This window comes from Pseudoalteromonas sp. S327 (assembly GCF_005886415.1).
Taxonomy (GTDB): domain Bacteria; phylum Pseudomonadota; class Gammaproteobacteria; order Enterobacterales; family Alteromonadaceae; genus Pseudoalteromonas; species Pseudoalteromonas atlantica.
In genome coordinates this window covers 1-115,343 of record NZ_PNDP01000033.1, presented here as the reverse complement: position 1 = coordinate 115,343, position 115,343 = coordinate 1, and the positions used below count along the sequence as shown (strand labels likewise).

At 41.9% G+C, this 115,343-nt stretch carries 107 protein-coding genes, 1 other RNA gene and 1 pseudogene (1 of these 109 running past the window's edge); 46 read left to right on the top strand and 63 right to left on the bottom strand.

Translation table 11 applies throughout. From position 1 onward, the window contains the following. On the top strand, nucleotides 1-1,904 hold the 3' portion of the coding sequence (locus CWB60_RS10820; RefSeq protein ID WP_138577818.1) for a M1 family metallopeptidase. The gene continues 670 nt to the left of window position 1, outside the view; the window shows 1,904 of its 2,574 coding nt (coding positions 671-2,574); its start codon lies beyond the left edge, outside the window; it ends in the stop codon at nucleotides 1,902-1,904. Nucleotides 1,905-1,969: 65 nt separating this feature from the next. Here CWB60_RS10820 and CWB60_RS10815 read toward each other — a convergent pair whose 3' ends face one another. Together CWB60_RS10815 and CWB60_RS10810 are read right to left on the bottom strand one after the other, a co-directional pair. Then, entirely contained in the window at nucleotides 1,970-2,335 is a 366-nt protein-coding gene (locus tag CWB60_RS10815) for a hypothetical protein (protein ID WP_004589427.1), read from the bottom strand. Between the two features lie 63 nt (nucleotides 2,336-2,398). Then, complete coding sequence (locus CWB60_RS10810) at nucleotides 2,399-3,271, bottom strand: TolB-like translocation protein (protein ID WP_138577820.1); 873 nt, start codon at nucleotides 3,269-3,271, stop codon at nucleotides 2,399-2,401. A 116-nt stretch (nucleotides 3,272-3,387) separates the two neighbouring features. Between CWB60_RS10810 and CWB60_RS10805 the strand changes: the two genes are divergently transcribed. From CWB60_RS10805 to yjjG, 3 genes are all read left to right on the top strand, one after another. Further along, complete coding sequence (locus CWB60_RS10805) at nucleotides 3,388-4,287, top strand: phosphoribulokinase (protein WP_004589425.1); 900 nt, start codon at nucleotides 3,388-3,390, stop codon at nucleotides 4,285-4,287. Nucleotides 4,288-4,350: 63 nt separating this feature from the next. Next, nucleotides 4,351-4,893 carry an inosine/xanthosine triphosphatase gene (gene yjjX / locus CWB60_RS10800; protein WP_138577822.1) on the top strand — a complete coding sequence of 181 codons (543 nt, stop codon included), beginning with the start codon at nucleotides 4,351-4,353 and terminating at the stop codon, nucleotides 4,891-4,893. Beyond that, nucleotides 4,893-5,567 carry a pyrimidine 5'-nucleotidase gene (gene yjjG / locus CWB60_RS10795; protein ID WP_138577824.1) on the top strand — a complete coding sequence of 225 codons (675 nt, stop codon included), beginning with the start codon at nucleotides 4,893-4,895 and terminating at the stop codon, nucleotides 5,565-5,567. Before yjjX ends, yjjG begins: the two co-directional genes overlap by 1 nt. A gap of 129 nt (nucleotides 5,568-5,696) precedes the next feature. On the opposite strand, the gene lpxC is transcribed toward yjjG, so the two are convergent. The 16 genes from lpxC to mraZ all read right to left on the bottom strand — a co-directional run bounded on the left by lpxC (nucleotide 5,697) and on the right by mraZ (nucleotide 23,445). Beyond that, nucleotides 5,697-6,608: a UDP-3-O-acyl-N-acetylglucosamine deacetylase gene (lpxC, locus tag CWB60_RS10790; protein WP_004589422.1), complete on the bottom strand. Its 912-nt coding sequence runs from the start codon at nucleotides 6,606-6,608 to the stop codon at nucleotides 5,697-5,699. Nucleotides 6,609-6,714: 106 nt separating this feature from the next. Continuing rightward, nucleotides 6,715-7,962 (bottom strand): cell division protein FtsZ, encoded by a 1,248-nt coding sequence (ftsZ, locus tag CWB60_RS10785; protein WP_138577826.1) that lies wholly within the window; start codon nucleotides 7,960-7,962, stop codon nucleotides 6,715-6,717. A 23-nt stretch (nucleotides 7,963-7,985) separates the two neighbouring features. Continuing rightward, complete coding sequence (gene ftsA / locus CWB60_RS10780; protein WP_004589420.1) at nucleotides 7,986-9,218, bottom strand: cell division protein FtsA; 1,233 nt, start codon at nucleotides 9,216-9,218, stop codon at nucleotides 7,986-7,988. Beyond that, complete coding sequence (locus CWB60_RS10775) at nucleotides 9,215-10,000, bottom strand: cell division protein FtsQ/DivIB (RefSeq protein WP_004589419.1); 786 nt, start codon at nucleotides 9,998-10,000, stop codon at nucleotides 9,215-9,217. Before CWB60_RS10775 ends, ftsA begins: the two co-directional genes overlap by 4 nt. Before the next feature lies 1 nt (nucleotide 10,001). Further along, the gene (locus CWB60_RS10770) at nucleotides 10,002-10,922 is read right to left on the bottom strand and encodes a D-alanine--D-alanine ligase (protein WP_024033298.1); all 921 of its coding nucleotides are present in this window, start codon (nucleotides 10,920-10,922) and stop codon (nucleotides 10,002-10,004) included. Beyond that, complete coding sequence (gene murC, locus CWB60_RS10765) at nucleotides 10,919-12,328, bottom strand: UDP-N-acetylmuramate--L-alanine ligase (RefSeq protein WP_051063459.1); 1,410 nt, start codon at nucleotides 12,326-12,328, stop codon at nucleotides 10,919-10,921. The genes CWB60_RS10770 and murC overlap by 4 nt, the downstream gene beginning before the upstream one ends. A gap of 42 nt (nucleotides 12,329-12,370) precedes the next feature. Then, nucleotides 12,371-13,447 (bottom strand): undecaprenyldiphospho-muramoylpentapeptide beta-N-acetylglucosaminyltransferase, encoded by a 1,077-nt coding sequence (gene murG, locus CWB60_RS10760; RefSeq protein ID WP_029774059.1) that lies wholly within the window; start codon nucleotides 13,445-13,447, stop codon nucleotides 12,371-12,373. Continuing rightward, nucleotides 13,444-14,619, bottom strand: coding sequence for a cell division protein FtsW (gene ftsW / locus CWB60_RS10755; protein ID WP_004589415.1), 1,176 nt, complete (start codon nucleotides 14,617-14,619; stop codon nucleotides 13,444-13,446). Before ftsW ends, murG begins: the two co-directional genes overlap by 4 nt. After that, on the bottom strand, nucleotides 14,616-15,950 hold the full coding sequence (murD, locus tag CWB60_RS10750) for a UDP-N-acetylmuramoyl-L-alanine--D-glutamate ligase (protein ID WP_138577828.1): 1,335 nt from the start codon (nucleotides 15,948-15,950) through the stop codon (nucleotides 14,616-14,618). The genes ftsW and murD overlap by 4 nt, the downstream gene beginning before the upstream one ends. Next, complete coding sequence (mraY, locus tag CWB60_RS10745) at nucleotides 15,951-17,033, bottom strand: phospho-N-acetylmuramoyl-pentapeptide-transferase (RefSeq protein WP_004589413.1); 1,083 nt, start codon at nucleotides 17,031-17,033, stop codon at nucleotides 15,951-15,953. Further along, a complete protein-coding gene (locus CWB60_RS10740) occupies nucleotides 17,033-18,415 on the bottom strand; it encodes a UDP-N-acetylmuramoyl-tripeptide--D-alanyl-D-alanine ligase (protein WP_121637954.1) in 1,383 nt (460 codons plus the stop codon). The genes mraY and CWB60_RS10740 overlap by 1 nt, the downstream gene beginning before the upstream one ends. Further along, nucleotides 18,412-19,890 (bottom strand): UDP-N-acetylmuramoyl-L-alanyl-D-glutamate--2,6-diaminopimelate ligase, encoded by a 1,479-nt coding sequence (gene murE / locus CWB60_RS10735; protein ID WP_138577830.1) that lies wholly within the window; start codon nucleotides 19,888-19,890, stop codon nucleotides 18,412-18,414. Before murE ends, CWB60_RS10740 begins: the two co-directional genes overlap by 4 nt. Next, a complete protein-coding gene (locus CWB60_RS10730) occupies nucleotides 19,883-21,700 on the bottom strand; it encodes a penicillin-binding transpeptidase domain-containing protein (protein WP_024033305.1) in 1,818 nt (605 codons plus the stop codon). Before CWB60_RS10730 ends, murE begins: the two co-directional genes overlap by 8 nt. Continuing rightward, nucleotides 21,697-22,023 (bottom strand): cell division protein FtsL, encoded by a 327-nt coding sequence (ftsL, locus tag CWB60_RS10725; protein ID WP_024033306.1) that lies wholly within the window; start codon nucleotides 22,021-22,023, stop codon nucleotides 21,697-21,699. Before ftsL ends, CWB60_RS10730 begins: the two co-directional genes overlap by 4 nt. Further along, nucleotides 22,020-22,958: a 16S rRNA (cytosine(1402)-N(4))-methyltransferase RsmH gene (rsmH, locus tag CWB60_RS10720; protein ID WP_004589408.1), complete on the bottom strand. Its 939-nt coding sequence runs from the start codon at nucleotides 22,956-22,958 to the stop codon at nucleotides 22,020-22,022. The genes ftsL and rsmH overlap by 4 nt, the downstream gene beginning before the upstream one ends. Nucleotides 22,959-22,986: 28 nt before the next feature. Next, nucleotides 22,987-23,445 (bottom strand): division/cell wall cluster transcriptional repressor MraZ, encoded by a 459-nt coding sequence (gene mraZ / locus CWB60_RS10715; RefSeq protein ID WP_004589407.1) that lies wholly within the window; start codon nucleotides 23,443-23,445, stop codon nucleotides 22,987-22,989. A 770-nt stretch (nucleotides 23,446-24,215) separates the two neighbouring features. Between mraZ and CWB60_RS10710 the strand changes: the two genes are divergently transcribed. Genes CWB60_RS10710 through CWB60_RS10700 form a run of 3 tightly spaced genes read left to right on the top strand, consistent with a single transcriptional unit; the run spans nucleotide 24,216 to nucleotide 25,260 of the window. Further along, complete coding sequence (locus tag CWB60_RS10710; RefSeq protein ID WP_004589131.1) at nucleotides 24,216-24,554, top strand: hypothetical protein; 339 nt, start codon at nucleotides 24,216-24,218, stop codon at nucleotides 24,552-24,554. Nucleotides 24,555-24,560: 6 nt separating this feature from the next. Then, nucleotides 24,561-25,007 carry a threonine/serine exporter family protein gene (locus tag CWB60_RS10705; RefSeq protein ID WP_055252737.1) on the top strand — a complete coding sequence of 149 codons (447 nt, stop codon included), beginning with the start codon at nucleotides 24,561-24,563 and terminating at the stop codon, nucleotides 25,005-25,007. A gap of 10 nt (nucleotides 25,008-25,017) precedes the next feature. Next, complete coding sequence (locus tag CWB60_RS10700; protein WP_138577832.1) at nucleotides 25,018-25,260, top strand: hypothetical protein; 243 nt, start codon at nucleotides 25,018-25,020, stop codon at nucleotides 25,258-25,260. Between the two features lie 60 nt (nucleotides 25,261-25,320). Here the strand turns inward: CWB60_RS10700 and CWB60_RS10695 are convergent, their stop codons facing one another. Next, nucleotides 25,321-26,301: a glutathione S-transferase family protein gene (locus CWB60_RS10695; RefSeq protein ID WP_138577834.1), complete on the bottom strand. Its 981-nt coding sequence runs from the start codon at nucleotides 26,299-26,301 to the stop codon at nucleotides 25,321-25,323. Between the two features lie 21 nt (nucleotides 26,302-26,322). Then, complete coding sequence (locus CWB60_RS10690; protein WP_029774067.1) at nucleotides 26,323-27,165, bottom strand: pirin family protein; 843 nt, start codon at nucleotides 27,163-27,165, stop codon at nucleotides 26,323-26,325. 345 nt (nucleotides 27,166-27,510) lie between these two features. Here CWB60_RS10690 and CWB60_RS10685 point away from each other — a divergent pair, with 345 nt between their 5' ends. Both CWB60_RS10685 and CWB60_RS10680 read left to right on the top strand, forming a co-directional pair. Next, entirely contained in the window at nucleotides 27,511-30,531 is a 3,021-nt protein-coding gene (locus tag CWB60_RS10685; protein ID WP_138577836.1) for a bifunctional diguanylate cyclase/phosphodiesterase, read from the top strand. A gap of 73 nt (nucleotides 30,532-30,604) precedes the next feature. Further along, the gene (locus CWB60_RS10680; protein ID WP_138577838.1) at nucleotides 30,605-31,495 is read left to right on the top strand and encodes a LysR family transcriptional regulator; all 891 of its coding nucleotides are present in this window, start codon (nucleotides 30,605-30,607) and stop codon (nucleotides 31,493-31,495) included. Here the strand turns inward: CWB60_RS10680 and CWB60_RS10675 are convergent. Further along, a complete protein-coding gene (locus CWB60_RS10675; RefSeq protein ID WP_004589124.1) occupies nucleotides 31,492-32,454 on the bottom strand; it encodes a YihY/virulence factor BrkB family protein in 963 nt (320 codons plus the stop codon). The two genes, CWB60_RS10680 and CWB60_RS10675, sit on opposite strands and share 4 nt — an antisense overlap. Nucleotides 32,455-32,585: 131 nt before the next feature. Between CWB60_RS10675 and CWB60_RS10670 the strand changes: the two genes are divergently transcribed. The 5 genes from CWB60_RS10670 (at nucleotide 32,586) to CWB60_RS10650 (ending at nucleotide 40,170) form a co-directional block, all read left to right on the top strand. Beyond that, nucleotides 32,586-33,656, top strand: coding sequence for a mechanosensitive ion channel family protein (locus tag CWB60_RS10670; RefSeq protein ID WP_249318400.1), 1,071 nt, complete (start codon nucleotides 32,586-32,588; stop codon nucleotides 33,654-33,656). Nucleotides 33,657-34,177: 521 nt separating this feature from the next. After that, nucleotides 34,178-35,449, top strand: a complete 1,272-nt coding sequence (locus CWB60_RS10665) for a dicarboxylate/amino acid:cation symporter (protein ID WP_004589122.1) — start codon at nucleotides 34,178-34,180, stop codon at nucleotides 35,447-35,449. Nucleotides 35,450-35,482: 33 nt separating this feature from the next. Continuing rightward, the gene (locus CWB60_RS10660) at nucleotides 35,483-36,544 is read left to right on the top strand and encodes a putative porin (protein WP_138577842.1); all 1,062 of its coding nucleotides are present in this window, start codon (nucleotides 35,483-35,485) and stop codon (nucleotides 36,542-36,544) included. Between the two features lie 492 nt (nucleotides 36,545-37,036). Continuing rightward, nucleotides 37,037-38,743 (top strand): transporter substrate-binding domain-containing protein, encoded by a 1,707-nt coding sequence (locus CWB60_RS10655; protein ID WP_054982311.1) that lies wholly within the window; start codon nucleotides 37,037-37,039, stop codon nucleotides 38,741-38,743. Continuing rightward, nucleotides 38,740-40,170, top strand: coding sequence for a sigma-54-dependent transcriptional regulator (locus CWB60_RS10650; RefSeq protein ID WP_138577844.1), 1,431 nt, complete (start codon nucleotides 38,740-38,742; stop codon nucleotides 40,168-40,170). The genes CWB60_RS10655 and CWB60_RS10650 overlap by 4 nt, the downstream gene beginning before the upstream one ends. Before the next feature lie 56 nt (nucleotides 40,171-40,226). On the opposite strand, the gene rnpB is transcribed toward CWB60_RS10650, so the two are convergent. Continuing rightward, nucleotides 40,227-40,591: RNase P RNA component class A (gene rnpB / locus CWB60_RS10645), an RNA gene on the bottom strand. Nucleotides 40,592-40,634: 43 nt separating this feature from the next. Beyond that, nucleotides 40,635-41,492, bottom strand: a complete 858-nt coding sequence (rsmI, locus tag CWB60_RS10640) for a 16S rRNA (cytidine(1402)-2'-O)-methyltransferase (protein ID WP_138577846.1) — start codon at nucleotides 41,490-41,492, stop codon at nucleotides 40,635-40,637. Nucleotides 41,493-41,553: 61 nt separating this feature from the next. Here rsmI and CWB60_RS10635 point away from each other — a divergent pair, with 61 nt between their 5' ends. The 4 genes from CWB60_RS10635 (at nucleotide 41,554) to dolP (ending at nucleotide 45,042) form a co-directional block, all read left to right on the top strand. Then, the gene (locus tag CWB60_RS10635) at nucleotides 41,554-43,437 is read left to right on the top strand and encodes a penicillin-binding protein activator (RefSeq protein WP_138577848.1); all 1,884 of its coding nucleotides are present in this window, start codon (nucleotides 41,554-41,556) and stop codon (nucleotides 43,435-43,437) included. 12 nt (nucleotides 43,438-43,449) lie between these two features. Beyond that, the gene (locus CWB60_RS10630) at nucleotides 43,450-43,821 is read left to right on the top strand and encodes a YraN family protein (RefSeq protein ID WP_004589112.1); all 372 of its coding nucleotides are present in this window, start codon (nucleotides 43,450-43,452) and stop codon (nucleotides 43,819-43,821) included. 68 nt (nucleotides 43,822-43,889) lie between these two features. Beyond that, a complete protein-coding gene (locus CWB60_RS10625; RefSeq protein WP_004589111.1) occupies nucleotides 43,890-44,483 on the top strand; it encodes an SIS domain-containing protein in 594 nt (197 codons plus the stop codon). Then, a complete protein-coding gene (gene dolP, locus CWB60_RS10620) occupies nucleotides 44,476-45,042 on the top strand; it encodes a division/outer membrane stress-associated lipid-binding lipoprotein (protein WP_138577850.1) in 567 nt (188 codons plus the stop codon). The genes CWB60_RS10625 and dolP overlap by 8 nt, the downstream gene beginning before the upstream one ends. Nucleotides 45,043-45,112: 70 nt before the next feature. On the opposite strand, the gene CWB60_RS10615 is transcribed toward dolP, so the two are convergent. The 9 genes and pseudogenes from CWB60_RS10615 to CWB60_RS21180 all read right to left on the bottom strand — a co-directional run. Beyond that, nucleotides 45,113-45,550 (bottom strand): ClpXP protease specificity-enhancing factor, encoded by a 438-nt coding sequence (locus CWB60_RS10615; protein ID WP_004589109.1) that lies wholly within the window; start codon nucleotides 45,548-45,550, stop codon nucleotides 45,113-45,115. After that, nucleotides 45,550-46,176, bottom strand: a complete 627-nt coding sequence (gene sspA, locus CWB60_RS10610; protein WP_004589108.1) for a stringent starvation protein SspA — start codon at nucleotides 46,174-46,176, stop codon at nucleotides 45,550-45,552. The genes CWB60_RS10615 and sspA overlap by 1 nt, the downstream gene beginning before the upstream one ends. Before the next feature lie 80 nt (nucleotides 46,177-46,256). Then, entirely contained in the window at nucleotides 46,257-47,006 is a 750-nt protein-coding gene (locus CWB60_RS10605; RefSeq protein ID WP_024033324.1) for a cytochrome c1, read from the bottom strand. Beyond that, nucleotides 47,003-48,268 carry a cytochrome b gene (locus tag CWB60_RS10600; protein WP_004589106.1) on the bottom strand — a complete coding sequence of 422 codons (1,266 nt, stop codon included), beginning with the start codon at nucleotides 48,266-48,268 and terminating at the stop codon, nucleotides 47,003-47,005. The genes CWB60_RS10605 and CWB60_RS10600 overlap by 4 nt, the downstream gene beginning before the upstream one ends. Beyond that, complete coding sequence (gene petA, locus CWB60_RS10595; protein WP_004589105.1) at nucleotides 48,268-48,858, bottom strand: ubiquinol-cytochrome c reductase iron-sulfur subunit; 591 nt, start codon at nucleotides 48,856-48,858, stop codon at nucleotides 48,268-48,270. Before petA ends, CWB60_RS10600 begins: the two co-directional genes overlap by 1 nt. A gap of 555 nt (nucleotides 48,859-49,413) precedes the next feature. Next, nucleotides 49,414-49,806 carry a 30S ribosomal protein S9 gene (gene rpsI, locus CWB60_RS10590; protein WP_024600778.1) on the bottom strand — a complete coding sequence of 131 codons (393 nt, stop codon included), beginning with the start codon at nucleotides 49,804-49,806 and terminating at the stop codon, nucleotides 49,414-49,416. An 8-nt stretch (nucleotides 49,807-49,814) separates the two neighbouring features. Continuing rightward, entirely contained in the window at nucleotides 49,815-50,243 is a 429-nt protein-coding gene (gene rplM / locus CWB60_RS10585; RefSeq protein WP_004589103.1) for a 50S ribosomal protein L13, read from the bottom strand. A 285-nt stretch (nucleotides 50,244-50,528) separates the two neighbouring features. Then, nucleotides 50,529-51,617: a cell division protein ZapE gene (zapE, locus tag CWB60_RS10580; RefSeq protein WP_024033326.1), complete on the bottom strand. Its 1,089-nt coding sequence runs from the start codon at nucleotides 51,615-51,617 to the stop codon at nucleotides 50,529-50,531. A gap of 95 nt (nucleotides 51,618-51,712) precedes the next feature. After that, nucleotides 51,713-51,841, bottom strand: a pseudogene (locus CWB60_RS21180) (hypothetical protein); the annotation flags it as partial. On the opposite strand from CWB60_RS21180, the gene CWB60_RS10575 reads away from it, so the two are divergent. From CWB60_RS10575 to CWB60_RS10565, 3 genes are all read left to right on the top strand, one after another. After that, on the top strand, nucleotides 51,780-52,196 hold the full coding sequence (locus tag CWB60_RS10575; RefSeq protein WP_353683220.1) for a Z-ring associated ZapG family protein: 417 nt from the start codon (nucleotides 51,780-51,782) through the stop codon (nucleotides 52,194-52,196). The pseudogene CWB60_RS21180 and the gene CWB60_RS10575 sit on opposite strands and share 62 nt — an antisense overlap. Before the next feature lie 149 nt (nucleotides 52,197-52,345). Then, nucleotides 52,346-53,698 (top strand): Do family serine endopeptidase, encoded by a 1,353-nt coding sequence (locus CWB60_RS10570; protein WP_004589100.1) that lies wholly within the window; start codon nucleotides 52,346-52,348, stop codon nucleotides 53,696-53,698. A 100-nt stretch (nucleotides 53,699-53,798) separates the two neighbouring features. After that, nucleotides 53,799-54,881 carry a trypsin-like peptidase domain-containing protein gene (locus CWB60_RS10565; protein WP_024033328.1) on the top strand — a complete coding sequence of 361 codons (1,083 nt, stop codon included), beginning with the start codon at nucleotides 53,799-53,801 and terminating at the stop codon, nucleotides 54,879-54,881. 147 nt (nucleotides 54,882-55,028) lie between these two features. Here the strand turns inward: CWB60_RS10565 and murA are convergent, their stop codons facing one another. From murA to CWB60_RS10530, 7 genes are read right to left on the bottom strand one after another with little or no spacing between them, the layout of a single operon-like run. Next, entirely contained in the window at nucleotides 55,029-56,288 is a 1,260-nt protein-coding gene (gene murA / locus CWB60_RS10560) for a UDP-N-acetylglucosamine 1-carboxyvinyltransferase (protein WP_004589098.1), read from the bottom strand. 13 nt (nucleotides 56,289-56,301) lie between these two features. Beyond that, entirely contained in the window at nucleotides 56,302-56,559 is a 258-nt protein-coding gene (locus tag CWB60_RS10555; protein ID WP_004589097.1) for a BolA family protein, read from the bottom strand. 5 nt (nucleotides 56,560-56,564) lie between these two features. Further along, nucleotides 56,565-56,858: an STAS domain-containing protein gene (locus tag CWB60_RS10550; protein WP_138577852.1), complete on the bottom strand. Its 294-nt coding sequence runs from the start codon at nucleotides 56,856-56,858 to the stop codon at nucleotides 56,565-56,567. Further along, on the bottom strand, nucleotides 56,851-57,531 hold the full coding sequence (locus CWB60_RS10545) for an MlaC/ttg2D family ABC transporter substrate-binding protein (protein WP_138577854.1): 681 nt from the start codon (nucleotides 57,529-57,531) through the stop codon (nucleotides 56,851-56,853). Before CWB60_RS10545 ends, CWB60_RS10550 begins: the two co-directional genes overlap by 8 nt. A 5-nt stretch (nucleotides 57,532-57,536) precedes the next feature. Next, nucleotides 57,537-58,085: an outer membrane lipid asymmetry maintenance protein MlaD gene (mlaD, locus tag CWB60_RS10540; protein WP_004589094.1), complete on the bottom strand. Its 549-nt coding sequence runs from the start codon at nucleotides 58,083-58,085 to the stop codon at nucleotides 57,537-57,539. A gap of 13 nt (nucleotides 58,086-58,098) precedes the next feature. Further along, nucleotides 58,099-58,878, bottom strand: coding sequence for a lipid asymmetry maintenance ABC transporter permease subunit MlaE (gene mlaE / locus CWB60_RS10535; protein ID WP_024033330.1), 780 nt, complete (start codon nucleotides 58,876-58,878; stop codon nucleotides 58,099-58,101). Then, entirely contained in the window at nucleotides 58,878-59,681 is an 804-nt protein-coding gene (locus tag CWB60_RS10530; protein WP_004589092.1) for an ATP-binding cassette domain-containing protein, read from the bottom strand. The genes mlaE and CWB60_RS10530 overlap by 1 nt, the downstream gene beginning before the upstream one ends. 254 nt (nucleotides 59,682-59,935) lie before the next feature. Here CWB60_RS10530 and CWB60_RS10525 point away from each other — a divergent pair, with 254 nt between their 5' ends. The 12 genes from CWB60_RS10525 to mgtE all read left to right on the top strand — a co-directional run bounded on the left by CWB60_RS10525 (nucleotide 59,936) and on the right by mgtE (nucleotide 69,378). Next, a complete protein-coding gene (locus CWB60_RS10525; protein ID WP_004589091.1) occupies nucleotides 59,936-60,904 on the top strand; it encodes a calcium/sodium antiporter in 969 nt (322 codons plus the stop codon). Nucleotides 60,905-60,906: 2 nt separating this feature from the next. Next, a complete protein-coding gene (locus tag CWB60_RS10520; RefSeq protein ID WP_138577856.1) occupies nucleotides 60,907-61,878 on the top strand; it encodes a KpsF/GutQ family sugar-phosphate isomerase in 972 nt (323 codons plus the stop codon). Next, the gene (gene kdsC / locus CWB60_RS10515) at nucleotides 61,879-62,430 is read left to right on the top strand and encodes a 3-deoxy-manno-octulosonate-8-phosphatase KdsC (protein ID WP_004589089.1); all 552 of its coding nucleotides are present in this window, start codon (nucleotides 61,879-61,881) and stop codon (nucleotides 62,428-62,430) included. It begins immediately after the preceding gene. Beyond that, nucleotides 62,427-62,981 carry an LPS export ABC transporter periplasmic protein LptC gene (lptC, locus tag CWB60_RS10510; RefSeq protein WP_004589088.1) on the top strand — a complete coding sequence of 185 codons (555 nt, stop codon included), beginning with the start codon at nucleotides 62,427-62,429 and terminating at the stop codon, nucleotides 62,979-62,981. The genes kdsC and lptC overlap by 4 nt, the downstream gene beginning before the upstream one ends. Next, a complete protein-coding gene (gene lptA / locus CWB60_RS10505; RefSeq protein WP_004589087.1) occupies nucleotides 62,971-63,519 on the top strand; it encodes a lipopolysaccharide transport periplasmic protein LptA in 549 nt (182 codons plus the stop codon). The genes lptC and lptA overlap by 11 nt, the downstream gene beginning before the upstream one ends. Beyond that, entirely contained in the window at nucleotides 63,516-64,241 is a 726-nt protein-coding gene (lptB, locus tag CWB60_RS10500) for an LPS export ABC transporter ATP-binding protein (RefSeq protein WP_004589086.1), read from the top strand. Before lptA ends, lptB begins: the two co-directional genes overlap by 4 nt. A gap of 69 nt (nucleotides 64,242-64,310) precedes the next feature. Next, nucleotides 64,311-65,810: an RNA polymerase factor sigma-54 gene (locus CWB60_RS10495; protein ID WP_138577858.1), complete on the top strand. Its 1,500-nt coding sequence runs from the start codon at nucleotides 64,311-64,313 to the stop codon at nucleotides 65,808-65,810. A gap of 27 nt (nucleotides 65,811-65,837) precedes the next feature. Continuing rightward, nucleotides 65,838-66,125, top strand: a complete 288-nt coding sequence (gene hpf / locus CWB60_RS10490; protein WP_004589084.1) for a ribosome hibernation promoting factor — start codon at nucleotides 65,838-65,840, stop codon at nucleotides 66,123-66,125. Between the two features lie 4 nt (nucleotides 66,126-66,129). Next, nucleotides 66,130-66,582, top strand: coding sequence for a PTS sugar transporter subunit IIA (locus CWB60_RS10485; RefSeq protein WP_004589083.1), 453 nt, complete (start codon nucleotides 66,130-66,132; stop codon nucleotides 66,580-66,582). A gap of 19 nt (nucleotides 66,583-66,601) precedes the next feature. Then, nucleotides 66,602-67,447 (top strand): RNase adapter RapZ, encoded by an 846-nt coding sequence (gene rapZ / locus CWB60_RS10480; protein WP_138577860.1) that lies wholly within the window; start codon nucleotides 66,602-66,604, stop codon nucleotides 67,445-67,447. 40 nt (nucleotides 67,448-67,487) lie between these two features. Continuing rightward, on the top strand, nucleotides 67,488-67,760 hold the full coding sequence (locus tag CWB60_RS10475; RefSeq protein ID WP_138577862.1) for an HPr family phosphocarrier protein: 273 nt from the start codon (nucleotides 67,488-67,490) through the stop codon (nucleotides 67,758-67,760). A gap of 259 nt (nucleotides 67,761-68,019) precedes the next feature. Beyond that, on the top strand, nucleotides 68,020-69,378 hold the full coding sequence (gene mgtE, locus CWB60_RS10470; protein ID WP_004589080.1) for a magnesium transporter: 1,359 nt from the start codon (nucleotides 68,020-68,022) through the stop codon (nucleotides 69,376-69,378). Nucleotides 69,379-69,424: 46 nt separating this feature from the next. Here mgtE and CWB60_RS10465 read toward each other — a convergent pair whose 3' ends face one another. Next, a complete protein-coding gene (locus tag CWB60_RS10465; protein WP_138577864.1) occupies nucleotides 69,425-71,854 on the bottom strand; it encodes a zinc-dependent metalloprotease in 2,430 nt (809 codons plus the stop codon). A gap of 155 nt (nucleotides 71,855-72,009) precedes the next feature. Here CWB60_RS10465 and CWB60_RS10460 point away from each other — a divergent pair, with 155 nt between their 5' ends. Further along, nucleotides 72,010-72,978 (top strand): class 1 fructose-bisphosphatase, encoded by a 969-nt coding sequence (locus CWB60_RS10460; RefSeq protein WP_138577866.1) that lies wholly within the window; start codon nucleotides 72,010-72,012, stop codon nucleotides 72,976-72,978. Between the two features lie 192 nt (nucleotides 72,979-73,170). Here CWB60_RS10460 and rpmG read toward each other — a convergent pair whose 3' ends face one another. From rpmG to radC, 3 genes are all read right to left on the bottom strand, one after another. Beyond that, entirely contained in the window at nucleotides 73,171-73,326 is a 156-nt protein-coding gene (rpmG, locus tag CWB60_RS10455) for a 50S ribosomal protein L33 (RefSeq protein WP_004587947.1), read from the bottom strand. A gap of 11 nt (nucleotides 73,327-73,337) precedes the next feature. Next, on the bottom strand, nucleotides 73,338-73,574 hold the full coding sequence (rpmB, locus tag CWB60_RS10450) for a 50S ribosomal protein L28 (RefSeq protein ID WP_004587946.1): 237 nt from the start codon (nucleotides 73,572-73,574) through the stop codon (nucleotides 73,338-73,340). A gap of 270 nt (nucleotides 73,575-73,844) precedes the next feature. Then, nucleotides 73,845-74,519 (bottom strand): RadC family protein, encoded by a 675-nt coding sequence (radC, locus tag CWB60_RS10445; protein ID WP_054982295.1) that lies wholly within the window; start codon nucleotides 74,517-74,519, stop codon nucleotides 73,845-73,847. A gap of 144 nt (nucleotides 74,520-74,663) precedes the next feature. On the opposite strand from radC, the gene coaBC reads away from it, so the two are divergent. From coaBC to CWB60_RS10430, 3 genes are all read left to right on the top strand, one after another. Continuing rightward, complete coding sequence (gene coaBC / locus CWB60_RS10440) at nucleotides 74,664-75,857, top strand: bifunctional phosphopantothenoylcysteine decarboxylase/phosphopantothenate--cysteine ligase CoaBC (RefSeq protein ID WP_138577868.1); 1,194 nt, start codon at nucleotides 74,664-74,666, stop codon at nucleotides 75,855-75,857. 97 nt (nucleotides 75,858-75,954) lie between these two features. Next, on the top strand, nucleotides 75,955-76,542 hold the full coding sequence (gene slmA / locus CWB60_RS10435) for a nucleoid occlusion factor SlmA (RefSeq protein WP_004587943.1): 588 nt from the start codon (nucleotides 75,955-75,957) through the stop codon (nucleotides 76,540-76,542). A gap of 158 nt (nucleotides 76,543-76,700) precedes the next feature. After that, nucleotides 76,701-79,460: a S9 family peptidase gene (locus CWB60_RS10430; RefSeq protein ID WP_138577870.1), complete on the top strand. Its 2,760-nt coding sequence runs from the start codon at nucleotides 76,701-76,703 to the stop codon at nucleotides 79,458-79,460. A gap of 105 nt (nucleotides 79,461-79,565) precedes the next feature. On the opposite strand, the gene CWB60_RS10425 is transcribed toward CWB60_RS10430, so the two are convergent. From CWB60_RS10425 to CWB60_RS10410, 4 genes are all read right to left on the bottom strand, one after another. After that, complete coding sequence (locus tag CWB60_RS10425; protein WP_024031368.1) at nucleotides 79,566-80,723, bottom strand: ROK family transcriptional regulator; 1,158 nt, start codon at nucleotides 80,721-80,723, stop codon at nucleotides 79,566-79,568. Nucleotides 80,724-80,796: 73 nt separating this feature from the next. After that, nucleotides 80,797-82,038 (bottom strand): glycerate kinase type-2 family protein, encoded by a 1,242-nt coding sequence (locus CWB60_RS10420; RefSeq protein ID WP_138577872.1) that lies wholly within the window; start codon nucleotides 82,036-82,038, stop codon nucleotides 80,797-80,799. A gap of 10 nt (nucleotides 82,039-82,048) precedes the next feature. Continuing rightward, a complete protein-coding gene (locus CWB60_RS10415) occupies nucleotides 82,049-83,629 on the bottom strand; it encodes a sodium:solute symporter family protein (RefSeq protein WP_054982291.1) in 1,581 nt (526 codons plus the stop codon). A gap of 185 nt (nucleotides 83,630-83,814) precedes the next feature. Next, the gene (locus CWB60_RS10410) at nucleotides 83,815-86,256 is read right to left on the bottom strand and encodes a TonB-dependent receptor (RefSeq protein WP_138577874.1); all 2,442 of its coding nucleotides are present in this window, start codon (nucleotides 86,254-86,256) and stop codon (nucleotides 83,815-83,817) included. A 196-nt stretch (nucleotides 86,257-86,452) separates the two neighbouring features. Between CWB60_RS10410 and CWB60_RS10405 the strand changes: the two genes are divergently transcribed. The 4 genes from CWB60_RS10405 to CWB60_RS10390 all read left to right on the top strand — a co-directional run bounded on the left by CWB60_RS10405 (nucleotide 86,453) and on the right by CWB60_RS10390 (nucleotide 91,455). Then, entirely contained in the window at nucleotides 86,453-87,754 is a 1,302-nt protein-coding gene (locus CWB60_RS10405) for an MGH1-like glycoside hydrolase domain-containing protein (protein ID WP_138577876.1), read from the top strand. Between the two features lie 16 nt (nucleotides 87,755-87,770). Continuing rightward, entirely contained in the window at nucleotides 87,771-88,748 is a 978-nt protein-coding gene (locus CWB60_RS10400) for a carbohydrate kinase family protein (RefSeq protein WP_054982288.1), read from the top strand. Beyond that, nucleotides 88,745-89,944 carry an AGE family epimerase/isomerase gene (locus CWB60_RS10395; protein WP_138577878.1) on the top strand — a complete coding sequence of 400 codons (1,200 nt, stop codon included), beginning with the start codon at nucleotides 88,745-88,747 and terminating at the stop codon, nucleotides 89,942-89,944. The genes CWB60_RS10400 and CWB60_RS10395 overlap by 4 nt, the downstream gene beginning before the upstream one ends. A 236-nt stretch (nucleotides 89,945-90,180) precedes the next feature. Then, nucleotides 90,181-91,455, top strand: coding sequence for a purine-cytosine permease family protein (locus tag CWB60_RS10390; RefSeq protein ID WP_138577880.1), 1,275 nt, complete (start codon nucleotides 90,181-90,183; stop codon nucleotides 91,453-91,455). Between the two features lie 55 nt (nucleotides 91,456-91,510). Here the strand turns inward: CWB60_RS10390 and CWB60_RS10385 are convergent, their stop codons facing one another. After that, nucleotides 91,511-92,029 (bottom strand): Lrp/AsnC family transcriptional regulator, encoded by a 519-nt coding sequence (locus tag CWB60_RS10385; protein ID WP_024031376.1) that lies wholly within the window; start codon nucleotides 92,027-92,029, stop codon nucleotides 91,511-91,513. Nucleotides 92,030-92,225: 196 nt separating this feature from the next. Here CWB60_RS10385 and CWB60_RS10380 point away from each other — a divergent pair, with 196 nt between their 5' ends. Together CWB60_RS10380 and CWB60_RS10375 are read left to right on the top strand one after the other, a co-directional pair. Further along, nucleotides 92,226-94,370: a TonB-dependent receptor gene (locus CWB60_RS10380; RefSeq protein WP_138577882.1), complete on the top strand. Its 2,145-nt coding sequence runs from the start codon at nucleotides 92,226-92,228 to the stop codon at nucleotides 94,368-94,370. 113 nt (nucleotides 94,371-94,483) lie between these two features. Then, nucleotides 94,484-95,590, top strand: coding sequence for an S-methyl thiohydantoin desulfurase family protein (locus CWB60_RS10375; protein WP_138577884.1), 1,107 nt, complete (start codon nucleotides 94,484-94,486; stop codon nucleotides 95,588-95,590). Here CWB60_RS10375 and CWB60_RS10370 read toward each other — a convergent pair. Then, nucleotides 95,587-96,498 (bottom strand): tetratricopeptide repeat protein, encoded by a 912-nt coding sequence (locus CWB60_RS10370; RefSeq protein WP_235207496.1) that lies wholly within the window; start codon nucleotides 96,496-96,498, stop codon nucleotides 95,587-95,589. The genes CWB60_RS10375 and CWB60_RS10370 overlap by 4 nt on opposite strands. Before the next feature lie 77 nt (nucleotides 96,499-96,575). Then, nucleotides 96,576-97,760: a BaiN/RdsA family NAD(P)/FAD-dependent oxidoreductase gene (locus CWB60_RS10365; RefSeq protein ID WP_029774315.1), complete on the bottom strand. Its 1,185-nt coding sequence runs from the start codon at nucleotides 97,758-97,760 to the stop codon at nucleotides 96,576-96,578. A gap of 329 nt (nucleotides 97,761-98,089) precedes the next feature. Between CWB60_RS10365 and CWB60_RS10360 the strand changes: the two genes are divergently transcribed. Then, complete coding sequence (locus CWB60_RS10360) at nucleotides 98,090-100,216, top strand: S8 family peptidase (protein WP_096042327.1); 2,127 nt, start codon at nucleotides 98,090-98,092, stop codon at nucleotides 100,214-100,216. A gap of 44 nt (nucleotides 100,217-100,260) precedes the next feature. On the opposite strand, the gene CWB60_RS10355 is transcribed toward CWB60_RS10360, so the two are convergent. From CWB60_RS10355 to rplU, 7 genes are all read right to left on the bottom strand, one after another. After that, a complete protein-coding gene (locus CWB60_RS10355) occupies nucleotides 100,261-100,734 on the bottom strand; it encodes a peroxiredoxin (protein WP_138577886.1) in 474 nt (157 codons plus the stop codon). Between the two features lie 70 nt (nucleotides 100,735-100,804). Next, nucleotides 100,805-102,730, bottom strand: a complete 1,926-nt coding sequence (locus CWB60_RS10350) for a methyl-accepting chemotaxis protein (RefSeq protein ID WP_138577888.1) — start codon at nucleotides 102,728-102,730, stop codon at nucleotides 100,805-100,807. A gap of 319 nt (nucleotides 102,731-103,049) precedes the next feature. Next, nucleotides 103,050-103,427, bottom strand: a complete 378-nt coding sequence (locus CWB60_RS10345) for a DUF3718 domain-containing protein (protein ID WP_004587925.1) — start codon at nucleotides 103,425-103,427, stop codon at nucleotides 103,050-103,052. Nucleotides 103,428-103,505: 78 nt separating this feature from the next. After that, nucleotides 103,506-103,997: a type 3 dihydrofolate reductase gene (gene folA / locus CWB60_RS10340; RefSeq protein WP_138577890.1), complete on the bottom strand. Its 492-nt coding sequence runs from the start codon at nucleotides 103,995-103,997 to the stop codon at nucleotides 103,506-103,508. A gap of 72 nt (nucleotides 103,998-104,069) precedes the next feature. Continuing rightward, nucleotides 104,070-105,221: an Obg family GTPase CgtA gene (gene cgtA / locus CWB60_RS10335; protein WP_138577892.1), complete on the bottom strand. Its 1,152-nt coding sequence runs from the start codon at nucleotides 105,219-105,221 to the stop codon at nucleotides 104,070-104,072. Between the two features lie 136 nt (nucleotides 105,222-105,357). Next, entirely contained in the window at nucleotides 105,358-105,615 is a 258-nt protein-coding gene (rpmA, locus tag CWB60_RS10330) for a 50S ribosomal protein L27 (protein ID WP_004587922.1), read from the bottom strand. A 16-nt stretch (nucleotides 105,616-105,631) separates the two neighbouring features. Further along, complete coding sequence (gene rplU, locus CWB60_RS10325; protein ID WP_004587921.1) at nucleotides 105,632-105,943, bottom strand: 50S ribosomal protein L21; 312 nt, start codon at nucleotides 105,941-105,943, stop codon at nucleotides 105,632-105,634. Between the two features lie 421 nt (nucleotides 105,944-106,364). Here rplU and ispB point away from each other — a divergent pair, with 421 nt between their 5' ends. Next, nucleotides 106,365-107,336 (top strand): octaprenyl diphosphate synthase, encoded by a 972-nt coding sequence (gene ispB, locus CWB60_RS10320; protein ID WP_054982281.1) that lies wholly within the window; start codon nucleotides 106,365-106,367, stop codon nucleotides 107,334-107,336. A 94-nt stretch (nucleotides 107,337-107,430) separates the two neighbouring features. Here ispB and mdh read toward each other — a convergent pair whose 3' ends face one another. Next, nucleotides 107,431-108,363 carry a malate dehydrogenase gene (gene mdh, locus CWB60_RS10315; protein ID WP_004587919.1) on the bottom strand — a complete coding sequence of 311 codons (933 nt, stop codon included), beginning with the start codon at nucleotides 108,361-108,363 and terminating at the stop codon, nucleotides 107,431-107,433. A gap of 225 nt (nucleotides 108,364-108,588) precedes the next feature. Between mdh and argR the strand changes: the two genes are divergently transcribed. Next, nucleotides 108,589-109,056: a transcriptional regulator ArgR gene (argR, locus tag CWB60_RS10305; protein ID WP_004587918.1), complete on the top strand. Its 468-nt coding sequence runs from the start codon at nucleotides 108,589-108,591 to the stop codon at nucleotides 109,054-109,056. Here argR and CWB60_RS10300 read toward each other — a convergent pair. The 5 genes from CWB60_RS10300 to CWB60_RS10280 form a co-directional block, all read right to left on the bottom strand. Continuing rightward, complete coding sequence (locus CWB60_RS10300) at nucleotides 109,053-109,952, bottom strand: Dyp-type peroxidase (RefSeq protein ID WP_138577894.1); 900 nt, start codon at nucleotides 109,950-109,952, stop codon at nucleotides 109,053-109,055. The genes argR and CWB60_RS10300 overlap by 4 nt on opposite strands. A gap of 43 nt (nucleotides 109,953-109,995) precedes the next feature. Then, nucleotides 109,996-111,042, bottom strand: a complete 1,047-nt coding sequence (locus CWB60_RS10295; protein ID WP_138577896.1) for an ABC transporter ATP-binding protein — start codon at nucleotides 111,040-111,042, stop codon at nucleotides 109,996-109,998. Continuing rightward, entirely contained in the window at nucleotides 111,043-112,674 is a 1,632-nt protein-coding gene (locus CWB60_RS10290; protein WP_138577898.1) for an ABC transporter permease, read from the bottom strand. It lies immediately after the preceding gene. Further along, nucleotides 112,674-113,678, bottom strand: coding sequence for a Fe(3+) ABC transporter substrate-binding protein (locus tag CWB60_RS10285; protein ID WP_029773350.1), 1,005 nt, complete (start codon nucleotides 113,676-113,678; stop codon nucleotides 112,674-112,676). Before CWB60_RS10285 ends, CWB60_RS10290 begins: the two co-directional genes overlap by 1 nt. A 775-nt stretch (nucleotides 113,679-114,453) precedes the next feature. Next, the gene (locus CWB60_RS10280) at nucleotides 114,454-115,140 is read right to left on the bottom strand and encodes a tRNA-uridine aminocarboxypropyltransferase (RefSeq protein ID WP_055014274.1); all 687 of its coding nucleotides are present in this window, start codon (nucleotides 115,138-115,140) and stop codon (nucleotides 114,454-114,456) included. Nucleotides 115,141-115,343 lie beyond the last annotated feature (203 nt).

Below are 115,343 nucleotides of genomic sequence, written 5' to 3'. Positions count from 1 at the left end.
GGCGTGTTATTACCCCGCAGGGTAAAATTCATTTAGCTGATTACGCAAAAGAGAACATGCCAAAAGTACTTGCTGCACTTGAGGCGTATTTTGGTATTCCTTATATTTATAAAAAGCTCGACTCGGTAGCAGTACCCGAGTTTCCTTTTGGCGCAATGGAAAACTCAGGCCTAGTAACCTACCGCGAAGATATATTACTGGTTGATTTAGCAGCTGCTACACGCAGTAAAAAACAGCGTAATGTGTCGATTATTGCTCACGAGCTTGCCCATCAATGGTACGGTAACTTAGTTACCATGAAGTGGTGGAACGACTTATGGTTAAACGAAGCATTTGCCAGCTGGATGGCGGCAAAGATTACTAAGCAGCTTAATCCAGAATTTGAATCTCACCTTGATTTACCACAAAACAACGTAATGGCATTAGATGCTCGATTAAGCACTAAGCCGATTCGTAAACCAATTAAAACCGAAGCCGATATTATGGATGGTTTAGGGCTTGCCTACAGTAAAGGCAGCGCAGTACTGGCTATGGTTGAAAACTGGATTGGTGAAGACGCATTCCAAAAAGGGATTCAAAGTTACTTAAAAAAATTCTCGTATAAAAACGCCGAAGCAGCTGATTTATGGGAAGCACTAGGTAAAGCTTCTAATAAAGATGTTGCGAGTGTTTTAAAATCATTTATTGAACAGTCTTCTTTTCCGCTTGTAGATGTAAAACAAGACGGTAAAAAAATTACTATATCGCAAAGCCGCTTTGCTAATGCCGGTGTAGATGCACCCGCACAGCTTTGGAATGTCCCTGTTGGGATAAAATATGGCGCTGGCGATAAAGTAAAAACAGCCAGTATTTTACTCAACAAGCAAAGCCAAACCCTAACACTTGATTTTGAGCCTCAGTGGATTTATCCCGATGAGGGGGCGCTAGGTTATTACCGCTGGGTAATGGACGATGCGCAGTTTGATTCACTTATAAAACATGCTCCGCAAGCACTTAATGATCGTGAGCGTTTAGCGCTGCTCTCTGCCACTGATGCACTACTTGATGCGGGTGTAATATCGGCGGCTAAGTTAATGCAAACCTTAGAAGTCTTTGTGAGCGATGATCACCCTCGTGTTGCAAATACAGCGCTGGGCTATTTGGTATCACAAAAAAATACCTTTAAAGATGAAAGCAACGAAGCGTTATGGCCTGAGTTTATTCGCAGTGCAGTAATGCCTGCAGCTAAAAAATACTCACTTGAAGCACAAGCTGGCGAAGACGGTGCAGTATCGCAACTACGTGCGGGTGTTGTGTCCTTACTTGGTTTTGATGGTGAAGATCAACGTGTAATCAGCAAAGCAAAAGAGCAAACACAAGTATACTTAAACGATCCGCAAAAAGTGGATCCGTATTTAGCAGCTACCTATTTAAAACTTGCCGCCTATAATGGGGATAAAGCATTACTTGATCAATTTATGGCAACCTTTAAAGCCACTAAAGATCCACAAGTACGCACAAACATGCTGGCAGCAATGGGCTTTATGGGTAAAGCGCAGTTACAAAAGCAGGTATTAGCGTACACCCTAACCGACGAAGTAACCGCGTCTGATATGCGCACTATTTTAGCGGGTCAAAGTTATAGCGAGCCACGCCAAGCACTATTTATTGAGTGGATATACAACAATTACGACAAGGTAACACAAAGCTTACCGCCGTTTTTTGTGCCTAACTTACCGTACTTTACTACCGCGCGTTGTGATGAACAAAGTTTAGCAACCACGCAAGCATTCTTTAAAGATAAAATTGAAGAAACACCGGGCTACGCGCGTACGCTAAGCAAGCTTGAAGAAAGTACCCATGACTGTATTGCGCTTAAAGAGCGTGAACTGGCATCAGTTAATGACTTTTTAAAAAGCAAGTAAGCTTAATTAAAAGTAAATATGTATAATTAAAGAAGCCGCTGAGTTATTCACTCAGCGGCTTTTATTTACCCGTTAATAATCTGTGTTAGCTTGGCAATAAAGTCTTTTGCTGCTTGCTCTGAGTTAATTTTAAAGGCCACACCATAGTGAATCGGCTGCGCACTTTTGTGAATACGTGTAGGAAAGCGTGTCATCTCACTACTATGAAAATAACCTTGTACTCGTGTTACCTCATCAATTGTTGCAAAATCATCGCTAAACACTTCAAAGGCTGGGCGAATAATTATTTTGCCTTTACCCGCTTCGCTGTGGGTATAAATTGCTTCTTTAGAATTTGCTAACATGTACTCAGCAATGTTTTTAATTTTAAAGTTGCTTCTGCACTTTAACTGAATAAGCTGCTCTGTTAACTCATCTGCACTATAAGCCACGTGGTGATCCCTTTAATGTTTAATTGTGCATTACATTAGCCTATACGCGCTGCAAAGTCCGAATTATTTTACATCGCATACAAAGGCAAGTTTGTCGTTTTTATAACTCATTCGCGTTATGTTTGTCTCGCAATACGGGCTTAAGTTAAGCCATTGAGAAACCTCGTCGCTGCCGCTTAAATTACGCATATATACACGGTTTTTAACCGCATAAGCCACTGTATTAGCATCTTTTAAAATAAAGTCTTGTACTTGCTCTGGCAATCTAAGTAAATTTTCTACCTGTTTAGATTGCGGGTTAAAGCTTGCTAAAATATGCTGATCATTTTTCGTGTAACTAAATAAAAATGTTGCGGTTTTACTGTTATAAATAAGCGTACGCCCTATGTTACTTGCTACCACCTCGCCTTTTGCCGCAGCAACCGAAGTATATTGCAAAGTATGTGGCTCACCCAAAATAAACATCACTAAGTCGCTTTGAGCGCCCCATGCGTGGTAGCCAACAGGTTCAATCCAATCAAAAATACGGCTCGGTGCTTGCTCAGTATCAAGTGGGTATTGCCACAACTTTTGTTTGCTATCTTGCTCTACCACAATGGCTGATAAACTTTGTTTTGAGGGCATAACAGTGGGCGAATATTCGCTCACTGGCGTATTTGTTATGTTGCTTACTTGCTTGGTTGCTAAATCATAATAGGCAATATCGGTTTGACTTTGCTCGCTTGAAATAACTTCATGGGTGAAATAAATACCCTGGTTTGTTAAATAAGGTTGGTTGTTATAGCTGTTTTTGTCGCTCACTATACTCACTTGCATACCGTAGGGTGTATTTAAATCAGCAAGTAATATTTGGCTTTTAGGCATGCTAGCCTGCGCTGTAGCAAGGCTTAGCGCCGCTAAAGAGACTAGCCCAAGCCATGGTTTAATAAGTTTCATGCTTTCTCTCGTTTTATTTTTAAGCACCTCATGATAACGTTATTTGCCGATGGCGTCACTTGACCTAAGTCAGTCAACTCTTTATAACTAACTTGGTCCTAAAAAAGAGAAAATACATGTCAGCTAAACATCCTATCATTGCTATTACAGGTTCGTCGGGTGCGGGAACTACCACTACCACCAATGCAATTAAACATATTTTTCGTAGCCTCAACATTGATGCGGCTTTTATCGAAGGAGATAGCTTTCATCGTTACACGCGCCCAGAAATGGATAAAAAAGTACGCGAAGCACAACAAGAAGGTAAACACATAAGTTATTTTGGCCGTGAAGCCAATGACTTTGGCGCATTAGAAACCTTATTTGGTACCTACGGCGAAACAGGCCAAGGCAAATTGCGCCGATACTTACATACCTTTGATGAAGCTGTACCTTATAATCAATTACCGGGGACGTTTACCCCTTGGCAAGATCTTGAAACAAACACTGATTTAATGTTTTACGAAGGCTTGCACGGTGGCGTGGTTGATCAAGATCATGATGTAGCTAAGCACGTGGATCTACTTATAGGCATGGTGCCTATTATTAACCTTGAATGGATCCAAAAATTGATCCGCGATACGCAAGACCGCGGCCACTCTCGCGAAAAAGTAATGGACTCCATTGTACGCAGTATGGATGACTACATTAACCACATCACACCGCAGTTTTCGCGCACCCATATTAACTTTCAACGTGTGCCAACGGTTGATACGTCAAACCCATTTAGCGCAAAAGATATTCCTTCGCTAGATGAAAGCTTTGTGGTTATTCGCTTTAGAGGAATTGATGACGTTGATTTTCCGTATTATTTACAGATGATTGAAGGCAGCTTTATGTCACGTATAAATACCCTTGTGGTGCCAGGCGGTAAAATGGGTTTAGCAATGGAGCTGGTGCTTACTCCGCTAATTAAAGACATTATTGTTAAAAAGCGTGCTCTTGAAAACCTAGCCCCTTTAGATATACCCATTTAGCCCCTCTTTTATGATTTACACTTCTGACGTACACTGCTGCTTTTGCTAACAGTGAGGGAAAACGTGTCGCACTCATTAAAAATTATTGTGGGCTCTAAAAACCCAGTAAAAATTAACGCTGCAAAACATATTTTTGCAATGTACTTTCCTAGTTATGAAATTGATTGCCAAGGCGTTGATGCTCCCTCAAATGTTCCCGATCAACCAATTGGCGAGGAACAAACCCGTATAGGCGCACAAAACCGAGTTACTTATTGTAAAAACATGTACCAAGCAGATTACTACTGTGCAATGGAAGGCGGTGCAGAGCAATTTAGCTATGGTGCTGCAACCTTTGCCTATGTTGTTATTAATAATGGCTCTGAGCAAGCGATAGGGCGCAGCAGTAACCTGCCGTTACCGCAAGTGTTATATAACGCGCTGCTAAGCGGAGAAGAGCTTGGCGATGTGATGGATAAAGCATTTAACACCCATAATGTTAAGCAAAAAGGCGGCGCGATAGGGCTTCTCACAAACAACCATGCCACTCGTCAAAGCACCTACACCCAAGCGCTTACCTTAGCTATGACTCCTTTTTTACACCCTAGCCTTTATCAGGAAAATTAATGAAATACAGTTATGTACTGTTTGATGCAGACGAAACACTATTCAGGTTTGATATTTTAGCGGGAATGACCCGCATGTTTAAAGCGTACAACATTGAGTTTACTCAAGCTGATTACATCCATTACCAAAAAACTAATAAGCAGCTGTGGATAGATTATCAAGATGGAAAAATTAGCGCCGATTACTTACAAGTAACCCGCTTTAACGAGTGGGCTGTAAAATTAGGGGTACCCGCTAAGGAGCTAAACGATGCATTTTTAGATGCTATGGCACAAATTTGTGAACCACTCCCCGGCGCAATCGATTTACTAAATGCACTAAAACCGCATGCACAATTGGGTATTATTACTAATGGCTTTGCACGTTTGCAAGCCCTGCGCCTAGCGCATACCGGCCTTGAAAATATGTTTGATTGGCTGGTTATTTCGGAACTGGTAGGCATTGCTAAGCCTAACAAGGCTATTTTTGAGCACACATTTGAGCTTATGGGTAACCCAGACAAAAGCAAAATATTAATGGTGGGCGACACTGCCTCTAGCGATATTTTAGGAGGCAATAATGCCGGTATTGATACCTGTTGGCTACAGCACCCAAGCGAGCAGTTACCAGCAGGCATAAGCCCAACCTACACCATAACTGAACTGGCACAGTTACCAGCAATTTTAGCGCTTTAAGCTGCGCGTTAATTATTAAAAATTAATAGTAATTAGCTGCAACTCGCTAATTTAAGGCAAAAAAAATGACGCTATTAAGCGTCATTTTTTATAACTGTTTGTGAGCGTGTATTTTTAAAAAATACTAAATTAAGCCGTCGCTAATTCAAGGCCGGGTGCAGGCATCGTAACAGGCGTTTCAAATGTTGCCCACTCCCATGCTGACTCTGTTGCCATAATTTTGCGAAGTAACTTATTATTTAAATCGTGACCCGATTTATAAGCCGTTACTTTACCTAGTAGGTTATGACCTGTCATAAACATGTCGCCCACACAGTCTAATATTTTGTGTTTTACAAATTCATCGCTGTAGCGCAAACCATTTGGGTTTAGTACTTTAAAGTCATCAAGTACTACTGCGCTGTCCATGCTGCCACCAAGTGCTAGGTTATTAGCATGCATGTATTCAATGTCTTTCATAAAACCAAACGTACGTGCACGGCTAATTTCTTCAGTAAAGCTTTGCGCAGTAATATCTAAACCAATGCGCTGGCGGCTTTCATTAATGGCCGGGTGATCAAAGGCAATTTCAAAGTCGATGTGAAAACCATCATATGGTTCTACTTCGGCCCATTTATCACCTTCTTCAATACGTACTTTTTCTTTTATACGAATAAAGCGTTTCGCAACATTTTGCTCTTCAATGCCGCCTTTTTGTAACAAATAAATGAACGGTAATGCACTACCATCCATAATCGGCACTTCTGAGCTGTCTAATTCAACAATTAAATTATCAATACCCATTGCAGCAACCGCTGCAATTAGGTGCTCAGTCGTTGATAAGCGAACGCCATCTTTGTTAATTAAACAGGTACACAGCTGCGTATCACCAACGGCTTCAGGTGTTGTTTCAAAATCAACAACCGGATCAAGGTCGACACGACGAAATACAATCCCGGTATTTGCGCTCGCAGGTCGGAGAGTTATTGTGACCTTCTCACCTTTATGAAGTCCAATTCCTATGGCTTTGACTACTTGTGCAATCGTACGCTGTTTAATCATAGGTTCGCTCACTTTTAAATCAGTTACAGTTAGACGGCGGAGTTTAACATAAATCCTTTTGCCTTTCAATATTTGTACATATTTCAAACAAAAGCATTAGTAAATGTTAATCAGCCTGCTTACGTAAAAAAGCCGGAATATCAAAATAATCTCCGCCTTCTGATTTATCCGCTTTTTTACTGTTTTGCGCTGATGAACTTGCCGTGTTGCTTGAGCTTGTAGATGGCGCTTGTTCTTTGCTTTCTACTTGCGTGCTTGGCGTCGTTTCTTCAATGCTTGTGCCTTGGCTTGCAAAGCTTGGTACGTACATGCTGCTAGATTGGTTTGATGAACTTGCTACATCAGAACCTGATGCCTTTTTAAAGCCGTTATCAACAATACCAAACTGCGGACGACGATCGCCGCCTAACCCCGTAGCAACAACGGTTACACGTAACTCGTCGCTCATTTCTGGGTCAATAACTGCACCCACAACCACGGTTGCATTTTCAGACGCTAGCGCTTTAACGTGGTTACCCACAATTTCAAATTCTTCAATCGCAATGTCCATACCCGCGGTAATATTAACCAAAATACCTTTAGCACCGGTTAAATCAACGTCTTCTAGTAATGGGCTTGAGATAGCCGCTTCTGCAGCTTCTTGAGCACGATCTGGGCCTGATGCAGAGGCTGTGCCCATCATGGCAGTACCCATTGCTGACATTACGGTACGTACGTCGGCGAAATCCACGTTAATTAAACCAGAACGTGTAATTAGCTCCGCAATACCTTGAACAGCACCAAAAAGTACATCGTTTGCTTTAGCGAAGGCATCTAATAGTGTAGTCCCTTTACCTAAAACTTTAAGCAATTTATTGTTCGGAATTGTAATAAGTGAGTCTACAATTTCTGACAATTCGTTAATGCCTTGTTCAGCAGCTGCTGCGCGCTTTTTGCCTTCAAAGTCAAAAGGACGCGTTACTACAGCAACCGTTAAAATACCTAATTCTTTGGCAATTTTAGCAACCACTGGTGCAGCACCTGTACCTGTACCACCACCCATGCCGGCAGCAATAAATACCATATCTGCGCCTTCAAGGCTGGCACGGATTGTTTCTGCATCTTCTTCAGCCGATTCGCGGCCTACTTCTGGGTTTGCACCTGCACCTAACCCTGAGGTTATTTGCGTGCCTAGTTGTACGGTAATATCGGCAGCGGAATTACGTAATGCTTGTGCATCCGTATTTGCGGCTATAAAGCGCACGCCTTCTATTTGTTGTTTTACCATGTGCTCAACAGCGTTACCGCCGCCACCGCCCACGCCAATTACCTTAATTACAGCTTCTTCGCTGTGTTGTTCCATCATATCAAACATGTTTACTCTCCGACTTGAGTACTTTAAAACTCGCCTTGGAACCATTTAGTAATGCGGTTCCACCAATTATTATTATCCTCTGCTTTCGACTTTTGTGCATTCATCGATTGCATAGTGCGCCCGTATTGTAACAAACCTACAGCGGTTGCGTACGAAGGATCGTCTACGTAGTCTGTCAAACCAACTATCCCGATTGGTTTGCCTATTCTCACTGGCATTTGGAAAATGTCTTCAGCCACTTCCATTGCGCCAGTCATTTTAGCAGTCCCGCCTGTAATAACGAGGCCTGCCGCAATTTGGTCTTCTAAACCTGAGCGACGAATTTCTTCCATCGCTAATTCAAATAATTCTCTAAAACGAGGCTCTACCACTTCAGATAAAGTATGGCGCGACATTAATCGTGCTGGTCGCCCGCCTACACTTGGTACTTCTATGGTGTCTTCGTTACTGGCCATTTGGCTACTTGCACATGCATATTGTACTTTGAGTGACTCAGCATGTGATATAGGTGTACGAAATATTTTTGCAATATCACCGGTTACTTGATTACCCGCCACTGGGATAACCGAAGAATGGCGTAATGCCCCGTTAATATAAATAGTGATATCCATTGTACCACCACCAATATCAAGTACCGCTACACCAAGCTCTTTTTCGTCATCGGTTAAAACCGAGTAACACGATGCAAGTGCGGTAAATATAAGCTGATCAACCTCTAAACCACAGCGCTCAACACATTTTTCAATGTTTTTAGCCATGTCGTTTGAGCAAGTAATAATGTGTGCACGTGCTTCCATACGTACACCGCTCATCCCAAGGGGGTTTTTAATGCCCTCTTGCATATCAATGCTGTATTCTTGCGGTAATGCATGCAGCATTTTACGCTCGGCCGAAATAGGCACAGAGCGCGCTATATGAATTACATTTTCAATGTCTTCATCGGTTACTTCTGTATTATTGATAGCAACCACGCCGCTTTCGTTTTGACATTGTATGTGCTTGCCAGAAATCCCTAAGTACACTGAGCTAATACGACAATCGGCCATTAACTCGGCTTCATCTATTGCTCGGCGAATCGACTCAGACACTAAGTTTAAATCGTTAACGCCGCCTTTATCCATACCATGAGATACTTGGCTGCCCACACCAACAATGCTGAGCTTGTTATCTGCGGTGATTTCACCTACCGTGGCCACCACTTTTGAGGTACCAACGTCTAATCCAATCACTAGGTTTCTTTCTGCTGACTTAGTCATGCCTTACTCTTATTTTGTAATTGCTGTTCTTGCACAGGCTTATAGCTAACTGCAAGGCCGGTATCATAGCGTAAATCTATTGCATCTATTTGTGCATCTGCACGCTTTTCCATGCGCGGGTACACATCTATAAACCGCTGTACTCGCTTTGCTTTGTCTTTGCGCCCTAAATTTAAGCGCACACCATTATCTAACCATAACTGCCACGAAAAACGCTCCGAAAGGGCTAAGCTTTTTAACGTTAATGCATTTACCTTTAGCATTTCGTCAAACTGCTTAAAGGCAATCCACGCTTCTTTTTCGCTGCCTTCTGGGCCGTAAAGTTGCGGTAAATCATTGGCGAGTTTATCGCTACTTGCTTCAAAGGCATCGCCACTTTGGTTTAGCAGTAAATCGCTATTCCAATGGGCTACGGCTTCGTGTTCAACTACGTACACTTGTATTGTATCGGGCCATTGCTTGCGTACCGATACGGTTGCAACCCAAGGTAAATCTTTTACCAGTTGCTGTACGCGTTTTACATCTAGCTCAAAAAAACTGCTTAAATCGGCCTTTTTTATTGCTTTTATTATGGCCTTTTCGTCAGTGTATTTGGGCTTTCCTAGCACTGTTAAGTGCTTTATTTGTGCATCTTTGTTCTCTACTAGCCAATCAGATACACCGGTAGTTATTTGCACGAGCCCAATCACTACCACCAGAAAAAAGCTCACACCAAAAATTAGCGACCAATTAAAGTTAAGTTGCTGTTTTAACTGTTGAGCTTTTTCTAAAAGGGGATGCATATTAAAGCGTTTGCCCCAAAATGCGAACAACTAATTGCTCAAATGTTGCCCCGTTTGCTTTTGCCGCCATAGGCACCAGCGATTTTTCGGTCATGCCAGGGACTGTATTTACTTCTAATAAATAAAAGTTCCCCTGCTCATCTTGCATGGCATCTACACGGCCCCAGCCGCTTGCACCCACTAAATCAAACGCCTCTAACGAGATAGCCTGTAAGTGCTGTGTATCTTGCGCCGATAAATCTGCAGGGCAATGATACTGTGTTGTATTTGATTGATACTTAGCTTGGTAATCGTAAAAACCATTTGGAGTCGTCATTTCAATCACAGGCTGTACTTCATCGCCTAATACAGTCACGGTAAATTCGCGTCCGGTTATCCACTGCTCTACTAACACTTGGCTATCAAACTTAAAAGCATGTGTAAGAGCATCTTCAAGCTCTTGAGCGGTACTTGCTTGCGCCATACCTATGCTTGAGCCTTCGTGCGATGGCTTCACCATTACTTTTTTAAACTCATCCATAATAGCTTTTGCATCAAAGCCTTTTTTAGCATCAACAACTGCATAAGGCGCTGTACTTAGCCCTGCAGATTTAAATAAGTGCTTACAACGTACTTTATCCATTGCCAAGGCTGAGCCTAATACAGTGCTGCCCGTGTATGGCAAGTTCATAAATTCAAGCGCGCCTTGCACTGTCCCATCTTCGCCACCACGGCCATGCAAAGCAATAAAAACACGATCGACCTGTAATTCTTTTAGCTCCCACAAAGAGCGATTTTGCGGGTCAAAAGCAATGGCATCAACACCGGCATTTTGTAGTGCATTAAGCACCGCTTGCCCTGAACGTAGTGACACTTCGCGCTCTGCTGAGTTACCCCCAAGCAGTACTGCTACTTTACCAAATTGCGCGTTTTCTTGCGTCATACTTCACCTTGCTTTAATTTTTCCACCGACATACCTGTTGCCGCTAATGTTTTAACCAATTGTCCTATATTACCAGCGCCTTGCGTTAAAACTAAGTCGTTATTTTGTAAGTTATCGGCCAGCACACCAGCAAGCTCTGCGCTCGTTGCTACATGTAGAGGCTCTTTTCCGCGCTGACGTAAGCTGCGGCACAGGCTTTTACTGTCTGCGCCAACAATAGGCTCTTCGCCGGCACTGTACACATCTAGTAATAAAAGTTGATCTACATCTGCTAATACTTTTACAAAGTCTTCGTATAAATCGCGTGTACGGGTAAACCTGTGTGGTTGATAAACCATAACTAAACGCTTTTCTGGCCAGCCTTCGCGTACCGCTGCAATGGTGGCAGCAACTTCTGATGGGTGATGTCCGTAATCATCCACCAGCATGACATTGCCGCGCTCATTTTCAAAATTGCCATAATGCTGGAAGCGTCGTCCTATGCCTTCAAATTTTTGCAGCGCCTCTAAAATTGCGTGGTTAGCAATGTTTTGATCTTTAGCCACTGCAATTGCCGCCGTGGCATTAAGTGCGTTGTGCTTACCTGGCATATTAAGCGTTGCACTTAAGCTTTCACCGCTTTTATGTGTCACTGTAAAAGTACAAGTACTTGCTGATTGGCTAAAATCGCTCATGCGGTAGTCGGCATCTTTTGACTCGCCATACGTGATCACAGGGCGACCAAAACGCGGGATCAGCTCACTTGCTACTTGCGAGTCTATGCACACTACGGCTAAGCCATAAAATGGCAGGTTATGAATAAAGTCCACATAAGTGTCTTTCATTTTCTCAAGGCTGCCGCCATAGGTTTCCATGTGATCTTCTTCAATATTGGTGATCACCGATACCATAGGCTGTAAATGCAAAAACGATGCATCGCTTTCATCTGCCTCAGCAATTAAAAAGTCGCTCTTGCCCACTTTTGCGTTACTGCCCGCGCTATTTAATAAGCCACCAATAATAAAAGTAGGATCAAGCCCTGCCTGAGCATAAATGCTGGCAATTAAACTGGTTGTTGTGGTTTTACCATGTGTGCCCGCAATGGCAATGCCATGGCGAAAACGCATTAATTCGGCAAGCATTTCTGCACGGCGAACTACCGGTATACGCGCTGCTTTTGCAGCAATAATCTCAGGGTTTGTTTCATCAATAGCACTTGAAACAACAACTACATTGGCATCTTTTACGTTGTTTTCGTGATGGCCTATAAATACTTCTGCACCGGCTTTAATTAAGCGTTCGGTCATTGCGCTGTGCGCTATATCTGAGCCTGTAATGCGGTAGCCTTCAAAAGCCAGTACTTCAGCAATGCCGCCCATACCCGCACCACCAATACCAATAAAATGGATGGTTTCTATTCGACGCATAGCAGGTCGAGTTTGTTGTTCTTGTATTGACTTATCTTTCACTTATTTTCTCTTATTTGTTACTTGCTCACAGTGCGAAGCAACGCTTGCTGTGGCATCTAAAATGGCTTGCTGCTTAGCATTGCTGGCCATTTGTTTAATTAATATAGGCTTTGCCAAATACGGGTTTAATAGCTCAACTATTGAATCTTTATTAAACTGCGGCTGAGGCATTAAAAGCGCGCCATTTGCGGTTACTAAATATTTTGCGTTGGCGGTTTGATGATCGTCTACCGCATGTGGAAACGGCACAAACACAGCCATTTTACCCGCGGCGGCAATTTCACTAACAGTCAGTGCACCAGCACGGCAAATAACAATATCGGCCCACGCGTAGGCGGCGTCCATATCATCTATAAATTCAGCAACTTTTAGGTCTTCATCTGCAATGTTGCTTTTCGCATACTCACTTTTCACGCCCTCAATATGGCCTTTACCTGTTTGGTGCCACATTTTAATTGGCGCTGTTTTAGCAAGTAAATTAAACGCCTCTGGCAGTGTTTGGTTAAGCACTTGTGCGCCTAGCGAGCCTCCCACCACTAAAATATTAATAGGGCTTGAAACATCACGTTTAGCTACATTAGCAACGCTTGCACGTACTGGGTTACCGACTAATTCAGCTTGCCCTGGTGCAAAGGCGCTTGGAAACGCAGCAAGTACTCTGTTAGCAAATTTTGCCAACCACTTGTTGCTCATTCCTGCCACTGCATTTTGCTCATGAATCACCAGTGGAATGCCTAAACTTTTAGCGGCAATGCCGGTTGGCCCGGTTACATAGCCACCCATAGCAAGCACTACATCTGGTTGCTGATATTTCAATACCTTACGCGCCTGCAATATTGCATTAAGTACCATGAATGGGGCTTTAATAAGACGCTTTAAGCCATTGCCGCGTACGCCTTTTACATTAATAAAATCAATCTCAATGTTATGCTTTGGTACAACATCCGCTTCCATTCTATCTGGCGTGCCTATCCAGCTTACTTGCCAGCCTTGCTCTTTTAAATAATCGGCTACAGCAATACCTGGGAATATATGCCCACCTGTACCACCGGCCACAACTACTAATTTTTTACTCATCGCTTACCTCCGCGTGAGGTGGCTTGTTTGGTTGCCATTTTAGTTTCAAAATCAACACGCAATAAAATGCCGGTGGCAATCGTCATTATTAATAAACTTGAACCACCATACGAAATAAACGGCAAGGTTAACCCTTTGGTCGGTAATAACCCCGCACTGGCGCCTACATTAACCATGGTTTGAAACGCAAACCAAATGCCAATAGCAAACGCAAAATAGCCTTCGTATTCTTTGCCACATTTTAAAGCTTGTTGGCCTATTAAAAGCGCCCTAAATACAAACACAGCCAACACACATAAAATACTTGCTACACCTACAAGGCCTAGCTCTTCACCTATAACGGCAAAAATAAAATCGTTATGCGCCTCGGGTAAATACTGTAACTTTTGCACGCTGTTACCTAACCCTTGGCCAAACCAGCCACCTTGGCTGTAGGCCATAAGCGACTGCACTAACTGATACCCTTTACCAAATGGGTCTTCCCAAGGGTCTAAAAAGCCCACCACTCGCGCCATTCTGTATGGCTCTACAATAATCAGTAATACAACAAGCCCTACGCCCGTTAAAATAAGTACAAAAAATTGCCATAACTTTGCGCCGGCCAAAAATAACAACCCCACAGTTGTTACAAACATAACCACCACGGTTCCTAAATCGGGTTGTAGTAAAATAAGTAAGGCATAGACCGCAAATACAGCGATAGGCTTAGCAAAGCCTTTAATATTTTCTTGTACTTCTTCGCGCTTTCTTACCAAGTAGCCTGCTATATAACTGAAAAAGTATAATTTAGCGGCCTCGGCTACCTGAAAACCAACAGGTCCAATGGGTATCCAACGCTTAGCGCCGTTGACTTCGCGGCCTATTATTAACACAGCAATAAGTAGCACCATACCAAGCAGCAACAAATACGGGTTTGAGCGTTTCCACCAATCCATAGGCACGCTGGCAGCAATCCAAAATAAAACAAATGCCATCGCTAAAAACATGCTGTGGCGAATGGTAATATGGTATGAGTTATCAAACAGCCTTTCGGCTGTGGGCATTGAGGCGCTGGTCACCATTATAAAACCCACCCCTATAAGCATTAACATGCAATAAAGCAGTGGCACATCGTAAAGCTGTGCTGAGGGTTTTGGGGTGAGTGTTTCTTTTAAATCGGCAAAGGCAATCATAATTGCCCTTCCATTACACATTGCACAAAGTCATCACCGCGTTGCATGTAGTTGTTATACATATCAATGCTGGCACAGGCAGGCGCAAGTAATACAATGTCACCGCGCTTGCTAAGTACTTTAGCGAGCGATACCGCCTCTTGCATTGTGTTTACCAAGTGCGATTTACTCGTTAAAGCAGCAAGCTCTGCTGCATCTTTACCAAAGCATACAAGCGCTTTTACATGACTTTTTATATATGGCTTTAACGCACTTAAATCAGCGCCTTTAGCATCACCACCGGCTATAACAATCAGGTTTTCGTGATCTGAGGCCAAACTATCTATTGCCGCTATAGTGGCGCCAACATTGGTGGCTTTAGAGTCGTTAAAGTATTGAACACCATGTTGCTCATCAACAAACTGGCAACGGTGCGCTAAACCATTGAATTGAGAAAGCGCCGCTGCGTACTGTTCTTTACTAATATCAAACGGGCTTAATAACGCCATAACCGCAAGTGTATTTAAGTAATTGTGCTTACCAACGACCGCAAGCGTGCTAACAGGTAAGTACGCCTCGCCTTTTACTATAAAATGCAGCTCATTATTGCTCTCAGCTAAGTGATAATCACCGTGGTCGATGCCAAAGCTCATTTGCGGCGCTAAAGCGCGACTAATAGGCTTAGTTTGAATATCATCTGCGTTGGTTACTAAAAGCTCAGCATTGTTATAAATGCTTAATTTAGAGTCGATATAGGCTTGGTAGCTGTCGTAACGATCTAAATGATCTTCAGATATATTTAATACCGCTGCGCTTATTGGTTTTAAGCTTGAGCAGGTATCTAGCTGAAAACTCGAAAGCTCCAGCACATACACGTCAAAATCATCACTTAGTAAATCCAATACCGCAGTGCCAATATTGCCACCTAATGCCACCTTATAACCTGCTGCTTTTAATACCTCGTAGGCTAAGGTAACAACGGTTGATTTACCATTAGAGCCTGTAACAGCAACAACCGGTTTTGTATTTATACGAGCAAATAGCTCTACATCACCAATTACTTCAATGCCTGACTCTATTGCTTGAGCAATTGCGGGAATTTTTAAGCTAAGCCCGGGGCTTATGATGATCATGTCGGTTTTACAAAGCGCGGCGCTAGCTAAATCACCAAAATGCGTATTAAGCTCAGGAGCATGCTCGCTAAGCCAATCCATACCTGGTGGCGCAACCCGGCTATCAACGACCTTTGGTGCAAAACCATGAGATAATAAAAAACGCACAATGCCCAGACCGGTTACACCGAGTCCGAGCACTGTTATATGTTTGTTTTTTATCTCGTTTAAATACTGCATTTATCGAATCTTTAATGTCGCAAGGCCAGCAAGTACTAGCACAATTGAAATTATCCAAAAGCGCACAATAACACGTGGCTCTGGCCAACCTTTTAGCTCGTAATGATGATGAATCGGCGCCATTCTAAAAATGCGCTGTCCGCGTAATTTGTATGAGCCCACTTGTAAAATTACCGATAAAGCTTCCATTACAAACACACCGCCCATAATAATAAGCAGTAGCTCTTGGCGTACTAAAATAGCAATAATGCCCAGCGCGCCGCCAAGTGCCAGCGACCCTACATCACCCATAAACACTTGTGCTGGGTATGTGTTAAACCATAAAAAGCCTAACCCTGCGCCAACAATAGCGGTACACACAACCACCAGCTCACTAGCAAGCGGTAAATGCGGGATATGTAAGTAAGCCGAAAAGTTAATATTACCGGTTAAATAAGCAATTATGGCAAGTGCTGCCGCCACTAAAATAGTCGGCACAATCGCCAGGCCATCTAAGCCATCAGTCAGGTTTACCGCGTTTGAAGTGCCCACTAATGCAAAGTAAGTAATTACAATGTAAAACAAGCCTAGTTGTGGCAATACATCTTTAAAAAATGGCACCACGAGTGAGGTTTCTGACGCTTGTGTACTCGTTGCATACAGCGCAGTTGCCACCACTAGAGCAATAACCGATTGCCAAAAATACTTCCATTTAGCAATTAACCCTTTAGGGTCTTTACGTATTACTTTGCGGTAGTCATCTATAAAGCCCACTAAACCTAATGAGCCAATTACAAATAAGGTTGCCCATACGTATTTGTTTGATAAATCAGCCCATAATAAGGTGCTGGTAAATATGGCGCCTAAAATAAGTAAGCCTCCCATAGTAGGAGTACCTTTTTTAGATAAGTGAGATTCGGGGCCATCATCACGCACTACCTGGCCAATTTGCATTTTTTGTAACGAACGAATGAGCTTAGGGCCAAAATAAAGCGACATCATTAACGCTGTTAATATGCCTAAAATGGCACGTAGGGTTAAATACGAAAAAACATTAAAGCCACTGTAATATTGGGTTAAATACTCTGCCAGCCAAACTAACATTATGATACTCCATTGATGGCTTGTTGCTGGCCATTTACTAAATCGGTTACTAATAATTCCATGCGAGAACTGCGCGATCCTTTCACCACAAGCGTGGTTTTGTTGTTTGTGTTATTAAGACTGGTTTGAATTTGCTTGAGCATCTCTTCGCGGTTAGAAAAATGACGGTTTGGCTTATCAAATACATCGCTTGCGTATTTACTTAACACACCCAGCGTATACAGCTCATCAATGCCTTGTTGTTTGGCGTATTCGCCTACTTCTTGATGATAAGTTCTGGCTTGTTCACCAAGCTCTCCCATATCGCCCAGTGCTAAAATACGGTGCCCTTGAATATCACTTAATAAATCAATTGCTGCTTTTACCGACTTAACATTTGCATTGTAGGTATCATCAATAACGGTCAGTGAATCACTTACTTTTATTAAATTTACCCGCCCCTTAACATCGCCCATGGTGGCAAGTGCGGTGGCTATCTCTTCAAGTGATACATCAAACTCACTGGTTAAAGCCGCGGCAATAAGCGCATTGCTCACGTTGTGCTTACCTGGAAGAGCAAGCGTTACTGGTACTTTTTGATCTTGTGTACACAATAAAAAGCTTGCGCGAGCGTTTTCGTCTAGGCTGATATTTTCAGCCCAAATATCAAGTTTTTCAGTACTTGAAAAACACTTAACAGTGCGCCCTTTTAATTTATCAAGCCAGTATTGACTAAATTCGCTATCGCAGTTAACAATGGCAACGCCATCGTCTTTTAGGCCATCAAAAATCTCACCTTTTGCCTTAGCAACCCCCATTAGGCTACCAAAGCCTTCTAAATGCGCTGCGGCCACATTACACACCACAGCTACATCGGGTTTTGCCATGGCGGTAGTGTAAGCAATTTCGCCTAAATGATTAGCGCCAAGCTCTATAACAGCAAAACGGTGCTGCGGCTCTAAACGTAATAGCGTTAGCGGTACGCCAATATCGTTATTAAAATTACCTTTTGTAGCAAGCACATCTCCGTGCACCGATAAAATAGCGGCGCACATTTCTTTTACCGTTGTTTTACCCACGCTGCCCGTAATGGCAATGGTTTTTGGGTTAACCTGCGCCATAACCGCCGCACCTATATTACCTAATGCAATACGGGTATCGCTAACAACAAACTGCACAATATCTACATCTACTTTATGCTGAACAATAACGCCAATAGCGCCTTTTTGTTTAGCGTCAGCAATAAATTTATGGCCATCAAAATTAGGCCCTTTTAAAGCTAAAAACACCTCTCCGTCGCAAATACTGCGGGTATCGGTATTAATATTTACTACATTGAGATTATCACCTAGATAATCGGTTGCTAGCACATTTGCCAGCCAATCAAAGTCCATTGGGATCATTGAGTTATCCCTCTTACTGCTTTTTTTAGTTGTTCTTTTACATAACTGCGATCGCAAAAGTCGATACGTTGATCGCCAATAATTTGGTAATCCTCGTGGCCTTTGCCGGCAATTAAAATTACGTCATCCGCATTTGCATTTTCTATTGCATAGCGAATGGCTTTTGCTCTGTCAGCCTCTAAATGGGCTTTTTCAGGCTGCGATAAACCCGCTGCCACATCTGCTAAAATAGCATCTGGGTTTTCTGAACGCGGATTGTCGCTGGTAACAATAACCTTATCTGCATTTTGCTCTGCCGCTTGCGCCATTAAGGCACGCTTGCCTTTATCTCTGTCGCCGCCACAACCAAAAACACAACTAACCCCACCAGGCACATGCTTTTGCAATGCTTGTAAAGCCAGAGCAAGCGCATCAGGCGTATGGGCGTAATCAACAACGCACGTAGGTAAATTAACTTCGCTAAACGCTTGCATACGCCCAGCAACGGGGTGCAAATGCGCGCATCCGGCGGCTAACTGCTCAAGCGGATAACCGAGCCCCAACAATGTTGCCAGTGCCGCAGTTAAATTATATAAGTTAAACTCACCAAATAGAGGCGATGTTACGCTAATATCACCCCAACTTGTGCTCAATTGCGCCGAAATACCATTTTTAGAATATTCAACATCAGAAAAATACACATACTGTGCATTTTTAGGTGCTAAATTTTTACGACCATAACAAATGAGATTATTAAAACTGTATTTTTCAAGCCATTGCTCTGCTTGCCCATCGTCTTGATTTAGCACCACTAGCTGTGGGTCAAAATCGCGAAACAGCATAAGCTTAGCGTCGCCATAACTTGTCATATCGCCGTGATAATCAAGGTGATCGCGCGATAAATTAGTAAATACCGCCGCTTTAAATTGGCATTGTGCCACACGTTGTTGCACTAATCCGTGCGATGAAACCTCCATCGCCACAAGCTTTTTATGCTGCTGTTTTAAGTCATGCAATATGTGCTGCAAGTCAACAGCCGAAGGCGTGGTATTAATAAGTGGCGTAAGTGTATCGGGGTGGCCATAACCTAATGTGCCTATAATGGCCGAAGGGGTACTACAAAACTGCGCTAAATGCGCCATCATAGCCGTTGTTGTAGATTTGCCATTAGTGCCCGTTACACCAATTAAATCGAGAGATTGGCTTGGGTTTTGATAAAATTGACTCGCTAGCTCTGGGAGTTTTTTATCAAGCTCAGTTACTAAATACAGTGGCTCAAAAGTGACATCAAATTCGCACAGTCTATCGGCAATAATGGCTGTAGCGCCGTTTTCAATTGCTTTGGCAATAAACTGTCCGCCATCAAGCGCATGGCCTTTTATAGCCACAAATACATCGCCTGGCGTTACATCACGGCTATCAAGGCGTAAATCTTTAACTAGCTGCGAAGGTGCATCTATGTCGATGTATTTTAAAATAGCCTTTAAATCACGCATCGTTATCTTTACCTTTTACGTAAGCCACTTCTTCCTTATCAGGGGCTACGTTTAATATTCTTAATGCGTTAGAGACGATTTCTGCAAATGCAGGGCCTGCGGTGGCACCTCCATAGTACACATCGCCACCGGGCTCATTTATCATCACTACCACAGCCAAGCGTGGATTACTTGCCGGTGCTACACCTGCAAAATAACCTACGTATTCATCACCGTAACCACCAGCAACCGCCTTTTTAGAAGTACCGGTTTTGCCTGCCGCGCGATAGCCATCTACTTTTATGTTTCGGGCTGTACCGTCTTTTTCAAACACGCTTTCCATCATGTGAACAACGGCTTCTACGTCTTTTTGTTTAAAAATACGCTCGCCTTCTGGCACACCGTCTTGCTTTAAAATCGTTAACGGACGATTAATCCCACCGGCGCCTAACATGGTGTAAAAACGGGCCATTTGCGCCGTACTTACCGAAATAGCATAACCAAACGATAACGTGGCAATTTCAAAGTCAGACCAGCGGCGGTTTGGATAAAATAAACCACTACTTTCGCCAACCATGCCTGTACCGGTATCGCTACCAAAGCCCACTTTTTGATATAAGCCAACTAAGTAATCTTTAGGTACTTGCTGCGTTACCTTCGCCACGCCCATGTTTGATGAATACTTTAAAATTTCGCGAAGCGTCATTTCACCGTGGTTACGGGTATCTTTTACTAAACTGCCGCCTAAACGCATCCAACCTGGGTAGGTATCAATGGTGTCGTCGGCTTTAATTGCGCCGTAGTCTAGCCCAGCTAAAATGGCTAGTGGCTTAACGGTTGAGCCTGGTTCAAACAAATCGGTAATTGCGCGGTTACGGCGTTTATGTGGTTGTGCATCGTTCAAATTATTTGGATTAAATGATGGGCTATTTACCATGGCCAAAACTTCACCGGTTTTAACATCAACCACCATGGCCGACCCCGATGTCGCTTTATATGTAAGTACAGCAGATTTTACTGCTTTATAAGCAATTGCTTGAATACGTTGATCAATACTCAGCTGAATATTTTCAGGCTCTACACGCTCACGCTCATCTAATACTTCAACTTCGCGGCCTTGGGCATCTTTACGAATAGTGCGACGGCCTTCTTCGCCTGTTAAGGCATTTTCGTAGAGTTTTTCAATGCCTTCTATGCCTTTCCCATCAATATTTGTAAAACCAATAATGTGGGCCGTTACCTCTCCCGCGGGGTAATAACGTTTAGACTCATCTAACAAATGAATACCAGGTAAGCGTAATTGGCTAATGTAGTTGGCAACAGCCGGTGTAACTTGGCGCTTTAAATACACAAAACGACGGGTGGGATCATTTAATAAACGCGAATTTATTTTTTTAGGATCGATACGTAAAACATCTGCCAGCTCACGCCAACGCAGATCATTTTCATAATAAACAGAGGTACGCTTATCAAGCTCAGCGGCATTTTCTGCAAGCGTTTTATGATCTTCACCGTTTTTACGTGCTTGTTTTATAACTTTAGCAACAAGTGACTTATGCAATGCTTTAGGATCGGCATACACACTGACTACCGGCACACTTACAGCAAGCTCTTTGCCTTGACGATCGAAGATCATACCGCGTTGTACATGTAGTTTTTCTACACGAACGGTGCGTTTATCGCTTTCTGAACGGGCTTTATCTGGCTCAATAACTTGTAAATAGGCAGCACGCGACACCAGTGTTACAAACACTAAAAACACCACAGTGCACACCAACATAAAGCGCCATGTGATTAAGTTATTGACCTGTTTTTTGCCGCGATTTCTCATTGTATTATTATTACCTGTTCATCCTGACTGGTAGGGCGCTTCATTTGAAGCTGCGTGGTAGCAACTTCTTCAATGCGCGCATGCTGCGAATAAAACTCTTCTTCTACAAGTAAATAACGCCATTCAAGGTCGAGCTCATCTCGCTCTTGTAGCAGCGTATCTTGCTTAATTAGCTGCGCGCGAGCCGAGTGCGTAACCTGTACTACTGCAAAGCTTGAAGCGAATATCACAACCAACAAGGCCGAGGTTAGCTTGTTAGCTCCTAGGCCTTTTAATATTTCTAAAAATAAATTGGGTTGGCGATGATTCGCTTTAGTGTTCATCCAAGCCTCTGTGCAATCCTAAGTACTGAGCTGCGAGAACGTGGATTACGCTCTATTTCTTCAGCACTTGGTTTAATAGCTTTACCCACTGCTTTTAACGTCAGGTTTTTATTTATTTGTGCGTCGGTTAAAGGCAGACCTCTGGGTATCGCTTCTCCCTTACTCTGTTTTCTAATAAATTGCTTCACTATTCTGTCTTCAAGTGAATGAAACGAAATAACCACTAAACGTCCACCTGGCTTTAATACTTTTACAGCAGCTTGCAGTGCGGTTTGAATTTCTTCCAGTTCACTGTTTATGTAAATTCTGATTGCCTGAAATGTACGTGTGGCTGGGTGTTTAAATTTATCTTTAACGGGCACCGCTTCATCGACTAAATCGGCAAGTTGCTTGGTTGTGGTAATTGGCGTGTGCTCTCTTACCTCAAGTACTTTGTGGGCAATACGCTTACCAAATTTTTCTTCACCGTAGGTTTTAATTACATGGGTAATGTCTTCAAGCTCAGCTTCGGCAAGCCACTGCGCTGCACTGCGCCCACTTGTTGGGTCCATGCGCATATCAAGAGGGCCGTCTTTCATAAAGCTAAAGCCACGCTCTGCGTCATCAAGCTGGGGGGAGGACACGCCAATATCTAATAAAATGCCATCAACTTTACCTAACAGATCGTTTTGCTCTGCAACATCGTATAAGTTAGAAAAGCGGGTGTGAGCTATAGCAAAGCGTGCGTCATCGGCAAATTTTTCAGCCGACTTTATTGCTTGTGGGTCTTGATCAATGGCCTGTAAACGCCCTTGCTCACCAAGTCGAGCAAGTATTTGACCTGAGTGTCCGCCACGTCCAAAAGTACCATCCATGTATATGCCGTCTGGCTTAATTGCAAGAGCATCGATGGTTTCGTCCATTAATACGGATACGTGTTCAAATTGCGCAGTCATTAGCTTGTGTTTGCCTTTTTTAGTGCCGTTAGAGTGTGAAATTATCTAAATCTTGGTTTGCTTCAAAATCGCCGAGCCTTTCCAACTCAGTGTCTTGGCGCATTTGTTCGTGCCAACGCGCTTCATCCCAAATTTCAAATTTATTCATTAAACCAACTAGCATGATCTTTTTGCCAAGTTCTGCGTGGCTACGCAATGAAGGCGCCAGCAAAATTCGACCATTTTTATCAAGTTGATACTCTGTGGCATTACCTAACAACATACGTTGCATTCGGCGAGCGCGTGGATTCATATTAGAGATTTTAGATAAGCGGCTTTCTATTTCTTGCCACTGTGCAAGAGGATACAACCATAAACACGGTTCGTTTAGCGCAATGGTACATATTACCGTTCCTTGATCTTCAGACAGCAAAGCGTCTCGGTACTTAGTCGGTACCGCAAAACGTCCTTTATCATCCAAGCTCAGTGAACTAGCGCCACGAAACATAAAAAGCCTACTTTTAAATTGTGTAATCGAGTTTCGATTAATTTGATCCAGTTAGATCCACTAAAAACCACTTTTTACCACAGTGCTCCAGTTTAGGGCTTGACAAGCCTTTTTGTCAAGTAAGCTGACCAGCTTTAACGTCTCGCTAAGCTAGAAAAAATAAGGCTTTACGCAAAGCGATTGAATTACGTGGGAAAAAGTGGAGGTAGTAGATAAAATTTTTTTAAAGCGATACTAATAACGTTTGGTTTACATAATTTGCTTACTGAATAATCAATGAATAATTACAAAAAAATGAATCTAGGGCCTGTTGACCTTTAAGGATTATAATTTGTTCAATCTAGGGGGTATTTAATCGCGGCGCGAGGTTTGTAACCTAGTGGGCTAAGTAAAAACCGAGTAACAAAGAGTAAATGCTCCCTAGGCAGAACCCTTCGGGCAGCGCCTGTTTGACATTTATACGTCGTTATCGCCTATTTATGGGGAATAACCACACTACATAGGCTCTACCTTGCCTAAATCCCAAACAGACTGCTGCAAATTAAATCTCGAAAGGTAAACAGGCCCTAGGTTTATAGCCATGTAAAATTTACTTAGCACAGCAGCAATACTTACTTCATGCTGCTTTTTATTTAATCTAACGCACCCTACCTTAAATATATAAAAACAATAAAATCAAGTGGTTAAATTATTTTTTAATGGTTGGTTTAATCGTTGCATCTGCTATAGCACCAGTTAAATTTTTTTATTTTATTTATTAAGGATTGATTATGGCTACTGCAACAAATACAAAACCGAATACTGAAACAAACATGAAACCTGATCTTAAACAAAAAGAGAGTGAGGCACCGTTGACTGAAAAAGCAACGTCTGTAGCACACGATGCAGTAGATGCACTTTCAAGCAAGGCATCAGTTGCTGAGTCAAGCGTACGTAAAGGCGCTTCAAGCTCTGCAGAAGCACTAAGCGAAAAACAACTTATTGCTCGTGAAAAACTAACTGAGTGCAGCGCAAAAACGCGTGCTTTTGCCTCAGAAAATCCGCTAGCAACAGCGGGTATTGCTTTTGCGGCGGGTATGCTTGTAACGTCACTATTTCGTCGTAAGTAATAAATAATGAGTAGCTCACAAACAACAGCAACCACGGACGGTAATGCTCAAAATCAAACAACAGATGACCCTAGCCAAAAGGATGATTGGCAGGATCATATAGCAAAGATCATTGAATACTCTAACCAGCTCAAGGAGGATTATAAAACGCAAGGAAAGCTTACCCACCAACTTGCAAAAGCTGAGTGGAAGCTGTCGTTACGATCAATGGCGTTGATCACTATATTTTTAGGATGTTTTGCCAGTGGTTTGATTTTGTTGTGGGCCGGCTTACTAGGTGCAATTGGCTACGGTGTATATGATTTATTTGGCTCGGTTTGGCTTAGCTTTGCTACTGCTGCACTCGCGCAAATAATTTGTTTAATTTGGCTTTGGCGAAATACCGTATACCTAAGCAATAAAATTGGCTTTAGTAAAACGATTAAAAGTGTGAAGCAACTTTTAAATCTATAAGGAAATAACCATGCTCGTTAATTTTCTAATTAAAGAACCCAATGAGAACGTTGACACGTTAAATAAGCAAATGGATTTACAGCATGCATTAAAGCGCCAGCACCATGCAGCAATAAAGTATCGCTTTAAGCGCTTTGCAGCCACCAAGGTAGGATTGGCATCAGCCTTTTTAGCCGGAGCAACGGTTCAAGCTGGCAAAAGCGAAACCAGCTATGTGCGAAAATACGGCTGGCTGGTAAAGTTATTTGCATAGCAGCAATTGCATTTATAAAAGCTTTTTTAAAAGTGCAATTGCCGCTTACTTTAATACCTCTTAGTCCAACTCGTCTCTATTATGGTTTTGGCTAAAGTTTAACGCCGGCCCTTTTGGAATAATTTGCGTTGGGTTGATCATCGTGTGGCTAAAATAGTAATGTCGCTTAATATGCTCAAGGTTAACCGTACTGGCTACTCCCTCTATTTGGTATAACTCACGTACATAGTTACTCAGCGCTGGGTAGCTTTCAATGGTGCGTAAATTACACTTAAAATGCCCTACATACACGCTATCGAACCGAATGAGTGTGGTAAATAAACGCCAATCCGCTTCAGTTAATGTGCTCCCCATCAGGTAACGATTTTTACTTAGTATGCCCTCTACTTTATCAAGTGCTTTAAATAACGCAGTAAATGCATCTTCGTATGCTGTTTGTGTGGTTGCAAAACCCGCTTTATATACCCCATTATTAATATTGGTATAAACAAGGTCGTTAATTTCGTCAATATCAGCTTGTAGTGATTTTGGGTAATAGTCATCCGTATTATTCGTAATTTCATTAAATGCGGTATTAAACATACGAATAATATCTGCAGATTCATTACTAACAATTTTATTTTGCTGCTTATCCCAAAGCACAGGCACAGTTACTCGCCCACTGTAATTTTCATCGTGCTTAGTATAAATTTGATGTAAGTATTCACTATTAAATAAATCATCGCCGCTACTGAGGTTATCTTTATCAAAGCTCCCCCCCTTATCTAACATATCTGGGCTGACTACTGATACGCTAATAATATCGCTTAGGCCTTTTAGCTGTCTGAATATGAGTGTGCGATGCGCCCACGGGCACGCTAAGGCAACATATAAATGGTAGCGATTTGCTTGCGCCTTAAACCCACCACTTCCTGTAGGTCCAGGGCTGCCATCTTTTGTGATCCAATTACGAAGCTGCGCTGCTTCGCGTTTAAATTTACCATTATTCGAGTCGGTGTCGTACCATTTGTCTTGCCATTGACCATCAACTAATAAACCCATAATAACCTCCTCAATTAATTATTAAATGTTGCCAAATTCACCGTTTTGATAATCACGCACCGCTTGTTTAATTTCCTCTTGCGTGGTCATTACAAATGGGCCCATATGTGCAATAGGTTGCTCAAGTGGGTTACCCGCTAAAATAAGTATCCCCGCCCCCTTTTGTGAAGATATATCAATGTCACTGTTTTCACTTAATATAAGCAACTTGCCAGCATTAAATGTTTGCTCGTCACCTGTAATAAGCTCACCTGTATGAACATAAATCATCACTTTACGTTGTTTAAGCCCTGCTAACTGCATGCGTGTATTAACGGGGAGAGTAACATTGGCCAGTGCAGCATTGGCCGCTAAGCTTTGCAAGCTCGACGTTAACGTACAATCTTCAAACTGCCAATTACCCGCAAGAGCTTTAAAGCTCACGCCATGCTTATTAGTTACTTCAGGCGCTGGATTTTGTGTAGTATCTTGATAACGTGGCGCACGCATTTTTTCGCCACTGGGCATATTGATCCAAATTTGAAAGCCATGCAGCCCCTCTTTTGCATCTGTCAGTGGCATTTCACTGTGCATTACGCCTCTACCTGTACTCATCCATTGTACATCACCAGATCGGATCGCTTTTTTGTTACCCATTTGATCTTGGTGTTCAAAGCCACCTTTAATAATGTACGTAAAGGTTTCAATGCCGCGATGAGGGTGCGGTGGAAAGCCGCCAATATAGTCACTTTCATTGTTAGACTTTAGCTCATCAATCATTAAAAAAGGGTCGAGATATTTGCCATCAAAGCCAGGTATTCGACTTATGTTTACACCATCACCATCTTGGGTGGCGTAAGCAGTTAACACTTTTGCTATGTTCATATTTAAAATACTGTAGTAGATTAATTAATGAGCTTATTAAAGCATTCATAAAACAATACGACTATGTCTTTAAATCGAGCAAAACATTCTATTTTTTAGAAAGTTGAGTGCTTATTTTGATAATTCGTTTATTTGGCATAATAAGCTTCATGATTAAAAACACAGACTTAAGCTGATTTCTAATAACTTTTTAGTGCAACCCTATATTTTGTATGGTTATTTTTAGCTTTTATGTCTACAATCACTTTTTAGGGACGCAGAGCTTAAGGAAAACTTATTTTTACTTCATCGCTTAAAAGTCAGCTGTATAGGCTACTCATCCTACTTAGCATTCCCGGCGCCGCTGTGACGGTATTTACGCTATGGTATGAGCGTGATGCTGCCATAGAAAAAAGTGAAGAAAGAATAGTAAATATCGCTAAGCACTTGACACAACATCAAAAAACAATGGTTGATGATGTTAAACGTATTACTATTTATTTAGCCGATAAAACAGCAAAAAATGAAACACTCCCCACAACCTGCCCTAATTACTTTTACGAAATAAAAGCCCTTTATAAGAATATTGCAAATATAGGTATTGTTGATAAAAATGGCGATCTACAGTGCGTGACAAATGGTCGTAGTAAAAATATTAATATTAGCGATCGTACTTATTTTCAAAATGCCATTAGTAATAAAAGTTTTTCGGTGGGGTATTTTCAATACGACCGAAGTATCCAAGCGCAAAGTGTCAATTTTGCCTACCCAATTATAGATAGTAATAACCAACTAAAAGGCACACTGGTTACCGTTATTGCATTGAATTGGTGGAATATCGCCTTAAGCGAAGCAAAATTACCTAACAATGCCAAGGCCGTTATTGCCGACTCTAACGGCTTAATACTGGCCAACTACCCTAATCAACCACGTAATTTAGGCCAAAAAATTACCGACATAGATTTACTTCACGATAAAAGCTCGTTAACCGTGTTTAAAAATGCAGAAGGCGAAAATCAGGTTTTTCACCGCTCAGTTATATACAAAGACGACCATGATAATAATTTAGATATTTATATAGCCGTTTCGGTTGAAGACTTTATTAATAAAGTGAATGAAAGCTTTGCTAAAACCATTTTTGCGTTTTTATCGGCTATTGCCCTGTTGGTGCTGCTAGCTAGGCGCTTAATTAAACAAAGTATATTTAAGCCTATCGCTAATTTAACCAAAGCCACAGATGAACTGGCAAATGGCACTATGCCCAAACATATTAAAAAGCCTAACAGCCCAGAGCTGCGTGCGCTTTATGACCGTTTTGCTGTTATGGCACAAACCCGGTTATCTGCAGAGGCTAAATTAAAAAATAAGCACAACGAGTTAATGAGCTTATTAAATGCTTTACCCGATACCTACATACGTATAAACGCCCAAGGCAAAATCCTTTATATTGGCGGCTATATTAGCCCTGTGCTAAATGTTGAGACAGGCAAAGCTTTAAAATTAATTGATGTACTCTCTGAGGCCAACGCAGAGTTACTGCTTTCTCATTTAGGTACTTTAGAGGGTTCACAAACCATTGAGTTTACATTGTTTAAAAAATCTAAAGAGCATTTTTTTGAGGCAAGAATCAATGCACTCACTAATAATGAATACATTATTGTTCTTAGAGATATAAGCCAGAAAAAGGTCAACGAAAAAGCTCTTCATTTAGCGTCGCTTGTTTACAGTAATAGTAGTGAAGGGATGATGATTACAGACCCCGACGGCATTATTTATGACGTAAACCCTGCGTTTTGCGAAACAACCCAATACAGCAAAGAAGAAGCGATAGGTAAAACCAGTCGGATTTTAGCATCTGGCAAACACTCAAAAGCTTTTTATGAAAAAATGTGGGCAGAGCTCAGAGAAACTGGCCGTTGGCAGGGTGAGATAATTAATCGTAAAAAAAATGGCGACACCTATACCGAGTTTCTGATCATAGATACCGTTTACGATGATAAAAACATGCCTACTCGCCGGGTGGCCATTTTTACCGACCTAACAGAAAAAAAACAAGCCGATGAAACCATATGGCGAAAAACTCACTTCGACCACTTAACTGATTTGCCAAATAGGCTTGAGCTTAAAGAGCGTTTAAATAAGCGTTTTGAAGAAGTAACAGGCGACAAATGCGAACTTGTTGTGATGCTGCTCGATATTGATCACTTTAAAGATATTAATGACACGTTAGGCCATCATTATGGCGATAATCTACTTAAATTAGCTTCTCAACGGATAATTCAAGCTGCAATAAACGCCAGTTTTGTCGCGCGTATTGGCGGTGATGAGTTTGTGATTGTATACGACCATGTTAAAAGCAGTCGCCATATAAACCAAATTGCCAGCAATATATTGCAAAGCCTTTCATCAAGTATACAGCTTGAAGACGAGGAGCTATTTATTAGCGCTAGTATCGGCATTGCATGCGCACCTAGCGATGGCCAAAGTACAGAGCTGCTATTAAAAGCTGCCGACCAAGCCATGTATAAAGCTAAAAATAACGGCCGTAATGGGTTTGAGTTTTTTTCAAAAGATATGCGTATTCATGCGCAAGCGCGTATGCAGCTATTAAAAGATTTACGCACCGCCATAGAGCTTGAACAATTTGAGCTATTTTATCAGCCTATTGTGGCATTAAACGATTTGCACATTCATAAAGCCGAAGGGCTTATTCGCTGGCACCACCCTAAAAAGGGGTTAGTCTCGCCGGCGACGTTTATACCGCTTGCTGAGGAAACTAGGCAAATAAATGCGCTGGGCCAATTTGTATTTACGCAAGCAATACACACCCTAAAAGAAATAAACACCACCATGGGTGAGCAATTTCAAATTAGTATAAATGTCTCTCCTGTGCAGTTATCAACAATCGATAGCGGAATTGACGATTGGTGTGAGATTTTAAAAGCAGCCAAACTACCCGCCTCCTCTATTGTGGCCGAGATCACAGAAGGCCTTATGGTAAACCCAGAGCCACTAACTCAAAGTCGCTTAAAAACATTAGTCCAGTCAGGTGTACAATTAGCGCTAGATGACTTTGGCACCGGCTATTCATCGCTCGCGTACCTACAGGAAATGGATACCGATTACCTAAAAATAGATAAACGCTTTATTGATAATATTAAAGCTGGGAGCCAAGAGCTTGCTTTATGTGAAGCCATTATTGTAATGGCCCACCAGCTTGGCCTAAAAGTTATTGCCGAAGGAATTGAAACACAGCAACAAATGCAGCTACTACTAAAAGCAGGATGCGACTACGGGCAAGGTTATTTGTTTTCAAGGCCAGTGCCTAAAAAAGAGTTTATGACGTTGCTGAGCAGCAAAAAAATGGTTATTGCTAATAATAAATAAGTAGTTACGCAATAAATAGAGTGTCTACACGGTCAGGTAGTTTAATCAATAGTAAGTAGTAACAAGGTTTAAAATGGCAAAGGCAACACTCGAGCAATGGAGAATGTTTAAAGCTGTTGTAGAGCATGGTGGGTTTGCCGGTGCTAGCAGCGCGGTATTTAAAAGCCAATCAACCGTGCACCATGCAGTGCAAAAGTTAGAGTCGGCACTGCAAGTAAAATTGCTTGAAGTAAAAGGCCGTAAAGCGTATTTAACCGATAACGGCAAGCTTATATTGCGCCGCGCCGAATTTTTAATAGATGAAGCCAGCAAAATAGAATCGGTTGCTAATACGTTAAGCGAAGGTATTGAAAGCACATTAAAAATAGCAGTAGATGAAGTGTTTCCGCAGCATTTATTGTACCAAGCGCTAAGCCATATTAATGAGCAATACCCGCTGGTAAAAATAGAACTGATAGAAAGCGTACTTAATGGCGCAAACGAATTACTTACCAATGCAGTGGTCGACTTAGCAATTACCTCTATTGCGCTTTATGGCATTAATTGCCATAGCTTGTGCGATATAGAATTTATTGCCGTTGCGCACCCTGATCACCCCTTACACCAGCGCACTGAACCACTGACCTACAGAGAGCTTAAATTACACAGGCAAATAGTTGTTCGCGATTCGGCCACCCACACCAGCCACGACGACGGCTGGCTTGGGGCAGATATGCGCTGGACAGTAAGTCACTTACGTAACTCTATTGATATGGTTAGCCAAAACTTTGGTTATGCATGGCTGCCTAGTGCACAAATTAAACCTTATCTTAAAAACAACACACTTAAGCCCCTTAATTTAGAGCAAGGTACAACCCGCTCCTTAAAGCTTTATTTAATGTGCACCGACAATGACCGTTTAGGCCCCGTTGGCCAAGCATTTACTCAGCATCTCATAAGCTTGTGCAATAACGAGCCGGGCTAAGAGTTTGTCGGCTCATCTACATCAAGGTGATCAGCAACATAGGCTCCGCGTTTACCGCGTTCTTTAGCGGGGCCTTTGGTACTATCTTTCGCTGTTTGTTGTTCGGTTGCCGCATTTATTACCGCCCCAAGCGTAATAATATAGGCACTTATATAGAGCCACATTAGCATAATCACTACCCCGCCTAACGAACCATACGTTTCGTTGTAGCTTGCAAAGTGAGAGACATAAAACGAAAAACCAATTGAGGCTAAAATCCATAATACAGTCGCAATACACGAGCCAAGTGTAATCCAACGCCATTTAGCGGGTTTTCGGTGTGGTGCATAGCGATACAAAAGCACCAATGCAAAATTAAACATAAAGGCGAGTAATGGCCACGAAATTAACTTTATTAGTAAGTCTATACTTTCTTTTAAGCCCACTAAATTAAGTACTATGGGTAAAATACCTATAATTAGCAAAGCAAAAATAGCCACTAAAATAGCCCCTACCGAAAATAAAAAACGTACTAACTGAGCATGAAAAAAAGAGCGCTTTTCGTATTCATGATAACTAATGTTACAGGCAGTAATAAGCGCTTGGCTGCCTTTAGAGCTACTCCAAATAGTAAGAATAAGTGTACCAATTGCACTTAAGCTTAAACTGGCGTTAGAGGTTTGAGCCAAGCTCGAGACCTGAGATAAAATTAAATCGCTCGTGCTTTGCGGTAATAAGGTAACTATTTTACTTAAGTGCTCACTAATATCGGTAGGTGATGAAAAGTACGCATACACAGAAACCATTGCAGCAATAGCAGGAAAAATAGCAAGTAAGGCATAAAACGCAACGCCCGCTGCAACCAGCGATAAGTTATCTTGGCTCATTTGCTTAAAAATACGTTTGGCTATGTCCCACCAACCAATAACCGGAATGTGCACTGGCTGCTCGGCATGTTGTCCCCGTTTAGGTTTGCTCATTGTTTGCTCCTTTTTAGCCTATTATCGAGCAAAAAGTTTGCCAAGCTGTGCTTTTGGCATTGGTATTAAACTTGCTGCTTGCTAGATTATTTAAAATACCAAGGTAATACGCCATGAACAGCCTTATAACTATGCTAACTGCAGTGAACACCACGGCTGTGAATGCCTTAAACACCCCAGAAAGCGTGATCAGTTGGCAGTATTTATACGCCCAAAGTTTGCAATTACTTCACGCAACAGCGCAAATATTACCCACTCTTTTATTAGGTTTTATACTTTTAACTATTAGCTACTTTGTCGCCAGTCCTTTGTCTAAGCTGTTAGTAAAACCGCTCATTTATATGACCGACAGTAAACTTGTGCACTTAGTGGCCAAGCGCGGGATTAGCATTTTAATTTTATTGCTGGGCGTGTATTTATTTTTACGTTTAGCAGGACTTACCGAATTTGCTATTGCTATTATGAGCGGCACCGGATTAATAGGCTTAATATTGGGCTTTGCCTTTAGAGACATAGCAGAGAACTTTATTGCTAGCTTGCTGTTGAGCGTGCAACGGCCATTTAAAATAGACGATGTAATAGAAGTCGATGGCCGCTTAGGTGTGGTTAAAAAGGTCACCGCTCGCGCAACCACCTTAGTTGATTACGATGGCAACCATATACAAATACCTAACGCCACGGTTTATAAAAATACCATTAAAAACCTAACTGCAAATCCAAAAATGCGTGCCAAGGTGGTGATTGGCATAGGTTACGATAACGATATTCGTTACTGCCAAACACTCGCCCTTGAAATTGCAAACAAGCAAACGGGTGTGATTACTGAGCCACCAGCACAAGTACTGATCAATAATTTAGGCAGCTCAACAATTAACTTTAATCTGTTTTTTTGGGTTAACAGCGAACAACATAGTCCGTTAAAAGTGGCCTCGCAGTTAATGCGTGAGCTAGTAACCGAATTTACAGCGCAAAACATCAGTATGCCAGATGATGCCCGCGAGCGTATTTTACTCAGTGCACCTGATGAGAGTGATACACAAAAGCCCACCAATAAAGCTGAGCAACCTTTAACTGCTCAGCAAAGCTCTAAGCAGCTGCAGCAGCAAAATGAAACGGTTGATGATGTAAGTAGTGATACCGACGAAATTCGTGATCAAGCCGAAAAATCACGCGATCCTGAACAGGGTAAAAATATTATCTAAGTTAAACGTATAAGAAAAAATAAAGCCACATAAAGCCAATTTACAACTTAATAATGTTTTAAACCCTAAAAAATCAAAAAATATGATTAATTAATGCATTAAATATAACTTTTGTTATATCAATAATAAAAGTTATACACCTATCAACTCATTGATTTTAAATGAGTTATTTATAAACCATCATTTAAGCCGCCTTTAACCCGCCTTTAATTATTAATAATTATTCAAAAAGTTATATTAACAAACCACCAACCAAAAACAATAAATTCGATAACATTCAATACGTTATTAACAAAACTGTGCTTGGCATTATTAATGCAATAACAATAATCTAACAACTTTAGAGCTTAATTATGCACGTGTACAAACAACCCCTATCTAAAAAGGCTAACGAAAGCTTGTCCATATCATTGCAAGCCCCTTGTGCGGCCTGTGCACGTGCCGGTGCAATATGCGCGTTAACGCCCTAAGCAAAAGTTAAATAGCTCCCACTAAATATTATAAATAATTGGAATAACACTATGACCAGTACAACAAGTATTAATAACAACGAGCCTAAAAAAATGGCGCTCTGGCTAAAAATACTCATAGGTATGATAGCGGGTATTATTGCCGGCATGCTGTTAGGCAATAATGCTGAATATATAAAACCAATTGGCCAGCTATTTATTAGCGCCATAAAAATGTTAATTGTACCGCTTATATTTTGCTCATTAATTGTTGGTGTTACTTCAATGAAAGACACCACTAAAATGGGTCGTATTGGTGTTAAGTCAATCGTATTTTATTTAGCCACCACCGCAGTAGCTATTTCTATTGGTTTGGGCCTTGGGTTGTTGTTTGAACCTGGCGCAGGCTTGAATATGGTTGCAACCACAGTGGCTGATGCTAAACCAAGCCCTACCTTAGTAGACACCATTGTAGGTTTAGTACCAAAAAACCCAGTGGGCTCATTAGCCTCAGGTAATATTTTACAAATTATTGTGTTTGCGTTGAGCTTAGGCATTGCTTTAAACCTAATTGGTGAAAAAGGCGAACCCGCTAGCAAAATGTTTGAAAGCCTAGCCGATGCAATGTACAAATTAACTGAGCTTGTAATGAAGCTGGCGCCATACGGTGTATTTGCATTAATGGCTTGGGTATCAGGCAAGTACGGACTGGATGTTTTACTGCCACTTATAAAAGTAATTGGCTTAGTGTACCTAGGCTGTATTATTCACGTTTTAGTGTTGGGTGGCGGCTTTGTAGGCTTACTAGGCAAGCTTAATCCACAGCGTTTTTATAAAGGTATTATTGAAGCGCAAATTATTGCTTTTACCACCACAAGTAGCTCAGGTACTTTACCTGCCAGCATTAAATGCGCCACCCAAAACTTAGGTGTATCGCGTACTGTATCAAGCTTTGTACTGCCAGTAGGCGCCACGATTAACATGGATGGCACCGCTTTATACCAAGGCGTATTAGCACTGTTTATTGCCCAAGCCTTTGGTATTGACCTCACCACAACAGATTACTTAACCATTATAGCTACAGCTACTTTAGCCTCTGTAGGCACCGCTGGTGTACCCGGTGCAGGCCTTATTATGCTTTCGCTAGTACTTACCACCGTTGGCCTACCACTTGAAGGCATTGCAATAGTTGCCGGTATTGACCGAATTTTAGATATGGCGCGCACTACCATAAATGTAACTGGCGATTTAATGGTTACTTTATTAATTGGCAAAAGCGAAGGCGAGCTTGACGAAACCCTTTACAACCAAGACAACACAGCGGCTCAACCCGCTAAGCAATAACCCTCGATTTAGTAATTTTATAGAGAACAAACCATGACTAGTAAACTTATCTATTTACCCGTTGCATTAGGTGTTATTGCCTTAGCTAAGCCAGCCCATGCTGATATTACAATTGAAGGTTTAAATGGCCTTGAAGCCGTTAAGCTATTTGGCGATATGCGTATGCGCTTTGAGCGCACCGAAGGCGATACAATTGACTCAACAAGCCGCGCCCGTTTACGTGCCCGATTTGGTATTAAATACGCAGCTACCGATAACTGGTCAGCGCAAATGCGCTTTAGAACAACCTCAAGCCAACACGATTCAACCCATCAAACCTTTGGTATCACCGATACCAGCGATAACGATGACTTTGGTTTAGACCGCGCCTTTATGAAGTACACAGGGCTTAGCAACACCCAAGTATATATTGGTAAAGCGGCACCCGTTTATATGCATTCATCAGAGCTGCTTTTTCGTGACGATATAGCACTAGAAGGTGTACAAGCTAACTGGAGTAACAATACGTTTAGCGTTAATGCGGGGCATATTATTCTTGAAGAAAATGTCGATAATGGCGAAGGCAAGCGCGATGCTAGCTGGCAACAGCTACAAGGTGTATATGCTACAAGTTTTAATAACATTAACGTTAAAGCCGGTATTGGTGGTATTTTTGTTAGCGCCTCAGATACGGCCTATGCCAGTGCTGAGTCGGGCCTTGATGCTGACCAAGCAGGCAACGTAATGACCTATAACCTTGATGTACGTTATGGCGCAGTGCGCTTTGCAGCCGATTACTACACAAGTGAAGCAGACAGCGAAAATACAGCGTTTACTGTACATGCTCGTTATCAAATTAATAAACAGTTTGGCCTGCGTTTTTACGTGCTACGTACCGAAGCCTATGCATTACCTATGAACGGCGCGTTTACGCAAACTAATACTCCGGGTTCTTATACCAATATTAAAGGCACACGTGTACAGCTAGATTACAAAATTGCAGAGAACCTAAATGCCGATTTAAGGTGGTTTAGCGTGGATAATATTAATAACGATATACCCACTAACAACAATGGCCGCGATCGCATTCAAGTAAACCTAAACATGAAGTTTTAGTACTAAGGCATGTTGACCAATCGTGATTAAATTTACAGTAGTGAGTTTAGTATTTAGCAAAAGCGATTATTAAGCCTACTCACTTAAAAGCCAGCGCCTTGCTTAAACTGCCCTAGCTTGAAAAACGTTAATCTACACAGGTCAACATTCTCTAAATAGGCCCAACCAATAAAAGCGATTTAATAGCCGATATTAAATCGCTTTTATTTTATTAAACAGCCTTAAAAAGACATAACTGCCTTACAAAAAACCTTAATTAACAATTAATTTATTCTTATTTAGTTTAAAGTATAAATAGATAAGACTTAAAACCATGACAAATTCGTTAGTACCTAATTTATATAAAATTAAAATACAGACTATAGTCCCCTGCTGCCAACTAAAAACAACCTTTTTGCGGCTGTAAAAGGAACATAAACGCCATTTTATTTGTACTGTTTAGACAATTTACTAACGCACTACCACAACTAAAAAATGCAGAGGTTTACTCACTTGTTTATTAAACAAAACGCTTGGTTTTATGTATTAAAAATAGCGCTACTAAGCCTACTGGGTATTAATAGCCTAAACTGCATTGCACAAGCTAATTTATCGCAGCCTAAACAAATTATAGTGGGCGGAGATTTTAACTACCCCCCTTATGAGTTTATTAACGAAGATGGCGAACTTACAGGTTACAACGTAGAACTTAGCCAAGAAATAGCCGCTGTAATGGGGCTTAATATAAAAATAAAGCTAATGCCCTGGGCCGAAATAAGAGCCGAGTTTGACCGTGGAAATGTGGATATTTTACAAGGCATGGCCGCCACACCAGAGCGCACCGATCTGTATAACTTTAGCCCGCACACGTTTGTTAACCACTCTATATTTGCGCGCGACAATAGCCCTAAAATAACGCACTACAGCGAGCTTGAAAACTACCGCGTTATTGTACAAAGCAATGGCTCAGCATTTGATATGCTTAACCACTCAGGCCTAAACATTACCCTTATACCGGTTGAAACCCATGCCGATGCCCTGCGTTTGCTTGCCTCTGGCCGCTATGACTTTGCAGTGGTTTCAAACTTACCCGGCTTATATTTAAGTAAAAAATTGGGGCTATCAAACATCACTGCTATTTCTAGCCTAGAAAGAAACCGGCTTTATGGCTATGCCACTAAAACCGCAGATGAAGCGCTGTTATCGCAATTTACTCAAGGCTTAGCTATTTTAAAAAACACCGGCCGCCAGCAAGAAATTTACGACAAATGGTTTGGCCCGTTAAACGTATCACCTTGGTCAAAAGCTGGCGTAATAGCGGGTATATGTGTAGTGGTGCTGCTACTAATTAGCACCGTGGTGATAATTTGGAACAAAGCCCTGCGCAAAAAAGTAGAAAGCCGCACCAAAGAGCTACAAGCCCAGCAGTTACAGCTACTTCATGCAGATAAAATGGCCTCACTGGGGGTGTTGGTTTCGGGAGTCGCTCACGAAATAAATAACCCATGTAGCATTTTAACGTTAAATTTTCCGTTTATAAAAGAAGCCTTTGAAGATGCAACAGACATACTTGATGAGCATCAAGCACGCCAAGGCGACTTTCTTGTTGCCGGTGTAAGCTATCAGCGCTTTAAACATATGCTGCCAGAAATTTTAGACGATATGCACATTGCCAGTAACAAGGTAAAAGGCATAGTAGAGGATTTAAAAAGCTTTGCCGTAAAAGGTGAAGCATCGCATGAGAAAACTGAGCAGCTAGATTTAAACCTACTAACAAACCGCTCTATTCGCTTAGTCACAAATCAAATTAAAAACTCGACAAACCACTTAGAGGTTAACTTAGCCAACTCACTGCCTGCGTTTAAAGGCAGCGGCAGCCGCATCGAGCAAGTAATCGTTAATTTAATTTTAAATGCCTGCCAAGCGCTTGAAGACAAATCGCAAAAAATTATTATCACCAGCTATTTCCATACTAAACACAATCAGGTTGTGCTGAGCATTGAAGATCAAGGCGTAGGCATTGATCAACAGCACTTAATTAAGCTCACCGACCCGTTTTATACCACCAAACGACAATCTGGCGGCACCGGCTTAGGGCTTTCTGTATCAGCGGGGATCGTGGCAGATCACCAAGGCCAACTCACCTTTAAATCAACCCTCGGTAAAGGCACAAAAGTAAAGCTATCACTACCCTTATTACAACACGAGAGAGAACTATGAATACTAATTTATATCCTAGTTTTGAGGTCCTCATTTGTGATGACGACAACAGCTTTTTACGAAGCATATCGTTTGCAATAGAGCGCTACTGCGGCATTAACAACATTGTACAATGTAATGATAGCCGCGATGTAATTGCCAAACTAAACCAAGGGAATGTTCGCGTTGTATTGCTTGATTTAAACATGCCACATATCAGCGGCGATGAGCTTATAGCGCAAATTACAGAGCTTTTTCCGCATATTTCGGTGGTGATCATCAGCGGCATTAACCAAGTAGAAGCCGCTGTAAAATGTATAAAATTAGGTGCTTATAGTTATCATGTAAAAACAGAAGATCCAGAACGCCTAAGCAATAGCATAATGCAAGTGGTGCGTTTTCAAGAGCTAAACTTAGAAAACCAAGCCATGCGCGGCTATCTGCTAGAAAACCAAACAAGCCTGCATCCTGCGTTTTCTAAAATTATTAGTGTGGATCATCAAATGCATTCGGTGTTTAATTACATTGAGTCTATATCAAATAGCCAACAACCTATTCTAATTACCGGAGAAAGCGGCGTAGGAAAGGAGCTTATAGCCAGAGCCATTCACGAAACCAGTAGCTGCAGTGGCGAGCTTGTGTGTGTAAACGTAGCCGGCCTTGACGATAACTTATTTTCGGATACCTTATTTGGCCATAAAAAAGGCGCTTTTACAGGCGCTGAGCAAGCCCGCAAAGGCATGATAGAACGTGCATCAGGCGGGATATTATTTCTTGATGAAATTGGCGATTTAAACCTGGCCTCGCAAGTAAAGCTATTAAGGCTTTTGCAAGAAGGCGAATATTACCCAGTAGGCAGCGATACCCCAAAGCGCATCAACGCCCGCATTATTGCAGCCACCCACCAAAACTTACTCACTAAAAAAGAAAATGGCGAATTTAGAAACGACTTATACTACCGTTTAAAAATTCATCATGTAAATATTCCGCCGCTTAGAGAGCGCAAGCAAGATATAGCCTTATTACTAGAGCACTTTTTAACGCTTGCCGCACAAGAATTTAATAAACCGGTGGCAAGTATTCCAAAAGAATTATTAATTTTACTCGAAAACTACGCTTTTCCGGGCAATATAAGAGAGCTGCGCGCCATGGCCTTTGATGCAATGAGCACCCACCAAAGTGGCGCACTGTCTATGAAAGCGTTTGAAAGCGTACGCAGCGCCGTGCCTAAATTAGATATGCAAGCCCAGCTTGCCAAGCCGTTATTTGAGTCAACATCAACGCTACCCACTTTAAAACAAGCCGCAGAATTACTTGTGGCAGAAGCTATGAAACGTAGCAACTCAAATCAATCAATGGCAGCGCAACTACTCGGTATATCGCAGCCAGCACTCAGTAAGCGACTTAAAAAGGACAGCCTGAGCCTTAAAAAACAACAAAGTACTTAATCAAATTTTAGGCACAAAAAAGCCCGCAGCGTTAACTGCGGGCTTTTTTGTTGAATGAGTGAGTTAGCCATATAAGCCGGGTTCTGTCCTTTCCGAAGAAAGTGATAATCATTCGTCTAGGCCATAAATCGCTCTATGGCTCAAGCAACCTACCCGGTTCCAACGTGGGCCACGCCATAAGGAACCCTATTTGGTCTTGCTCCGAGTGGAGTTTACCTTGCAACCAACTGTTACCAGTGGCCCGGTGCGCTCTTACCGCACCCTTTCACCCTTACCAACCCGAGGGTTGGCGGTCTCCTCTCTGCTGCACTTGTCGTGGGCTCACGCCCCCCAGCCGTTAGCTGGCACTCTGCCCTGTGGAGCCCGGACTTTCCTCCCCCTGATCATTTTCGTCACAGGCAGCGATTATCTTGGCTAACTCGGCGCGCAGTATACATGAGCTGCGCCTTGTACGCAGTAAAGATTTACCCTTTTTCGTCAATAATTGTTTTATACAGGGCGTTTTTCTTCATTCCAAAGTATTCAGCTACTATGCCGCACGCTTTTTTCATCGGCATTTCGCTTTCAAGTAGCGCTAGCATTTTACGTGCCTCGGGTGGAATATCGTCCACAAGCTTAGGTTTGCCTGGCAACATTAAAACAATTTCGCCACGTTGCTTAGTGGGATCATCAGTTAAAAATTGCTTGAGCTCACTCACTGTGCCGTTAAAAAAAGTTTCAAAGGTTTTGGTTAGCTCTTTTGCAAATACCACTTGTTGCTCACTACCTAAGGCCGCTTCTAAATCATCTAGGCTTGCCATAATACGGTGGGTGCTTTCGTACATTATGCTGGTAATGCTTGAGTTTACAGCTTCTATGAAAAAGTCTTGGCGGGCTTTACTTTTAGCCGGTGTAAAGCCAATAAACTGAAAACGATCTGTTGGCAGGCCTGAGCAACACACTGCAGTAATAGCAGCACACGCACCGGGCACGGGTGTTACATGCGCGCCTTGCTCGCGGCACAAGTTTACAACGGCATAACCTGGGTCGCTTATCAGCGGCGTGCCGGCATCTGAAACTAGCGCGATATTTTTGCCTTCGTTTAGCCAATCAATAATCTGCTGCGCTTTTTGTTTTTCGTTATGGTCATGTAATGCAAAGGTTTTAGCCTTTATACCAAAGTGGCTTAGTAGCTTACCGGTGTGGCGCGTGTCTTCAGCAGCGATTAAGTCAACTTGCGATAATGTCGCGATGGCACGCTGGCTTAAGTCGTCAAAATTGCCAATTGGGGTGGCAACAATGTAAAGAGTGCCAATTTTATGTGAATTCTCCTCATTTAACATTGAGGTCTCCTGCGTCAGTCAGTAATATAAGCAAATCGCGTTAACGTATTGGGAAATCATTGTGCGACTTAAACTTGTTAGTCTATTAATTATATTGTCAGGGTTATCGGCCTGTAGCACAACCGAAAAACCAACTAAAAATAGCGATAGCATTAACACCAGTGCGAATGCGCTGCAAAATCAAGCAACCAGTGCCGATGCTATTTATAAATTAGCGCTTAATCGTACCGGTGCCGACAAAATTCAATTGCTTTATAGTGCGCGTGATGCGGCTATTTCTGAGCAAAGCTGGCCGTTACTTGAAAACATTTGTAATGAGCTTGAGCAAACCCCAAGTGTAGATAAAATTCAAAACCGCTTATACATTGCTTATGCACAAAAGCAGCAAAATAAAAACGACCAAGCGCTCGTTATTTTGCAATCGCTCGATGGCCAACTTAAACAGCCTGAACACTTTGCTTGGCATCAATATTTAACTGCTAGCATATATGCATCGCAAAACTTTCCTAAGCGCGCCGCACCTTATTTTTTTAGAGCCTCAGAAACTGCGAATAAAAACAATATTGAGATCCCTGCTCTGCAAAGTGCGCTGTGGGATAACTTAACAAAGCTGTCTTCTTATGCGCTAGAGCGCTTTAATCGTGGCTCTGTTATTCAACAAGGTTGGACTAACTTAGCTTTGTACCACCAGGTATATGCAAATAGCGGTGTAGAGCTTGACCAAGCCATCAATAATTGGCGCCGTCGCTACCCTGGGCACCCTGCTGTAGCTATTTTACCCGAGCAAGATGAAGCCCTAGCCGACCTAGCACCAGTTAATATAGAGCGATTAGCTGTACTTTTACCGCAATCAGGCGCAAATGAGCGTTTAGGTGACGCCCTAAAAGCCGGCATTTTGGCAGGGCTTGATAAGCAAACTATTAGCGACACTATTTTTATAGACGAGAACCTTTCAACCCAAGTGCTAAGCGAGCAGCTGAGCCAATTTAATCCAGACTTTGTGATTGGGCCATTATTAAAAGCGAATATAGATAAACTTGCGCAAGCTAAAACACTTATTGATACCCCTACATTACACTTAAATACATTTGATGGTGAGCGACTCTCGCTGCAACATTACTTTTTTGCTTTAAACCCTGAGCATGAAGTGCAGCAAGCGCTGGAGCACTTTTTAGCTAAAGGTTATCAAAAGCCTATGTTATTAGCGCCTAATAATGCCAATGGTCAGCGTTTGGTTGATTACTTTAATATTCAGTGGCAGCGCTATAGCGAAACAAAACCGCAAATTGGGTTTTATAACGATAACAAAGATATGCCAAACACAATTACAAGCTTGTTAGAGGTTGATAAATCTAAGCAGCGTATTAAAACGGTTAAGTCTTTATTTAAACAAGAAGTAGAAAGTGAAACCCGCTCTCGTAGCGATATTGATGCGATTTACATTTTAGGCGACGCTATAGAAACACGCCTGATAAAACCTTATTTAGATGTAAATGTAAGTACTTTTGCACAGCGGATCCCGCTTTATGCCAGCTCTAAAAGCCATAGTAAACAAATAGATCGCACTGATAAAGGCGATTTAGAAGGGCTTTACTTTACAGAGCTTCCGTGGATGCTTAATGCGACAGTTAAACAACATAACTTACGCAACCAATACAACACGCTGTGGCCTGAAAATGCCGATATAAGCCAACGCCTATTTGCCATGGCTTACGATGCCGTGTCGGTGCTAAGCGACATTAGGCAATTGAGTGTAATGCCCGGTAATAAGTTTACAGGTTTAAGTGGGAAGCTTTCGGTGAATACAAGCGGACACATAGAGCGTACGCTTGATTGGGCACAATACACAAATAGACGCATAAAAGCCGTACAGCTAGAAACAAAGCAGCCCGTGCCTTTATTTATGCAATCAGCCAACGAAAGCAATACGCTTACGTTTGATTAATCTGGAGCGGCTATGTCGTGGTTTAAAGAGCTGTGGCAAAATAGCCGAGAAAAAGGCCAGTACTATGAACGCCAAGCAGAGAAATACTTAACCCGTGAAGGGCTTACGCCTATTGAGCGTAATTATTACTGCCCCTTTGGTGAGCTTGATGTAATTATGAAACACGGCGATACGCTTGTATTTGTAGAAGTTAAGTTTCGTAAAAACAATGCGAGAGGCGGTGCAAATTATGCCCTTGGCGCACAAAAACAAGCACGACTAAAACGCACTATTTATCACTACTTGGCAGCAAAAAACTTAACTAATCAACCTATAAGAGTCGACTATGTTGCCATTACAGGTGAAGGCTCTGGCAATATAAATTGGATCAAAAGCGTACTTTAACACCACGCAAGCAGATCAGTAAAACGCCCAGCAACAAACAAAAATGACGAATAAATTATTGGTAGTCTATGCAAGATACAATTAAAGAAATTTTTACAGAAAGCATTCAAGTACAAATAGCAGCAGGCGAAGTACTGCCAAGCGCACTAGAGTCTGCGGCATTTACCATTGCACAAAGTTTAATTAATGGTAACAAACTCCTTTGCTGTGGCACGGCAAACTGCCATATGCTAGCGCAGCACATGGCCGGCGTATTAGTTAATCACTACGAAACAGAGCGCCCCTGTTTACCTGCTATTGCGCTATCTCAAGAAAACATCAATTTAGGGCAAAGTAGCCAAGTAGATGAGCATGATACCTTTGCTCGCCAAGTACGTGCCTTTGCACAGCAAGGCGATTTACTGCTTGCGTTAGCAATTAATGGCAACGAAAAACATATTATTTCTGCTGTAGAAGCGGCACTTACTAAAGATATGAAGGTCATAGTGATGGTAGGTGACGATGGTGGAGAACTCGTTGGCTTATTAGGCCCTAATGATGTAGAAATTCGTACGCCTTCTAAGCGCCCTAGCCGCATTATTGAATCTCACTTAGTTAACTTACATTGCTTAAGTGAACTGGTTGATTTAACTCTTTTCCCGCAGGATGAAAATTATGTTTAAACGCTCTCTTATTGTTTTAGGTACTGTTGTTTTACTGCAAGGCTGTGCAGCCGCAGTGGTTGCAGGAACAGCTGGTGCAGTAACAGCAGCAAATGATCGCCGCACCATTGGCTCGCAAATAGACGACAATAATATAGAAATTAAAGCCAGTATTGCGCTTAGTGAAGTTGAACGACTAGAAAAGTTCGCCAATGTAGACGCTATAAGCGTTAATGGCATTGTTTTACTGGTAGGTCAGGTTGCCAATCAAGAAATGAAAGACCAAGCTCAGCAGAGCATTGAGGGGCTCTCAGGTATACGTAAAATACATAACCAAATTAGAATTGGCTCAAATATTGGAATTACCACACAAACGCACGACTCGTGGCTAACCTCTAAAGTAAAAGCGCAGCTTTTAACAGCTAAAAATATACCGAGTAATAATATTAAAGTAGTGACCGAAAACGCTGAAGTATTTTTAATGGGATTAGTATCTGAATCTGAGTCTAACCAAGCGGTTAACATTGCACGCAATGTATCGGGTGTAGAGCGCGTTATTAAAGTGTTTGAATATTTATAAAATACATAAAAAGCCCTTTATGAGGCACATAAAAAAACCGCTTAATTAGCGGTTTTTTTGTATTTAAGCGTTACTTGATGACGCGTAAATGTGAGCCTTTTTTCTTTTCTGGCTTTTCTGGCGGGGTTTCATCAATAATCTCATCTGATGTTTCCACACTTTCAAGGTCAGGTGCAAAATCGTCTTCGTCCTCTAAAAACTCATCTGCAGTAAAGACTGTTCCTTCGCCATTTTCACGCGCATAAATAGCAAGTACCGCACCTAAAGGCACATATACTTGCATTGGCTGTCCGCCAAAGCGCGCATTAAAGCTTAGTTGTTCCATATCTAACGAAAACCCAGTAACGGCAGAAGGGCTAATATTAAGCACTATTTGGCCATCTTGTACAAACTGCGTAGGCACTTGTACTGCTGGGTACTGCGCATCAACCACTAAATGTGGTGTGCAGTCGTTATCTACGATCCAATCAAAAAAAGCACGTAGTAAATAAGGACGATTAGGCGTCATTATAAACGGATCTCACGCTCTGCTTCAGTTAAAGAAGCTTGGAATGACTCACGCTCAAATAAGCGGATCATGTACTCTTTTAGCTCTTTAGCGCCAGAGCCATTAAGCTCAATACCAAACTCTGGTAAACGCCATAATAGTGGTGCTAAATAACAATCTACTAAGCTAAACTCTTCACTCATAAAGTATGGAGCTTCGTTAAAGATTGGTGCAATTGCAAGTAACGCTTCAGTTAACTCTTTACGAGCTTGTGCAGCATCTGCTGTATTGTTAATGATTTTTTCAGCAAGGCTGTACCAATCAGTATCAATACGGTGCATCATTAAACGGCTACGACCACGCATTACCGGATACACAGGCATTAGTGGAGGATGAGGGAAACGTTCATCAAGGTATTCCATGATGATGTTTGCCTGATATAAGCCAAGCTCACGGTCAATCAGTGTGGGTACTGTACCGTAAGGGTTAATTTCGTGAAGTGCCTCTGGCAAGTTATCCTTTTCAGCCAAATGAATATCTACACTTACACCTTTTTCTGCAAGTACAATACGTACTTGGTGGCTATACATACAGTTAGCACCAGAAAAAAGGGTCATTACAGGGCGCTTATTGGCAGCTACGGCCATGCCTATACCTCCATTAAATAACTAAAACAGCAATAGGGGCTTAAGCCCCTATTGCAAAATTACCTTGTAAAATGCTCAAATTAATGAACATCTCTCCAGTATTCTTTCTTAAGCATAAATGCCAAGATAAACAGGATAACTAAAAATCCAATTACCTTAATACCTAACGCTTCTGACTCAAGGCGTGTAGGTTCACCTACATACTCTAAGAAATTCGTTAAATCACGAACCGCTTGATCGTATTCATCAACGCTTAATTCGCCCTTACCATCTGTTTCAGTACCAACAACTTTAGTCACTGTTTGACCATGTTGTTCAACTTCTTCAATGATAGGTGTTGGTAGCCCTTGTAGTTCTTGAAGAACATGCGGCATACCCACCGATGGGAATAACGTATTATTTACGCCAAACGGGCGAGATTCATCTTTGTAAAACGACTTTAAGTAAGTGTAAATCCAATCACTGCCACGCACACGCGCCACATTGGTTAGATCCGGCGGAGCCGCACCAAACCATTTAGCAGCATCTTCTTTTGCGATAGCGTTAAGAATATGGCCACCTACTTTTGAACCATCAAAAATCAATTGCTCTTTGCCAAGCTCGGTTGGAATACCAATATCACGGAAAGTACGTTCATAACGTTGATACTGCATTTGGTGACAACCAAGACAGTAGTTCATGAACAACTTTGCGCCGCGCTGCAAAGAAGGCTGATCAGATATATCGTTACCCGCTTCCATAAGAGGAACCGAAGGACCCGCAGCCATAACCATGTTAGGCAGCAAGTTTACTGATAAAGCAAATACACCAATAAGTAGCTTTTTCATCATTTCGTTAACCTCTCAGGCAATGGCTTAGTTTTTTCATTCTTACTGTATATAAATAACAGTACGAAGAACATAAAGTAAGTCACAGTACAGATTTGAGAAATTATCGTTTTCATATCAGTTTGTGGAGTTGCACCCACCCAACCTAAAAGAACGAAAGTTACAACGAAACCTGCAATGTTCCATTTGTGGAAACCACAACGGTAACGAACCGATTTAACACGACCACGGTCAATCCACGGTAACAATGCGAGTACCACAATTGACGCACCCATTGCCGCAACACCGATAAGCTTATCAGGGATTGCACGTAAGATTGCATAGAATGGCGTAAAGTACCAAACTGGGAAAATGTGCTCTGGTGTTTTAAGTGGGTTTGCTGCTTCAAAGTTTGGCGCTTCTAGGAAGAAACCATTCATCGCAGGCATAAAGAATACAACCCAACAGAACAAGATTAAGAAACCAACCACGCCCACAATATCTTTTACTGTGTAGTACGGGTGGAACGGTATCGCATCAACAATGTCTTTTTTGTCGGTGTAATACTCATGGAATTTAAATTTAGACTTATCTTCTTCAGCCACAGTGCCTTTTTTGCGTTTTATTTCAACACCGTCAGGGTTGTTAGAGCCCACTTCGTGTAGCGCAACAATGTGTAAGAACACTAAAATTACAATAACCAATGGTAGTGCAATAACGTGTAATGCAAAGAAGCGGTTAAGCGTTGCACCCGATATTACGTAATCACCACGGATCCAAAGTGTTAAGTCATCACCAATTACCGGAATAGCCCCGAATAACGAAATGATTACCTGCGCACCCCAGAACGACATTTGACCCCATGGTAGTAAGTAACCCATGAAGGCTTCAGCCATTAATGCTAAGAAAATAAACATACCGAACAACCACAGTAATTCACGTGGTTTTTGGTAAGAGCCGTAGATCATACCACGGAACATATGCATATAAACAACGATGAAAAACGCAGAGGCACCCGTTGAGTGTAAATAACGTAATAACCAACCGTATTCAACATCACGCATGATGTACTCTACTGATGCGAAAGCGCCTTCAGAAGAGGGAACAAAGTTCATCGTTAACCAAATACCAGTAAGTATTTGGTTTACTAGTACTAACATGGCTAGCGAGCCAAAAAAGTACCAGAAGTTAAAGTTTTTAGGTGCTGGATACTGTGCAATGTGCATGTTCCAAACACGTGTCATTGGGATACGGTCGTCAATCCAACTAACAATTTTACCAAACATTAGGCTACCCCTTTTTCTTCGCCCACTAAAATAGTGGTTTCATCAAGAAAAGTATAAGGTGGTACTTCTAAGTTCAATGGTGCAGGAACTGATTGAAATACTCGCCCAGCCATATCAAATTTAGAACCGTGACATGGACAGTAAAAACCATCATCTGTCCCTTCAACTTTTTCACTAAAGTTACCTTGGAAAAAGCCTGGAGAACACCCTAAATGCGTACAAATACCAACAGCGACAAAAATCTCTGGGCGTAATGAACGGTAATCATTTGTTGATGATTCTAGTTGTTGTGGCTCTTGCGATTGCGGATCACGAAGTTGACCTTCATGTTCTTTCATCTGCTCAAGCATTTTAGGGGTACGTGATACAACCCATACAGGTTTACCACGCCACTCGACACGTATTAATTGTCCTGGCTCAAGTTTGCTGATATCTACTTCTACAGGCGCACCCGCAGATTTAGCTCGCTCACTTGGATTCCAAGACGCAATAAAAGGAACAGCAGCCCCAGCCGCACCAACACCACCTACAACAGAGGTAGCTATGGTTAAAAAGCGACGTCGGCCATTGTCTACAGGCGCATTGCTCATCCACTTATCTCCACTATGATTCTCAACACTTGCTATATTGAGAACATCAGTTACAGCAGGTTAATTTTTCGAAATTTTTAAAATAGAAGCGATCATAATTAAAACCCTTGATTAAAACAAGGTTATTCACAGCCTCACGCTCGAATAACCCGACTTGATCAATAGTTTGATAAAGTAAGCTCGAGAATAAAGCCGAATGACTATAATAGCGCTTCTGTAAAAACAATATACTGACCAAGATCAACCCCACTACGAGGAAACAGATAAACTGTACATGGTGATGTTGAACTTGCTCATACTACTTGCCAGCCAATTGTAGCAAAAAATTCCACCAATTAACTGATGGATTTACACTAATTGCGATAATTATTTAACTTTTTTGCAGCGAAATGGGTATTTTAAAGCTTTCGTACATTAAATACGCAGCATTTATAAAATATGATCAGCGCCTAGCCTTAAAAAAGCGGGCTTGAGGTAGGTAAGTACTTAAATTTTAATGCCAAAAACAAAAAACCCAGCATAAGCTGGGTTTTTGAATTCTTGATAACGTAAAAATTAACGTTTTGAGAACTGTGGACGCTTACGCGCTTTCTTAAGACCCACTTTCTTACGTTCAACTTTACGTGCATCACGTGTAACAAAACCTGCTTTACGAAGTTGTGGACGTAATGACTCGTCAAACTCCATAAGTGCACGAGTGATACCGTGACGGATAGCACCAGCTTGACCAGTTGTACCACCACCGGCAACGGTGATGTGAAGGTCAAATTTTTCAGTCATGTCAACAAGCTCAAGAGCTTGACGAACAACCATGCGTGCTGTTTCGCGACCAAAGTACTCTTCTAAAGAGCGCTTGTTGATTACGATGTTACCAGTGCCTGGGCGTAAGAATACGCGAGCACTTGAACTTTTACGACGACCTGTACCGTAGTATTGATTTGCCATGATAGTGCTCCTTAAATGTCTAGAACCTGAGGCTGTTGTGCAGCATGGTTGTGCTCAGTACCTGCGTAAACTTTAAGTTTACGGTACATAGCGCGGCCTAAAGGACCACGTGGCAACATGCCTTTAACAGCTTTTTCGATGATCATTTCAGGCTTTGCAGCTTGAAGTTTATCAAAAGTAGTAGACTTAAGACCACCTGGGAAACCAGTATGAGCGTAGTACACTTTATCTTTGAATTTGTTACCAGTTACAGTAACTTTCTCAGCGTTGATAACGATGATGTAATCACCAGTATCTACGTGTGGAGTGTATTCAGCTTTGTGCTTACCGCGTAGGCGATGAGCGATTTCAGTAGCGATGCGACCTAAAGTTTTACCTTCAGCGTCAACTACGTACCAGTCACGTTTTACTGTTTCTGGTTTAGCAACAAACGTTTTCATTTATAAAAATCCAATGTTTTTCAATTAAAACCACAGGCAGTTATTATTAACTACCGCTCTAAGTATGCTATAACCCCTTCGAGTTTTAGACTTTAGCGCCGCTCACAAGTGGCTAAACTATATGAGGACATAGAACGCAACGTGGCAGACGCGGGAGTATACCAGCACTTAAAACACATTGCTACCGAGCGGTTGTTTTTTCCACAAGAAAATTACAAAAATTTATGCATTTATATAAAAACAACAATAAGGCCACTTTAAAGAGTCGATACAGTCGTATTAGCGCTATGCTAAATGCTCTTTTGCTAAATACTCTAAAGACTGCATTTCTTGCAGGCGGCTAATGCAGCGCTTAAATTCAAAGTTAAGATTACCTTGGGTATAAAGCTGCGTGATCGGTTTTTCAGCCGAAATGATTAATGTTACATGTCGCTCGTAAAACTCATCCACTAAAGCGATAAAGCGCCTAGCTGCATCATCATTATTTTGTCCAAGCTGTTTAACATTAGAAATAATAACAGTGTTATATAAGCGGCTAATTTCCATGTAGTCGACTTGGCTACGTGCGGTTTCGCACAATTCGCTAAATTCAAACATCACTACACACTTAGCCACTTTGCGTGTGTTGATTAAGCGCCCTTCTATTTCTATGGGTTGATCAAGCTCCCCCGCCTCTGGCGATAGCTTATCAAAATATTCAAATAAGTTTTTATCGGCTTGCTCATCTAACGGGCTGTGAAATATTTCGGCTTGCTCAAGTGTACGCAAGCGATAATCAATACCAGAGTCTACATTTACTATTTCTGTGTTCGCTTTTACCAGTTCAATGGCCGGAATAAAACGCGCACGCTGTAAGCCGTTTTTATATAAATCATCAGGTACTATATTAGAGGTAGCGACTAATACTATATTGCGTGCAAATAATGCCTGCATTAAGCCGCCGAGTAACATGGCATCTGTAATATCTTGAACAAAGAATTCATCAAAACAAATAATATCGGTTTCGGCTTTAAATATGTCGGCAACAATTTCCAGTGGATTGCTTTTATTATTTAGCTTTTTTAGTTCATCGTGAACTCGGTGCATAAAGCGATGAAAATGCACACGCATTTTACGCTCACCTGGCAGCGCTTCGTAAAAGGTATCTACTAAATAGGTTTTACCACGCCCTACACCACCCCAAAAATAAAGCCCTTTAATTGGCTCAGGTTCGCTTTTATTAAACAACTTTGCAAAAAAGCCTTGTTGCTGTGGTTTTTTATTTGTGAGGTCATCGTATAAACGTTGTAAATGGCGCACTGCATTTTCTTGTGCTTGGTCATGTACAAAGTCATCGCGCTTAAGATCTTGCTGGTAAGTTTGCCAAGGAGTCATATCTAATTACATTTTAAACACAGTTTAATTTGCACAACATATTAACACGCATCTTAACTCGGGGTATATTACCCACAGGATGATTTATATTTGAATCAGGCATTATTAGATATTTTTTCCCAAAGGGGTAAAGTTATGGGCACAGTTACGTGGGTAGGTTTAATTATTATTACTGCTGTAGTGGCATTTTTTGTTGGTGCATTCGTTACTAAAAAGCAATTTAAGCAAGATGAATTAAAAGAACAAGCCGAGCAAGCACAAAACGCGCTTGAGCAGTATCGCCAAGATGTGGCCGATCATTTAGCAAGCACAGGTAAGCTTGTGAACAAAATGAAAGAAAACTACGACCAACTACTCAGCCATGTTGAAGAAACCAATCAACTCTTACTTGATGATAAAAACAAAGCACCTAGCGAGCCGTTTTTCTCTAAAGAAACAACAGAGCAATTACAAGCATCTTTAAAAGAGCGCGAGGTTGACCGTTCATCTGCACAAGCACAACCTGCCGATTACGTCTCGGGTGAGTCTGGTTTATTTGCAGGGCAAAATGGCGATACAAAACCTGCAAAAGCCTCTTAACACACTGAGCACGCTAAAATGTTAGTGCTATCTTGAGGAACTTTTTTTTGACCCCATAGTCTTTAAATGTAACAGCTTTATATTTAAATTCGAAAAGGCTGCTTATGCAGCCTTTTTGCTTTTCCTGTGATGTGGAGTACACCCTGACTATGAAAATGAAATTATCACTTATTAGTGCTGCAATCTTATCTACAAGCTTATTACTAAGCCCAATGGCCTCTTATGCAAAACTGCCTATTGCAGTTAACGGCCAACAATTACCCACACTTGCGCCTATGCTTGAGCAAATTACCCCTGGCGTTGTGAGCATTCAGGTTTCTGGCTCAAAAGAAGTGCGCCGCCGTGCAGACCCGCTTGAATACTTTTTTGGTAACCCTCAGCCACGTAGTCAAAAGCGCCAATTTAGTGGTTTAGGCTCAGGGGTTATTATTGATGCCGACGAAGGCTATGTAGTAACAAATAACCACGTAATTCAAGATGCCGAAAAAATGGTGGTAACGCTAGAAGACGGCCGTGAATTTGAAGCCACCAAAATTGGTACCGATAAAGAGTCTGATATTGCGCTATTACAAATAGATGCAGATGACTTAACCGAAGTTAAACTGGCAAATTCAGATAAATTGCGTGTTGGCGACTTTGCAGTAGCAATTGGTAATCCATTTGGTTTAAGCCATACAGTAACCTCGGGCATTGTAAGTGCATTAGGGCGTAGTGGTTTAAATATTGAAGGCTATGAAGACTTTATTCAAACCGATGCAGCTATTAACCAAGGTAACTCAGGAGGCGCTTTAGTTAACCTAAATGGTGAACTTATTGGTATTAATACTGCTATTTTAGGTGCCTCGGGCGGAAATGTTGGTATTGGCTTTGCCATTCCATCAAATATGATGAAAAACTTAGTTGACCAAATTATCGAACATGGCGAAGTTCGCCGTGGCTCACTGGGTATTTCTGGCCGCCCACTTGATGCAGGCCTTGCAAAAGCACAGCAACTTGACGTTAAACAAGGTGCTTACGTTATGCAAGTAATGGATGATACCGCAGCAAGCAAAGCAGGTATTAAAGCTGGCGATGTTATTATTAGTATTAATGGCAGCGATATTAGTGGCTTCCACGAGCTGCGCAGTAAAATAGCAACGTTAGGTGAAGGACGCGAAGTTAAATTAGGTATTTACCGCGATGGCAAAGTAAAAACCATTAAAGTAACGCTTGATGGTGCATCGGGTGTAACCGCCGCAGGCGATGAACTGCATCCTGCATTCCAAGGTGCGACGCTTGAAAACGTGCAAAAAAATGGCACTAAAGGTATTGAAGTCGCCACAGTAGATCCGCGCTCTCCTTCTGCACGTGTTGGTCTTGAAGAAGGTGATGTGATTGTTCAAGTTAACCGCCAACGTGTAGAAAACATTCGTCAAATGAACAAAATTATCGAAGATACCCAAGGTAATATTGTGCTTGGCGTTAAACGTGGCAGAGAGTCTATCTTTGTACTTATCCAATAAGTAACACGTTATAAATAAGCAATAAAAATAACAGCAGCACTTGCCGCTGTTATTTTTTTTGTGCCATCATAAAGAATTGCTCACTAACAATAAGAATCTCGTGCTGAAATTACTAAAATTTGTACTTCCCCCTTTGTTTGTCGGTTTAGGTATCGCTTTTTTAGTGGTTTTTTTCAGCCCTAATATGCGCGCCTCTTTACTCCCTAATGTTCCCTTGCCCAGTGCTATGAGCTCAAATCACCTTAGTTTTGCTGACGCAGTTAAACGTGCTGCACCGTCGGTAGTAACTATTTTTTCAGAAAGCATTTCTAAAGAGCCTCGCTATAAGCAACAAAACACCGTTCAAGAGCTTGGCTCTGGCGTAATTATGGCGCAAGACGGCTACATATTAACTAACTACCACGTTATAAATAATGCAGATCAAATCTTGGTTATTTTAACCGATGGCCGACGCTTTTTTGATGTGCAGTTAATTGGCTTTGACACCATTACCGATTTAGCCTTATTGAAAATTAACGCCGACCACCTGCCGGTGATCCCCGTAAACGATAATTACACCACCAGTGTAGGTGATGTAGTGCTGGCCATTGGTAACCCACTCAATTTAGGGCAAACCATCACCCAAGGTATAATTAGTGCCACCGGTAAACAAAAAATTACCGATAGCCCTTATAACAACTTACTGCAAATGGATGCTGCTATAAATGTAGGTAACTCTGGCGGTGCTTTGGTTAATTCAAATGGGGACTTAGTAGGGATCACGTCTGCGCAATTTAAAACCCGTGAAAACCTAAATATCCAAGGAATCTTTTTTGCTGTTCCTTATTCGCTCGCTAAAGAAGTAATGGCAAAGCTAATACGCCATGGCCGTGTAGTACGTGGCTATTTAGGCTTTGAAGGCACCGCTGTAGATAGCACGGGCAAAGAGGTAAACGACAGCCTTACTGAGGTTGCTGGTATGCGCATCACCAATTTAGACCCATTAGGCCCTGCATGGCAAGCTGGCATTGAAGAGCAAGACATCGTTATTAAAATTGCAGGGTTAAGTGTCGCCAACCCGCAAAAAGTACTCGAAAAAATAGGCAATACACAGCCCGGTAAAGAAATAGAATTTGAGCTGTACCGAAACGGTAAAGTAGAAAAAATAATGGTTAGAGTTGCAGAGCTCGAAACTAAACTCTAACCAAAATGGCAATAAAAAGGTCGGATAACAATACGCGTATCCGACCTTTTTTTATGTCTAAAGTAAACTGTGTTTAACTCAGCGCGCTTAATTTAGGAGCAAGTGTGCTCTCACCTCAAAGCGAATAAATATTATTGCGAATGGGTATTAGCTGCTTCTGCGCTTAATATTGGCACCTAAGCCACTGAGTTTATCTTCAATGCGTTGATAGCCTCGGTCTACGTGGTAAATACGATCGACTACCGTTTCACCTTGCGCCACAATACCGGTTAAAATTAAGCTTGCAGAGGCGCGTAAATCGGTTGCCATTACTTGTGCGCCACTTAAACTTTGCGTTTCACCACAAATAGCGGTGTGCCCTTCTAAACGAATATTAGCGCCCATGCGTTGTAACTCTGGTACGTGCATAAAGCGGTTTTCAAAAATGGTTTCGGTAATTGTTGCACTACCATTAGCCACTACATTTAACGCGGTGAACTGCGCTTGCATGTCGGTTGGAAAACCAGGGTGTGGCATGGTTTTAATATTAACGGCTTTGAGCTCACGATTACGCATATCTAAATAAATGCTGTCATCGTTTACTTCAACTAATGCATTCGCGGCACGTAATTTTTCAATAACAGGCTCAAGTGAATGAAAATCTGTTTTTTTACAAAGTACTTCGCCTGCAGCCATCGCTGCTGCAACTAAAAAAGTGCCCGTTTCAATGCGGTCAGGTAAAATGCTGTGCTCACAGCCGCCTAAACGCTCTACGCCATCAATTTCTATACGGCTTGTACCCGCACCAGTAATTTTTGCACCCATAGCAATTAGGCAATTGGCAAGGTCAATAATTTCGGGCTCGCGAGCTGCGTTTTCAAGCACCGTTTTACCATCAGCAAGTGCTGCGGCCATTAGTAAGTTTTCGGTTGCGCCAACACTGACCATTTCCATGAAAATTTCAGCGCCTTTAAGGCGGCCTTCTACCTTTGCATTGATATAACCGTTTTCAACGTTTATTTGTGCGCCCATGCGCTCTAAACCTTGAATATGTATATCAACCGGACGTGCACCTATAGCACAGCCACCAGGTAGCGATACCTGCGCCTCACCAAAACGCGCCACTAAAGGCCCAAGCGCCAAAACAGAGGCACGCATTTGCTTAACTAAATCATAAGGAGCAAGCGTTTTATTAACGGTTGCGCCATCAATATACAGTGTATCGCCTTGCCAATTTACAGTTGCGCCTAAGGTGCTTAAAAGCGCCTCAGTGGTCACAATATCGCGAAGGCGAGGAACATTCGTAAATGTACTTTTACCATCGGCAAGCAGTGCGGCAAACAAAATTGGTAATGCGGCATTTTTAGCGCCAGAAATAGTTACTTCACCCGCAAGTGAAGTGCCACCTTGAATTACAAACTGATCCATTAAGAGGCCTTAACTATTGAGGTAAAATAAATTTTTGTTCACGCTTCCACTCAGTTGGCGTAAATGCACGAATTGATACAGCGTGAATTGTACCGTCTGAAATAGTATTCATTAATGGGCCATAAACTAGCTGTTGCTTTTTAACGCGGCTTAAACCGTCAAAGCACTCACCTACTGCAATTACTTCATAATGGCTACCATTGGCTTTTACTTTTACTTCAGATAATTGAAGTTCGTCGCGTAATAATGTTTCGACTTGGCTAGTTTCCATAACTCTCACTCAAATAAAGTTGTTACCTGACCCAACAGCATTAAATTTTGCAATTGCTCAGGTGGATTTTGCAATTCAAGGCGTGTGCCTTGTTGCTTAAATTCAGCAAAAGAGTGAATTAACCAAGCTAAGCCCGCTGTGTCAACCCTCATTACCTCACAAAGGTCAAAATAGATGGTTTTATGCTTACTTAATGACTTGGCGTTCAGAAGCTGTTCATTGCCAATTGAGCTGCGGGTAAGTTCACCACTTACCCTATAGTGCTGCTCATCTACTTGGCTAATTGCCAATTTAGTCATTGCTGTTGTTGCCTCTAAATTGCACAGGTAACTGGCTCTTTTGCTCTAGTAATTTGCTTACGTGTGCAATACCTTGCTGGCGTAAAATACCTTGTAGCTCACTTTGTTTTGCATCGAGTAAGCTAATTCCTTCTGCAATCATATCGTATGCGCGCCACTCGCCGCTGCGATCTTCACGCACTTTAAAATCAATTTTTATGTCAGGCTTGCCATCTTCTGTAATTTTAGTTTTTACTACAACTACATCTTTGCCTTTAAATGGTTGCTCTGCGCCAAATTCTACATGTTGGTCAGTGTATTGAGTAAATACCCCCGCGTAAGTAGCAACTAAATAGGCTCTAAACGCGCCAATAAATTCTTGGATGTCTTTAATTGCTTCGGCTTTTTCGGCTTCATCGGTAATTGCACGCACTTTAGACACTTCACTACCCAACACACGAAGTGCTGCATATTTGTAGTCTATGTAAGGCATCAGCTCTTCTTCTACAATAACACGAAGGTGCTCTTTATCTTTAGTGATAAGCGGTTGATCTTTTTTAATGCGCTCAAATGTATGCTCTGCTACCTGACGCACCATTTTGTTAGGATCTGTCAGTTTAACTTCGGCTGCGCTAACACTTTGCACAGCTAGGGTTGCACCAAGTGCAATAACGGCTAAAAACTGTTTCAACATAATAATTACTCACTACCTTGGTTGAATAAAAACTGCCCAATTAACTCTTCTAAAACAAGTGCAGATTTAGTATCTGTGATTGAATCACCATCACCTAACGCTTTGCTCTCTACGCCAAATAACTCATCGATTGCTTGATCTTGTGCGTTTTCGGTCACTGTTTCACCTAAACAGCGCTGCTCTGCTGCATTAGGAGAAATAACAGGGTGAATACCTAAGTACTGCTCCCCTAAAATACCCGATGTTAAAATTGAGATTGAGCTAGTGTCTGAAAAACGACATAAATACTGTGCATCTATCGTCATATTTACCACAGGCAAAAACTCCTGTGGGTGTACATAAATAGATTCAACACGGCCAATCACTACACCGCCTACTTTTACCGGTGCACGCGCTTTAAGTGAGCCGATATTTTCAAACTTTGCATTTAGCGTGTAGGTTTCGCCCGACCCGCTAATACCCGAATTAGCCACTTTAAGTGCTAACATTGCAAACGCTAAAATGCCTAATGCGACAAAAAAGCCAACTAAAATCTCTAATTTCCGTGAATTCATTATCTATACCCTATTAGCTGGTAAACATTACCGCTGTCAAAATAAAGTCAAACCCTAATACTGCCAGTGATGAGTGTACGACTGTTTCTGTTGTTGCTTTACTGATCCCTTCTGAGGTTGGGATACAGTCGTAGCCCTTATAAAGCGCAATCCAGGTCACTACCATGGCAAATACAAAACTTTTTATCATGCCGTTTAATACATCTTCTTGAAACGATACTTGCGATTGCATTATCGACCAAAAGCTGCCGGTATCTACGCCTAACCAATCAACCCCAACTAAATGAGCACCGATAATGGCAACCGCAGAAAAAATAAGTGCAAGCAATGGCATACTAATAAAACCTGCCCAAAAGCGCGGTGCAATAATGCGCTTGAGAGGGTCAATGGCCATCATTTCTAGTGAAGAGAGTTGCTCGGTGGCTTTCATTAAACCTATTTCTGCCGTTAGCGCACTTCCAGCGCGCCCAGCAAATAATAGCGCTGTAACCACAGGGCCTAGTTCGCGTAATAAACTAAGCGCAACTAATGGGCCTAGGCTGTCTTCGGCGCCATAGCCAACCAATACAGTGTAACCTTGCAGCGCAAGCACCATACCAATAAACAAACCCGACACCATAATAATTAATAATGATTGCGAACCAACCATATAAAGTTGGCGCACTAACAGCGGTGTGCCTTTTTTAAAGTTAGGTACATTCCACAATGCATTAAAAAGCATGTTGGCAGAGCGCCCTAATGCAGCAAAACGCCCCAGCGTTTTATGACCTAACTTTTGAAATAAATCCAACATTAAGCGTTTTCTCCTAACAGCTCATCAGCATACGTTTGTGCAGGATAATGAAATGGCACAGGCCCATCCGATAACCCTTTTAAAAACTGCTGTACTAATGGAGATTCATGATTACGCATTTCATCCGGTGTCCCTGCCCCTATTACGCCTTGATCGGCAATAATAATAACGTGATCGGCAATACTCATTACCTCCGTCACATCGTGGGTTACAATAAGGGATGATAAACCTAGCACTTCATTTAACGACTTAATAAGCTTTACCAATACACCCATAGATATTGGGTCTTGGCCGGCAAAAGGCTCATCATACATAATAAGTTCTGGGTCCAGTGCAATAGCACGTGCAAGTGCTGCTCGTCTGGCCATACCGCCAGAAAGCTCAGAAGGCATTAAATCTTTAGCACCGCGTAAACCCACCGCTTGCAGTTTCATTAATACGACTAGTTTAATTAACGCTTCACTTAACTTGGTGTGCTCTCGCAGAGGAAATGCAATGTTGTCAAATACCGACATATCAGTAAATAACGCACCGCTTTGAAACAGCATGCTCATTTTGGTTCGTGCCGCATATAACTCTTTGCGCGACATACTAGGAATACTGCCACCTTCGAATAAAATATCGCCGGCGTCAGGCTTAAGCTGCCCACCAATTAAGCGTAGCATTGTGGTTTTGCCAATTCCGCTTGGCCCCATAATCGCTGTTATCTTACCTTTAGGAACACTAAAACTCATATTTTTATATATGGTTCTATCGCCTCGCGAAAAGCTAACATCCTTGACTTCTACTATTGATTGCGACAAGTCGCTCTCCGTAACAATGTTCACTCGTGCTCCTATTTTAAGGGTTTTTTAGCCAAGATGGAAAAAACAATTCGTAAGATTTTGTAATACGCCTACAAAAAGCGCTCTAAGGCTGAAGTAAATTGCCTTAACCTTTGCTTAAGCGCATAAAATTCACGCACTGCAATAGTAGACCCTGCTCTTTTGCTTATACTTTCATGTTGGCTTTTGTTACTATTCGCGCCATCTGTATTTTGAACATCTGGCTTAACATAATGGTTACCTCGTTTGTTATTTTAATTCTTGGTTTTGCTGCACTTGTGTGGAGCGCCGACCGATTTGTATACGGTGCGGCAGCGCTTGCTAAAAACTTTGGAGTCCCTACTTTAATTGTTGGCTTAACGGTTGTTGCTATGGGTTCTTCGGCCCCTGAAATGATGGTATCGGCCTCGGCTGCTTTGGCAAATAAAACCGACACAGCGGTTGGTAACGCGGTAGGTTCAAATATAACAAACATCTTACTTGTGTTAGGTATTACTGCGCTGCTACGCCCTTTGAGTGTGTCATCAAGCACTTTAAAACGCGAAATGCCGCTTGTTATGCTGGTATCCTTGGCTACGTGGTATGTATTTTCAGACAACTACTTCTCACTTACCGAAGGGGTGGCGTTGCTAGTCGCATTTGCTGTGTTTATTGGTGGCTTGATTGTGGTTTCTTTGCGCGCAAAAAATCAAGATGACCCTTTCGTTTCAGAAGCCTGCGATGAGGTTCCTAACGATGTACCAACTAAAAAAGCCGTTTTATGGCTAATTGTCGGCATGGTTTTATTGCCTGTTAGCTCACACTTTTTAGTTGGTTCAGCAGTCGATATTGCTAAATACTTTGGTTTAAGCGACTTAGTTATTGGCTTAACCATTATCGCCATTGGCACAAGCTTGCCTGAACTTGCAGCTTCTGTAGCGGGTGTACTTAAAAACGAAGATGATTTAGCCCTAGGTAATATTGTGGGCTCAAATATATTTAATATTTTAGCGGTATTACCGCTTGCAGGTATTATTAACCCATCAGTGGTTGACCCGTCACTTGCAAACCGCGACATACTTATTATGTTAGGTGCTACGCTTGCGCTTATTATTATGTCATTGAACTTTAGAGGTTCTCAGCGTATCAATAGAGTAGAAGGTGGCCTATTACTCATCGCATTTTTGGCGTACCAAGGTTATATTTTTAGTCAAGTAGGGTAACAATGGCACAACTAAATTTTATAGAGCAAGGTTTACGCGTATTAAACATTGAACGCCAAGCGCTTGCTGATATTACACAATATGTTGACGAAAACTTTCATAATGCGTGTCAGCTCATGTTTGATTGCCAAGGCCGGATTATTGTTATTGGCATGGGTAAATCAGGCCATATTGGTAATAAAATTGCTGCTACCCTTGCAAGTACAGGCAGCCCTGCTTTTTTTGTTCACCCAGGCGAAGCAAGCCATGGTGATTTAGGCATGATAACCAAAAATGACGTGGTTATGCTTATATCAAACTCGGGCGAAACCAGCGAAGTACTTAATATTATTCCGGTGCTTAAACGCCTTGGTGCAAAAATAATATCGATGACGGGTAACCCGCTTTCTACTATGGCTACACTTGCCGATGTGCACGTATGCATAAAAGTAGAACAAGAAGCGTGTTTATTAGGTTTAGCGCCTACAGCAAGTACCACTGCTACTTTAGCGATGGGTGATGCAATGGCGGTTGCGCTTTTAGAAGCACGCGGCTTTACCGCCGATGACTTTGCACTCTCTCACCCTGGTGGCAGTTTAGGTAAACGATTGTTGCTCACTTTAAAAGATGTAATGCACAGCGGCACAAACACCCCTATTATAGGTGTAACGCAAACAATTAAAGACGCGTTAATAGAAATGTCAGCCAAAGGGCTGGGCATGACCGCTATTGTAGATAACAATCAACAGCTTGCAGGCCTTTTTACCGACGGTGACTTACGCCGTATTTTAGAGCAAAGAGTTGATATACATAGCACCGCTATTAGCCAGGTTATGACCAAATCATGCACAACTGCCACGGCCGATATACTTGCAGCTGAAGCCCTAAACATAATGGAAAATAAACGTATTAATGGTTTAATTGTTGTCAATGATAAAAACCAGCCAATAGGCGCCTTAAATATGCAAGACCTCTTAAAAGCAGGAGTATTATAAATGCAATTTGAAGATCTCTATCAACCGCTAAGCGATGATGCCAAAGCACGCGCCAAAAAAGTAAAACTACTCATATGCGATATTGATGGTGTATTTTCTGATGGCCGAATTTACCTCGGTAACCAAGGCGAAGAATTAAAAGCATTTAATACAAAAGATGGTTTTGGCATTAAAGCGCTGATCAATAGCGGTTTTGAAGTTGCGGTCATTACGGGGCGTCACTCAGAAATAGTGCAAACTCGCATGAGCAGCTTAACCGTGCAGCACATTTATCAAGGCCAAGAAGACAAACTTATTGCTTATCAAGAACTCAAAAACACTTTAAAGTTAACTGATGAACAAATAGCCTATATTGGCGACGATGGTCCTGACATGCCAGTAATGGAGCGCGTTGGCTTTGCCGTTGCAGTAAACGATGCGCACCCGCTTATTAAGCGCTTATCGCATTACACTACGCAAATGCCTGGCGGCTTTGGCGCCGTTAGAGAGCTCACAGACTTACTTATGCTAGAGAATGGCATAGCGCTTACAACACAAGGCACCAGTTCATGAATGCAGCACGCGTTATACTCAGTGCGTTATTCATCGGCTGTATGGTTTGGCTTTGGTACCCTTATTTTACCCAAACTAATGTAGCGCCAGAGCAAGAACCTGAAGTAATTGCAAAGCCCGATTACACCGCTATAGAGCTTAAGCAAACAGCCTATGACGAGCAAGGCAAAATAAGCCATAAAGTCACTGCGGCTAAAATGGAGCTGTACCAACAGCTTGGTTTTACATTTTTTGAAAAACCTATTTTCACCTTGTATAACGAAAAGCAAACATGGCGAATAAATGCAGACGAAGCAACGCTTTACGAAGATAAACAACTTATTTTAGAAGGCAATGTGGTTGCTAAAAATTTAGTTGATAACGCCATGATAGATAACATCAATGCCGATAACATCGAAGTCGACATTAAAGCGCTAACAATGCGCTCTGAGCAGCCAGTGGTTGTCACTGGGCCTAATTTAAAAATTGTCGGGAAAGGCCTTGAAGCCGATTTAAAAACCGAAGTAATAAAACTAATTAACCATACGCGAACAATATATTATGACCAATAAACTCACTAAAATACTTATTATCCCATCGCTAATGCTTGCATTTAGCGCCTCTGCTGCTGAGCCTGCTGCTCAACCGCCAGCAAATCAAATTTCTATTAGTGCAGACCGTCAAGAAGGCCAACTTAAAGAAAACGTAGGTATTTTTGAAAAGAACGTCGAAATTGTGCATGGTAATCGCAAAATTACAGCCGACCGACTTGAAGTACATAAACGTGAAGACTTAGGGGATAACAAACAACTCCTTATTGCCACTGGCAGCCCAGCCTACTTCGAAGAAAAACAAGACGATGGTACCGTAATGAGCGCCAGTGCAAACGAAGTACGTTACGACGTAGCAAAGCGCTTTTTAACGCTTGTTGGCGATGCTGAAGTCGCACAAGCCGGTCAAAAAATTAATGCTAAAAGTATTACCTACGATATGCAGCAGCAGCTTATTAGCGCAGAAAAAGACGAAAACTCCACGGATCGTGTCCACACAATTTTAGTGCCTGTTGAAGCAAAAATTAAAGAAAAAACAGGTAACGAAGGTCAACCATGAGCACCTTAAAAGCAGAACTATTAGCAAAAAGCTATAAAGGCCGCCAAGTTGTAAAAAATGTAGGCCTTGAGGTAGAAGCCGGCAGCATTGTTGGCTTATTGGGCCCTAATGGCGCAGGTAAAACCACCACCTTTTACATGATTGTAGGATTAGTACCTAGCGACAAAGGTAAAATTTCTATTGATGATAACGACATTACGTTATTACCTATGCACAGCCGCGCCCGCTTAGGCATTGGCTATTTGCCGCAAGAGTCATCAATATTTAGAAAGCTGACAGTTTATCAAAACTTAATGGCTATTTTAGAAACGCGTAAAGAGCTCAATAAAGCCGCGCGAGAAGAAACGCTCAACAACTTACTTGATGAATTTAGTATTCAGCATATTCGCGATAGCCAAGGTATGGCGCTTTCTGGTGGTGAACGCCGCCGTGTAGAAATTGCCAGAGCACTGGCAGCGAACCCCAAATTTATTTTATTGGATGAGCCTTTTGCTGGTGTTGATCCGATTTCAGTGTTAGATATAAAGAAAATAATAGAACATCTTAAAAACCGTGGCATTGGCGTATTAATTACCGATCACAATGTAAGAGAAACCCTTGATGTTTGTGAAAAAGCCTACATTGTTTCTCATGGGGAGCTAATTGCATCTGGTACCCCAGAACACGTATTAAATGACAAAACTGTACGCGATGTTTATTTAGGCGAGCAATTTAGGCTGTAACATTTAAGCCACACCTACAAGCATCTGCTAATATTAATTATAACAACATAAAAGGATTGTTAGAGATACATGAGGCAATCATTACAGCTGCGCATGGGCCAGCAACTTACAATGACTCCACAATTGCAACAAGCGATTCGCTTGCTGCAGCTCAGTACATTGGATCTCCAGCAAGAAATACAAGAAGCACTTGATAGCAACCCGCTATTAGAAGTAGAAGAGCAAGATTACACGGAAGAGTCGGCTGGAAAAAATGAACAAAAAGCAGATACGGATGATGTAACCGTAAGCGCATCGGCTGACGATACAACCAGCGAGTACGAGCAAGACAGTGGCGAAGCTTTAAATAAAGACACCGTTAGCGATGATATGGCAATGGATGTAACCTGGGATGAGTACATGAGCGCAGCCCCTGCGGCATCCTCAGGCCCAATGCCGGAAGATGAGTCTATTTATCAAGGTGCCTCTACTGAAACGCTACATGAGTATTTAATGTGGCAGCTTCAGCTTACTCCTTTTAGCCCAACTGACGAAGCCATTGCTATTGCCATTGTAGAAGCTGTAGATGACTCGGGTATTTTAACGCTAAGTTGCGAAGAAATTTTAGAGAGCTTTAACCAAGAAAACAATGACGAAGTTGAAGTTGAACTTGACGAAATAGAAGCCGTTTTAAAGCGTATTCAGTTATTTGACCCTGTAGGTATAGCCGCGCGCAGTTTACAAGAGTGCTTGTGTATTCAGCTAAACCAGTTTGATAAAGACACCCCTTTTATAGAACAAACTAAAATGATCTTAACCGATCACATTGATCTATTAGCGGCACGCGACTATCGTACATTAATGAAAAAGACTAAGCTTAAAGAAGACGAGCTTAAAGAGGTCATGACCCTAATACATACCCTCAACCCAAAACCTGCAGATACAATAGTAAGGGAAGAGTCGGAGTATGTAATACCGGATGTGTCGGTTAAAAAAATAAAAGGCCGCTGGGTGGTAGAGCTAAACCCAGATAGCATGCCAAAAATACGCGTAAATAGTCAGTACGCGGCTATGTCACGTACCGTAAAATCAAGTGGTGATAGCCAATTTATTCGCTCTCACTTACAAGAAGCTAAATGGTTTATAAAAAGCCTTGAAAGCAGAAACGACACGCTGCTTAAGGTAACAAACTGTATTGTAAAACAGCAACAGGCATTTTTTGAACATGGCCCAGAAGCAATGAAGCCAATGGTTTTAAACGATGTTGCTGAAATGGTAGAAATGCATGAATCGACAATTTCGCGTGTTACTACGCAAAAATATATGCATACGCCACGTGGTATTTTTGAGCTTAAGTATTTTTTCTCAAGCCACGTAAGCACTGAAAACGGCGGTGAGTGTTCATCAACCGCAATACGTGCCCTAATTAAAAAGCTAATTGCCGCGGAAAACTCAGCTAAACCATTGAGTGATAGTAAAATTGCGGATATATTGGCAGAGCAAGGAATTAAAGTAGCTAGACGCACAATAGCAAAATACCGTGAATCGCTAGCTATTCCACCGTCAAATCAGAGAAAGAGTTTGATATAAGACGTAAAAAACAAAGAGGAAATGCTTATGCAACTAAACCTAACTGGTCGTCACGTAGAAGTAACTGATTCACTTAGAGACTATGTAAATAATAAATTTGCAAAGCTAGAAAGGCACTCAGATCATATTAGCAATGTGCATGTCATTCTCGATGTAGAAAAACTCAACCAAAAAGCAGAAGCGACTATTCATGTAAGTGGCGCAGATTTATTTGCCTCAACAGAGCACCAAGATATGTATGCCGCTATAGACTCGTTGATTGACAAGCTCGATCGTCAAGTCATAAAACATAAAGAGAAGCTTGCTAGACACTAATATTATGAAATTAAGTACATTAGTATGCCAGGACTGCAGCAAAGCTGCGGTCCTTTTTAGTAGTAAAAAAAGAATTTTAGAGTTTATCAGTGAGCTAGCTCATGAAAAGCTCCCCTACTTACCACAACAAGATATTCTTAATGCGCTGGCAAGCAGAGAAAAGCTAGGCAGTACTGGTATTGGCCGGGGTATCGCCATTCCTCATGGCAGAATGGGTGGCGTAGAAGAGCCGCTGGCTTTAGTACTTGTTAGCGACACGCCTGTTAACTTTGACGCTATTGATAACTGCCCTGTTGATATTTTTGTTGCACTCATCGTACCAGATGGCGATAACCAACAGCACCTAAAGACTCTGGCAACCATAGCTGATAAACTGAGCAACAAAGAATTTTGTAAACAGCTGCGCAGTGCTAAAACCGATGCTGAGCTGTATCAAGTAATTGTTGATCAATCGTAGTAAATATTAAGGGCTATAAATGGAGTTAATTATCATAAGCGGCCGTTCTGGTTCAGGTAAGTCGGTTGCTTTACGCGTGGTTGAAGATTTAGGCTATTATTGCGTAGATAATATTCCGGTCAACTTACTGCCCTCTTTAGTGCGAAGTGTTTCAGATAACTATGACAAAATAGCCGTTAGTATAGATGTTCGTAATATCCCCAAAGAACAAGACGAATTTAACGATATTCTCGAGTACCTTCCTGACTTTGCTAAACCCACACTGTTTTATTTAGATAGTGATGATCAAACACTGATCAAACGTTTTTCAGAAACACGCAGATTACACCCTTTATCCATCGATTCGCTGCCGCTTGATTTAGCAATAAAAAAAGAAAAAGAACTGCTTGATGGGCTCGTAACGCGCGCTGACTTTATGCTTGATACCACCGATTTAAGTGTGCACCAATTAGCAGAGTCAATTCGCGAAAAAATACTGGGTAAAAAAGATAAGCAACTTATTGTAACGTTTGAATCGTTTGGCTTTAAACACGGCATACCTAAAGAAGCTGATTATGTTTTTGATGCTCGCTTTTTGCCAAACCCCCACTGGGAGCCTGAACTCAAACCGCTTACGGGCCTTGATCAACCAGTAAAAGATTTTTTGGCAAATCACAGCATAGTCCAAAAATTCACTTGGCAAATTCAAACCTTTGTACAAACTTGGTTGCCACACTTAGAGCGTAATAACCGTAGTTACCTCACTATTGCAATTGGCTGTACTGGTGGTCAACACCGCTCGGTTTATTTAGCGCAAGCCATTGGTGAGAGCTTTGCTATGACGCATCCGAATGTCAAAATTCGTCATCGTGAGCAAGAAAAGTAACCTTAAAATAATAACCTGTTCAGTTTAGGTATAGTAATTTATGCGCTGTGAAGACACATTTTTAATAAAAAATAAATTAGGCTTACACGCCAGAGCGGCAACGGTCCTTGCGCAATTAGCTGTGCAGTTTGATGCTAAAATCACCTTACACCAAGATGATAAAGAAGCCGCAGGCGACAGCGTATTGGCTTTAATGCTACTTGAAAGCAGTAAAGGTAAAGAAGTTAAAGTAGTCTGTGAAGGCCCTGACTCAGAGCAAGCTTTGCATGCGGTTGGGCAATTAATTGTACAACGATTTAACGAACAAGAATAATTTAAAGCATCATAGCCTTATAAGTTAAAGACTTATCAGGCTAGACTATAAAGATTTAGTGAATTAGGGTATTCCGACTCGCCTAATTTAGTGCTTTAATTTAGGGTAATAAAGCCATGCCCCTGCTAAATTTGGTTACTTAATTTTAAACACTAATTTAGTCCCAGCATTGGGTTTAGCACAAAAAATAAAGAAAATGACAGTGGGCAACACCACTTACTAAACACCTTTCCATTACACAAAAATATTTAGGATGCCAATGCCAGAAGCGTTTGAACAAGACTACCCACTACAGCAACTAAAACAAGTGACTAAATCACTTAATAGTGGGCAATTTGTTCAAGTAAGACGCATGCTAGCAAAAACAGCACCTTGTGATACAGCACTGCTGCTTGAATCCTCTCCGCATAAAATTAGACGCATGCTTTGGCAACTGGTTGACCCAGATGTGCAAGGGGATGTGCTAGAAGAGCTCTCTGAAGATGTACGTTTAGGTATCATTGCACAAATGGAACCTGAGCATATTGCCGCGGCCACTGAGGATATGGGCCACGATGATTTAGGTGAAGTCCTGCGTAGCCTACCTGATACCGTGTACAAAGATGTGGTTAGCGCTATGGATACGCAAGACCGCGAACGCGCTACACAGGCTTTATCTTACCAAGAGCGCTCTGCAGGCGCGCTAATGAACACCGATACGGTGACCATTCGCCCAGACGTTACACTTGATGTTGTGCTGCGCTATATTAGGCTACGCGGTGAGCTGCCAGAGGGCACCGATGATTTATACGTTGTTGATAAACATAACTGTTTTTTAGGTGCATTGTCACTTAGTACACTGTTAACTAATCCGCCTGAAAAAATTGTTCAAGATTTAATGGATGAAGACTGTGAGTCTATCCCTATTTCGATGGATGAAAGTGAAGTTGCTCAGTTATTTGAGCGCCACAACTGGATATCGGCCCCTGTAGTCGATGATAACGCCCACTTGCTTGGACGTGTCACCATTGATGATATTGTTGATGTTATTCGTGAAGATGCAGAGCACAGCTTATTAAGCCTTGCCGGTCTTGATGATGAAGAAGACACCTTTGCACCTGTTTTAAAAAGCTCAAAAAAACGCTCAGTATGGCTTGGTGTTAACTTACTCACTGCCTTAGCTGCCGCCTTTGTGGCCAGCTTTTTTGAAAGCACCTTAGATATATTACCTATTTTAGCTGTACTCAATGGCATTGTGCCCTCAATGGGTGGTGTAGCAGGTAGCCAATCTTTAACTCTGGTTATTCGCGGTATTGCCGTGGGCCATATTAACCAAACTAACCAACGATTTTTAATGGCTAAAGAGCTGGCGATAGGCGCATTAAACGGGGTTATTTGGTCAATACTTATAGCCAGTGTAATTGCGCTTTGGCAATGGGATTTTATGCTTGGCGGCGTGCTCGCATTTGCAATGTTTATGAACCTCGTAGTGGCTGGTGTTGCTGGCGCATGTATTCCTATTTTATTGAAAAAAATGAATATAGACCCTGCACTTGCCGGTAGTGTTGTACTTACAACGGTGACTGATATTGTCGGTATTTTTGCCTTTTTAGGCACCGCAACGTGGCTACTTATTTAACAACCTGAACTCAGGTTAAGTAGCCACTACACACTAAAACATATAATTAAATTGGTGAGCCCGGTGGCATTGGTAAACCACTGAAGTTTTCAGGCCACTTACCTACTTTTAAAAACTGTTTTATTTGCTCTGCTAAATACTGTTTAAACGCGCTTTCTCCTACACTGGTATTACTTAACATTGAGTTTTGATTGTACTCTTTGCTTAATTTTACCAAGTAGAAACGTAACTGCGCCTGCACCTCTGGGCTTACCTTGTCACTAGTGACTAAATCAGCCATATTTTTTGCAGTTAAAAATTGCACCCGCTGGGTGATTTTGCCTTTCATTGTATTAGGTGATGACACATTAAACACCTGGCTGTAAAGCTGCTCTAGCAGCTCATCTAAGCTGTAAAAATTAGAATTACGTACTTGTTGTTGAGCTAAACGATTTAAACGCTGTGGGTTTAATAATAACGATAAACTATGCTGCGCAGCTACTTCTGGCAAGGCCATCGCATCAAGTGTTACACCCGTACGCCCTGTTATGCTTTCACGTGATTTAGACTCGCCATACGCTTTTGGCGGAATAAGCGCTAATACCGACTCAGGCAAAATTAAATTAGCCGGTTTTAATGTTGTTAAAATAGCACTAAGCGCCGATTGCTGCTGCGCTTTTGCAACCACTTGTGCGCCCTTAGCAGGTGAGTCGTTACGTGTTTCGTATTCGTAGTTAACCCCCGCAATTAGCTTAACTGCAGCCTCTACTTGATAGCGATGAAATAAATAAAGCGGCACGAGTTTTTCTTCTAACTGCGAGAGTGCATCGCCCGTTTTAATGTTGTTAATACCAAATTGCGAAAGCGCTTTTTTACGTACATCAAGCACTCTAAGTAACTCTTGCGCTGGGTTAGTACCGTTATCCCATAAGTGCGCTGTAGGGTGTGCCCCGCCCTTTGCGCGTGCGTCGCTATCAGATATAAACTCAAGGCCCTTCGTTTTGTTCTCTTTTAATATTGTTGCAAGCTCAACACTTTCATCTTGATGAGTAAAGTCGCTGTAACCATATTTAATAACTTGGGTATCCCATACGCCCATACCGCTTGCATAGCCGCGGGTTACATCAAGCTCGCCTTGCTCGTTAAAGCCAAGTAGTGGGTGCGGGTAATCCATAACTGACGCTCTATCCCCCACCGAGGCTGCAAAGTTATGTGCAATGCCCAGCGTATGGCCAATTTCGTGTGCACTTAACTGGCGAATCCTATCAAGTGCCATTGCCTGTAAATTTTTAGCCACCTCGTTACCTTTTAAATAAGGCGCACCGAGGGCTTCTGCAATTAAAATATCTTGGCGTACACGCAATGAGCCAAGTGTTACATGCCCTTTGAGTATTTCGCCGGTACGAGGGTCTATAACAGAGCTTCCGTAAGACCATCCGCGTGTAGCACGGTGTACCCACTGAATAACGTTATAGCGAATATCCATAGGATCAGCATTGCTCGGCAATACTTTGACTATAAATGCGTTTTTATAGCCTGCTGCGCTAAAGGCATCATTCCACCACTTACCGCCTTCAAGTAACGCGCTTTTAACCGGCTCAGGAACGCCAGGATCTAGGTAGTAAGTAATGGGCTCTACGGGTTCACTAATCGGTAAACTTGGATCTTTTTTAGCTAAGCGATGACGCGGTATATAGCGCACAAACATAGATTCACCAAGGGGGGCTGCATAGTCTTTGTGCTCAATGCTCCAATACCCTGATTGCGGGTCAAATTTACGTGGCGTGTATTTATCATCAGGTAATTTAATAAGTGAGTGGTGCATATGTACAGTAAGTGCGTATGCATCGGCGCTTACTTGGCGCACAAATTTACCTGGTTTAGTGCCCTTAAACGTTAATACTGCTTCAAGCTCGGTGTTTTTTACAAACGCTTTTGAGCGATTCATATATACAGCGCTGCGTGATTCATCAAGGCTAAAGCTGCCTTGCTTGCGCGTTGCAAGCGTACGGCTTACCCCGTGTACATCGCTTAATAAATAAGGTGTGTAATCAATCAGGAGCGCTTTTTCGCTTTGCGCTACCACTTTAAAGCCCGCTAAAATACTGGATGCAAAGGCCTCTTTGATACTTTGCTGCTCAGCTTTGTTAGTGGTATTAGCGCGATAATATGTATTTAGCGCGCGCAACATTACTTTATCGCCAAAACGCTCAAACTGAACTAAATGCGTGTTACCAAGTTGGCCTCTATCTAAGCCTATATCGTTAGAGCCAACTCCATAGGGTAAGCTTTGCTGAAGCAAAAATTGCTGCTCTAATTTATCTACTTTTAAAAACACTTTGCCGTTTTGAGTATCGTAGTAAAACGAAAAGTACCCAGGAAAGTGATTCATTTGCGCAGTAAATTCATCTATAGGCTTAATTGCTGCGTGCGCTTGGGTTATCATAGAGCACAGCACAGTAAAGAATATGTAACTTATTAGTGGTATTTTTTTCATAATCTTATCTTTGTTATTGGCGTTTTAAGTACAATTAGGTGGCACCATTATTACAGTGCTATTTAAACAATACAGGTATTTAAGACGAAATTCAGCGCACTAAGTTAATCTCTCTCACATTTAGATTAGCTAGTACACGTTATCAGGAAAATAGAATGCGTAGACTCCCACCAGTATTACTAGAAGACGGTTGTCCTAGAGAACTTTTATCGTTAATTAGAACCATTTTAGCAGCATGTAAAGAAATTTCGTTTCGTGTTGGCCAAGGTGCGCTTTCTGGCGTATTAGGCTCAACGCTTGATGAAAACATTCAAGGCGAAACCCAAAAAAAGCTCGATGTATTATCTAATCAGCTTTTAAAAGATATTTTACTCGAGTCTGGGTCAGTTAAAGCCATCGCCTCAGAAGAAGAAGATTACACAGTAGCTGGCAACCAAGACGCTAAATACATTGTGGCGTTTGACCCGCTTGATGGCTCATCAAATACCGATATTAACTCGCTAGTGGGTACTATATTTTCAATTATGGAAGCCCCAGAAGGCTCAGATGCCGCCGATCAAAGTATATTTTTGCAGCCAGGCCACAAACAAGTTGCTGCAGGTTACGTGCTTTACGGCCCATCAACTATGCTTGCACTTACTACAGGTAAAGGCACGCGCATGTTTACGCTAGATAAAACCCAAGGTAGCTTTTTACTAACACAAGACTTTGCCACTATCCCTGCTGATACAAACGAATTTGCCATTAATGCGTCAAACCAGCGTCATTGGCAGCCAGCAATGCAAAACTATATTAATGACTTACTCGCTGGCGATACCGGCCCACGTGCTAAAAACTTTAACATGCGCTGGATTGCCGCTATGGTTGGCGATGTGCACCGTGTACTTAGCCGTGGTGGTTTATTTACCTACCCAACCGACACCAAAGATGCAAACAAACCTAATAAGCTACGTTTGCTGTACGAAGCCAACCCCATGGCTATGCTAGTTGAGCAAGCAGGTGGTATCGCTTCTACGGGTACTGAGCGTATTATGGATATTCAACCCGATGCAATCCACCAGCGTGTGGCGGTAATATTAGGCTCTAAAAACGAAGTAGAAACGTGCTTGGGATACCATAAGTAAACAAGTTGCTATTGCCGGCACAGTAAGCTGTAAAAATAATGACCTTGTGGGTTTTACCTGCAAGGTTTTTTTATGCCTAAATTATACCTGTTGATTTAATAAAATATTTTAGGGGCTGTTTAATATTGATAAGTGCTAAAAACAAAAAACCCAGCATAAGCTGGGTTTTTACAATTCTGAAAGAAAACTAAATTACTTGATTTTAGCTTCTTTGAAAATCACATGTTTACGAGCCTTAGGATCGAACTTTTTGATTTCCATCTTTTCAGGCATGTTACGCTTGTTTTTGTCGGTAGTGTAGAAAAAACCAGTACCAGCAGTTGAAACTAAACGGATTTTATCGCGCATGATTCAGTTCCTTAAACTTTTTCGCCGCGAGCACGGATATCTGTAAGTACCGCGTCGATGCCTTTTTTATCGATAATACGCATACCTTTAGTAGTAGTGCGTAGTGTTACAAAACGTTTTTCACTTTCAACCCAAAAACGGTGTGTTTGTAGGTTAGGTAGGAAACGACGTCTAGTCGCGTTTCTCGCGTGTGAACGGTGATTACCAACCGTTGGACGCTTACCTGTAACTTGACATACTTTAGACATGTCTATATATCTCCAATAACTTCGCTCGAGCTTAATTTAACCTAAGGCCATGTATTTGTGCCCTAGATAAATCGAAGGGCGCTCTTTATACAGCTTTTACAGGCAAAGATCAAATACTGATCTATCCAACCAGCTCATATGTAAATTTGATAGCGGCTAATTATAAAGATCGAATGCCCTTAGGGAAAGTAAAAACTGCATTTAAATTAAACTAATTTGCTAAAACCGTCCAAACCGCTCATTTTTAACACACTTATTCATCAAGCAACCTTAAATCAAGCCTCGCTGTGCAAAAGAAACACACGTTTCTCCTCCTACAATGATGTGATCAAGCACATTTATGTCTACTAATTGCAGTGCTTGTTGTAATTTATTAGTGATAAGTTTGTCTGCTTGGCTTGGTTCGGCAATCCCGCTTGGGTGATTGTGTGCCAAAATAATGGCCGCAGCATTATTTTTTAAGGCCGCTTTTAGAACTTCTCTGGGGTAAACGCTGGCTGAGTTTATCGTGCCATAAAACAAAATTTCGTCTTTTACTAAACGGTTTTGGCTATCGAGATAAAGCACCATAAACACTTCTTGCTGTAGCCCGCGCATTTGCAGCGTTAAATATTCATACACCGCATTTGGCGAATTAAACACCGCATCGCGCTGGCAACGCTCCTGCATGTAACGCTGACTCAGCTCGAGCACCGCTTGCAATTGCACATATTTTGCCATCCCTAACCCTTTTTGTGCGCAAAACTCATCTTGGCTGGCGTTAAATAAATTATGCAATGTTTTGTTTTCGTTAAGCAGGTGCTGTGCAAGCTCAATCACATTCATACCGGGTAAGCCCGTACGCAAAAATATCGCTAATAACTCAGCATCGGTCAATGCTTTAGGGCCTTTTTCAATGAGTTTTTCGCGTGGGCGAAGTGAGTTAGGTAACGATGTTAATTGCATTATTCATCCTTGATGATTAAAAAACAGTCTTATAACTGTAATGCAATTTTTAAAATTAGCCTGATTATTTAATCCTAAAAACTTAGCTCAAAGCACAAAGATTTGTTATTTTAGCCTGCATATACACTCAAGCAAAAAACACTCATGACTAACTTAACAAACAAAAAAATCGTACTTGGTATCACCGGCGGCATCGCAGCCTATAAATGTGCCGAGCTCGTTAGGCGCTTAAAAGAGGCAGGTTGCGAAGTAAAAGTAGTTATGAGCGAGTCAGCTAAGCATTTTATAACCCCATTAACCATGCAAGCGGTGAGTGGTGAAATGGTGTCTGATTCATTACTTGACCCCTCAGCAGAGGCCGCAATGGGCCACATAGAATTTGCCAAATGGGCTGATTTAATTTTGGTCGCGCCTGCAACGAGTAATACCATTGCCAAAATGGCCGCAGGCATAGCCGATGATTTACTTACCACACTATTACTGGCAACCCCTGCTAAAGTGGCAATAGCCCCAGCAATGAACCAGCAAATGTATGCACACCCTGCAACACAAGCAAATTTAACCACTTTAAAAGCACGTGACGTACTTATTTGGGGCCCAGGCAAAGGCGAGCAAGCCTGTGGCGATGTAGGAGCTGGGCGCATGCTAGAGCCGCATGAGCTTGTGGCTTTGTGCACTGCTACAGATCAGCCGCAATTATTAGCAGGTAAAACCATTACAATTACGGCAGGGCCAACCCGCGAGCCGCTTGACCCTGTGCGTTTTATCTCTAATCACAGCTCAGGAAAAATGGGCTTTGCCCTGGCTGAGGCCGCTTTAAAGCTTGGTGCTCATGTCAATTTAATTTCAGGGCCTGTCACTATCAAAGCCCCTGTTGGCGTTAATTTAATAAACATTGAAAGCGCTGAGCAGCTATTAAATGAGTCATTAACCTATGCCCCACTCTCTGATGCTTTTATTGGTTGTGCAGCCGTAGCCGATTATAGAGCGGCTAATGTAGCGACTCAAAAAATGAAAAAACAAGGCGATGAGCTTACCCTCACCCTTGTTAAAAACCCCGATGTAATAGCCGCCGTGGCAAACTTAACGCAAAACCGCCCTTACACTGTGGGTTTTGCTGCTGAAACGCAAAATGTAGAGAGCTATGCAAAGGGTAAACTTAAAAATAAAAATCTCGATATGATCTGCGCTAACGATGTATCGCAAAGTGGTTTAGGGTTTAATTCAGATCACAATGCTTTAACACTTTACTGGCAAAATGAGCAGTTAGCACTGGCGGTAAATAGTAAAACACGCATTGCTCTTGAGGTAATTAAACAACTTGCCAAGCAACTATAAAGTGCTGGAAACAAACTGAATAAAACATTAACATAAGCCACTCATTTGAACGAAAAATGATTAGCAGCTAAAAATAACAAATAAAAAAGGAAGGTTCATGCCTGCGACAAAAAGAAGTAATCGCAAAGAGCAAATACTGCAAGCCCTCGCGCAAATGTTAGAAACCAGCCCAGGACAACGGATTACAACTGCAAAGCTTGCTGCTGAAGTGGGCGTGTCTGAAGCTGCGCTTTACCGTCACTTTCCAAGTAAAGCACGTATGTTTGAAGGCCTAATAGAGTTTATCGAAGACACGCTTTTATCGCGCATTAACCTTATTTTAGAAAACGAAAAAGAAAGCCAAACACGCGTTTATAATATTTTGTTGTTGCTACTAACGTTTGCAGAAAAAAACCCAGGTATTACACGCATACTTACCGGCGACGCCCTACAAGGCGAGCAAGAGCGTTTACGCGAACGTGTACAAGGGCTATTCGAAAAGCTAGAAACGCAATTTAAACAAGTACTGCGCGAGCGAAAACTTCGTGAAGGTAAAACCTTTCAAAGTGACGAACTCACCCTTGCTAACTTTTTACTAGCCTATGTTGAAGGTAAAATGAACCAGTTTGTGCGCAGCGACTTTAAAGTAAAGCCAAGTTCGCAATTTGAAAAACAATGGCCAGAACTACAAAAAATTTGGTTATAACCTTACTTTATTATTTTACCGTTAGCGCTAGTTTTTCGCGCTAACGTTAACCCTTTCGTCCCTTTTCTTATACCGCTTATCTGATCCGCTCGAAATATAAACCAAACTCGCTACAATACTTATTACATTAAAAGTACTGTGAAAAACGAGAATCAATAATGAAAACAACGCTCACCCTTTTAAGCTCAGCACTGCTTGCAAGCTTAGCGAGCCCGGCTGCTTGGGCTCAAAAGCCGTTAGAATTTAAAGACGTATTCGATTTTAAGTACGCAAAAAACACCCAACTTTCAGATGATGGTAAAATCCTCAGCTTTAGCGCTAAACCCTACCGTGGCAATGCAAATGGGCAAGTTTATGACTTAACAACAAACACCCTCATTAGCACCGTGGAGCGCGGCACTAAGCCCGTTATTAACAAAGCGGCTAATTGGGTGGCATTTACACAAGTACCCACCCTGCTTGAGCAAGAGACCAGCGAGAAAAAGTCATCACTTAAAAACAACCTCACTTTAGTCAATACCCAAACCGGCGAAAAACAGCAATTTGCTGACGTAAAAGACTATGTTTTAGGTAACAATGGCCAGTGGCTTGCTTATCGAGTTGATAAAAAAGCAGAAAAAGACACACCTGCTGAAGATAACAGCGAAGAAAAAAGCGCTATCACACCAGATAAAAAAGATAAAAGCTTTGAGCTAGTAATAATAAACTTAAAAAACAGCACTACCCACAGCTTAAATAATGTATTTAGTTATGCGCTAAGCCCAAGTGGCGCACAGCTACTTGCCAGCCAAAGCTTTAGTGATGGCAACAACAATCAGCTTGTACTGCTTGAACTTAATAATAACTTTGCGCAAAGCGTATTAATTGATGAGCCAGGCGTGGTTGCACAATCAATTAGTTGGCACCCTGATAAAGAAATAGCCGCATTTAACCTCGGTAACTACGTAAACGATGATGAGCGTCGCAGACAATACTCTCTAAAGCTTTGGCAAAATAACACCCTTAGCACTATTGACTCCCCTAATAAAGAGTGGGTAATAGGTAAAACAGCATCGATTAGCTGGTCTGAAAATGGCGAGCGCTTATATTTTGAAAACCACCCCAAACTGGCCGCTAAAATAAAAATAAAAGAGTACACCGACGAAGCATCACTGTATGACTTTGACACGATTCGTGAACATAAAGCGCTAAACGTGTGGCACAACAACGATGCCCAAATAAAACCACGAGAAGAACAACAGTGGAACAAGGTTAATAAAAACCGCCATTACAGCGCTGTTTTTCATTTAAAAAGCCAAAAAGCAGTACAACTAAGCAATGAAAAAGTCAGCGATTTAGCGCTTAACACTAATCGTAGCCAAAGTGTATTAGGCTATTCTAACCAAGCCCACCTAGAAAAAATTATGTACGGTGGCTTTTTTGCCGACTACTACAGCATAAACATTAATACCGGTGAGCAAACTCCCATTATTAAAAATTCACCGTTTACACCAAGCCTTGCACCTAATGGGCGCTACGCAGCCTACTTTGCACAAAGCCAAGTACAACTTAAAGATTTAAAAACCAACAAAGTTACCGCCCTTAGCAAAGCTATTAATGCCACGTTTGCCGATGACAAACACGACTATCCATCACCGCAACCTGGCTATGGATTTGCAGGTTGGTTAAATAACAGCAGCCAAGTATTGGTTTATAGCAAATACGATATTTGGGCGTTTGATGTCAACACTCAACGCGCTGAGCGTTTAACTAATGGTAAACCAAGCAATACGCAATATCGCGTTATTAAGCTTGATAAAAACCAAGTAGGCTTTGCCCAAAACGATACATTACTTGTATCAGCCGTTAACTTACAATCAAAGCAACGTGAAGTAGCCAAGCTTGATTTAGCCTCACAAACGGTTACTAATGTACTGAGTGGCAAAAAACGTATTGATGTAGTTAAAAAAGCAAAACATGCCGATAAATACCTATTTACCGAGCAAACCTATCATCAGTTTCCTGATTACTACCAAAGCGACTTTAGCTTTACAGCGCCTAAAAAAGTTACCAACTTAAACCCACAAATGGCGGATTTTTCCTGGGGCGAAAAGCCTGAGCTAATTAGCTACAAAGGCTTTGATGGCGAAGACCTACAAGGGGTATTAATTAAACCTGCAGGTTACAAAAAAGGCGATAAAGTGCCCGTTGTTGTGTATTTTTACCGCTATATGAGCCAGCGCATGTATGACTTTCCTAAAATGGAGCTAAATCATCGTCCTAACTTCCCTATGTTTACCTCAAACGGTTATGCGGTATTTTTACCTGACATTCGCTTTGAAATAGGCCACCCAGGTAAATCGTCAACGCAAACCATGATAAACGCTACCCAAAAATTAATAGATTTAGGCATAGCCGACCCAGATAAAATAGGTTTACAAGGTCACTCTTGGGCAGGTTATCAAAGTGCGTTTATGATCACCCAAACAGATATGTTTAAAGCGGTTGTATCGGGCGCGCCGGTATCAAACATGACCAGTGCATACAGCGGCATACGTTTAAAGTCGGGCCTTGCGCGTCAATTTCAGTACGAAACAGGGCAAAGCCGCATAGGTAAAAATTTATTTGAAGCACCCGAGCTATACATCGAAAACTCACCAGTGTTTTTTGCCGATAAAGTAAATACCCCTATTTTAATTATGTTTGGAGACAAAGACGACGCAGTGCCTTGGCACGAAGGCGTGCAATATTACTTAGCCCTGCGCCGTGCGGGTAAAGACGCCACCTTTTTACAATACGAAGGTGAACCACATCATTTGAAAAAGTTTCCTAATCAGGTCGATTTTTCAGTGCGTATGATGCAGTACTTTGACCATTACTTAAAAGGCAAGCCAGCCGCTAAGTGGATGACAGAAGGTGAACCGTTCGTTGAAGAGTAAAACCCATTCGCAATAACACTTAGTTAAGAATTTGGTTTAAATACTAAAAAGCCGATATTGTATAAATCAATATCGGCTTTTTGTTTTAAAATTTCTATTATTAAGCTACAAACACAGCTCTCTAAATGGCAAAGTGGCTGCACCAATGGAGACCGGAAAGTTATTAATGTTTGAGACCACCAGCTTAGGCATCGGGCGTTTAGCACCGCGTCTAAATTGTGCGTAAACCTCAGTACGCGCTATTACTTTTTCGGCCAGCTCTTTAGGTATATGGCCGCCAATAATAATGGCTTCTGCATCTAATAGCGCCGAGCAACAAGTTGCTACTAAATCAAACGAGTCTTGAACTTTAAATAGCCACTCTTCTACGCCTGGCCATTCTGGGTCAAAGTTATCGTGCAAGTCGTAAATTGAATCAACCGCTACACCATTTTTTTTCAAAATACGCTTTAGTAACTCTAAATTGGGATGAGCGTATAACTTTGGCGGTAACATATCGCCAAGCTCGCCAGCATTACCGTAAGTACCACGCAATACATCGCCGTTATTTACGATTCCGCCTCCAAATGCCGCCGAGACAAACATATAAACAAAGTTTTTATACTCGCGGCCTATACCTGCAACCCCCTCGCCAGCGGCGGCGCCTGTAGCGTCATTCACCACCCACGTAGGGAGTTGAAAATGCTTAGAGACAATATCGATAATATCAACCTGCGACCACTCCTCTAGCATATGGTGGGTATTCATTTTCCCGTCCATAGAGCTAAAAAAGCCCGATATACCCACGCCCATTCCCAGTACTTTTTCGCTCGCAATGTTATGCTCTGCGCTTATATCGTCCACCAGCTTTTGCGCACTTTTAAGTACGTTATTAATACTCATGTCTGACATAAGCTGCATATGGGTGTAAATAACTTTGCCGGTAAAATCCATGACTGCTACAGAAATAGCATCAAGCAAAATAGCTAAACCAAAGGTAAAGCCGTATTCGGGGTTAAGCGCAATACCAAACCCAGGCTTACCCTTTTTATTAGGGATAAGCGTATCGGTTTGCATTATTACGCCATGCTGAGTTAACGATTTAAGTAAACGCGAGACAGTTTGCTGCGGAATTCGGGTGGCGCTCACAATATGGCTTTGTGTTACGCACTGCTCCCAAAACACCACTTTAATAATATCACGTTCAATGTCTTGAAAAAGTTTGTCGCCTTTTCCAAGCTCAAATCCTGAGCGTAATAAGTTACTGTTATTTAGCGAAAACATAGCTATTAACCCTAATAAAATTGGAGCACAAGGTTACGTTAAACCACTTTAAAGAACAAGTAGGCGAGCGCGCCTACTCAATCACTATCACTCTAAAATCGTTAACGTTAGTATTGGTTGGCCCAGTAATAATTAAATCATCAATGGCTTTAAAAAACTGATGGCTATTATGGCCTTCTAACTGAGCGTGTAAGTTTTCGCCAGCATCAAGTGCGCGCGCAATCGTGCTGCTATTTATATACGCACCGGCAACGTCTTTACTGCCATCTACACCATCGGTATCACACGCTATGGCATAAATACCCGCCTCGGCGTTAAGCGCCTCAGCCAATGCCATTAAGTACTCTTGATTAGGGCCGCCATCACCATAAACATCGGCTACCGTTACTGTAAGCTCACCGCCAGAGAACAACATAACGCGCTTACCTTGCGCTTTTTGCTCAAGGGCAATTTTAGCATGTGCGCGGGCAACCTCTTTTGCCTCACCTTGAATGTCGTACCCAAGTACTTGCGTATCCCAGCCTTGGTGCTGCGCTACATCAATAGCACTGTCAATCGCGTGCTGGGCATTAGCTACAATAAAGTGTTTGCCTTGAGTATCAGCTGCGCGTGGTTGCTCAGGCTTTAATAAATGCGCTTCAATTTCGTTAATAACCGGCCAGTTGTACTTTTGTAAAATAGCCAGCGCATCGGCTTTAGTGCTGTTATCGCTAATTGTGGGGCCTGATGCAATGTCACTTGGCTTATCCCCTACTACATCCGAAATAATCAGCGTGACATAATCCGATTTAGCCGCTTGTGCTAACTTACCGCCTTTAACAAGCGAGAGCTGTTTGCGCACAACGTTAATTTCATCAACGCTTGCACCGCTTTTAAGTAAAAACTGATTAAGCGCCTGCTTTTGCTCAAACGGTACATCTTCTACCGGCAGACACATAAGCGACGAGCCGCCGCCTGATATAATAAACAAAATAGGAATATCGGCCGGGTTATTTTTTACAAGCGCCAATAACTCTTTACCTGCTGCTAAGCTGTTATCATCTGGCGTTGGGTGATTAGCACTAAGTACTTTAATGCGCCCAGTATCGCCGGCACTTTCGTAGCCGTAACGTGTCACTACCGCACCAAAGCATTTATCACCATAAAAACGGTTAACCTCTGCGGCCATTTCGGCGGCGGCCTTACCGGCGCCCACCACACATAAACCATTACTGGCATCTATATTTTCCAAGTACTTGCTCATACACGCACTGGGTTTACAGGCATTTACCGCCGTGGTAAATAAATCGATTAAAAATGACTTTTTAGAATCCATGGGTTAACGCTCACGAAAAAATTGATGGAATAGCAAGGCAAATTAATACCATCACAACAAACATGCTAAGCAGCATAACGATATCTTTACCGGTTAAAATTGAGTTTGAGATAGTCTCAGCGTTTTGCGCTTTAGCAACCTCGTTTACTTCGCGTGGAATCGCAATGCTTGTCGTAAGGGTAATCACCGCTGTAGCCACAAAGCCAATAAAGTTCCACCAAAACCAAAATACGTCTGGCGCAAATACCGACACCAACAAGTTAATTAACACACCACTAATTAAGCCTATGTTTGCATGCAGCGCAGCACTGCGCTTACTAACTACGGCAATTAAAAATACCGCCAGTATTGGGCCATAAAATAACGAGCCTACTTTGTTAATGGCTTCAATAATAGTAGGTGCGATATCACCAGCATAAAGCGATAAAATTAACGTAATTGCACCCCAAATAAGCCCTAAGTATTTAGCCAATTTTAAGTAGGTTGGTTGGTCTAGCTCTTTATTTGAAATACGGCTGTAGTCTTCAATACTTACCGCCGAAAGCGAGTTAATAGCTGAGCTAAGTGATGACATAGCCGCAGATAAAATGGCCACCACTAATAAACCAATTAAGCCATGTGGTAAGTAATCTAAAATAAAGATTGGCATCATCCAATCTGGGTTATCCGCTGGAATTTTGGCTAAAAACTCAGGGTTACTCATAGCCAGCGTGCCTACAATTAAGCCCGACACACAATATAAAATAGTAATAGGAAAACGCACTACGCCGTTGGCTAAAATCATGTAGCGTAAGTTTTTAGGATCTTTTGCACTAAGTGCACGTTGCGCTTGTGTTTGGTCACACCCATAGTAAGAGGCGTAAAGCACCACACCACCAAAAATCATAGGTAAAAAACCAAAGCCATCACCACTAAATCCAAACGAATCAAATTTTATGGCTTCTAATCGGCTCGAATCAACATTAGCAATAAAGGTATCAACCCCACCTAAGTGATAAAGTCCAAAGCCAATACAAGCAATAGTACCCAGTACAATGATGATCATTTGAATTGCATCACCATACACCACGGCTTTCATACCGCCTTGCAGTGAATATAACACCGTGATCACGCCGGTAAGCACAATGGCCTGCCATGCTTCTATGCCCATGGTGCCTTGGAGAATAAGCGATACCGCATAAATCATAATGCCGGTGGCAAATGCGCGGCTAAACTGAAACACCACACTAATAAGCACACGGGTAGAACGACCAAAGCGCATTTCTAAGTAATCATAAATACTTACAATGCCGCTTTTATAAAGCTTAGGTAAAATAGTCGCTAAAATTAAAATCATCGCCAGCGGCACACCTAACTCATACGAGAGCCATTGCATACCACCGCCTTCACGCAAACCAACAAATGCAGGAGCCGAAATAAAGCTAATAGCCGAAAGCTGAGTGGCCATTACCGACAAAGCTAAAGGTTTCCACCCTAAGCTTTTGCCTCCTAAAAAGTAATCACTTTTATTGGTTTGTTCGCGTAGCATAAACCCCATTACCAATAAGGCACCAAGGTAAAGAGCAACTATTGAAAAATCTAATATATTCATAATTATTTCGCGTATTCACATTAAGAAAACACAGCGCCTTCTCAAAAATAAAAAACTAAACAGCTATATGCTTACTTCTAAAACAGTCCCTAAAAACAAGCCTATCGCTAACTTAGCTGAAAAATGCATCACAATGCAAAAAGCCTATTAACCCCAAAACAGGTTAATAGGCGTAAAGCATTTATTTAAAAGTCGTATTTGACTCTAAATGTAACGCGTCGTGGGAGAATTGGACGGCCTACAAAGTAAGGATTGTCTGACGTTTGGCTATTACCTAAACGCGGCGAGCCTTCGGTAACACCATCAGAGTCAAACAAATTAAATACCCCTACGCTTAAACGTACGGTTTGCTCTGGGGCGATTTGCCAGTTATAACCCGCATCAAATCTAAACAAGTGGAATGAATCAAGCTCTACAGAGTTTGCATCGTTAGCAAAGTTTTTACCTGTAAAGTTATGATACAAAGCAGCATCCCAATTATCTGCGGTGTAGCTTATAGAAGAGTTAAATAATACTTTTGGTTTACGACGTAACTCGTTACCAATAATAGAAGGGTCTGAGTCAAACTCAGTAAATTCGTGGTCAGTGTAAGTCATGTTGGCATCAACCGCCCACTCGTCGGTAATATCGTAGCGACCAGTAAGCTCCACACCCGTTGCTTTGGTTGATTGCATAACAGGCAGCTCTAATACCCCACCGTTGCCATCGTTAACAAAGTCTACGCTGCGTCTGTCTTTTAAGTCGGTTCTAAATAACGCGATGCTACCGCTAAAGTCGTTATCAAAAAACTTAATACCAAGCTCGCCTTGTTCAACAATTTCGGCTTCGTAGCTGGCAGGCTCACCTAAATCATTAAACTGAATTCCTCTAATTTCTGGGAAGAAAAACCCGCGAGATGCATTCGCGTATACGTTTAAGTTATCGGTTAAGCGGTATAAGGCTGCACCCGATACCGCAAATTCAGAGGTGTCTACTTCGCCGTAGGTCATTACACCACTGCCTGTGGTGTTTACCTGTAAATTAGGCGCAAGTGATGGATCATCAGAAATTTGTACAACTTGGCTGCCTTCACGGCTAATTTTGCCGTCAATTTCTTCATAACGTACACCAAAGTCGATAATCCAATCATCGCTTTCCATTTGGTCCGCTATATAAAGCGCACGGCGGGTAGCGCTAATTGTTTGGTTGGTGTAAGAAATACCTGGGCCACTAATACCATTTTGTGTGTACTGAACAACATCACCATCGGCATTGGTGTACGTTAAATCAACCAGTTCTGGGTTATTGTTAAATTCCCCCAAGTAGGTCGTAATAACGTTATCGTCATCGGCTTCACTGTGAGAGAAAAACGTACCTACGGTAATATCGTGGCTAAAATCGCCAACAAAAATACTTTTAACAATATTAAATTCGGCAGAAAAATCCTCTGCTGGGCGGTCTCTATCTAAAATACGGTTAGCAAATAATAAGTCATCGCTTGCCAGTGCCAGCCCCGATGCAGTGTAAGTAAACGCTGCATCGCTTACATCACTTAAGCCACGGTTAGCTAAAAACTCTTCTTGGCTCTCAGGTACATTAATAATACCGTCGCCATCTAAAAATAGATTAAATTCGTGTTGGTACTTTGCGTATTTACTGCGCATGTTAATAGCAAAATCGTTAGCGAGCTCTTTTTCAAACACCACTGAAATAGAGCCACCTTTAGTTACCACCCCATCGCTAATTGGCGATTCATAACGACCATTGGCAGTATCGTAGGACAGGTTAGACACATTAGCAGTTTGTAATGACTCCACTTCGCGTCCATCGTTACCAGTTAAGCGTTCGCGGCTGTCGCCATCAAGTGGAATAGGCAGGTAAAACTGTGCTTGGTCGTCAATGTATTGGCCATACACAGTAAATGAGCCAGAGCCGTCATCAAATTCTTTACGAATATTACCGCGCAGCTGAGTGCCTTTAGTCTCAAGCCCTGTATCTAACGGGCCTTCATCGTAACGGTAAAAGCCCGACAGCGCATAATAAAGGCCATCTTCGTTTAGCGGCCCGCTTGTAGCAAAATCTAAACGGGTACGGCCCTGATCAGAAAGCTCCATTTGCACAGTACTTTGCGGATCATCGCTGCCCGTTTTAGAAATATAGTTAATAATACCCGCTACAGAGCCTTGGCCAAATAAATTAGACACACCGCCACGCACAAATTCTACACGCTCAATACCTAAGTCGTTTCGGTAGTACACATCAAACGCCGATGAGTTTAAGCCAAAAACACTCAAACTAGGTGAACCGTCGTACGACAATGGCGTAAACTGAAACTGACCCGATGAAGGTAAGCCTCTTACTTGTAGGTTTGTTCCAACCTCACCACCGCCCCCTTCTACTTTAATACCTGGGATATAACGTAATACATCTGCTTGGCTGCTTGATGAAAGCTTTATTAATTCATCTTCGCTAATAGAGGTTACTGACTGTGGGGTATCTGAAATAACGCGTCCTTTGCTGGTACCAGAGACGATAATACGTTCAACGTTATTTTCTTTTTTTGCTGTATCTGGCGCAGTCTCTTCTGCGGCAAACGCGCCTTGTGTGAGGCATAAAGATACAATAGAGGCGATCGTAGTTTTATTCACGGGTATTCTCCAATTGTGCTAGTTGTCTGTGTGTAATTACTTAGAGTGTGGCTAAGTAAGTGCGAAATACTCAAGTATACATGTTAGTTTTTTGTTACTTCGAACAGGATTTAAGCACAGAAAAAAAACATTTACAACCCATAATGAGTGCTTTAATATTATCCAAATTGAAAATAACACACAAAGAGCACCCAATATGACTAATACAATCAACGGTAAACTTGATGCAGCCACAGCGGCATCGCTTACAGAACTTGCTACTAAAACACTTATAGCAAACGATTTAGGTGGCTATACCGTCCCTACGCATGGCCTTTACCCGTTTCAGTGGAACTGGGATTCAGCGATTACAGCCTTAGGGTGGATGAAGTCTGACGAGAGCCGTGCGTGGCAAGAAATTGATGTGTTATTTTCAGGCCAGTGGGATGATGGCATGGTGCCACATATCTTATTTCATAAGGATTCAACTACCTACTTCCCTGGTCCAGATGTGTGGGGCTCTGATAAAAAAATTAAAAGTACGTCTATTTCGCAGCCACCGGTTGTGGCAACAGTAATGAAAGAAATGCTTGCCAGCGCACAAGATAAAACCCTTGCAGAGCAAAAAGTTAAAGCATTATTTTCTCAAGTTGTTGATTACCATTTATGGTGGTACAACGACCGCGATCCTGAAAATACAGGCTTAGTGGTCACTTATCATCCGTGGGAATCGGGTATGGATAACAGCCCATCGTGGGATGATGCCCTTGAAGCTGTACCTGGTGTTGATTGGGAATACACCCGCCGCGACACCAGCCATGTTGATTCGTCGCAGCGCCCGCATAAAAGCGAGTATGACCGTTTCTTATACCTAGTAGACTTTTTTAAACGTAACAATTTTGATAGCAAAGTAATTTACGAAACCTGCCCGTACAAAATGAACGACCTAGGTATTATTGCTATTTTGCACCGTGCGACAAAAGATTTACTCAAAATGGGTGAGCAACTCGGTTTAAACGATGCACGTACCGATTATTTAGCACAGCGTCTAGAACTAACTCAAACAGCAATTAACACGTTATGGTGTGAGCAAAGCGAATACTTTTACTGTAAAAATGTGTTAACCAACAGCCTAGCTAAAGTTAAAACATCGGCGGCACTACTAACCGTTTATGCTGGTTTAACAACTGACGAGCAAACGCGTATTATTAATACCGCGACAGAAGATTTTATTGAGTCGAGTCAATTTAGTGTGGCATCTACCCACCCTAAAGAAGATAAATACGAGCCACAGCGTTACTGGCGCGGCCCTATTTGGTTACACATTAACTGGATGATAGCCATCGGCCTTAAAGAAGCAGGGTTTGTGACCACGGCTGATAAAATTCAGGACGACACGCGCGATTTAGTGCTTAAATCGGGTTACTACGAATATTTTAACCCAGAAACAGGCGCCGGCTGTGGTGGTAAAGATTTCTCATGGACAGCCGCTATTGCGCTGCATTGGCTACTTGATTAATAACTAAGGCAGCATTATGAAACACACAATATGTTTTGGTGAAGTATTGGTTGATTTACTCTCTGATAAATTAAGCCAAAACAACAGCGAGCACGAAGCGTTTACTAAGTTTGCAGGCGGTGCGCCTGCAAACGTAAGCGTAGCTATTGCAAAGCTAGGTGGTAACGCCTACTTTGCTGGCATGCTAAGCACCGACAGCTTTGGTGATTTTTTACATAACGCCTTAAAAGAGCAAGGCGTAAAAACCGACTTTATGCGCTTTACCGACCAAGCAAAAACCGCCCTTGCGTTTGTATCACTTGATAAGGACGGCGACCGTACGTTTGAGTTTTACCGTGATAACACCGCCGATCTGCACTTTACTAATAGTGACTTTAGCAGTGAATGGTTTGAGCAATGCGATATTTTTCATATTTGCTCAAATACCTTAACCGACGAGCGCATACGTAAAACCACCGCGTATGGGGTTGAATTTGCCAAGCAAAATAACTCAATTGTCAGTTTTGATATTAACTTACGCCTCAACTTATGGCCTAGTAATGCTAACCCGCGTGAACACATTTTACCCTTGCTAAAACACTGCTCTATTATTAAAGCCTCTAAAGAAGAGCTTGAATACTTAGCGGGTGAGCAAACGGGTGAAGAATTTATAGCCGACACTCTCAATAATGGCTGTGAGTTATTTGTGGTTACCGATGCAGGCAACCCCATGCATTGGTATACCAAAAATGCCAAGCAAACGCTTCACCCTAAAAAGGTTACTATGGTTGATGCCACCGCCGCAGGAGATGCGTTTGTAGGTGGATTGCTGTATCAACTAGGCTTACAAAACCTCACACCTAGCTCTTTTAGTAAGCTTTGCAATAACCCCGAAACACTAACAACTATTTTTGAATTTGCTTCGTTATGTGGTGCTCATGCAGCATCTTACAAAGGGGCATTTACGTCTCTTCCTAACGAAAAATCGCTTAATGATTTTAGGAGCGCACTATGAGCCACACACCTGATAACTTTAAAAGCCGCGAATTTTTAACACAACATATTGCCGATACGCTGGCGTTTTACGAGCCAAACATAGACGACGAACACGGCGGTTTTTACCAAAACTTTTCGGATAATGGTGAGGTATTTGATAAGCAAACTCGCCACCTAGTAAGCTCTACTCGGTTTGTATTTAACTATGCACGTGCGTACCAAACCTTTAATGATGAAAAGTACCTAAACCGTGTTAAATCGGGTATTGAGTTTATTCGTAAGCACCATTTTGTTGAGCAAACAGGCGGTTACAATTGGTTATTGAGTGTTGAGCAAGGTAACGCCACTGTACTTGATGATACCAACCACTGCTATGGCTTTGCGTTCGTGATTTTAGCCTACAGCTGGGCATACCGTGTAGGTGTTACAGAGGCACGCGAATACCTAAACGATACATTTCAAACAATGGAAACGCATTTTTGGGATGCAAAAGCGGGTTTATATAAAGATCAGCACAACAATGATTTTACTAAGTGCGATCCGTATCGCGGGCAAAACGCCAATATGCATACGTGCGAAGCTCTTATTGCCGCTTATGAAGCAACTCAAGATAAGCTATTTTTAAATCGCGCGCTCACACTGGCTGATAACATGATTAATCGCCAAGCTAATTTAATGGGTGGGCTTATTTGGGAGCACTACGATATAAATTGGCAGGTTGATTTAGAGTATAACAAAGACGATCCTAAAAATTTGTTTCGCCCATGGGGTTTTCAGCCAGGTCACCAAACTGAGTGGTCAAAACTATTAATGTTTTTAAATAAGCATAAGCCACAAACTTGGCTTGTTGAGCGCGCTCAAGCGTTATTTGATAATTCAATAGACGTTGCGTGGGATAAACAACACGGCGGTATTTGTTACGGATTTGCGCCAGATAAAAGCATATGCGATGACGACAAGTACTTTTGGGTGCAAGCCGAAACACTGTGTTGTGCGGCCTACCTTTATGAAACCACAGGGGATGAAAAATACCAGCAGTGGTATGACAAAATTTGGCAGTACTCGTGGCAGCACTTAGTTGATCATCAATACGGGGCGTGGTTTAGAATTTTAACCGTAGATAACAAAAAAATAGATACTATGAAAAGCCCAATTGGTAAAACGGATTACCATACTATGGGTGCCTGCTTTGATGTGTTGGCGTTATTAAAATAACCCAATAAGGTAAAACATTTAATTGTGTTGTGTAGACCTTTAAACCGCCTTTTTGGCGGTTTTTTTTGCCTAAATAGTTACGCCTTTAACACCCTAAAAATAATCACCACAAAATATAATTTTGTGCGCACCCTACTTTTTAAACCTCATATTTTGAATAAACACCTAATAATAAAAAATTTTGCACGCCAGCGGCGTATAGTAATATAAAAGATAATAAAAAAGAGAAACTGGCAATGCCAAACGGGAACGACCCCCACACTATTAATAGCAACGAACTTGTTGCCTGGCCGCGCATTGCAGCCATAGCCGCTATGCTCAGCTTTTCGCTGCCCACTTTTATCACCGGCCTAGAAATACATCAAAGTTCAAGTGTGAGTAATACACTGTGGGCGTTAGTTATTGGCTCACTTATATTAACCCTTATTGGTGGGGCTATGGGCACCATAGGTGTAAAAAGCCGCTTAAGCTCTTATTTATTGGTAAAAATAGCGTTTGGTAATGCTGGCGCGGGCATTGTTAATATTGCCTTTGCTTTATCGTTAATTGGCTGGTTTGGCGTAAATATTGATTTGTTTTCTAATGCCGTGGTGCGCTTACTCAGTGCAGAATTTAATATTATTATGCCCGAATGGCCCATCGATATAGTCGCAGGTTGCGCCATGCTCATAACCACATTGTATGGGTTTAAAGCCATTAATGTGCTGGCCTCTATCATGATCCCTATTTTGGCTGCGGTCACCGCTATGATGCTTTTTGGCGCGCTCGATAGTATGCCACTGGTTGATTTTATTAATTTAGAAAAATCAGCAGCGCTTTCTCTTGAAGATGGTGTAGCTGCCATTGTTGGCGGCGTTATTATTGGCGCAATAATATTGCCCGACATAACCCGTTTTTCTAAGCAAAAACGTGGCGGCGTGTACACCTCATTTATTGCGTATATGGTTATTGAGCTTTTGGTTATTTTTGTGGCTGTGTTTGCCGCAGCGGCCATGCAAGAAACCGAAATATTAAGCTTAATGCTTGCGCTTAATTTGGGGTTTTCGGCGTTTTTTATTGTGATAGCAGGCAGCTGGATTTTAAATTCGTTAAACCTGTACAGTACCGCACTTAGCGTAGAGGCTACCTTCCCGTATTGGCATAAAAAGTGGGTTATTGTGTTATTAGGTTTGGTGGGAATTGGCGCAGCCTTTATAAATATTTTAGATATGTTTATAAGCTTTTTAGCGTTTTTGTCTGATATTTTTGTACCGGTAGCGGGCGTAATTATTGTTGATGCACTGTTTATTAAACCCCATGCTTATAACGCAGCGGCTTTGGCAAATAACGCTAACTTTTCACTTCCCGCATTTAGCGCATGGTTTGTAGGCGCGGCATATGCGGTGTGTAATGGCACTTTATTTAACGTATCAATGAGCGGTATTACCGTGATTGACGCCATTATATTAACGGCCGTTATTTATACCCTGTTTGCAAAAGCCATTGCCCCCAAACCGGTTATTCAGCAATAACTTTAAACAATAAAAAGGCGCATAAAGCGCCTTTTTATTAATCTAAATTAGGGAGCTACTCTTCGTCGTCTACTTTCATCTCGTCTCGCCATTTAAGTTTTTCCAGCGGGTAGCCTAAAAAGAACTTAGCGCGCTCAAGCACTATGCGTGTAGTCAGCTTTTTTATTGCATACTGTGAGCTGCCGGTTAGCCTGTCGCACATTGCATTAAGCGCTTGAATATCGGCAAAGCAACAAAAAGAAATATAATCAATATCGCCACTTAGTTGCATGCAATCCATTATTTCGGGGATGTTGTGTATGTCAGCTAAAAACTTACGCCGTGCTGCTAGGTTATTGTCCTCTAGGGTAAATTCCATATAGGCAAACACGTGCTCACAAATTTGCTCTAAATTTATATCAGCATGAAAGGTTCTAAAATATCCCGCCTCTTTTAATGCTTTTACTCGCTGAAAACATGCACTGGGCGACAAGTTAACTTGCTCGGCCAATTCAACGTTTGTTAAATCGGCAGTTAGGTGCAGAATTGCCAGTATTTTCTGATTATACCTGTCTATTTTTATCGTTTTTTTCATAACCGGTTTCACATTTAATAATAATTAATTTTGTAAATTTAAGGTCAACATATACATAAAATTACGCGCTTAAGCGTTATTTTCAGCAATTTGTGTGTGCTGTATTAAGGGTTTACAAAATATTATTTTGTCTGAAAAAGCGACAATGTTTATCACTAAGTAACATCACCATGATAGTCACATTAGGACATAGAACATGAGCAGATACAACAAAATACGCTTTCGTAAAACACTATTAGCATCGGCAGTCACCCTGTCGTGCATAAACTATGTGCATGCGCAAGAACAACAACAAACAGTAACTGACACTATAGAAAAAATTTCGGTGATATCGCGCGGGCGTGTTGAGTCGATACAAAACATGCCTGACTCTGTTACCGCATTTAGCGCCGAGACAATCGAAAAATCACGTATTACTAACTTTCGTGATGTTGCTAATTTAACTCCCAACTTATCGCAGCTCGATAATTTTAGGCCCGGCCTTGCCCGTATTACTATTCGTGGCTTAATTACACCGCAGGTGGGCGATCCGCCATTAGCGTTTGTAGTTGATGGTGTTACCGCCCCCTATTTAGAGTTTATAAACCAAGATCTAGTTGATATTGAACGTATTGAAGTTATGCGTGGCGCACAAGGGGCACTGTATGGCCGCGGCGCCATTGGTGGTGCGGTTATTGTGACAACTAAAAAACCTATTGAAGACTTTGAAGGTAAAATTAAAGGCTCAGTCGGTAATGGCAACACGTATAATTTGAATGCGGTTGTATCGGGTTCGCTTAACGATGAAAACACCGCTTATTTTAGAGCCGGTGGTTACATTAAAGATACCGACGGACTGATTAAAAATGCCTACACAGGCGATTACGCCGACCCGTTAAAAGAGCAATCGGTTTTTTCACAGTTAGAGTTTGAGCTAAGCGAAGACACCTCAATAAATCTTAAAGGTAAATACACCTCAAGCGAAGCTGGGTTTGCTTACTACCAAGGGGTGAGCGATGACACCATTGAAGACTTTTCAATTAATACCTCACAAAATATTATTAACCAAGATGAGCGTGATGTGTATGAGCTAAGCGCCAAGCTAACCCAACATTACGATTTAGGTAAATTTGAGTTTGTCACCGCGTACAGCAATTCAGAAAACGAGCACTTTTACGATGGCGACTACTCTGCCGATGCCACCTTTATTGACGAAGATGGTTTTTTTAGAGCCCCATTTGGTACTGAAGGGTTATACGATATTGAATCGTTAACGCTAGAGTCGCGGTTTATATCCCAGTCGGATCAGACTTTTAGATGGTCGGTGTCGGCGTTTTATCAACAGCGCGACCGCGATACTGCGGTATTATTTTACGATGATTTTACCGATGCCGAAATTTTAACGCGTGCAGATTTTGCTAATGACGAGCCCTACCTTTCAATTATCGATAACAACAGCAGCGATGCATGGGCACTTGCTGGGCAGTTTAACTACGATATAAACGAGCAGTTAGAGCTCACCGGTGCGATGCGTTACGATCACGATACTCGTGAGTCGTTCGACCCAACCAATAAAGACGCCACTTACGCTAAAAAATCGTTTAGCCAATTACAACCTAAAGTTACCTTGGCGTACCAAATGAATGACGACCTACTACTTTACACCGGCTATTCGCGTGGTTTTAGAAGTGGGGGCTTTAACGAGCCGGCCGATGGTATTAGCCGCACCTTTGATAAAGAAATTTCTGACAGCTACGAAATAGGCTTTAAAACTGCTTTGTTTAATAACAAAGTTACCCTTAATGGCGCCGCGTTTATTATTGAGCAAAACGATGCGCAATTTACCCAATTTAATATAGATACCTTCACCCTTGAAAACCTCTCTATTGACGAAGTACAAACCAAAGGCTTAGAGCTAGAAGCCGCCTTTGCTGCCACCAGCAATTTAAGTATTAACCTCAGTGCAGGTATTGTTGATTCAGAAATTAAACACTTTGCACTGCGCCCCGAACTGGCTGGCAGGCCACAATTTTGGGTGCCTGAGTATAACTACGGGCTGTCGGCAAATCATAACTTAGCACTAAACGGTGAGTGGTCATTGTTCTCGCGCGCTGAGCTATTAATTGAAGGCCCTAAAACATTCAGTATTGATATTCCTGATGTTGAGTCGTCGCGTTATACCTACCTAAATGCCGGTGTAGGGCTTAAATCAGAGCAGTGGAGCGTTCAAGTTTACGTAGACAACCTTACGGATGAGCGCGCTATTGAAGATATTTTTCTACTAGCCGATGGGGTTACAGACTTAGTGCGCCAACCTAATAAGCCTCGTAGTTACGGTATTGAGCTCAGTTACCAATTTTAATTTTTTCACCTTTACAGCAGGTATTTTTTTAATGCCTGCTGTTTTATACCAATCCGCTTAATTAAGTGATCTGTTTTGGGGATGGGTATGAGTTAACTAATAGCGATACACACATGCAAATTCTTAATCGTGACCAACTTATTGATATTTTATACGGCTGCGCCATTTTAGGCACTGGCGGCGGCGGTGAGTTAAGTGAAGGCATTGCCTATATTGACGAAGCACTCGCACAGGGTAAAAGCTTTAAACTAATTAGTGCCGATGAAGTCCCCGCGGGTGAGCTTGTTTGTACGCCTTACATGTTAGGCGCTATTTCTGCTTTAAGTGAACAAGAGGAACGCGCTTATGAAAACTTGCCCCGCAGCACTAAGCATGCGATTTTAGCTGCTTACCAGCGCACCCTTGAATACACAGGTAACGATGCTATTTATGGCACTATTTGTTGTGAGCTTGGCGGCTCAAACACCGCAGTATCGTTTTACTTAGCTGCAATGTTTGACGGCTATATTATTGATGCCGACCCCGCTGGGCGCGCAGTACCGGAGATCACCCATTCAACCTATTATTTAAATAACTTACCCGCAGCGCCCATTATTACCGCGAATGAATTTGGTGAGTGCTTTATTTGCGAAAATGTAATGGATGACTTACGCGCCGAAACAGTCGTGCGAGCACTGGCTAAAATTAGCCGTAACGACATAGCAGCCATTGATCATATTTTACCTATTGAACAAATGAAAAACGCGGTTATTCACGGCACTATTAGTAAAGCCCTTAAACTCGGTAAAGCAATGCGTGACGCCAACGCACAGCACGCTAACACCGCACACATAATTGCCAAGCACGGCGGCGGCTTTGTTGCCTTTGAAGGCGAGGTAAGCACATTTGAATTTAACACCGTAGAGGGTTTTACGTTAGGCGAAGTAACACTTAAAGGGTTAGGCGAGTTTGTAAATAACAACTACAAAATAACGGTTAAAAACGAAAACATGGCCGCGTTTTTAAATGATGAAGTGCACGTAACTATTCCTGATTTAATATGCTGTATTAACAGCCAAACAGGCACACCCATTACTAATCCTAATTACGCGGTAGGCATGAAAGTAGCCGTTGTAATTTTACCAGCGCCAAAGGAATTTACAGGCCCTAAAGGTTTAGAAATATTTGGCCCGCGTTACGCAGGCGTTAACACCCCATATAAAGCAGCGATTGCAAATTAATTATTGCTAAGGGCGTGCTGCAGCTTGCTATACAATGCAGCATGGCCTTTACCAAACTCGGTGGCGTTTCTATCAATGCGACTAAGCCATTCTTTCGCTTGTACCTTTTTACCTATTTGTAAATATACCTGCGCTAAACGTAAGCTATAAATAGCATGGTAAATGCTTGAGGGCTCAGTAGATTTGAATGCGGTTTTATAATAATTTATAGCTTCTAAATACTCTTTATTTTGCTGATAACTGTACGCTAAGTTACCGCTAGCAAGCACTATTTTAGCAGCGTGGTTGGTGTTTTTTATGGCGTTATAGGCCATTAAATTACTTTTTACTGCGTGCTCGTATTGCTGCCACTTTAAGTAAATATGCGCTTTGTTAATGTGCAGCTCTAAATGAAAAATAGGATCGTTATTTTTTGCAAAGCGCTGCTCGGCATCTCTTAGTAATCGCATCGCTGCTTTTTTACTACCAAACACATAGTGTAGGTTAGCCAACTCCACTAATCTTAAAGGGTCACCAAAAGCATTATATATCCCGTCTAACTGGGTAAACGCTTTAGCGGCATACGTTTTAGCTTCTGCTTTTTTGCCAATATAGTTAAGTGCTTTCGCGTAATAAAAATACATTTGTAGCTTAAATACATCGGGCAGCTTATCTTGCTCTAAAAAAGGAGTAATAGCGTTGAGTAAGTTTTCGAACTGTTGGTAGTCGTAGTAGTAATCAAATTGGTAGGTTTTTATTTTGTACCACTGTGCAGGGTTATCTTTGACTTCATTAAGGCGCGTTTCAATATAAGTTAAACAGTGCGTTTTGGGCTGTTGCAAGCAAAACGCTTCATGATCGCTGTAGTTTTCTGATGCTAATGCATTAAAACTTGTAGCGACAATACTTAACAGCAAAAATATACGCACCAATATTACACTCTTTAAAATCACCTTAATTAAGAGTGTAATATTTTTATCTCATCTATCACAATACGCTGAAATACTTATGCATATTGCCCACATGCAAACCCACAGCTCCACGCATACTGGAAGTTGTAGCCTCCAAGCCAGCCTGTTACATCGGTTACTTCGCCTATAAAATATAAGCCTTTGGCTTTTTTAGCTTCAAAGGTTTTAGAGCTCAGCTCATCAGTATCAACGCCGCCCAAAGTTACCTCGGCGGTACGATAGCCCTCTGTGCCATTAGGTTTTATTTGCCATGCGTGAATATAGCTTGCTAACTCATCTATTTGAGCATGGGTAAGCTGATTAATATTACAATCTGGAATAGCTTTGCTGTCGTGCAGTATGTCTATAAAGCGTTTGGGTAAAATAGTCGCAAGGCTGTTTTTTAATGATTTTTGGGCTTGTGTTTCTCGCCAATCAGCCAGTTGCTGTTTTAAATCGAGATCAGGGAGCAAGTTTATGCTTACTGCCTGCCCCGCTCGCCAAAATGAGCTTATTTGCAATATGGCAGGCCCCGATAAACCTCGGTGAGTAAACAAAATATTCTCTTTAAATACAGTGCCGTCTTCGCTAGACACTTCGCACGGTATACTAATTCCTGAAAGCCCTTCAAAGCGTTCTTTATCGTGTTGATGCAAAGTAAATGGCACAAGCGCCGCCATGGTAGGTAGTACGTTTAAGCCAAACTGCTCTGCAATTTTATAGCCTATAGGAGTGGCGCCAAGCTTGGGCATTGTTAAACCGCCCGATGCGATAACTAGTGATTCACAAGTCAGTGTTTCTTGTTCAGTGGTAACACGGTAGCCAATGTCGGTTTTAGCCACATTTAACACTTCGCTGCGCAATTTAATATTAACACCAGCCCACTCGCATTCGGTAAGTAGTATATCGACTATATCCTGCGCGCTGTTATCGCAAAACAGCTGGCCTAAGGTTTTATGATGGTATGCCAAGCCGTGGCGGTCCACCAGCTCAATAAAATCGTGTTGTGTATAGCGGCTTAAGCACGACTTAACAAAGTGAGGGTTACTGCATAAGTAGTTTTCTGGACTGGCATTTTCATTGGTAAAATTACAACGCCCACCACCACTTATTAAAATTTTTCGACCAGGCTTTTTGCCCATATCAAGCACTGTAACGCTACGCCCGCGATAACCTGCTTGTGCTGCACTCATTAATCCGGCTGCACCTGCGCCAATCACAATTACATCTACTTGATTCATTACTTCGCCCTACTCAAAAATTTGCCCGATTATAGCAAAGTTTGTTTAAACACTCTGAATAGAATTTATTATTAAATTTATAGCAACAAATGTAACCAAGGCTAGCTATGGGCTTTTCTAAACAGTGTAAAAATAACAATCCTTTATACTTATTTTTGTTTTATATGATAAATACTAAACAACGACAAAGGCACCGTACACCTAGGTTATAACTAAAAGAAATAGGTACATAAGCAATTATTATTTTAAAGAAATTAACAGATCATTTACCTTTGTTTCTGTTTCGTAATTTAATATTACGAACTAACTAATAACAACTAGGGATAATTATGACAACAAGTAAATCATTTAAGCGTTGCGCTATCGCGCTCACTATTAGTACGGTATTTGCAGCATCTGCAAGTGTTGCTCAAGATGTGTCTACCTCTATGGCAGAAACCACAGCCAAACTACAAAGCCAATCGGGTTTTGAAACTCAGTTTATTATTAAGTACAAAAATAGCGCGAACGATATGCTAAGCATCTCGTCTGCTGACGCAAGCCCTGCAAATATGAAAAAGCGTGCTCAACGCTTTGTAAAAAATTTCGCTTCTAAAAAAGGTAAAGTAAAAGCGAAGTACATCCGTGCAATGGCGCTTAATAACCACCATGTTATGCGCGCAGATAAAAAGCTGAGCGCTGCAGAAGCACAAGAATTTATGCAAGAAATGGTTGATTCTGGCAATGTTGAATACATTGAAGTGGATCAAATGTTAAAACCATTTGCAACGCCTAACGACCCTCGTTACGGCGACCAATGGCACTACTACGAGCAAGCTGGCGGCCTAAACTTACCAACCGCATGGGATACTGCAACAGGCAGTGGCGTAGTAGTTGCGGTACTTGATACTGGCTACCGCCCACATGTTGATTTAAATGCTAACATTTTACCGGGTTACGATATGATCTCTAACCTATCGGTAGCAAACGATGGCGGCGGTCGCGACAGTGACGCACGCGATCCGGGCGATGCTGTAGCTGCTGGCGAATGTGGAAATAACGGCGCACAAGGCTCAAGCTGGCACGGTACGCACGTAGCAGGTACGGTTGCGGCTGTTACTAATAACGGTGAAGGTGTTGCCGGTGTGGCTTATGGCGCTAAAGTTGTGCCTGTACGTGTACTTGGTAAGTGTGGTGGTTTAACGTCAGACATTGCTGATGGCATTATTTGGGCATCTGGCGGAAGTGTATCGGGCATTCCTGCCAACTCAAACCCTGCTGATGTAATTAACATGAGCTTAGGTGGCAGCGGCTCGTGTAGCTCTACCACACAAAACGCAATTAACACGGCACGCAGCAACGGTGCAGTCGTGGTTATTGCTGCCGGTAATGATAACGATAACTCAGCAAACTATAACCCAGGTAACTGTAGTGGCGTTGTTAATGTTGCCTCTGTTGGACGTAACGGCGGACGAGCATATTATTCAAACTATGGTAGCAATATTGATGTTGCAGCGCCGGGCGGCGCACAAAGCTTTGCAAACGACTCTGAAGGCGTTTTATCAACCTATAATTCAGGCTCGTCTACACCTTCAAGCGATAACTATGCGTTCTCTCAAGGTACATCAATGGCGGCGCCTCATGTTGCCGGTGTTGCAGCCCTGATAAAGCAAGCTAAACCAAATGCTACCCCAGATGAAATAGAAAGCATTTTAAAATCGACCACCCGCTCATTCCCAGCAACGTGTACAAGTTGTGGTACAGGTATTGTTGATGCAGCAGCCGCTGTAGCCGCAGCAAGTGGCGGTACAACACCTCCTACCGGTGGCGATAGCGAACTGACAGATGGCGAAGCTAAAACAGGCTTAAGCGGCGCTGCAAGTTCACAAGCGTATTACACGATGACAGTACCAAGTGGCGCAACGAATGTTACGTTCACAATGAGTGGCGGTAGCGGCGATGCAGATTTATACGTACGCGCAGGCAGCCAACCAACTACCTCAAGCTACGATTGTCGTCCGTACAAAGGCGGTAATAGCGAAGAGTGTTCTATTGATAACCCAACCGCTGGTACATACCATGTAATGCTTCGTGGCTACTCGGCTTATTCTGGCGTTAGTTTAGTGGGTAATATTACAGGTGGTTCTACAGGTGGCGGTTCAACTACACCAGAAGCCGGTGGCGGCACGGTGAGCGATGTAACGGCTACAACAGGTAACTGGAAGCACTATACCTTAGATGTGCCAGCAGGAATGAGCACATTTACGGTCACCACCTCAGGTGGTACAGGTGATGCTGACTTATTTGTTAAGTTTGGCAGCCAACCTACCGCATCTAGCTACGATTGTCGTCCTTATAAAAACGGCAACGCAGAAACATGTACGTTTAGCAATCCGCAAGCGGGTACGTGGCATTTAAGCGTTAACGCTTACAGAACCTTTTCGGGTTTAACATTAAGTGGCCAATACCAGCCATAATTAAAAAGCCCTAAGTGCATGCACTTAGGGCTTTAATAATGCGATTATAGTTTTTCTAACACAGATTCAGCACGGCTTACTGAAAACTCTTTGTCTTTTTCAACAAACAGTCCTGTTACTACATTATCGTCGACTATCATTGCATAGCGCTTAGAGCGTGTTCCACCGAAACTGCCGGTGTCTTTATCAAGCCCTAATGCTTTAGTAAAACTGCCATCGCCATCTGCTAACATGTCGATTTGTTGGGCATTTTGAGATTCTCCCCACGCTTTCATTACAAAAGCATCGTTAACCGATACACAGTAAATTGCCGCAATACCTTTTGCTTTAATTTTATCACTAAGGGTTATAAATTCAGGTAAATGCGCATTTGAACAGGTAGGCGTAAATGCACCCGGTACAGCAAAAAGCACAACCTTTTTACCATTAAAAAGCTCAGCGTTAGTGTGAGTTTGCATGCCTTCGTCTGTTAGCTGCGTTAATGTAACTGCGGGTAACGTTTGACCTTGTTCAATCATGATAAATCCTTAAAGCATTTGATTAATGAGCCTACAGTATAACGCTAATTACCTTTGTGTTAGCAGGTATTTACAAGCCAAGGTTTACTTTTATGGTTTGCATTTGCTGTTGTAACTGGCTATGAATATCGTCAACTAGTAAGCTTGATTCGCTTACTTGGCCTTTCATACTTTGCATTGACTGGCTAAAGTTATCTAGCAAATTACTTTGCTGTTTAGCCAGCTCCATGGCCTCAAATGCCACTTTGTTGGCTTGCTGAGCGTTATCGGCCACGCCCTCTGAGTTTACTTTTAGCTCTTGCGCGTTTTGTGTTTGCGACTGCGCGCCATCTGCTAAGGCCGCAATTTGTGTAGATACTGTGCCCGACTTTTCGCTCAGTAGTGTGAGCTGCTCATTAATATCGCTCAATGAGCCTTGAGTTTGGCGGGCAAGCTGGCGTACTTCATCAGCTACAACAGCAAAGCCTCGGCCATGCTCGCCAGCACGTGCTGATTCAATTGCTGCATTTAACGCTAGTAGGTTTGTTTGATCGGCAATATTGCGGATCACTTCAATAATTTGCCCAACGCCTTCAACCCCCGCAAGCAGCTCTTGTAGGTTTTGCATACTTTGCTCAACCCGTGTTTGCGTATCTGAGCTGGCACTTAGCATGCTTTGTGCAAAGCCTAAACTTTGCTCCATTGCACTAAAAGTGTGTTGGGCGTTATCAGCCACTTGGGCATTAATATTATTTACCTGCTCGCCAATTTGTTGAATATCAGCAAGTAAATGTTGGTTTTGCTCCACTTGCCCATGACTTGTAGACGCTTTTTGACTAATAGTTTGCAAATGCTCACTCATTTGCTGCATAAAATCATTTACCACTTTTAGCATTTGAGCACGCTCTTGTGCCTCTTTGCGCTGTCGTTCAATTAATAAATTAAAGTAACTGGCTATTTCGCCAACCTCTGTTTTTGGGTTCTTACTTTCAATGTTTTTAAGCTCGTTACTTTCAATTAAAAAGGCAAACCCGTCTCTGAGTTGCCTTAATGGGTTGAGCACTTGGTTACGCTGCACAATATAAACCCCTGCGGCTAGCATCACCAAAGCGCCAATAGCAAAGCAAAATACCCAAAATACGTTTTCTTTAAGCGCCCCTTGTGCGTGTTTTAGTTGCTGCTCTGCATTAATAACGGTTTTAGAGAGCAAGCTAATTTGCTCACGCAATTCATTGGTGCCGGCTTCACGTTCCTGGGCTTGCGCTAATGTACTGGCTAAATCGCGGGGGTAGCGGTTAGGCCAGCTGGTAATTTCAGATTTTATTTCATCGGCCAAATCTTCAGCTTCTCCGTCAAAAAATAGAGCATCTTCGTCAACTTCGCTCATAACACCTAAATTAGGGAGTTGCTCTATTTTGGCTGCTAACGCATTTAAATTAGTAATACTTTGCTGCAAACTTTGTTCAGTATTGCTGTCGTAACTTACGATTAGTTGATAAGTAAATAAGGCAAGGTTGGTCACCTCGTTATAGTAATCAGCGCCAAGTGTGTAATAAGCTTGCGCATCGCTATTTTGATTAGGGGATTTTTTTGCATAACCAATCAGTGACGAGGCTGAGCCGGCCATTTGGCGAATTGCATTATCAAGTAACGCCGTTTCGTTGCCCGACAATTTACCCAGCGCTCTGTACTTACCTTTAATATCGGTATCTAACGTGCTGAGCTGCTCATTTAATTGCTCGGCAAGTACCGAGGGGAGTACTGTGAGTTGCTGTGTTTTTACTTGCTCAATTAGGGCTGATGATTGATTTAAGTATTGGCTATCACCTTGTTCTAGATAACTGCCTAAGTCACCGGCTAAATTGACTAAAATCGTGTTTTTTAATTTACTGTATGCGCTGTCTTGTTGCTCAAGCTTAAGTAAAGTTTGGCTTGCCCAAAATAGTGTGATGGCTAATAAAATACTTGCCAATGTTAACAGTATGGCTAACAGCCGAGTAAAAGATGATACGCGCATAAATAACAACCCCTATTGTTTAAGCGCGTAGACTATTAACTATTTATGACAATTTTATGTAACTCAGAGAAAACACGTATATTTGCGGCAAATATACGAGTAAAGGCTTAGTGAATATAGCGCCTTTATTAAACCAACCGACTTAATTTATATGCTATTAAAGATAAGAAACGCGGGTTAATTACAAGGTAAGAGCTTCATCACTTGGGTGTTCAAATTATAAGAGGCTTAATACAGCTATTTGTTAAAGCGCTGCGTATTAGCTAACGCCAGGCACAAAAAAACCGCGACCAGCGCGGTTTTTATTTTATTGTGTTAATTAAAGGCCAGCACGGTCTTTAATTACAGCAATTAACGGTGAGCCACCGTGGCCATTGCCTTCAGCCCATGCTATATCAGCGCCATCAGACAGTGCGCTTTTTGATAAGTTTTTAACTATGTACTCGCCCGAGTCAACAGCGTTACTAACTACAGCATGGCGAAGTAAATTATTACCATTACATTGAATAGCATCGTAAATATTGCGAATTTTTACACGTGAGCTTTTTAGTTTACTACGTAAACGGTTTTTATCATCAGCTGCGATATATTCACAAATAGATACTGCTAATTGATCATTGGCTTTAGCAGGCACGGTATACATTAACGAACCAGCAGCAACGGCTGTAATAACAATTAGCTTTGACAATTTAAACATGAAACACCCTTTATGGTACTTTTTACCTATGTTGATTGTCTAATATTGTACCAACCTGCTGTAAGTTTCGCAATAATGTTAATCTTTTTTATATAAAGTTACGAATTTATAACTATATTGATTCTTTTCATCGGGTTTATTTGACTGTTCGTCGACGTTTTCCCACGTTGCTACCGCTTGGTAATCTGGAAACTGCGTATCCCCTTCAACCTCTAAATCTATAAAGGTTAAATATAAACGATCGGCATTTGGTAAAAACTGCTGATAAATATTACCACCGCCAATTATCATCACCTCTTCTTCGGCTTTAACCAGCTCTAGCGCAGCCTCTGGGGTGGTGACCGTCTCAATACCTTGAGCGCTATACTGGCTATTACGGGTAATAATTATGTTGCGACGCCCAGGTAAAGGACGACCTATCGATTCAAATGTTTTACGCCCCATAACGACAGGTTTGCCTGTTGTTACCTTTTTAAAATGCTGTAGATCGGCGGGTAAATGCCACGGCATTTTATTATCAAGACCAATTACACGGTTGTTTGCCATTGCGGCGATCATTGAAATTATCACATCAAATACCTAGTACTTTATTCTTAAAAAATAAAAAAGGAGCTTATGCTCCTTTTTAAAATATGTTTTTTATTAACGCTCGTAGACCACTTCTACATCGTAGTCGTCTTCATCCCAGTCGTCCCAATCATCATCATCGCCTTTGGTTGCTTTTTGATGATAAGTATCCCACTTGAACTCAACTTCTTCGTCTTCAATCTCAACGAACTTCTCTTTAGGCATGCTATCAAGTAATGCCATAATATCGTGAATTAATGGCTGAGTATTAAGCTTATTGACTGCTGAAATACGGTAAACGTTTTCTTCTTCACCTAGCTCTTGCGCAATTTTCTTACACAAAGCTTGCGCTTCATCTTCTGGTAATAGGTCTATTTTATTAAACACTAACCAGCGTGGCTTTTCAGCAAGCTTAGGGCTGTATTGGTGTAACTCGTTAATAATGGCAAATGCATTATCAACAGGGTTTGAACCATCAACAGGCATCACATCAATCACGTGTAACAATACACGACAACGCTCTAAATGCTTCAAAAAGCGAATACCTAGGCCAGCACCGTCTGAGGCCCCTTCAATTAAGCCCGGAATATCGGCTATTACAAACGATTTGTTAGCCTCTGGGCGCACCACCCCTAAATTAGGAATTAGCGTGGTAAACGGGTAATCAGCTACTTTTGGCTTTGCTGCCGATACACTGCGAATAAACGTTGATTTACCTGCATTTGGCAACCCTAATAGGCCTACATCGGCAAGTAGCATAAGCTCTAATTTAAGGTTACGAACTTCACCTGGAGTACCTAACGTTTTTTGACGTGGAGCACGGTTAGTACTTGATTTAAAACGTGCATTCCCCAAGCCATGGAAACCACCTTTTGCAACCACAATTTTTTGACCATGCTGCGTTAAATCGCCTAACGCCTCTTGAGTGTCAACGTCGGTAATACGTGTACCCACAGGTACTTTTACTACCAAGTCTTCGCCCTTTTTACCTGTACAGTTACGGCTTTGACCATTAGTACCACGCTCGGCACGGTGAAAACGCTCAAACTGGTAATCAATTAGGGTATTTAAGTTTTCATCAGCTTGTAGATAAACACTACCACCGTCTCCACCGTCACCGCCGTCCGGGCCACCGTCTGGTACATATTTTTCTCGACGGAAAGACACGACACCGCTGCCGCCGTCACCAGCTTCTGCGCGAATTTCTACTTCATCTACAAACTTCATGATTACTCACTTTAGGGATTGGCTTTAATTTAACTATTATATACCCAAGCCAACGTAAATGCAGGCTTGGGTATATATTTGACGTTTCTGAAAACAAAAAACCCCGCAAAGGCGGGGTTTTTTACTACCTTACTGATTACTCAGCTACGATAGTTACGTATTTACGGTTTAAAGGACCTTTTTGTTCAAATTGAACTTTACCATCTGCTTTTGCGAAGATAGTGTGGTCTTTACCGATACCTACGTTTGCGCCAGCGTGGAAACGAGTACCACGTTGACGAACAATAATGCTACCCGCTAGAACTGATTCGCCACCAAAACGCTTAACACCTAGGCGTTTGCTTTCTGAATCGCGACCGTTACGAGTACTACCAGCTGCTTTTTTATGTGCCATTTCTAAGTACCTCTAATTAAGCGCTAATGCCAGTGATTTTAACTTCAGTGAACCATTGACGATGGCCCATTTGCTTACGAGAATGCTTACGGCGTCTAAATTTAACAACCTTAATCTTCTCACCGCGACCATGTGAAACAACCTCAGCTGTTACTTTACCACCGTTTACGAACGGTACACCGATCTCGATTTTCTCACCATCAGCAACTAAAAGTACTGAATCAAATTCAACTGCTGCACCAGTTTCAACGTCTAATTTTTCAAGACGAATCGTTTGACCTTCAGTCACACGATGCTGTTTACCACCACTTTGGAAAACCGCGTACATAATTAACTCCGTCTGTGCGCCCTCAAATCGACGCAACTAAAATATTCTTCGATAGGGCGCGAAGTTTACGCTAATGCATAAAAACTAGCAAGCCTATTTTGTAATTAAAATGAATAAAAAGTAGCTGCATTGAGAGCAATTCAATATTTCCCCCATTTTATATTAAATTGCCCTGTTGCCAAGCGCTTTTTAGTGCAAAGACAAAATAAATTTACGTGTCGCTATGCCTACTCCAGAACCCATTGACTGCGCAATAAATAGTCGCGCTTTGAGTGTGAAATATACAATTAAATACCCTAATTAAGCGCTAATTAAGGTTTTTAACTCGGTTTTTTTAATGAATCGTCACAAAATATCGAGCTAGTGCTTTTTTTGTTGTACAATCGGCGCCGTTCACACATAAAAATTGGCTCGGAGATCAATGGATATAAAAGCTATCCAGGCGTTAATCGAAAGCGATATGAATGACGTCAATCAACTTATACACGCGCAAATGCGCTCAGATGTGGCGTTAGTCAATCAACTTGGTTTGTACATCGTTAACAGCGGCGGCAAACGCGTACGCCCGATGCTGGCAATATTGGCAGCAAGAGCTTTGGGTTACCAAGGTAAAGATCACATTACTTTGGCAACGATTGTTGAATTTATTCATACTGCAACACTATTACATGATGATGTTGTTGATGAATCTAACCTGCGCCGTGGTACACCGACTGCAAATGCCGAATTTGGTAATGCTGCCAGCGTGCTGGTTGGGGATTTTATTTACACCCGCTCGTTTCAACTTATGGTGGGGCTGGGCAAAATGCAAATTATGCAAGTGCTTGCTGATGCCACCAACGTGATTGCTGAGGGTGAAGTATTGCAACTTATGAATTGCAACGACCCTAATACCACCGAAGCAAGTTACATGCAGGTTATTTACTCTAAAACGGCTAAATTATTTGAAGCCGCTACAGGGCTTGCAGCTATTATTACCGAGCAAGATAACAGTGTGTTAGATGCGCTTAATTTATATGGTATGCATTTAGGTACTGCTTTTCAGTTAGTTGATGACGTACTTGATTACAACGCAGACGCTGACCAATTAGGTAAAAATATTGGTGATGATTTAGCAGAAGGTAAGCCAACCTTGCCGCTAATATATGCGATGAAGCACGGCAGTGATCAGCAAAGAGCCCTTATTCGTGATGCCATTGAGCATTGCAATGGTATGGATAACCTTGAGGCTATTTTAACGGCACTTAAACAAACCAACGCACTTGAATTTACAATGCAAAAGGCGCAGCAAGAAGCAGACAAGGCCATTGCCTGTTTAGACTTTTTAGCAGAGTCGCAGTACAAGCAAGCGTTAATCAGCTTAGCGCGTATAGCTGTAGAGCGAGATCACTAACTTTGCAGCCTCCCTTAATTAGTATTTAAGGGCCATAATTTTCGAGCAATAAAAAAGCCTGCATAAGCAGGCTTTTTTGTGCATAACTTGGCTATTACGCCATGAAATCAACACCTTCTTTGATGTCTTTTTTCAGAGTTTCAAGCATGTCGTTTTTAGCTTTTTCTTCAAATGCGCTTAGCTCGCCGTAAGAAAGAATTTCTTCTACGCCGTTTGTGCCTAAACGTACTGGGTGAGCAAAGTACTCTGCATCGCCATTTTCAACAGCAACGTATGCGTAATCTACTACGTCTTCACCTTGTAGGCCTTTAACTAAAGACATACAAAAACGTGCTGCAGCAGCACCCATAGATAATGTAGCTGAACCACCGCCCGCTTTAGCATTTACTACTTCAGTACCTGCATTTTGGATACGTGGAGTAAGTGTAGCTACTTCTTCTTCAGTGAAGCTTACGCCTTCAACTTGAGAAAGTAGAGGTAGAATGGTTGTGCCTGAGTGGCCACCAATTACTGGTACTTTAACGGTTGCTACGTCTACGCCTTTAAGCTCAGCAACAAATGCTTCTGAACGAATTACGTCAAGCGTAGTGATACCAAATACGCGCTTAGCGTCGTAAGTACCTGCTTTTTTGAATACTTCAGCAACAATTGGTACAGTGCCGTTTACTGGGTTAGTGATAACACCCACTAACGCTTTAGGACAGCTAGCTACAATGCCTTCTGCTAATGTTTTGATGATACCTGCGTTTACGTTAAATAAATCCGCACGATCCATACCTGGTTTACGTGGCATACCCGCTGGGATAAGTACGATATCACACCCTTCAAGCGCTTTATTTAAATCGTCTGCGCCAAAACCTGCTACTTTAACATCTGTAGGGATGTGAGATAGGTCAACCGCAACACCTGGTACAACTGGTGCAACATCGTAAAGTGATAATTCAGAACCAGCTGGTAAGCCTGTTTTTAATAATAAAGACAACGCTTGACCGATACCGCCTGCAGCACCTAATACAGCAACTTTCATTGGAATTCTCCGTAATTTGAGGTAGGAAATATTTGTGGCTCTTAAGATAATGAAATTAGCGACTAAAAACAAATTTATCCTGCTTATTTCAGGTATATTTTCGACCATAGTTGTAAACTTTGTTGGTTTATCGCAGCAAACTGGCAAGTTAACTAAACAACTGCTGCATAATTATTCATTTTTGTGTAGAATTTGCATTATAAATAACAAAAATGAATAAAGACTATGCAACCACAAGACAAACAAGAAGCGCTGGTAAAAGCGTTTAAAGCACTTTTAAAAGAAGAGAACTTTGGCTCGCAAGGCGAAATAGTCGAAGCATTAAAAGAGCAAGGCTTTGACAATATAAGCCAAAGTAAAGTGTCACGCATGCTTAGCAAGTTTGGCGCTGTGCGTACTCGTAATGCTAAACAAGAAATGGTTTATTGCCTACCCGCAGAAATGGGCGTACCGACTGCTAAAAGCCCACTACGTCAGCTTGTTATTGATATTATGCATAACGAAATGATGATTATTATAACCACCAGCCCAGGCGCTGCGCAGTTAATTGCCCGCTTATTAGACTCACTAGGCAAAGCGGATGGTGTATTGGGCACAATTGCCGGAGATGACACTATTTTTATTGCCCCAGCAAAAATATCTGAAATAGACATTACACTAGAGCGCGTACGCATTTTATTTGATACGGTTTAAAGCTGTTTTAAAAAACTAACTGACGGCGCAAAAAACGCTGAGCCCATATCGGCTTGAGTAAAATCAAGCCAGTGGTCGTAACACTCCCCTTTTCCTATGCGGCTGTTAAGTACCTTTTCAAACGCACTTCCCGATGCAGAGCATGTAATACTTAGCATGCCTTGCTCGTAAACATCGCCATACGGCATGCTTTGGTTAAGCAGTATAGCTTGGCCGCTTTCATCTTTTAGCTCACTTCTAGTCGCGTGGCTCGTATCTACCTTAGGCTCAATTAAAGTGTTATCTAAACGCGTGCGGCCCATAATATGCTCTTGCTCGCTTAGTGATAAATGCTGCCATACGCTCAGGTCATGTTTATAACGCTGTACATGAATATAGCTGCCTTGGTGTTCAAAGCTGTCGGGGTTATTAACCAGTGCCGTGAATCGTTTTTGGCGTCCATGTGGGGTGTCGCCTGCATAAATAAAGCCGTTAAAGTCTCGCCCATCTAAAAACCTAAAATTGCGAATTTGTTCAACTAGCTCTACATCGGGCGAAAACAACTTTAATATTTGCAATGCAAAAAGGTGATTAACATCTTCTCGGTCTGAGCGAATTTGTATGAATAAATCACATGGCTGTACGCGCATAACAAAATCACTGTGATTTATATTAGGAAAGCTTTGCAGCTCGCTTGGGATATATTCAGGTAGTATATGCGGCCAATATTGCGCGCCTATAGCCACCATGCAAGAGAGCATGGCTTCGGAAAACTGATCACTAAACTCTTCTTCAATTGCGCTTACGCGCTTAAGCTTTGCGCGCAATGACTCGTCTTGACCATCAAATACATTAAAAAATAAATGCAAACCGTGTAAGTTTGCTTCAGCACAAATCCCAGATTGCGCTTGCGCCATTGTTATTCCTTAGCTTTATAAAACACAGCGAATAACACATTTGTTATGATTCGAAAAAATTCACCGTGTGAGGTTTTATTTTTATTATAACCTGTTCATTTATTTCAAATGACTGGCCATATTGTGCGGCAACTTCAATCTCTTGCTCTGCAATTACAACAGTGTAAACATAAGCCGAGCCTATAAACCGACGGCTTAAAATGCTCACACCTTGAGGGTTATCGGCCTGCGTATTTTGCGCAAGCTCAATATGGTGCGGACGAATATACACCACCCCTTTTATTGCACTGTGCGTATGCTCATGCTGCGATTGCACGACACCAAAAGGCGTTATGTATTCAGTTGCCGTTAACACTTCTGCGCCTAAGTATATGCCCTGACCCAGAAACTCTGCAACCTCCTTTGTCTTTGGCATGGCAAAAAGCTGCTCTGGTGTACCTTGTTGGGCTATTTTTCCTTGGTGCATAATGGCTAGCGTGTCTGAAAACGCAAAGGCTTCTTCTTTTGAGTGGCTAACAAATACCGCAGAAACCTGCTGCGCTTTAATAATGCGCCTAATATCAGCAATTAACTCAAAGCGTACTTGTGTATCTATGTTCGAAAAAGGCTCATCAAGAAGCAATAAACTTGGCTTATAAGCCAAAGCCCGCGCAATAGCCACGCGTTGCTGCTGGCCACCCGAGAGCTGATGAGGGTAGCGTTTTGCACACCCCGTTAAATGCACTAGCTCTAGCATTTCCTCTACCCGTTGCTGTTTTTGCGCTTTGCTTACTTTACCCAGCCCAAACGCAATATTATCGGCCACACTGAGGTGCGGAAACAGGGCATAATCTTGAAACATCATCCCTATATTACGATGCTCTGGTGATACAAATGTATGCTTGTCGCTTACACATTTGCCATCTATAAATACACTACCTTCATTTATTTCAATAAGGCCAGCAATTGCTTTTAAGGTGGTTGTTTTACCGCAGCCGCTGGCTCCGAGCAAACACACAATTTCGTCTTGACCCACCGTTAAATCTAAATTGTGTAGCACATGCGTGCCACTGTAGTGATAACCCACACCTTGTAAATTTAAACGGCTCATTTAACTGCGTTGCTCCATAGAACGATTAATAAAATACAAGGGGATCAACCCAACCAAAACAATAAATAAAGCGGAAATAGAAGCAAGCTCAAGCTGCTCATCGCTCACATATTGAAATACATGTGTGGCTAAACTTTCAAAGTCAAAAGGCCTTAATAGTAATGCGGCTGGCAGCTCTTTCATACACTCAATAAATACAAGCAATGCAGCTGTTAAAAGACCCCGACGTAATAAAGGAAGGTGCACTAAGCGCAGTGTTTGCCCTTGGCTTTTACCCATAGATTGGCTAGCCATATCCAGTGATGGACTAATACGTACAAAGCTCGATTCTATAGCACCGTGCGCAATGGCATAAAAGCGCACTAAGTAAGCCACTATAATAGTGACAATGCTGCCGGTTAGTAATAAACCTATATCTAGGTTGTAGCCCTCAAGGACTGTATTTATTGAGTTTTCTAATGCGCTAAGCGGTAATAACACAGCAATAGCCAGTACCGTACCTGGCAGTGCATAGCCGGTGCTCGCTAAGCGACCAGGTATTAAAGAATAGCCTTGCTTTGCCACACGCTGATAAAAAACGATTAGTGTAGCGAGTATTATGCTGACTAGGCTAACAATAATAGCTACTTTTAAACTTTGCCACGCGTAACTAAAAAATGCCGTGTTCCACGCTTTATCAAAGTAAGTTATTGCATAATTTAGCAATACCAACATAGGTATAATAAAAGCAATGAGCAAAATAACACTGCAAAATGACGTAGCCAGCCATGCATGTTTACCTTTAAGTTTGTACAACGACTCGCTATTAACACCTGATTGACGCTCAAACACGGCTTGGTTACGCCGACTAAAGCGCTCCGCCATTAAAGCTAAAAACAGCAGTAACAGCATAACGCCCGATATTTTCGCTGCAGCCGTGAGTGAGTAATAACCAAACCATGTATCGTACACCGCGGTGGTTAAGGTGCTCACTGCAAAGTAACTTACCGTTGCATAGTCGGCCATGGTTTCCATGCTTATGAGCGCAAGGGCTGCCACAATTGAGCCACGAGAAAGCACTATACTTACCTTAAAAAAGCTTTGCCAAGGCGATAAACCCATTAATTGACTAGCTTGCACTAGCTTAAATGACTGCTCTCGCAGTGCGGTTTTAAAAATTAAAAATAAATACGGATACAGCACAAGTGCGATCATCACCATAGCGCCGGGCAAAGTGCGAATATCAAAAAACCAATAATCCGTTGGCGAGTGCCAATCAAACCAGTCTCTTAGGGCTATTTGCACAGGGCCAGCGTAATCTAGCAAATCGGTATACACATAGGCTATTAAATAGGTAGGCATTGCAAGGGGCAGCATAAGCGCCCATTCAAATTGCTTTTTTCCGGGGAAGGAACAATACGCACTGAGCCAGCCAAGCGGTAGCGCAATTGCACAGCTAAGCAGGCATACGCCAAAAATAAGCAGTACGGTGTTAGTAATATAATCCCACAGCACGGTATCCCACAGATGAGAAAATACCTCTGAGTCGCCTTGTAAAGATTCATATATCAGAAAAAACAGCGGGGCCGACAATAAAAGCCCTGTCGACCAAGCAAAGAGCTGCCATTTAGACAGCTTAAATATAAAATTCATTAAAGGTCGAACTTCACCTCATCTATTAGCTTAAGGGCTAACGGACGATATTTACTGATCTCATCAAGTGCTAGGCCGTCTTCTTTAAAGCTTCCCCAAGAGGCGACTAAACTTGATAGCTCAACGCCTTGCTTAACCGGGTACTCCATATTTACAGAGGCATACATATTTTGAGCTTTGGTTTCGCTCATAAACTCAATAAGCTTAAGGGCATTATCAGGATTTTTTGCATATTTAGTAATGACAGCACCCGAAACATTTATGTGTGAGCCGCGATTTTGCTGATTAGGAAAATTAATATAAACAGACTCAGCCCACGCTTTTTGCTCGTCGTCTTGAAGCATTTTGCCAAGGTAGTAACTATTACCTAAAGCAAGATTACACAAACCTTCTTTTACCGCTTTTACCTGCGCGCGATCGTTACCTTGTGGCTTACGTGCTAAATTAGCTTTAACACCTTCTAACCATGTTTTAGTTTTTTCCTCGCCGTGATGAGCAATCATCGAAGCAACTAAGCCAAGGTTATAAGGGTGCTTGCCAGAGCGTGTACAAATTTGTCCTTTGTACTGTGGGTTAGCCAAATCTTCGTAGGTGAGTTCAGGTAATGCACCTAGGCGCTCTTTTGATGAATACACATTACGAACCCGCTTAGTTAATGCCACCCACTGCCCGTCGCTATCTCTATACGACGCAGGAATATTGTTTTTAATGCGATCACTTTTAATACTTTGCGTTAAATTTAGATCTTCTAGCTGAATAAGTGCACTAAAATTAGATGTTAATACTAAATCGGCTTTACTGTGTTTTCCTTCACGCTTAACACGCTCTATTAACCCTTTTTTTGCAAAAACCACATTCGTTTTAATGCCAGTTTGCTTAGTGAAGTCAGTTAAAATAGGTTGAATTAAAAACGGTTGACGAAAAGAGTAAATATTAACAACATCGCTCGCAAACGCAGGCGAAGCGCTAATAATACAAGTAAGTATAGCCAGTGCAGTTCTCATATCAATTTACCTAAATAGTAATTATTTACAGGGGATTTTATCGTGATACGTGAAAATATACACTCTTTACATAAATGTAAATAAGTAATTAATGACCAAAAGGGAAATACCGCGTAAGACATCTCTTACAGAGCTGACAGCTAATGAGTAAAAAAACCTATAACAACCCAGCAAAACCAGTGTAAGCTGTTGTTTTTGTTTAATTTGTTATAAATACTCATTTTTTATAAGTAAATCTATAGCCGTTTTAACCTATTTTAGTTGCACCAGCACGCTACAATTACTACATCAACCAAGCAGTGATGCTTATCGAGTAAAAGGAAATGGACTGCTTACTCGAACAACCAATGATTAGGTTACTACGGACAACACGGAAATTAGGACAGGCTCAGGATGAGTATCGCAATGGATTGTTGCACAAAGGAACGTATCAGGACGATACAGCAAGGATAACAACAGCGGATAGTTGTTTAACAGGATGTGATAGGAATTAAATGGACAGGCCCTTGAGGCAACACAATGGAATTGTAAATTAATGGACTGCACTAGGATGTGCCAAAAGGAATAGGTAATAGTTTTTACCACTACAGGATGTACAGGGATTTAAAGGAGATAGGCCCGGATAGCCTAAATTACATAGAACTAAAAAGTAATATCGTAATCACATGGATAAGTAAAAATTGGAGTTGATTAAGTTCAATTGCAGGATGCAAAATTAGAAGATTCCGCAAGCGCGCCTAGAGATAGAGCGCGCTTTTCTTTGCCTAAAATTAAGTTACTGTGGCCTGCCCTTATTTCGCTTACCAAGTAAGTACGCATCACGAAATTTTATAAAGTGCTGTTCAAGCTTTAAGGCGGCATCTTGCTCACCTGCGAGCGCTAACACCATAATGCCTACCTCAGCAGTGCCTAACTGGTATGCGTGAGGTGCAACGCGTAAACGGTAATCTGATAGTTTATCAGCGGTGATCGACAACACCGGTAAATTATCTAGGTACGGGCTTTTGCGGATCATTTTTTTAGCTTCGCGCCAGGTACCATCTAAAAATATAAATAATGGCTTTTTGCCAGGCTCAATGTTTACTTCGGTGGTTGCCCTGCCCGGCTCTACATCTTCAGCTGGAAATATCACCATAGGTTGATAATCAGCGTTGTTTAGTAAAGCTAATAGCTCAGCGCTTGGCTCTGTTCTGTCCCATCTAAATGCATAGTTGTCAGGGACTATTTCAGCAATTAAACGCCCTGTGTTTGACGGTTTAAAGCTTTCATTATGATACATTAATAAACACACGCCAGCATCGCACTGCGCTTGTTCTACCCCCTCACATATACAGTAATGCTTAGCAATTAAACACTGCTCACAGCGCTCCATTTTGCCGCCACGGGCATTAAATTCGCGGCGCGATTCGCTAATTTGCTGAGCACGCAAAACTAATACTGAGTTATGTTGGGGATTTTTCAAGGGGGCTATTACCTAAAATTTGTTCGGCGCGTATTGTAGCTAAAATAAAAGGGAATAGATATCAGCTATCAGCTATCAGCTATCAGCTATCAGCTATCAGCTATCAGCTATCAGCTATCAGCTATCAGCTATCAGCTAACAGCTATAAACTATAATGATAAGAAAAATCAAAAGACAAAACCCGAATAAAATTAATATAGAAA

Excerpts from the sequence above, each read along its gene's own strand:
- CWB60_RS10810 (WP_138577820.1), bottom strand. The coding sequence starts at position 3,271 with ATGAAACTTATTAAACCATGGCTTGGGCTAGTCTCTTTAGCGGCGCTA.
- CWB60_RS10805 (WP_004589425.1), top strand. The coding sequence starts at position 3,388 with ATGTCAGCTAAACATCCTATCATTGCTATTACAGGTTCGTCGGGTGCG.
- yjjG (WP_138577824.1), top strand. The coding sequence starts at position 4,893 with ATGAAATACAGTTATGTACTGTTTGATGCAGACGAAACACTATTCAGG.
- lpxC (WP_004589422.1), bottom strand. The coding sequence starts at position 6,608 with ATGATTAAACAGCGTACGATTGCACAAGTAGTCAAAGCCATAGGAATT.
- ftsZ (WP_138577826.1), bottom strand. The coding sequence starts at position 7,962 with ATGTTTGATATGATGGAACAACACAGCGAAGAAGCTGTAATTAAGGTA.
- ftsA (WP_004589420.1), bottom strand. The coding sequence starts at position 9,218 with ATGACTAAGTCAGCAGAAAGAAACCTAGTGATTGGATTAGACGTTGGT.
- CWB60_RS10775 (WP_004589419.1), bottom strand. The coding sequence starts at position 10,000 with ATGCATCCCCTTTTAGAAAAAGCTCAACAGTTAAAACAGCAACTTAAC.
- CWB60_RS10770 (WP_024033298.1), bottom strand. The coding sequence starts at position 10,922 with ATGACGCAAGAAAACGCGCAATTTGGTAAAGTAGCAGTACTGCTTGGG.
- murC (WP_051063459.1), bottom strand. The coding sequence starts at position 12,328 with ATGCGTCGAATAGAAACCATCCATTTTATTGGTATTGGTGGTGCGGGT.
- murG (WP_029774059.1), bottom strand. The coding sequence starts at position 13,447 with ATGAGTAAAAAATTAGTAGTTGTGGCCGGTGGTACAGGTGGGCATATA.
- ftsW (WP_004589415.1), bottom strand. The coding sequence starts at position 14,619 with ATGATTGCCTTTGCCGATTTAAAAGAAACACTCACCCCAAAACCCTCA.
- murD (WP_138577828.1), bottom strand. The coding sequence starts at position 15,950 with ATGCAGTATTTAAACGAGATAAAAAACAAACATATAACAGTGCTCGGA.
- mraY (WP_004589413.1), bottom strand. The coding sequence starts at position 17,033 with ATGTTAGTTTGGCTGGCAGAGTATTTAACCCAATATTACAGTGGCTTT.
- CWB60_RS10740 (WP_121637954.1), bottom strand. The coding sequence starts at position 18,415 with ATGATCCCAATGGACTTTGATTGGCTGGCAAATGTGCTAGCAACCGAT.
- murE (WP_138577830.1), bottom strand. The coding sequence starts at position 19,890 with ATGCGTGATTTAAAGGCTATTTTAAAATACATCGACATAGATGCACCT.
- CWB60_RS10730 (WP_024033305.1), bottom strand. The coding sequence starts at position 21,700 with ATGAGAAATCGCGGCAAAAAACAGGTCAATAACTTAATCACATGGCGC.
- ftsL (WP_024033306.1), bottom strand. The coding sequence starts at position 22,023 with ATGAACACTAAAGCGAATCATCGCCAACCCAATTTATTTTTAGAAATA.
- rsmH (WP_004589408.1), bottom strand. The coding sequence starts at position 22,958 with ATGACTGCGCAATTTGAACACGTATCCGTATTAATGGACGAAACCATC.
- mraZ (WP_004589407.1), bottom strand. The coding sequence starts at position 23,445 with ATGTTTCGTGGCGCTAGTTCACTGAGCTTGGATGATAAAGGACGTTTT.
- CWB60_RS10710 (WP_004589131.1), top strand. The coding sequence starts at position 24,216 with ATGGCTACTGCAACAAATACAAAACCGAATACTGAAACAAACATGAAA.
- CWB60_RS10705 (WP_055252737.1), top strand. The coding sequence starts at position 24,561 with ATGAGTAGCTCACAAACAACAGCAACCACGGACGGTAATGCTCAAAAT.
- CWB60_RS10700 (WP_138577832.1), top strand. The coding sequence starts at position 25,018 with ATGCTCGTTAATTTTCTAATTAAAGAACCCAATGAGAACGTTGACACG.
- CWB60_RS10695 (WP_138577834.1), bottom strand. The coding sequence starts at position 26,301 with ATGGGTTTATTAGTTGATGGTCAATGGCAAGACAAATGGTACGACACC.
- CWB60_RS10690 (WP_029774067.1), bottom strand. The coding sequence starts at position 27,165 with ATGAACATAGCAAAAGTGTTAACTGCTTACGCCACCCAAGATGGTGAT.
- CWB60_RS10680 (WP_138577838.1), top strand. The coding sequence starts at position 30,605 with ATGGCAAAGGCAACACTCGAGCAATGGAGAATGTTTAAAGCTGTTGTA.
- CWB60_RS10675 (WP_004589124.1), bottom strand. The coding sequence starts at position 32,454 with ATGAGCAAACCTAAACGGGGACAACATGCCGAGCAGCCAGTGCACATT.
- CWB60_RS10670 (WP_249318400.1), top strand. The coding sequence starts at position 32,586 with ATGCTAACTGCAGTGAACACCACGGCTGTGAATGCCTTAAACACCCCA.
- CWB60_RS10665 (WP_004589122.1), top strand. The coding sequence starts at position 34,178 with ATGACCAGTACAACAAGTATTAATAACAACGAGCCTAAAAAAATGGCG.
- CWB60_RS10660 (WP_138577842.1), top strand. The coding sequence starts at position 35,483 with ATGACTAGTAAACTTATCTATTTACCCGTTGCATTAGGTGTTATTGCC.
- CWB60_RS10650 (WP_138577844.1), top strand. The coding sequence starts at position 38,740 with ATGAATACTAATTTATATCCTAGTTTTGAGGTCCTCATTTGTGATGAC.
- rsmI (WP_138577846.1), bottom strand. The coding sequence starts at position 41,492 with ATGTTAAATGAGGAGAATTCACATAAAATTGGCACTCTTTACATTGTT.
- CWB60_RS10630 (WP_004589112.1), top strand. The coding sequence starts at position 43,450 with ATGTCGTGGTTTAAAGAGCTGTGGCAAAATAGCCGAGAAAAAGGCCAG.
- CWB60_RS10625 (WP_004589111.1), top strand. The coding sequence starts at position 43,890 with ATGCAAGATACAATTAAAGAAATTTTTACAGAAAGCATTCAAGTACAA.
- dolP (WP_138577850.1), top strand. The coding sequence starts at position 44,476 with ATGTTTAAACGCTCTCTTATTGTTTTAGGTACTGTTGTTTTACTGCAA.
- CWB60_RS10615 (WP_004589109.1), bottom strand. The coding sequence starts at position 45,550 with ATGACGCCTAATCGTCCTTATTTACTACGTGCTTTTTTTGATTGGATC.
- sspA (WP_004589108.1), bottom strand. The coding sequence starts at position 46,176 with ATGGCCGTAGCTGCCAATAAGCGCCCTGTAATGACCCTTTTTTCTGGT.
- CWB60_RS10605 (WP_024033324.1), bottom strand. The coding sequence starts at position 47,006 with ATGATGAAAAAGCTACTTATTGGTGTATTTGCTTTATCAGTAAACTTG.
- CWB60_RS10600 (WP_004589106.1), bottom strand. The coding sequence starts at position 48,268 with ATGTTTGGTAAAATTGTTAGTTGGATTGACGACCGTATCCCAATGACA.
- petA (WP_004589105.1), bottom strand. The coding sequence starts at position 48,858 with ATGAGCAATGCGCCTGTAGACAATGGCCGACGTCGCTTTTTAACCATA.
- rplM (WP_004589103.1), bottom strand. The coding sequence starts at position 50,243 with ATGAAAACGTTTGTTGCTAAACCAGAAACAGTAAAACGTGACTGGTAC.
- zapE (WP_024033326.1), bottom strand. The coding sequence starts at position 51,617 with ATGACTCCTTGGCAAACTTACCAGCAAGATCTTAAGCGCGATGACTTT.
- CWB60_RS10570 (WP_004589100.1), top strand. The coding sequence starts at position 52,346 with ATGAAAATGAAATTATCACTTATTAGTGCTGCAATCTTATCTACAAGC.
- murA (WP_004589098.1), bottom strand. The coding sequence starts at position 56,288 with ATGGATCAGTTTGTAATTCAAGGTGGCACTTCACTTGCGGGTGAAGTA.
- CWB60_RS10555 (WP_004589097.1), bottom strand. The coding sequence starts at position 56,559 with ATGGAAACTAGCCAAGTCGAAACATTATTACGCGACGAACTTCAATTA.
- CWB60_RS10550 (WP_138577852.1), bottom strand. The coding sequence starts at position 56,858 with ATGACTAAATTGGCAATTAGCCAAGTAGATGAGCAGCACTATAGGGTA.
- CWB60_RS10545 (WP_138577854.1), bottom strand. The coding sequence starts at position 57,531 with ATGTTGAAACAGTTTTTAGCCGTTATTGCACTTGGTGCAACCCTAGCT.
- mlaD (WP_004589094.1), bottom strand. The coding sequence starts at position 58,085 with ATGAATTCACGGAAATTAGAGATTTTAGTTGGCTTTTTTGTCGCATTA.
- mlaE (WP_024033330.1), bottom strand. The coding sequence starts at position 58,878 with ATGTTGGATTTATTTCAAAAGTTAGGTCATAAAACGCTGGGGCGTTTT.
- CWB60_RS10525 (WP_004589091.1), top strand. The coding sequence starts at position 59,936 with ATGGTTACCTCGTTTGTTATTTTAATTCTTGGTTTTGCTGCACTTGTG.
- CWB60_RS10520 (WP_138577856.1), top strand. The coding sequence starts at position 60,907 with ATGGCACAACTAAATTTTATAGAGCAAGGTTTACGCGTATTAAACATT.
- kdsC (WP_004589089.1), top strand. The coding sequence starts at position 61,879 with ATGCAATTTGAAGATCTCTATCAACCGCTAAGCGATGATGCCAAAGCA.
- lptC (WP_004589088.1), top strand. The coding sequence starts at position 62,427 with ATGAATGCAGCACGCGTTATACTCAGTGCGTTATTCATCGGCTGTATG.
- lptA (WP_004589087.1), top strand. The coding sequence starts at position 62,971 with ATGACCAATAAACTCACTAAAATACTTATTATCCCATCGCTAATGCTT.
- lptB (WP_004589086.1), top strand. The coding sequence starts at position 63,516 with ATGAGCACCTTAAAAGCAGAACTATTAGCAAAAAGCTATAAAGGCCGC.
- CWB60_RS10495 (WP_138577858.1), top strand. The coding sequence starts at position 64,311 with ATGAGGCAATCATTACAGCTGCGCATGGGCCAGCAACTTACAATGACT.
- hpf (WP_004589084.1), top strand. The coding sequence starts at position 65,838 with ATGCAACTAAACCTAACTGGTCGTCACGTAGAAGTAACTGATTCACTT.
- CWB60_RS10485 (WP_004589083.1), top strand. The coding sequence starts at position 66,130 with ATGAAATTAAGTACATTAGTATGCCAGGACTGCAGCAAAGCTGCGGTC.
- rapZ (WP_138577860.1), top strand. The coding sequence starts at position 66,602 with ATGGAGTTAATTATCATAAGCGGCCGTTCTGGTTCAGGTAAGTCGGTT.
- CWB60_RS10475 (WP_138577862.1), top strand. The coding sequence starts at position 67,488 with ATGCGCTGTGAAGACACATTTTTAATAAAAAATAAATTAGGCTTACAC.
- mgtE (WP_004589080.1), top strand. The coding sequence starts at position 68,020 with ATGCCAGAAGCGTTTGAACAAGACTACCCACTACAGCAACTAAAACAA.
- CWB60_RS10465 (WP_138577864.1), bottom strand. The coding sequence starts at position 71,854 with ATGAAAAAAATACCACTAATAAGTTACATATTCTTTACTGTGCTGTGC.
- CWB60_RS10460 (WP_138577866.1), top strand. The coding sequence starts at position 72,010 with ATGCGTAGACTCCCACCAGTATTACTAGAAGACGGTTGTCCTAGAGAA.
- rpmG (WP_004587947.1), bottom strand. The coding sequence starts at position 73,326 with ATGCGCGATAAAATCCGTTTAGTTTCAACTGCTGGTACTGGTTTTTTC.
- rpmB (WP_004587946.1), bottom strand. The coding sequence starts at position 73,574 with ATGTCTAAAGTATGTCAAGTTACAGGTAAGCGTCCAACGGTTGGTAAT.
- radC (WP_054982295.1), bottom strand. The coding sequence starts at position 74,519 with ATGCAATTAACATCGTTACCTAACTCACTTCGCCCACGCGAAAAACTC.
- coaBC (WP_138577868.1), top strand. The coding sequence starts at position 74,664 with ATGACTAACTTAACAAACAAAAAAATCGTACTTGGTATCACCGGCGGC.
- slmA (WP_004587943.1), top strand. The coding sequence starts at position 75,955 with ATGCCTGCGACAAAAAGAAGTAATCGCAAAGAGCAAATACTGCAAGCC.
- CWB60_RS10430 (WP_138577870.1), top strand. The coding sequence starts at position 76,701 with ATGAAAACAACGCTCACCCTTTTAAGCTCAGCACTGCTTGCAAGCTTA.
- CWB60_RS10425 (WP_024031368.1), bottom strand. The coding sequence starts at position 80,723 with ATGTTTTCGCTAAATAACAGTAACTTATTACGCTCAGGATTTGAGCTT.
- CWB60_RS10420 (WP_138577872.1), bottom strand. The coding sequence starts at position 82,038 with ATGGATTCTAAAAAGTCATTTTTAATCGATTTATTTACCACGGCGGTA.
- CWB60_RS10415 (WP_054982291.1), bottom strand. The coding sequence starts at position 83,629 with ATGAATATATTAGATTTTTCAATAGTTGCTCTTTACCTTGGTGCCTTA.
- CWB60_RS10405 (WP_138577876.1), top strand. The coding sequence starts at position 86,453 with ATGACTAATACAATCAACGGTAAACTTGATGCAGCCACAGCGGCATCG.
- CWB60_RS10400 (WP_054982288.1), top strand. The coding sequence starts at position 87,771 with ATGAAACACACAATATGTTTTGGTGAAGTATTGGTTGATTTACTCTCT.
- CWB60_RS10395 (WP_138577878.1), top strand. The coding sequence starts at position 88,745 with ATGAGCCACACACCTGATAACTTTAAAAGCCGCGAATTTTTAACACAA.
- CWB60_RS10390 (WP_138577880.1), top strand. The coding sequence starts at position 90,181 with ATGCCAAACGGGAACGACCCCCACACTATTAATAGCAACGAACTTGTT.
- CWB60_RS10385 (WP_024031376.1), bottom strand. The coding sequence starts at position 92,029 with ATGAAAAAAACGATAAAAATAGACAGGTATAATCAGAAAATACTGGCA.
- CWB60_RS10380 (WP_138577882.1), top strand. The coding sequence starts at position 92,226 with ATGAGCAGATACAACAAAATACGCTTTCGTAAAACACTATTAGCATCG.
- CWB60_RS10375 (WP_138577884.1), top strand. The coding sequence starts at position 94,484 with ATGCAAATTCTTAATCGTGACCAACTTATTGATATTTTATACGGCTGC.
- CWB60_RS10365 (WP_029774315.1), bottom strand. The coding sequence starts at position 97,760 with ATGAATCAAGTAGATGTAATTGTGATTGGCGCAGGTGCAGCCGGATTA.
- CWB60_RS10360 (WP_096042327.1), top strand. The coding sequence starts at position 98,090 with ATGACAACAAGTAAATCATTTAAGCGTTGCGCTATCGCGCTCACTATT.
- CWB60_RS10355 (WP_138577886.1), bottom strand. The coding sequence starts at position 100,734 with ATGATTGAACAAGGTCAAACGTTACCCGCAGTTACATTAACGCAGCTA.
- CWB60_RS10350 (WP_138577888.1), bottom strand. The coding sequence starts at position 102,730 with ATGCGCGTATCATCTTTTACTCGGCTGTTAGCCATACTGTTAACATTG.
- CWB60_RS10345 (WP_004587925.1), bottom strand. The coding sequence starts at position 103,427 with ATGTTTAAATTGTCAAAGCTAATTGTTATTACAGCCGTTGCTGCTGGT.
- cgtA (WP_138577892.1), bottom strand. The coding sequence starts at position 105,221 with ATGAAGTTTGTAGATGAAGTAGAAATTCGCGCAGAAGCTGGTGACGGC.
- rpmA (WP_004587922.1), bottom strand. The coding sequence starts at position 105,615 with ATGGCACATAAAAAAGCAGCTGGTAGTACTCGTAACGGTCGCGATTCA.
- rplU (WP_004587921.1), bottom strand. The coding sequence starts at position 105,943 with ATGTACGCGGTTTTCCAAAGTGGTGGTAAACAGCATCGTGTGACTGAA.
- ispB (WP_054982281.1), top strand. The coding sequence starts at position 106,365 with ATGGATATAAAAGCTATCCAGGCGTTAATCGAAAGCGATATGAATGAC.
- mdh (WP_004587919.1), bottom strand. The coding sequence starts at position 108,363 with ATGAAAGTTGCTGTATTAGGTGCTGCAGGCGGTATCGGTCAAGCGTTG.
- argR (WP_004587918.1), top strand. The coding sequence starts at position 108,589 with ATGCAACCACAAGACAAACAAGAAGCGCTGGTAAAAGCGTTTAAAGCA.
- CWB60_RS10300 (WP_138577894.1), bottom strand. The coding sequence starts at position 109,952 with ATGGCGCAAGCGCAATCTGGGATTTGTGCTGAAGCAAACTTACACGGT.
- CWB60_RS10295 (WP_138577896.1), bottom strand. The coding sequence starts at position 111,042 with ATGAGCCGTTTAAATTTACAAGGTGTGGGTTATCACTACAGTGGCACG.
- CWB60_RS10290 (WP_138577898.1), bottom strand. The coding sequence starts at position 112,674 with ATGAATTTTATATTTAAGCTGTCTAAATGGCAGCTCTTTGCTTGGTCG.
- CWB60_RS10285 (WP_029773350.1), bottom strand. The coding sequence starts at position 113,678 with ATGAGAACTGCACTGGCTATACTTACTTGTATTATTAGCGCTTCGCCT.